The 111,681-nt window shown below is 59.3% G+C and carries 107 protein-coding genes, 1 tRNA gene and 1 pseudogene (1 of these 109 only partly in view); 63 read left to right on the top strand and 46 right to left on the bottom strand.

Features of this window, described 5'->3' with window-relative positions; translation table 11 throughout:
- From ACM6I0_RS06125 to ACM6I0_RS06100, 6 genes are all read left to right on the top strand, one after another.
- A protein-coding gene (locus ACM6I0_RS06125) for an FUSC family protein (RefSeq protein WP_414921722.1) crosses the window boundary here: on the top strand, positions 1-519 show its final stretch. The gene continues 1,554 nt to the left of window position 1, outside the view; only the last 519 of its 2,073 coding nucleotides appear in the window; its start codon lies off the left edge, out of view; its stop codon occupies positions 517-519.
- Positions 516-725 (top strand): DUF1656 domain-containing protein, encoded by a 210-nt coding sequence (locus ACM6I0_RS06120; protein ID WP_008148151.1) that lies wholly within the window; start codon positions 516-518, stop codon positions 723-725. Before ACM6I0_RS06125 ends, ACM6I0_RS06120 begins: the two co-directional genes overlap by 4 nt.
- Positions 722-1,609 carry an efflux RND transporter periplasmic adaptor subunit gene (locus ACM6I0_RS06115; protein WP_414921721.1) on the top strand — a complete coding sequence of 296 codons (888 nt, stop codon included), beginning with the start codon at positions 722-724 and terminating at the stop codon, positions 1,607-1,609. The genes ACM6I0_RS06120 and ACM6I0_RS06115 overlap by 4 nt, the downstream gene beginning before the upstream one ends.
- Entirely contained in the window at positions 1,606-3,054 is a 1,449-nt protein-coding gene (locus tag ACM6I0_RS06110; protein ID WP_414921720.1) for an efflux transporter outer membrane subunit, read from the top strand. Before ACM6I0_RS06115 ends, ACM6I0_RS06110 begins: the two co-directional genes overlap by 4 nt.
- Positions 3,055-3,135: 81 nt before the next feature.
- The gene (locus ACM6I0_RS06105) at positions 3,136-3,771 is read left to right on the top strand and encodes an NADH:ubiquinone oxidoreductase subunit N (protein ID WP_414921719.1); all 636 of its coding nucleotides are present in this window, start codon (positions 3,136-3,138) and stop codon (positions 3,769-3,771) included.
- Between the two features lie 281 nt (positions 3,772-4,052).
- Positions 4,053-5,558 (top strand): YdgA family protein, encoded by a 1,506-nt coding sequence (locus ACM6I0_RS06100; protein WP_285433326.1) that lies wholly within the window; start codon positions 4,053-4,055, stop codon positions 5,556-5,558.
- A gap of 75 nt (positions 5,559-5,633) precedes the next feature.
- Here the strand turns inward: ACM6I0_RS06100 and ACM6I0_RS06095 are convergent, their stop codons facing one another.
- Entirely contained in the window at positions 5,634-7,163 is a 1,530-nt protein-coding gene (locus ACM6I0_RS06095; protein ID WP_414921718.1) for an FAD-dependent oxidoreductase, read from the bottom strand.
- Between the two features lie 140 nt (positions 7,164-7,303).
- Here ACM6I0_RS06095 and ACM6I0_RS06090 point away from each other — a divergent pair, with 140 nt between their 5' ends.
- From ACM6I0_RS06090 to ACM6I0_RS06070, 5 genes are all read left to right on the top strand, one after another.
- On the top strand, positions 7,304-7,864 hold the full coding sequence (locus ACM6I0_RS06090; protein ID WP_414921717.1) for a YbhB/YbcL family Raf kinase inhibitor-like protein: 561 nt from the start codon (positions 7,304-7,306) through the stop codon (positions 7,862-7,864).
- A gap of 89 nt (positions 7,865-7,953) precedes the next feature.
- A complete protein-coding gene (locus ACM6I0_RS06085) occupies positions 7,954-9,654 on the top strand; it encodes a vWA domain-containing protein (RefSeq protein WP_414921716.1) in 1,701 nt (566 codons plus the stop codon).
- A gap of 1 nt (position 9,655) precedes the next feature.
- Positions 9,656-10,222, top strand: coding sequence for an RNA polymerase sigma factor (locus ACM6I0_RS06080; protein WP_414921715.1), 567 nt, complete (start codon positions 9,656-9,658; stop codon positions 10,220-10,222).
- Positions 10,219-10,839 carry a hypothetical protein gene (locus tag ACM6I0_RS06075; protein ID WP_414921714.1) on the top strand — a complete coding sequence of 207 codons (621 nt, stop codon included), beginning with the start codon at positions 10,219-10,221 and terminating at the stop codon, positions 10,837-10,839. The genes ACM6I0_RS06080 and ACM6I0_RS06075 overlap by 4 nt, the downstream gene beginning before the upstream one ends.
- 20 nt (positions 10,840-10,859) lie before the next feature.
- Positions 10,860-11,126: a hypothetical protein gene (locus tag ACM6I0_RS06070; protein WP_285433332.1), complete on the top strand. Its 267-nt coding sequence runs from the start codon at positions 10,860-10,862 to the stop codon at positions 11,124-11,126.
- Between the two features lie 97 nt (positions 11,127-11,223).
- On the opposite strand, the gene ACM6I0_RS06065 is transcribed toward ACM6I0_RS06070, so the two are convergent.
- Positions 11,224-11,300: transfer RNA gene (locus ACM6I0_RS06065), tRNA-Arg, on the bottom strand.
- Between the two features lie 350 nt (positions 11,301-11,650).
- Here ACM6I0_RS06065 and gabD point away from each other — a divergent pair.
- The 3 genes from gabD to ACM6I0_RS06050 all read left to right on the top strand — a co-directional run bounded on the left by gabD (position 11,651) and on the right by ACM6I0_RS06050 (position 15,909).
- Positions 11,651-13,093, top strand: coding sequence for an NADP-dependent succinate-semialdehyde dehydrogenase (gabD, locus tag ACM6I0_RS06060; RefSeq protein ID WP_285433333.1), 1,443 nt, complete (start codon positions 11,651-11,653; stop codon positions 13,091-13,093).
- Positions 13,094-13,279: 186 nt separating this feature from the next.
- Positions 13,280-14,557: a 4-aminobutyrate--2-oxoglutarate transaminase gene (gene gabT / locus ACM6I0_RS06055; protein ID WP_090177104.1), complete on the top strand. Its 1,278-nt coding sequence runs from the start codon at positions 13,280-13,282 to the stop codon at positions 14,555-14,557.
- A gap of 137 nt (positions 14,558-14,694) precedes the next feature.
- A complete protein-coding gene (locus ACM6I0_RS06050) occupies positions 14,695-15,909 on the top strand; it encodes an HDOD domain-containing protein (RefSeq protein ID WP_414921713.1) in 1,215 nt (404 codons plus the stop codon).
- 135 nt (positions 15,910-16,044) lie between these two features.
- Here ACM6I0_RS06050 and ACM6I0_RS06045 read toward each other — a convergent pair whose 3' ends face one another.
- Positions 16,045-17,034, bottom strand: coding sequence for a GGDEF domain-containing protein (locus ACM6I0_RS06045; protein ID WP_285433335.1), 990 nt, complete (start codon positions 17,032-17,034; stop codon positions 16,045-16,047).
- 150 nt (positions 17,035-17,184) lie between these two features.
- Positions 17,185-18,369, bottom strand: coding sequence for a delta-9 fatty acid desaturase DesA (gene desA, locus ACM6I0_RS06040; RefSeq protein ID WP_285433336.1), 1,185 nt, complete (start codon positions 18,367-18,369; stop codon positions 17,185-17,187).
- Between the two features lie 147 nt (positions 18,370-18,516).
- On the opposite strand from desA, the gene dibA reads away from it, so the two are divergent.
- The 6 genes from dibA (at position 18,517) to ACM6I0_RS06010 (ending at position 24,652) form a co-directional block, all read left to right on the top strand.
- A complete protein-coding gene (gene dibA, locus ACM6I0_RS06035) occupies positions 18,517-20,436 on the top strand; it encodes a phosphodiesterase DibA (RefSeq protein WP_285433337.1) in 1,920 nt (639 codons plus the stop codon).
- Between the two features lie 181 nt (positions 20,437-20,617).
- Complete coding sequence (oscA, locus tag ACM6I0_RS06030; RefSeq protein ID WP_007945260.1) at positions 20,618-20,800, top strand: sulfur starvation response protein OscA; 183 nt, start codon at positions 20,618-20,620, stop codon at positions 20,798-20,800.
- A 70-nt stretch (positions 20,801-20,870) separates the two neighbouring features.
- Positions 20,871-21,884, top strand: coding sequence for a sulfate ABC transporter substrate-binding protein (locus tag ACM6I0_RS06025; RefSeq protein WP_285433338.1), 1,014 nt, complete (start codon positions 20,871-20,873; stop codon positions 21,882-21,884).
- Between the two features lie 70 nt (positions 21,885-21,954).
- Entirely contained in the window at positions 21,955-22,773 is an 819-nt protein-coding gene (gene cysT, locus ACM6I0_RS06020; RefSeq protein WP_208670587.1) for a sulfate ABC transporter permease subunit CysT, read from the top strand.
- 13 nt (positions 22,774-22,786) lie between these two features.
- Positions 22,787-23,659: a sulfate ABC transporter permease subunit CysW gene (gene cysW, locus ACM6I0_RS06015; protein ID WP_046031356.1), complete on the top strand. Its 873-nt coding sequence runs from the start codon at positions 22,787-22,789 to the stop codon at positions 23,657-23,659.
- 3 nt (positions 23,660-23,662) lie between these two features.
- Complete coding sequence (locus ACM6I0_RS06010; protein WP_285433339.1) at positions 23,663-24,652, top strand: sulfate/molybdate ABC transporter ATP-binding protein; 990 nt, start codon at positions 23,663-23,665, stop codon at positions 24,650-24,652.
- A 54-nt stretch (positions 24,653-24,706) separates the two neighbouring features.
- Here the strand turns inward: ACM6I0_RS06010 and ACM6I0_RS06005 are convergent, their stop codons facing one another.
- Positions 24,707-25,225, bottom strand: a complete 519-nt coding sequence (locus tag ACM6I0_RS06005; protein WP_285433340.1) for a DUF962 domain-containing protein — start codon at positions 25,223-25,225, stop codon at positions 24,707-24,709.
- A gap of 84 nt (positions 25,226-25,309) precedes the next feature.
- Here ACM6I0_RS06005 and ACM6I0_RS06000 point away from each other — a divergent pair, with 84 nt between their 5' ends.
- The 4 genes from ACM6I0_RS06000 to ACM6I0_RS05985 all read left to right on the top strand — a co-directional run bounded on the left by ACM6I0_RS06000 (position 25,310) and on the right by ACM6I0_RS05985 (position 28,021).
- A complete protein-coding gene (locus ACM6I0_RS06000; RefSeq protein ID WP_414921712.1) occupies positions 25,310-25,996 on the top strand; it encodes a Crp/Fnr family transcriptional regulator in 687 nt (228 codons plus the stop codon).
- 77 nt (positions 25,997-26,073) lie between these two features.
- Complete coding sequence (locus tag ACM6I0_RS05995; protein ID WP_414921711.1) at positions 26,074-26,439, top strand: response regulator; 366 nt, start codon at positions 26,074-26,076, stop codon at positions 26,437-26,439.
- 111 nt (positions 26,440-26,550) lie between these two features.
- Positions 26,551-26,799: a helix-turn-helix domain-containing protein gene (locus ACM6I0_RS05990; protein WP_285433345.1), complete on the top strand. Its 249-nt coding sequence runs from the start codon at positions 26,551-26,553 to the stop codon at positions 26,797-26,799.
- Positions 26,792-28,021, top strand: coding sequence for a type II toxin-antitoxin system HipA family toxin (locus ACM6I0_RS05985; protein WP_414921710.1), 1,230 nt, complete (start codon positions 26,792-26,794; stop codon positions 28,019-28,021). The genes ACM6I0_RS05990 and ACM6I0_RS05985 overlap by 8 nt, the downstream gene beginning before the upstream one ends.
- Here ACM6I0_RS05985 and ACM6I0_RS05980 read toward each other — a convergent pair whose 3' ends face one another.
- Positions 28,022-29,026, bottom strand: coding sequence for an AraC family transcriptional regulator (locus ACM6I0_RS05980; RefSeq protein WP_414921709.1), 1,005 nt, complete (start codon positions 29,024-29,026; stop codon positions 28,022-28,024). It lies immediately after the preceding gene.
- A gap of 100 nt (positions 29,027-29,126) precedes the next feature.
- On the opposite strand from ACM6I0_RS05980, the gene ACM6I0_RS05975 reads away from it, so the two are divergent.
- From ACM6I0_RS05975 to ACM6I0_RS05940, 8 genes are all read left to right on the top strand, one after another.
- The gene (locus tag ACM6I0_RS05975; RefSeq protein ID WP_414921708.1) at positions 29,127-30,200 is read left to right on the top strand and encodes a fatty acid desaturase; all 1,074 of its coding nucleotides are present in this window, start codon (positions 29,127-29,129) and stop codon (positions 30,198-30,200) included.
- A gap of 402 nt (positions 30,201-30,602) precedes the next feature.
- Entirely contained in the window at positions 30,603-31,184 is a 582-nt protein-coding gene (locus ACM6I0_RS05970; protein WP_285433350.1) for an alpha/beta hydrolase, read from the top strand.
- A gap of 56 nt (positions 31,185-31,240) precedes the next feature.
- A complete protein-coding gene (locus ACM6I0_RS05965; protein WP_285433352.1) occupies positions 31,241-32,173 on the top strand; it encodes a sigma 54-interacting transcriptional regulator in 933 nt (310 codons plus the stop codon).
- Positions 32,174-32,336: 163 nt separating this feature from the next.
- Positions 32,337-33,119 carry a MetQ/NlpA family ABC transporter substrate-binding protein gene (locus ACM6I0_RS05960; protein WP_027922262.1) on the top strand — a complete coding sequence of 261 codons (783 nt, stop codon included), beginning with the start codon at positions 32,337-32,339 and terminating at the stop codon, positions 33,117-33,119.
- A 544-nt stretch (positions 33,120-33,663) separates the two neighbouring features.
- On the top strand, positions 33,664-34,329 hold the full coding sequence (locus tag ACM6I0_RS05955; protein WP_259157409.1) for an amino acid ABC transporter permease: 666 nt from the start codon (positions 33,664-33,666) through the stop codon (positions 34,327-34,329).
- Positions 34,310-34,969 carry an amino acid ABC transporter permease gene (locus ACM6I0_RS05950; RefSeq protein ID WP_008040219.1) on the top strand — a complete coding sequence of 220 codons (660 nt, stop codon included), beginning with the start codon at positions 34,310-34,312 and terminating at the stop codon, positions 34,967-34,969. Before ACM6I0_RS05955 ends, ACM6I0_RS05950 begins: the two co-directional genes overlap by 20 nt.
- Positions 34,966-35,748, top strand: coding sequence for an amino acid ABC transporter ATP-binding protein (locus ACM6I0_RS05945; protein ID WP_414921707.1), 783 nt, complete (start codon positions 34,966-34,968; stop codon positions 35,746-35,748). Before ACM6I0_RS05950 ends, ACM6I0_RS05945 begins: the two co-directional genes overlap by 4 nt.
- Complete coding sequence (locus ACM6I0_RS05940) at positions 35,745-36,611, top strand: transporter substrate-binding domain-containing protein (protein WP_414921706.1); 867 nt, start codon at positions 35,745-35,747, stop codon at positions 36,609-36,611. Before ACM6I0_RS05945 ends, ACM6I0_RS05940 begins: the two co-directional genes overlap by 4 nt.
- A 135-nt stretch (positions 36,612-36,746) precedes the next feature.
- On the opposite strand, the gene ACM6I0_RS05935 is transcribed toward ACM6I0_RS05940, so the two are convergent.
- The gene (locus tag ACM6I0_RS05935) at positions 36,747-37,943 is read right to left on the bottom strand and encodes an AAA family ATPase (RefSeq protein WP_414921705.1); all 1,197 of its coding nucleotides are present in this window, start codon (positions 37,941-37,943) and stop codon (positions 36,747-36,749) included.
- Positions 37,944-38,089: 146 nt separating this feature from the next.
- Here ACM6I0_RS05935 and ACM6I0_RS05930 point away from each other — a divergent pair, with 146 nt between their 5' ends.
- Genes ACM6I0_RS05930 through ACM6I0_RS05920 form a run of 3 tightly spaced genes read left to right on the top strand, consistent with a single transcriptional unit; the run spans position 38,090 to position 43,307 of the window.
- Entirely contained in the window at positions 38,090-39,193 is a 1,104-nt protein-coding gene (locus ACM6I0_RS05930) for an efflux RND transporter periplasmic adaptor subunit (RefSeq protein WP_414921704.1), read from the top strand.
- Entirely contained in the window at positions 39,190-40,257 is a 1,068-nt protein-coding gene (locus ACM6I0_RS05925) for an efflux RND transporter periplasmic adaptor subunit (protein ID WP_414921703.1), read from the top strand. Before ACM6I0_RS05930 ends, ACM6I0_RS05925 begins: the two co-directional genes overlap by 4 nt.
- Positions 40,254-43,307 carry an efflux RND transporter permease subunit gene (locus ACM6I0_RS05920; RefSeq protein ID WP_414921702.1) on the top strand — a complete coding sequence of 1,018 codons (3,054 nt, stop codon included), beginning with the start codon at positions 40,254-40,256 and terminating at the stop codon, positions 43,305-43,307. Before ACM6I0_RS05925 ends, ACM6I0_RS05920 begins: the two co-directional genes overlap by 4 nt.
- Positions 43,308-43,426: 119 nt before the next feature.
- Here the strand turns inward: ACM6I0_RS05920 and ACM6I0_RS05915 are convergent, their stop codons facing one another.
- The 13 genes from ACM6I0_RS05915 to ACM6I0_RS05855 all read right to left on the bottom strand — a co-directional run bounded on the left by ACM6I0_RS05915 (position 43,427) and on the right by ACM6I0_RS05855 (position 56,629).
- The gene (locus ACM6I0_RS05915; protein WP_414921701.1) at positions 43,427-44,053 is read right to left on the bottom strand and encodes a class I SAM-dependent methyltransferase; all 627 of its coding nucleotides are present in this window, start codon (positions 44,051-44,053) and stop codon (positions 43,427-43,429) included.
- A 197-nt stretch (positions 44,054-44,250) separates the two neighbouring features.
- Positions 44,251-44,607, bottom strand: coding sequence for a DUF6124 family protein (locus ACM6I0_RS05910; protein WP_285433366.1), 357 nt, complete (start codon positions 44,605-44,607; stop codon positions 44,251-44,253).
- 372 nt (positions 44,608-44,979) lie between these two features.
- The gene (locus ACM6I0_RS05905) at positions 44,980-45,624 is read right to left on the bottom strand and encodes a methionine ABC transporter permease (protein WP_414921700.1); all 645 of its coding nucleotides are present in this window, start codon (positions 45,622-45,624) and stop codon (positions 44,980-44,982) included.
- Positions 45,614-46,735, bottom strand: coding sequence for a methionine ABC transporter ATP-binding protein (locus ACM6I0_RS05900; RefSeq protein ID WP_414921699.1), 1,122 nt, complete (start codon positions 46,733-46,735; stop codon positions 45,614-45,616). The genes ACM6I0_RS05905 and ACM6I0_RS05900 overlap by 11 nt, the downstream gene beginning before the upstream one ends.
- A gap of 2 nt (positions 46,736-46,737) precedes the next feature.
- On the bottom strand, positions 46,738-47,547 hold the full coding sequence (locus tag ACM6I0_RS05895) for a MetQ/NlpA family ABC transporter substrate-binding protein (RefSeq protein WP_414921698.1): 810 nt from the start codon (positions 47,545-47,547) through the stop codon (positions 46,738-46,740).
- Positions 47,548-47,699: 152 nt separating this feature from the next.
- Positions 47,700-49,058, bottom strand: coding sequence for an LLM class flavin-dependent oxidoreductase (locus ACM6I0_RS05890; protein ID WP_414921730.1), 1,359 nt, complete (start codon positions 49,056-49,058; stop codon positions 47,700-47,702).
- Positions 49,055-50,260 carry an SfnB family sulfur acquisition oxidoreductase gene (locus ACM6I0_RS05885; protein WP_414921697.1) on the bottom strand — a complete coding sequence of 402 codons (1,206 nt, stop codon included), beginning with the start codon at positions 50,258-50,260 and terminating at the stop codon, positions 49,055-49,057. The genes ACM6I0_RS05890 and ACM6I0_RS05885 overlap by 4 nt, the downstream gene beginning before the upstream one ends.
- A gap of 23 nt (positions 50,261-50,283) precedes the next feature.
- Positions 50,284-51,525, bottom strand: coding sequence for an SfnB family sulfur acquisition oxidoreductase (locus ACM6I0_RS05880; RefSeq protein WP_285433373.1), 1,242 nt, complete (start codon positions 51,523-51,525; stop codon positions 50,284-50,286).
- Between the two features lie 334 nt (positions 51,526-51,859).
- Complete coding sequence (locus ACM6I0_RS05875; RefSeq protein ID WP_285433375.1) at positions 51,860-52,624, bottom strand: hypothetical protein; 765 nt, start codon at positions 52,622-52,624, stop codon at positions 51,860-51,862.
- Positions 52,625-53,112: 488 nt separating this feature from the next.
- Complete coding sequence (gene tcyN, locus ACM6I0_RS05870; RefSeq protein ID WP_285433377.1) at positions 53,113-53,868, bottom strand: L-cystine ABC transporter ATP-binding protein TcyN; 756 nt, start codon at positions 53,866-53,868, stop codon at positions 53,113-53,115.
- A 4-nt stretch (positions 53,869-53,872) separates the two neighbouring features.
- Positions 53,873-54,538: a cystine ABC transporter permease gene (gene tcyL / locus ACM6I0_RS05865; protein ID WP_414921696.1), complete on the bottom strand. Its 666-nt coding sequence runs from the start codon at positions 54,536-54,538 to the stop codon at positions 53,873-53,875.
- A complete protein-coding gene (gene tcyJ / locus ACM6I0_RS05860) occupies positions 54,538-55,338 on the bottom strand; it encodes a cystine ABC transporter substrate-binding protein (RefSeq protein ID WP_222589314.1) in 801 nt (266 codons plus the stop codon). Before tcyJ ends, tcyL begins: the two co-directional genes overlap by 1 nt.
- Positions 55,339-55,636: 298 nt before the next feature.
- Entirely contained in the window at positions 55,637-56,629 is a 993-nt protein-coding gene (locus tag ACM6I0_RS05855; protein ID WP_414921695.1) for a D-cysteine desulfhydrase, read from the bottom strand.
- Between the two features lie 190 nt (positions 56,630-56,819).
- Between ACM6I0_RS05855 and epsC the strand changes: the two genes are divergently transcribed.
- Positions 56,820-57,746: a serine O-acetyltransferase EpsC gene (gene epsC / locus ACM6I0_RS05850; RefSeq protein ID WP_222589316.1), complete on the top strand. Its 927-nt coding sequence runs from the start codon at positions 56,820-56,822 to the stop codon at positions 57,744-57,746.
- Positions 57,747-58,149: 403 nt separating this feature from the next.
- Positions 58,150-60,105, top strand: a complete 1,956-nt coding sequence (betT, locus tag ACM6I0_RS05845) for a choline transporter BetT (protein WP_259157499.1) — start codon at positions 58,150-58,152, stop codon at positions 60,103-60,105.
- Positions 60,106-60,122: 17 nt separating this feature from the next.
- Here the strand turns inward: betT and ACM6I0_RS05840 are convergent, their stop codons facing one another.
- Both ACM6I0_RS05840 and ACM6I0_RS05835 read right to left on the bottom strand, forming a co-directional pair.
- Positions 60,123-60,383 (bottom strand): hypothetical protein, encoded by a 261-nt coding sequence (locus ACM6I0_RS05840; RefSeq protein ID WP_222589317.1) that lies wholly within the window; start codon positions 60,381-60,383, stop codon positions 60,123-60,125.
- A gap of 151 nt (positions 60,384-60,534) precedes the next feature.
- The gene (locus ACM6I0_RS05835) at positions 60,535-61,269 is read right to left on the bottom strand and encodes an SDR family oxidoreductase (protein WP_414921694.1); all 735 of its coding nucleotides are present in this window, start codon (positions 61,267-61,269) and stop codon (positions 60,535-60,537) included.
- Between the two features lie 127 nt (positions 61,270-61,396).
- Between ACM6I0_RS05835 and ACM6I0_RS05830 the strand changes: the two genes are divergently transcribed.
- The 4 genes from ACM6I0_RS05830 to mgrA all read left to right on the top strand — a co-directional run bounded on the left by ACM6I0_RS05830 (position 61,397) and on the right by mgrA (position 64,233).
- Positions 61,397-62,287, top strand: coding sequence for a LysR family transcriptional regulator (locus ACM6I0_RS05830; RefSeq protein WP_414921693.1), 891 nt, complete (start codon positions 61,397-61,399; stop codon positions 62,285-62,287).
- Between the two features lie 128 nt (positions 62,288-62,415).
- On the top strand, positions 62,416-62,598 hold the full coding sequence (locus ACM6I0_RS05825; RefSeq protein WP_046045491.1) for a type II toxin-antitoxin system HicA family toxin: 183 nt from the start codon (positions 62,416-62,418) through the stop codon (positions 62,596-62,598).
- The gene (locus ACM6I0_RS05820; RefSeq protein WP_414921692.1) at positions 62,595-63,059 is read left to right on the top strand and encodes a type II toxin-antitoxin system HicB family antitoxin; all 465 of its coding nucleotides are present in this window, start codon (positions 62,595-62,597) and stop codon (positions 63,057-63,059) included. Before ACM6I0_RS05825 ends, ACM6I0_RS05820 begins: the two co-directional genes overlap by 4 nt.
- 136 nt (positions 63,060-63,195) lie before the next feature.
- Complete coding sequence (gene mgrA / locus ACM6I0_RS05815) at positions 63,196-64,233, top strand: L-glyceraldehyde 3-phosphate reductase (RefSeq protein WP_285433388.1); 1,038 nt, start codon at positions 63,196-63,198, stop codon at positions 64,231-64,233.
- 133 nt (positions 64,234-64,366) lie between these two features.
- Here the strand turns inward: mgrA and tauD are convergent, their stop codons facing one another.
- From tauD to ACM6I0_RS05780, 7 genes are all read right to left on the bottom strand, one after another.
- Entirely contained in the window at positions 64,367-65,209 is an 843-nt protein-coding gene (gene tauD / locus ACM6I0_RS05810) for a taurine dioxygenase (RefSeq protein ID WP_414921691.1), read from the bottom strand.
- A 133-nt stretch (positions 65,210-65,342) separates the two neighbouring features.
- On the bottom strand, positions 65,343-66,176 hold the full coding sequence (gene tauC / locus ACM6I0_RS05805; RefSeq protein ID WP_259157370.1) for a taurine ABC transporter permease TauC: 834 nt from the start codon (positions 66,174-66,176) through the stop codon (positions 65,343-65,345).
- Entirely contained in the window at positions 66,173-66,967 is a 795-nt protein-coding gene (tauB, locus tag ACM6I0_RS05800; RefSeq protein WP_414921690.1) for a taurine ABC transporter ATP-binding subunit, read from the bottom strand. The genes tauC and tauB overlap by 4 nt, the downstream gene beginning before the upstream one ends.
- A 16-nt stretch (positions 66,968-66,983) precedes the next feature.
- A complete protein-coding gene (gene tauA, locus ACM6I0_RS05795) occupies positions 66,984-67,961 on the bottom strand; it encodes a taurine ABC transporter substrate-binding protein (RefSeq protein ID WP_208670555.1) in 978 nt (325 codons plus the stop codon).
- Between the two features lie 182 nt (positions 67,962-68,143).
- A complete protein-coding gene (gene gshA, locus ACM6I0_RS05790) occupies positions 68,144-69,727 on the bottom strand; it encodes a glutamate--cysteine ligase (RefSeq protein WP_414921689.1) in 1,584 nt (527 codons plus the stop codon).
- Positions 69,728-70,005: 278 nt separating this feature from the next.
- The gene (locus ACM6I0_RS05785; RefSeq protein WP_090176969.1) at positions 70,006-70,389 is read right to left on the bottom strand and encodes a PaaI family thioesterase; all 384 of its coding nucleotides are present in this window, start codon (positions 70,387-70,389) and stop codon (positions 70,006-70,008) included.
- Positions 70,389-72,713, bottom strand: a complete 2,325-nt coding sequence (locus ACM6I0_RS05780) for a Tex family protein (RefSeq protein ID WP_414921688.1) — start codon at positions 72,711-72,713, stop codon at positions 70,389-70,391. Before ACM6I0_RS05780 ends, ACM6I0_RS05785 begins: the two co-directional genes overlap by 1 nt.
- 360 nt (positions 72,714-73,073) lie before the next feature.
- Between ACM6I0_RS05780 and ompR the strand changes: the two genes are divergently transcribed.
- Positions 73,074-73,814 carry a two-component system response regulator OmpR gene (ompR, locus tag ACM6I0_RS05775; RefSeq protein WP_027922237.1) on the top strand — a complete coding sequence of 247 codons (741 nt, stop codon included), beginning with the start codon at positions 73,074-73,076 and terminating at the stop codon, positions 73,812-73,814.
- Between the two features lie 115 nt (positions 73,815-73,929).
- Positions 73,930-75,243, top strand: coding sequence for an ATP-binding protein (locus tag ACM6I0_RS05770; RefSeq protein WP_090176964.1), 1,314 nt, complete (start codon positions 73,930-73,932; stop codon positions 75,241-75,243).
- Positions 75,244-75,363: 120 nt separating this feature from the next.
- Here the strand turns inward: ACM6I0_RS05770 and rimK are convergent, their stop codons facing one another.
- From rimK to ACM6I0_RS05755, 3 genes are all read right to left on the bottom strand, one after another.
- Positions 75,364-76,269: a 30S ribosomal protein S6--L-glutamate ligase gene (rimK, locus tag ACM6I0_RS05765; protein WP_007949201.1), complete on the bottom strand. Its 906-nt coding sequence runs from the start codon at positions 76,267-76,269 to the stop codon at positions 75,364-75,366.
- Entirely contained in the window at positions 76,266-76,679 is a 414-nt protein-coding gene (locus ACM6I0_RS05760; RefSeq protein ID WP_231997108.1) for an ATP-dependent zinc protease, read from the bottom strand. Before ACM6I0_RS05760 ends, rimK begins: the two co-directional genes overlap by 4 nt.
- An 83-nt stretch (positions 76,680-76,762) precedes the next feature.
- Positions 76,763-77,542, bottom strand: coding sequence for an EAL domain-containing protein (locus ACM6I0_RS05755; RefSeq protein ID WP_414921687.1), 780 nt, complete (start codon positions 77,540-77,542; stop codon positions 76,763-76,765).
- A gap of 114 nt (positions 77,543-77,656) precedes the next feature.
- On the opposite strand from ACM6I0_RS05755, the gene ACM6I0_RS05750 reads away from it, so the two are divergent.
- Positions 77,657-78,064: an RNA-binding S4 domain-containing protein gene (locus ACM6I0_RS05750; protein ID WP_090176956.1), complete on the top strand. Its 408-nt coding sequence runs from the start codon at positions 77,657-77,659 to the stop codon at positions 78,062-78,064.
- A 50-nt stretch (positions 78,065-78,114) separates the two neighbouring features.
- On the opposite strand, the gene ACM6I0_RS05745 is transcribed toward ACM6I0_RS05750, so the two are convergent.
- Positions 78,115-78,915, bottom strand: a complete 801-nt coding sequence (locus tag ACM6I0_RS05745) for a phosphatase PAP2 family protein (RefSeq protein WP_414921686.1) — start codon at positions 78,913-78,915, stop codon at positions 78,115-78,117.
- Positions 78,916-79,017: 102 nt separating this feature from the next.
- Between ACM6I0_RS05745 and hslO the strand changes: the two genes are divergently transcribed.
- Both hslO and ACM6I0_RS05735 read left to right on the top strand, forming a co-directional pair.
- The gene (gene hslO, locus ACM6I0_RS05740) at positions 79,018-79,920 is read left to right on the top strand and encodes an Hsp33 family molecular chaperone HslO (RefSeq protein ID WP_285433403.1); all 903 of its coding nucleotides are present in this window, start codon (positions 79,018-79,020) and stop codon (positions 79,918-79,920) included.
- Positions 79,921-80,102: 182 nt separating this feature from the next.
- Entirely contained in the window at positions 80,103-81,644 is a 1,542-nt protein-coding gene (locus tag ACM6I0_RS05735) for a phosphoenolpyruvate carboxykinase (protein ID WP_208670548.1), read from the top strand.
- Between the two features lie 130 nt (positions 81,645-81,774).
- On the opposite strand, the gene ACM6I0_RS05730 is transcribed toward ACM6I0_RS05735, so the two are convergent.
- From ACM6I0_RS05730 to ACM6I0_RS05720, 3 genes are all read right to left on the bottom strand, one after another.
- A complete protein-coding gene (locus tag ACM6I0_RS05730) occupies positions 81,775-82,140 on the bottom strand; it encodes a DUF1493 family protein (RefSeq protein WP_414921685.1) in 366 nt (121 codons plus the stop codon).
- Positions 82,141-82,347: 207 nt separating this feature from the next.
- Positions 82,348-82,647 carry a hypothetical protein gene (locus ACM6I0_RS05725; protein WP_414921684.1) on the bottom strand — a complete coding sequence of 100 codons (300 nt, stop codon included), beginning with the start codon at positions 82,645-82,647 and terminating at the stop codon, positions 82,348-82,350.
- Between the two features lie 597 nt (positions 82,648-83,244).
- A complete protein-coding gene (locus ACM6I0_RS05720) occupies positions 83,245-83,391 on the bottom strand; it encodes a hypothetical protein (RefSeq protein ID WP_414921683.1) in 147 nt (48 codons plus the stop codon).
- 263 nt (positions 83,392-83,654) lie between these two features.
- Between ACM6I0_RS05720 and ACM6I0_RS05715 the strand changes: the two genes are divergently transcribed.
- The 3 genes from ACM6I0_RS05715 to ACM6I0_RS05705 all read left to right on the top strand — a co-directional run bounded on the left by ACM6I0_RS05715 (position 83,655) and on the right by ACM6I0_RS05705 (position 87,475).
- Positions 83,655-85,589 (top strand): ATP-dependent DNA helicase RecQ, encoded by a 1,935-nt coding sequence (locus ACM6I0_RS05715; RefSeq protein WP_414921682.1) that lies wholly within the window; start codon positions 83,655-83,657, stop codon positions 85,587-85,589.
- Positions 85,590-85,691: 102 nt separating this feature from the next.
- Positions 85,692-86,918 (top strand): 3-hydroxyacyl-CoA dehydrogenase NAD-binding domain-containing protein, encoded by a 1,227-nt coding sequence (locus tag ACM6I0_RS05710; protein ID WP_414921681.1) that lies wholly within the window; start codon positions 85,692-85,694, stop codon positions 86,916-86,918.
- A 137-nt stretch (positions 86,919-87,055) separates the two neighbouring features.
- Complete coding sequence (locus tag ACM6I0_RS05705; protein WP_414921680.1) at positions 87,056-87,475, top strand: acyl-CoA thioesterase; 420 nt, start codon at positions 87,056-87,058, stop codon at positions 87,473-87,475.
- Between the two features lie 67 nt (positions 87,476-87,542).
- On the opposite strand, the gene ACM6I0_RS05700 is transcribed toward ACM6I0_RS05705, so the two are convergent.
- From ACM6I0_RS05700 to ACM6I0_RS05685, 4 genes are all read right to left on the bottom strand, one after another.
- The gene (locus tag ACM6I0_RS05700) at positions 87,543-88,022 is read right to left on the bottom strand and encodes a glycine zipper domain-containing protein (protein ID WP_414921679.1); all 480 of its coding nucleotides are present in this window, start codon (positions 88,020-88,022) and stop codon (positions 87,543-87,545) included.
- Positions 88,023-88,365: 343 nt separating this feature from the next.
- Positions 88,366-90,714: an FdhF/YdeP family oxidoreductase gene (locus ACM6I0_RS05695; protein ID WP_414921678.1), complete on the bottom strand. Its 2,349-nt coding sequence runs from the start codon at positions 90,712-90,714 to the stop codon at positions 88,366-88,368.
- A complete protein-coding gene (gene fdhD / locus ACM6I0_RS05690; protein ID WP_259157311.1) occupies positions 90,711-91,550 on the bottom strand; it encodes a formate dehydrogenase accessory sulfurtransferase FdhD in 840 nt (279 codons plus the stop codon). Before fdhD ends, ACM6I0_RS05695 begins: the two co-directional genes overlap by 4 nt.
- A 94-nt stretch (positions 91,551-91,644) precedes the next feature.
- Positions 91,645-92,532, bottom strand: a complete 888-nt coding sequence (locus tag ACM6I0_RS05685) for a LysR family transcriptional regulator (protein WP_414921677.1) — start codon at positions 92,530-92,532, stop codon at positions 91,645-91,647.
- 136 nt (positions 92,533-92,668) lie between these two features.
- On the opposite strand from ACM6I0_RS05685, the gene lysM reads away from it, so the two are divergent.
- On the top strand, positions 92,669-93,109 hold the full coding sequence (gene lysM / locus ACM6I0_RS05680) for a peptidoglycan-binding protein LysM (RefSeq protein ID WP_090176912.1): 441 nt from the start codon (positions 92,669-92,671) through the stop codon (positions 93,107-93,109).
- Between the two features lie 119 nt (positions 93,110-93,228).
- On the opposite strand, the gene yrfG is transcribed toward lysM, so the two are convergent.
- A complete protein-coding gene (gene yrfG, locus ACM6I0_RS05675) occupies positions 93,229-93,891 on the bottom strand; it encodes a GMP/IMP nucleotidase (protein WP_414921676.1) in 663 nt (220 codons plus the stop codon).
- Between the two features lie 91 nt (positions 93,892-93,982).
- On the opposite strand from yrfG, the gene nudE reads away from it, so the two are divergent.
- Both nudE and cysQ read left to right on the top strand, forming a co-directional pair.
- Positions 93,983-94,549, top strand: a complete 567-nt coding sequence (gene nudE, locus ACM6I0_RS05670) for an ADP compounds hydrolase NudE (RefSeq protein ID WP_208670534.1) — start codon at positions 93,983-93,985, stop codon at positions 94,547-94,549.
- The gene (gene cysQ, locus ACM6I0_RS05665) at positions 94,546-95,373 is read left to right on the top strand and encodes a 3'(2'),5'-bisphosphate nucleotidase CysQ (RefSeq protein WP_285433424.1); all 828 of its coding nucleotides are present in this window, start codon (positions 94,546-94,548) and stop codon (positions 95,371-95,373) included. Before nudE ends, cysQ begins: the two co-directional genes overlap by 4 nt.
- Before the next feature lie 100 nt (positions 95,374-95,473).
- Here the strand turns inward: cysQ and ACM6I0_RS05660 are convergent, their stop codons facing one another.
- From ACM6I0_RS05660 to rfbC, 4 genes are all read right to left on the bottom strand, one after another.
- The gene (locus tag ACM6I0_RS05660; RefSeq protein ID WP_285433426.1) at positions 95,474-95,929 is read right to left on the bottom strand and encodes a thioesterase domain-containing protein; all 456 of its coding nucleotides are present in this window, start codon (positions 95,927-95,929) and stop codon (positions 95,474-95,476) included.
- A 40-nt stretch (positions 95,930-95,969) separates the two neighbouring features.
- Positions 95,970-97,364: a sigma-54-dependent transcriptional regulator gene (locus tag ACM6I0_RS05655; protein ID WP_285433427.1), complete on the bottom strand. Its 1,395-nt coding sequence runs from the start codon at positions 97,362-97,364 to the stop codon at positions 95,970-95,972.
- The gene (locus ACM6I0_RS05650; RefSeq protein WP_285433429.1) at positions 97,361-99,169 is read right to left on the bottom strand and encodes a sensor histidine kinase; all 1,809 of its coding nucleotides are present in this window, start codon (positions 99,167-99,169) and stop codon (positions 97,361-97,363) included. The genes ACM6I0_RS05655 and ACM6I0_RS05650 overlap by 4 nt, the downstream gene beginning before the upstream one ends.
- A 105-nt stretch (positions 99,170-99,274) precedes the next feature.
- Positions 99,275-99,820 carry a dTDP-4-dehydrorhamnose 3,5-epimerase gene (gene rfbC / locus ACM6I0_RS05645; protein WP_285433431.1) on the bottom strand — a complete coding sequence of 182 codons (546 nt, stop codon included), beginning with the start codon at positions 99,818-99,820 and terminating at the stop codon, positions 99,275-99,277.
- 144 nt (positions 99,821-99,964) lie between these two features.
- Here rfbC and ACM6I0_RS05640 point away from each other — a divergent pair, with 144 nt between their 5' ends.
- The 9 genes from ACM6I0_RS05640 to ACM6I0_RS05600 all read left to right on the top strand — a co-directional run bounded on the left by ACM6I0_RS05640 (position 99,965) and on the right by ACM6I0_RS05600 (position 109,768).
- Positions 99,965-102,877 (top strand): aminotransferase, encoded by a 2,913-nt coding sequence (locus tag ACM6I0_RS05640; protein WP_414921675.1) that lies wholly within the window; start codon positions 99,965-99,967, stop codon positions 102,875-102,877.
- Between the two features lie 240 nt (positions 102,878-103,117).
- Positions 103,118-103,996 (top strand): N-carbamoylputrescine amidase, encoded by an 879-nt coding sequence (gene aguB / locus ACM6I0_RS05635; RefSeq protein WP_414921674.1) that lies wholly within the window; start codon positions 103,118-103,120, stop codon positions 103,994-103,996.
- A 4-nt stretch (positions 103,997-104,000) separates the two neighbouring features.
- A complete protein-coding gene (aguA, locus tag ACM6I0_RS05630) occupies positions 104,001-105,107 on the top strand; it encodes an agmatine deiminase (RefSeq protein WP_414921673.1) in 1,107 nt (368 codons plus the stop codon).
- A gap of 246 nt (positions 105,108-105,353) precedes the next feature.
- Positions 105,354-105,566 (top strand): hypothetical protein, encoded by a 213-nt coding sequence (locus tag ACM6I0_RS05625; protein WP_222589352.1) that lies wholly within the window; start codon positions 105,354-105,356, stop codon positions 105,564-105,566.
- A gap of 468 nt (positions 105,567-106,034) precedes the next feature.
- Positions 106,035-107,321 carry an OprD family porin gene (locus ACM6I0_RS05620; RefSeq protein ID WP_414921672.1) on the top strand — a complete coding sequence of 429 codons (1,287 nt, stop codon included), beginning with the start codon at positions 106,035-106,037 and terminating at the stop codon, positions 107,319-107,321.
- A 228-nt stretch (positions 107,322-107,549) separates the two neighbouring features.
- Entirely contained in the window at positions 107,550-108,299 is a 750-nt protein-coding gene (locus ACM6I0_RS05615) for a 2OG-Fe dioxygenase family protein (RefSeq protein ID WP_285433440.1), read from the top strand.
- A 46-nt stretch (positions 108,300-108,345) separates the two neighbouring features.
- Positions 108,346-108,759, top strand: coding sequence for a GNAT family N-acetyltransferase (locus ACM6I0_RS05610; protein WP_259157498.1), 414 nt, complete (start codon positions 108,346-108,348; stop codon positions 108,757-108,759).
- Positions 108,756-109,472, top strand: a complete 717-nt coding sequence (locus ACM6I0_RS05605; RefSeq protein WP_208670518.1) for an AzlC family ABC transporter permease — start codon at positions 108,756-108,758, stop codon at positions 109,470-109,472. The genes ACM6I0_RS05610 and ACM6I0_RS05605 overlap by 4 nt, the downstream gene beginning before the upstream one ends.
- Positions 109,451-109,768: an AzlD domain-containing protein gene (locus tag ACM6I0_RS05600; protein ID WP_222589356.1), complete on the top strand. Its 318-nt coding sequence runs from the start codon at positions 109,451-109,453 to the stop codon at positions 109,766-109,768. The genes ACM6I0_RS05605 and ACM6I0_RS05600 overlap by 22 nt, the downstream gene beginning before the upstream one ends.
- Here the strand turns inward: ACM6I0_RS05600 and ACM6I0_RS05595 are convergent.
- Complete coding sequence (locus tag ACM6I0_RS05595) at positions 109,685-110,611, bottom strand: LysR family transcriptional regulator (protein ID WP_090176870.1); 927 nt, start codon at positions 110,609-110,611, stop codon at positions 109,685-109,687. The two genes, ACM6I0_RS05600 and ACM6I0_RS05595, sit on opposite strands and share 84 nt — an antisense overlap.
- A 459-nt stretch (positions 110,612-111,070) precedes the next feature.
- Here ACM6I0_RS05595 and ACM6I0_RS05590 point away from each other — a divergent pair, with 459 nt between their 5' ends.
- Positions 111,071-111,361, top strand: coding sequence for a type II toxin-antitoxin system RelB/DinJ family antitoxin (locus ACM6I0_RS05590; RefSeq protein WP_090176867.1), 291 nt, complete (start codon positions 111,071-111,073; stop codon positions 111,359-111,361).
- Positions 111,321-111,636, top strand: a pseudogene (locus tag ACM6I0_RS05585) (type II toxin-antitoxin system YafQ family toxin). The gene ACM6I0_RS05590 and the pseudogene ACM6I0_RS05585 overlap by 41 nt, the downstream one beginning before the upstream one ends.
- Positions 111,637-111,681: the final 45 nt, after the last annotated feature.

The raw sequence follows: 111,681 nt of genomic DNA, 5'->3' as shown, positions 1-111,681 counted from the left end.
TTCGGGGCGGAACTGGCGGCCAAGCGCCTGACGCGTTTCAGCTGGCGCGACATCGTCAGCCTCAGCGAACCGGCGTCGCTAGCCGAACACCGGCACCTTGGCGTGCAGATGCTCGATCGACTGATGCAACATCTGCCGCGCCTGGCTATGACCGGGCAAGACACGGGTATTGCGCTGCGGGAAGTGCGTGTGGCCTTGAACGTGCTCGACTTGCTCGCTTACACGCCGCGCGTGGTCGGCGCGCCGCAAGCGTTGCTGCATCAAGTGGTGGCCGAGGTCGGCGAGTACTTCAAGGCGTGTTTGAAGGCTGGGGAGCGATTGCCGGCCCCGAGCCCGCTGCTGATGACCCTCGACCGCGCCCGCCGCGCGCTCAATACCGACTGCGATGACGGCGCGCGCCTGCACTTGCTGCACGCATTGAGCGGTTTGCGTCTGGCCTTGCTGCCCGGTGTTGAATTCGTCAGCGCCGGTGAACTCGAAGAACCGCTTCCCCATGGCATTGATGGAGCGCCTTTATGATCGGTGACCTGGATATCAGCGGGGTCTTCCTGCCCACGCTGCTGGTGCTGATGGGCATTACGTATGTGTTGTTCCTGTTGGTGCACGGGTTGCTGACGCGCCTGCACTTTTACCGTCTGGTCTGGCACCGGGCATTGTTCAACGTGGCTCTCTACGCCTTGCTGCTCGGCGCCGTGGACTCACTCAGTCGATACCTGATGACATGAAAAAACCTTTTTTGACCCTGGGTCGCGTAGTCCTGACCCTGCTGATCGTGAGCTTCGCCGTCGTCGTGGTCTGGCGCATGGTGATGTATTACATGTTCGCCCCGTGGACGCGGGACGGGCACATCCGTGCCGACATCGTGCAGATCGCCCCGGACGTATCCGGTCTGATCCAGCAAGTGGCGGTGCGCGACAACCAACTGGTGAAGCGCGGCCAGGTGCTGTTCAGCATCGATCAGGACCGTTTCAAGCTGGCCCTGCGCCAAGCCAAGGCGGCCGTGGCCGACCGTCAGGAAACCCTGGCCCAGGCGCAGCGCGAAGCCAAGCGTAACCGTGGCCTGGGCAATCTGGTGCCCGGCGAGCAACTGGAAGAGAGCCAGTCGCGGGTGGCCCGCGCCGAAGTGGCGTTGATGGAAGCCCAGGTGGCCGTGGACAGCGCCCAGCTCAACCTCGACCGCTCGACCATCCGCAGCCCGGTGGACGGTTACATCAACGACCGTGCGCCGCGGGCGCAGGAGTTCGTCACGGCCGGGCGCCCGGTGTTGTCGGTGGTGGACAGCAATTCGTTCCACATCGACGGCTATTTCGAAGAAACCAAACTGGACGGCATTCATGTTGGCCAGGGTGTCGACATTCGAGTGATCGGCGACCGCGCACGCCTGCGCGGCCATGTGGAAAGCATCGTCGCCGGCATCGAGGACCGTGACCGCAGCAGCGGCAGCAACCTGCTGCCCAACGTCAATCCGGCCTTCAGTTGGGTGCGACTGGCCCAGCGGATTCCGGTGCGGATTGCCTTCGACGACGTGCCGGCGGATTTCCGCATGATCGCTGGCCGGACCGCCACCGTATCGATCATCGATGACCAGTCGCAGGAGCCCGCGAAATGAGCAGGGCCTCGGGTTTGGCGGTCGCCGGATTAGGTTTGTTGCTGTCGGCCTGTCAGGTGGTCGGGCCGGATTATCATTTGCCGGACGAGGCGGCCATCCACCGTGAAGATCTGCAGGGTGACCTGGCGGTGGACGGCAAAAATGTCGTTTCCGCCCCGGTGCCCGCCGATTGGTGGCGCTTGTATCAGGATCCGCGCCTGGACCAATTGGTCCAGCAGGCGATGGCCACCAACACTGATCTACGCGTTGCGGCGGCGAGCCTTTCCCGAGCTCGCGCTCAAGTCGATGAGGCGCAAGCGGCCGGTGGCTGGAGTGGCGGTGTGAAGATGGGCGCCCAGCGTCTGCAGGAGTCTGGCGAAGCCTTTTTGATACCGGAGAAAGTGCCGGTGGCCAACGTCGGCGACATCGGCATTACCACCTCGTATCAATTCGACCTGTTCGGCACGCTGCAACGCGGTATCGAAGCCGCCAAGGCCAATGCCGATGCGACACAAGCGGCCGCCGATACGGCACGCATTACGTTGGTCGCCGATGTGGTCCGGGCCTACACCCAGGTGTGCGCGGCCAACGAAGAGCGGGAAATTGCCCAGCATTCCCTCGATCTGCAAGCCCAGGGCACGACGCTGATCCAGCGTCTGCGTGATGCCGGGCGCGGCGATGAAACCCAGGTCACTCGCTCGCAAACCCAATTCAAATCCTTGCGCGCCGACATGCCGCGTTATGAGGCCGCGCGGCAGGCCGGGTTGTTCCGCTTGTCGATGCTGTTGGCCAAACCGCTCGACCAATTGCCCGCCGGCACCGCCACCTGCGCCGAATTGCCGAAAATTACCCAATTGTTGCCGGTCGGTGACGGCGCCACTTTGCTCAAACGCCGCCCTGACGTGCGTCAGGCCGAACGTCGACTGGCCGCAGCGACCGCCGGCATTGGTATCGCCACGGGCGAGTTGTACCCCGACATCAGCATCGGTGCGACCGTCGGCACTGTCGGCATTCTGGAGAACCTCGGCAAACCGTCGACCAATCGCTGGGGCTTCGGGCCGTTGCTGAGTTGGACCGTGCCGTCCAACGGCTCCCGGGCGCGAATCCGCGAGGCGGAGGCGACGACCCAGGGCACGCTGGCGCATTTCGACGGCGTGGTGCTCAACGCCATCCGCGAGGCCCAGACCAGCCTGGCGCAGTATTCCGCGCTGTTGCAACGTCGCGATGCGTTGGCCGACGCCGAACAATCGGCGCAACTGGCCGCCGACCAGACCCACCGCTTCTTCCAGGCCGGCCGCGCGTCGTTTCTGGCTGACCTGCAAGCGACCCGCACCTACACCGATGTGCGGGCGCAACTGGCTTCCGCCAACACGCAAGTTGCGATGAGCCAGATCGATTTGTTCCTCGCCTTGGGCGGCGGTTGGGAAAGCGGACGAACGCAAGGCACGAACACCAGCAAACCCTGAGGCCGTTGCTATGCTTTGAAATGATGAAGTCGCGCGTCGACTTCATCGATCAAGGCTCGCGTTGGTCATGGGGATCTAATAATGAAAAACCCTTATGCTCCCGGCTTCTGGTGCGCTATCACGGCATTGGTTTTGCTGTCGGCCACCTATTTTTACGGCGTCATGCTGTCCCACCAGATCGACAAGGCTCTGGTGTTTCTCGACAGCGCATCCGCGCTGATTGCCGCGATGGCAATCGTCGTGGTGGCCTGGGCTTCTGTCCAGGGCCAGCGCATCAAAAAAAGACAACTCGAACAAGGCAAGACGCTGGTGCTGATCTGGGACACCAAGGTGGCTTTGCGTCGGGTCGAAACGGTGTTTGACCGGTATTTCTGGGGCAGCTACTGGCAACCGGGGCGCACGTTCCAGGAAGTCATGGGTGAACTCACCGGCACGCCGCTGGAAAAAAGCCTCGAGACCTTGAAAAAGCAATGCCTTGAACTGGACAAACAAGTTTCTGACGACGGCAGGCACTGGCTCAATAATGCCCGTGAACTCTCCGACGTGGCGGCTGCCATGGCCCGTGAACGCTATCAGCTGGACTTCTGCGATCCACGCGCGGAAGTCACGGGCGGGGCGGTGATCAATCGGGATTTTGAAGTGCTGGTGTATACGTGGACGGCGCGGCTGAAAAGTTTTGATCATCAGTTGGATGAGATTGAGGTCCAATATTCCTGAATTGATTTCGCCTGAACCGACGCTATCGCGGGCAAGCCCGCTCCCACAGGAATTGCACCGAACCTGTGGGCGCGGGCTTGCCCGCGATAGCGATTTCCTGTGCGCCGAAACTCTCAACCCCCGCATGCGGTCCATAGACACTCTTTAACCTTTAATCATTGGGTCGCCCAACGCGCCTGATGCTAATCTGCTTCGCACTTTTCACGCAGTCGTGACCGCAACCCGACATGGGTTCAGGGAAGACGACACACTTTCAACAACGGACATTGACTGGGTCATACATGAATAAATCAGCAGGCGTGCTTCTTGGAATCGTCGTTGCCATCGGTGCAATCAGCGCCGGTGGTGCCTGGTACACCGGCACCAAAATCGAAGGCGTGCTCAACACTTCGATCGCCGACGCCAACAAAGAGCTGAACGCTGCGCTGGTGGGGTCCAATGGCACGGCTTCGCTGGAGCTGGTTTCGCTGGAGCGTCATGTGTTCAGCAGCACCGCGCACTATCGCCTCAAAGGTGAGGGTGAAATGTTCGGTGAGACCCCGGTCGAATTGCTCTTCGTGGATCACATCGAACACGGCCCGCTGCCGTTTTCGCGCCTGGTGTCGCTGAAATGGCTGCCGGTCATGGCCACCAGTCACTACGAACTTGAAAGAACCGCTGCCACGGAGAAATGGTTTGCCGCGGCCAAGAACCAGTCGCCGCTCAAAGGCCTGGTCAATATCGGCTACGACAACTCCACCAATGGCACGCTTGAATTGCTGCCGCTGGACGTAGCGCTGGATGCCAAGTCCAACCTGAAGTTTTCCGGCCTGAACCTCGACGTCGCTGCCAGCGCCCAGGCCCAAAAGATCAAGGCCAACGGTTACATGGACAGCATGACGCTGACCACCGTGGCTGAAGACCAGACACCGGTGAAGGTTGAACTGAGCGGTCTGACCGTGGCCAGCAACCTGATAAAAAGCACCTACGGTTACTACACCGGCGAGAACACCCTGGAGCTGACCGACAGCAAAACCACCTTCGGCGCCAAGCAATCCGTACTGGGCTTGAAGAAATTCGAGATGAAAAACCAGACGGAAGAGTCGGGCACCAGCGCTTCGGGGCGTGCCGATTACAAGGTTGACGAGGTGTCCCTGAACGGCAAGGCGTTCGGTTCTGCACAGTTGGCCATGAGCCTGAAGAACCTCGACATTCCGGCGACCATGTCGCTGATGCAGATCTACCAGACCAAACTGCAACCGTACGAGAAAGCCGCCGCCGAAGCCGCTGCCGCTGGCGAGCCGGCTCCAGAGTTGGTTTTGACGCCGGAAGAAAACGCTCAGGTCAAAACAGGCCTGGAAAAACTGCTCGCCGCTGGCCCGCAGGTTGCTTTGGAGAATCTGTCGTTCAAATCCACCAATGGTGAAAGCCGCGCCAATCTGGTGCTCGACTTGACCAAGCCACAGTCCATGGACCTGCCGTCGGAGCAACTGATCCAACAGTTGATCGCGTTGCTGGATGTCAATGTGCAAGTGTCCAAGCCCATGCTCGTTGACCTGCTCACCGTGCAGTCGCAAATCGACGGCCAGACCGACGCCAAGCTGATTGCCGACCAGGCAGCAGCGACCTCGGACATGTTCAGCAGCATGGCGGTCGGCACGCAATTCGCCAAACTGGATGGCAACAATATCGTCAGCAAATTGCACTACGCCAACAGCAAGGTGGAATTCAATGGCCAGAAAATGACCTTTGAAGAGTTTGTCAGCTTCGTGATGAGCAAAATCGGCGGCGAGCCACAGGTTCAATAAACCGCGCGCTTCAACAAAACGCCCGGCCTCTGCGAAATGCAGACGCCGGGCGTTTTGCTGTCGGGTGTCTGAAGACTAATCCTCGTCCCGAATCAGCCGCCACGCCTCATCCACCGGCAACGGTTGTTTCATGCGTTCAGCCAGCATTGCCATCGCCCGCTCTCGATCGCAGGCCACCGCGGCAGCCACCACGCCGTTCTTGCTGAACAGGCCAATAAAGGGTGGATGGTTGGGATCGCCCTTGAACTCGACCTCGTCCCAGGATTCGGCGTGGCCGAGGTAGTCGTAGTTTTTCCCGAAGTGCCAGGTCCAGAAATACGGCACATCCAGATAATGCTCGTCGCCACCCAGCATGTTGGACGCGGCGATGCGGGCCTGTTGCTGGGCGAGGCGCCAGTGTTCGATCCGTTGCGGCTGACCATTGAGCGGGAAGGTCGCGATATCACCGACGGCCCAGAGCCCATCAGTCACGCGCATGCCGCCATCGACCTGCAGCGACTGATCCTTTGCCTTGGGCAGATCGGCAAACGCCTCGGTCGCGGGTGTCACGCCAATGCCGACCAGCACCAGGTCCGCGGGCAATCGTTGGCCGTTGTCCAGATGCACCGCTTCGACCTTGTCCGTTCCTTCGATGCGCACGACCTCGCCATCGGTGTGATACACCACGCCGTGAGCCTGATGCCGGGCGCGAATCGCCTTGCCCACTGATTCGCCGAACTGCTTGGCGAACGGCACCGCATGGCGAGCCAAAACCGTGACGTCCAGCCCGTATTCACGCAGGGCTGACGCGGATTCCATGGCAATAAAGCTGTCGCCGATGATGAGTGCTTTCTGACCGGGTTTTGCCGCGTCCAGAATTCGCTGAGCCTGATCCCTCGAACGCAGCAGGAAGACTTGCGGCAGATCGGCGCCCGGCACGGCCAGTGGTTTTGGCGTACCGCCGGTTGCCAGCAATGCCGCGTCGTAGCTCAGCGTTTGACCGTCAACAAGGTGCAAGGTCTTGTTGGCGCAATCCAGACGTGCCACTTCACCGTGCAGTTGTTCAATGCGCTGCGTTTGGTAAAAACTTGCATCACGTAGCGGCGGGACTTCTTGCGGCGGCATCTCACCGGCAATCACGAATTTGCTCAACACCGTGCGGTCGTACCCGGCGTCGGGTTCCCGGTCGATCAGGACGATGCGACCGCCGAAGCCCTTTTCACGCAAAGCCGCCGCACAGGCCGTACCTGCCGCGCCGGCACCGACGATGGCGAACGTCCGCTCATCGTCCGCGGGGGGCGTGTGAGCGTCGCTCATCGGCTGATCATCGACCCAGACCTCGCCTTCGCGCACTTCAAGCGGATAACGCTTGAGACTGTCCAGCGACGGCGGTTCACATAACGCGCCGTCTTCGATCCGATACGCTGCCTTGTGCCACGGACAGATCAGGCGCCCATGGCATAGCGCCCCATCGGCCAGCGGCGCCCCGGCGTGTGGGCATTCGCCCTGGAATGCGCGTAATTGATCGCCAACCCGCAGCAGTACAATTTTGGTTTGCCCGATCTGGACTTCAAGGCCACGATTTTCGGGCACATCGGCGAAACGGGCGACGCGTTGCAGTGCCATGATCGGTCTCCAGGCAGGCGTTTCACCTATTGAGTTTGGCGCTTGTTTAGAGGTTCAGCCAATTCCTGCTGCCACCGCACGAACGGTACAGCTATAGTTCGCAAGCCGACGACGGCCCCATCCGCACAAGGTGCTCCGGAATGACCCGATTGACCTCTTTGAACCCTTGGCTGGCGGCCGTTGCCGTCGCCCTATGCGTGCAACTGCCAGTGCAGGCCCAGGAACGTTTCACCCTGAACATCCCTGGCGTCACGGATGACCGCCTGTTTACCTCGGCCGCCGCCAGTGACGCGCCCAATTGTGGTGGGCACAACCAGTCACCGGCCTTGAACTGGAACGCGGGGCCGGCGGGCACCCTCAGTTACGCCATCGTCATGCATGACCCCGACGGTGCGAAAGGCCAAGGTGTCGATCACTGGGTGCTTTACGGCATCAAACCGACCACCCACCAGATCCCGGCCGGCGTCGGCGCCAAATCCACCCTGGAAGGCGTCGGCGGCATGAACGTCAAAGGCACCACGGGTTATATCGGTCCTTGTCCGCCGATCGGCGATAGCGCGCACCACTACGTCATCCAGATTTTTGCCCTGGACCTGGCACCGGACGCCTTGCCTGCTGGCCTTACCCGCGCACAGCTACTGGAAAAGATCAAAGACCACGTGCTGAGAAACAGCAGCGTAGTGCGGCGTTATCACCGCTGAAGATTCTTTTCACTGCGGTTTAACCCGAACCTGTCGGGCTGTCCGTCTCAGAGGATGAATGGATCAATTTCCTCCTGAGGTCAGCCCACATGTCCCTCCCTCTGCATTTCCTCCGCCCGGCCGCCCAGGGTTTCGCCATCGGGTTGTTGCTGTCCGTTGGCGGTTGCGGCGTTTCCTCCAAGCCTGAATCCGCTGAAGTGGCGCCGCCGGCTCAAGGTGCGATGACGACTGAAGCATTAGTGCGCAGCGAACCCATTGCTGCGGATGCGTCCATGGCTAAACGCAGCGTACGTCCGGCACCTATGGCAAGTTTTGCGCCAGAGGTGGCTGCGCTCGGATATCGCGATGAGCCGCGCGAGCAGTATCAAGCGCTGGCGGATAACCCGATTCACAGCGTGGCAGAAGCGCCAGTCTCGACCTTCAGCGCCGATGTCGATACCGGCGCTTATGCCAATGTCCGCCGCTTGCTGAATCAGGGTCGCCTGCCACCGGAAGGCGCGGTGCGACTTGAGGAAATGGTCAATTACTTTCCCTACGACTACGCGCTGCCCACTGATGGTTCGCCCTTCGGCGTGACCACTGAGCTGGCGCCGTCGCCGTGGAACCCGCATACGCGATTGTTGCGCATAGGCATCAAGGCGTCTGACCGCGCGGTAGCGGAACTGGCCCCGGCCAATCTGGTGTTTCTGGTGGACGTGTCCGGTTCGATGGACCGTCGCGAGGGTTTGCCGCTGGTCAAAAGCACGCTGAAGTTGCTGGTCGATCAACTGCGCGATCAGGACCGGGTTTCACTGGTGGTCTATGCAGGCGACTCGCGTGTGGTGCTGGAGCCCACGTCCGGCCGCGAGAAAGCGAAAATTCGTACCGCCATTGATCAATTGACCGCTGGCGGCTCCACCGCTGGCGCCTCGGGCATCGAGCTGGCGTATCAAATGGCGCAGCAGGCCTTCATTCCCAAGGGCATCAACCGCATCCTGCTGGCCACCGACGGTGACTTCAACGTCGGCGTCAGCGACTTCGACAGCCTCAAGCAAATGGCTGTGGATAAACGCAAGACTGGTGTTTCCCTGACCACGCTGGGTTTTGGTGTGGATAACTACAATGAACACCTGATGGAGCAACTGGCTGACGCCGGAGACGGTAATTACGCCTACATCGACAACCTGCGCGAGGCGCGCAAAGTGCTGGTGGATCAACTCGGATCAACCCTCGCAGTGGTGGCGAAAAACGTGAAGCTGCAAGTGGAATTCAACCCGGTTCAGGTCAGCGAGTATCGGCTGTTGGGGTATGAGAATAGGGCGCTCAAGCGTGAGGATTTCAGCAACGACAAGGTTGATGCTGGCGAAATCGGCGCAGGACACACGGTGACGGCGTTGTATGAAATCGTGCCCAAGGGCGAGAAAGGCTGGCTGGAGCCGTTGCGCTATGGTCAGTCGGAGTCGGTTGTTTCCGGGAATGCTGGAGAGTTGGCGATGTTGCGCGTGCGTTATCAGTTGCCGGAAGGTGGGAATAGTCGCTTGATCGAGCGGCCGATTTCGGGTGATTCGGTCGGAAAAGCCAGTGATGACCTGCGATTTGCGGCAGCCGTGGCGGCTTTTTCCCAGCAATTGAAGGATGGACGTTATACCGGTGATTTCAGTCTGAAGGACACCGAAGCCCTGGCGCGTGGTGCGCGGGGTGACGACCGATTCGGTCTGCGGGCGGAGTTCGTGCAACTGGTGGAGTTGGCGCAAAGCCTGCGCACCACAACGGCCTCCAACAGTGAGCCGCTGAAGGGAGGCTACAACTGACATGTCAGCGCTTGAACCGAGCGACGAATCACTGCTGGCCCGCTATCGTGCGGGCGACGGGCCGGCGTTCGAGATTTTGTACGCCCGTCACCGCCAGGGGCTTTATCGATTCCTTCTCGGCCTCAGCGGTAAACCCGAACTGGCCGAAGAGGTGTACCAGGACACCTGGTTGAGCCTGATCCGCAGCACCAGTCAGCCACAGGGCCGGGCGAATTTTCGTACGTGGCTCTACCAGATTGCCCGCAATCGGTTGATCGATCACTGGCGCAAACATGGCATTCACAACCCCTTGCACGACAGCTATGACGAACAGACCCACGCCGTGATTGATGAGGCGACCAATCCGGAGCAGCTGCTGAGCCTGAGCCGCGACAGTCAGCGCCTTGAAGCCGCCCTGCAAAACCTGCCCGCCGACCAGCGCGAAGTGTTCCTGCTTCGCGCTCACAGCGATCTCGATTTCCCCCAGATCGCCACCCTCACCGAAACACCGCTGGAAACGGTGAAAAGCCGCTTGCGCTATGCCCAGCAAAAACTGCGTCGGCTGCTGGCCGAGGAGGTACTGACATGACTGACGCTCGCAAAACACCGGAAGACCAAGTGCTGCAGCATTTTCGTGAACACAGTCGCGATGAGCCTCCGGCGCATCTTGATGCGTTCATTCTGGCCGCCGCACACCGAGAAACCCCTGCGCCGAAACCGAGCCTGTGGCAGCGCTGGGTCAAGGCTTGCCAGAAACCTCGTTGGCAAGTCGCGTTCGCCAGCCTCGTGGGTGTCGCGCTGATGCTAGCGCTGGTGCAACGTACGCCAGAGCAAGTGCCAAGCTATGACTTCGCACCCGCACCCAAAGCATCGGCCCCGGTTACCAAGAAGGAGTCTGCGCAGGTGGCGCGCTCGCTCGCGGCGCCCGCTGGCGCGATGTCTGCGCCAGCGCCTGCCGCGCCAATGGCTGATTTTGCCGCCCCCGCGCAGACCGAATCGATCAGCGCTGAAATGGCGGAAGAAGCGAAGGTCAGCAAGCCCCCGGTGATGGCGCCGGCAAAGTTTATCGACGATCAATTAAGGGAAGTGATCCGCCTGCAAAAAGCGGGTCAGACTCAAGCGGCCACTGACCTGATGGCGACATTGCACAAACGCTTTCCAAAGGAAAATCTCACGGCCAGACTCAAGGCATTGCAGAAAAACTGAGACGCAAAGCGGTCGTCCATTTGGCAACAAGGCCCGAAAGCGCGCACTATCGGGCCATAGCCGATGCGTTGGAGGAAGCCGTGGCGAAAAAAATCGATCGCATCGCCCAAATGCTCAACTGCCCTGTGAAAGGGGAGGATATGAGGCGGGCAATTACCGAGAGTCGTAAGGAGTTTCTTCTTGCTCAGCAGGAAAAGGAGGAGCTTGAGGAAGACGTCCTTGATGAGGAAGAGGTCGAGGACGAAGAGGATGATGAGTACGACGAGTTTGATTGGACGACGGAATAAACCAGAACTGGACCCAAATCCAGTTGCCCTGCTCAGAGACAACACCCATAAAAAAGCCCCAGACCCTAAGATCTGAGGCTTTTTCATTTACGACGTATGGTGCACCAGGCGGGATTCGAACCCACGACCCCTGCCTTCGGAGGGCAGTACTCTATCCAGCTGAGCTACTGGTGCAATGCGGGCGCCATGATACTCATATGCACTGCGGGCGTCCATGCTGCTGAATCGACTGTGGTTTTCGCAACCGTAACAACCGTTTGCTACGTTGATCAGAAAAATTGGGCAAATGCGGCGTTTTCGTTCTTTTTTTCGAACAGGCTATTGTCCTTTACCCCCTTTGATCCTAGGATTCGTTTGAGATTTCAAACGCTCTTGTCTGGGTGCTGAACCGCACGAGTTTCAATCAGTGCGCTATTTATGTGCTTCAGCCCGGTGAATGATTTCCCTGACGGCAGCCTTTGAGGCGCCTTTCTACAATCATAATTCGCTCCGCGCTGGTCGCGGTGCTGTTAAGGAAAGCCGACATGCAGCTTAAAGACACCCAGTTGTTCCGCCAGCAAGCCTTTATCGATGGCGCTTGGGTCGATGCGGACAATGGTCAGACGATCAAGGTCAACAACCCGGCAACGGGCGAAATTCTGGGCACTGTGCCGAAAATGGGCGCTGCCGAAACCCGCCGTGCAATCGAAGCCGCTGACAAAGCGCTGCCGGCCTGGCGTGCACTGACCGCCAAGGACCGTGCTAACAAGCTGCGTCGCTGGTTCGAACTGATCATCGAAAACCAGGACGACCTCGCTCGTCTGATGACCATGGAACAAGGCAAGCCATTGGCCGAAGCCAAGGGCGAGATCGTTTACGCCGCTTCCTTTATCGAGTGGTTCGCCGAAGAAGCCAAGCGCGTCTACGGTGATGTGATTCCGGGTCACCAGCCAGACAAGCGCTTGATCGTGATCAAGCAGCCAATCGGCGTGACCGCTGCAATCACCCCGTGGAACTTCCCGGCTGCAATGATCACCCGTAAAGCCGGCCCGGCTCTGGCCGCCGGTTGCACCATGGTGCTCAAGCCTGCTTCGCAAACCCCGTTCTCTGCGTTCGCCCTGGCTGAACTGGCCCAGCGTGCCGGTATCCCGAATGGTGTGTTCAGCGTAGTGTCCGGCAGCGCCGGCGACATCGGCAGCGAGCTGACCAGCAACCCGATCGTGCGTAAATTGTCCTTCACTGGCTCGACCGAAATCGGTCGTCAGCTGATGGCTGAATGCGCCAAGGACATCAAAAAGGTTTCCCTGGAACTGGGCGGCAACGCGCCGTTCATCGTGTTCGACGACGCGGACCTGGATAAGGCCGTCGAAGGCGCGATCATTTCCAAGTACCGCAACAACGGCCAGACCTGCGTCTGCGCCAACCGTCTGTACATTCAGGATTCGGTCTACGACGCGTTCGCCGAGAAGCTGAAAGTGGCCGTGGCCAAACTCAAGATCGGTAACGGTCTGGAAGAAGGCACCACCACTGGCCCGCTGATCGACGAAAAAGCCGTGGCCAAGGTTCAAGAGCACATTGCTGACGCGATCAGCAAAGGCGCAACCGTGCTGGCCGGTGGCAAGGTCATGGAAGGCAACTTCTTCGAACCGACCATCCTGACCAACGTGCCGAAGAACGCAGCCGTGGCCAAGGAAGAAACCTTCGGTCCATTGGCGCCGCTGTTCCGCTTCAAAGACGAAGCCGAAGTGATCGCGATGTCCAACGACACCGAGTTCGGTCTGGCGTCGTACTTCTATGCTCGCGACCTGGGCCGTGTGTTCCGTGTGGCTGAAGCCCTGGAATACGGCATGGTCGGCGTCAACACCGGGTTGATCTCCAACGAAGTCGCGCCGTTCGGCGGCATCAAGGCGTCGGGCCTGGGCCGTGAAGGCTCCAAGTACGGCATCGAAGATTACCTGGAAATCAAATACCTCTGCCTGGGCATCTGATAAGCCCGGCAAGGCATTGCTTTAAACGCAAAGGGCACGAGAGCGCTGTCCCTTTGCGTGCTTCAAATGGAATTTTCTCTGTGGCCGGGAACGCTATGGCAGTCGATCATCGCATGCTGCCGTAGTTGCCTCCCCGCCGCATTTTCCTTGAACCACGCCGCCCGATGAGCGGTGAATGAGGACTTTATGAGCAAGACTAACGCATCCCTGATGAAACGCCGCGAAGCCGCTGTACCACGCGGTGTTGGCCAGATTCACCCGATCTTCGCCGAGTCCGCGAAGAACGCCACCGTGACCGACGTTGAAGGTCGCGAGTTCATCGACTTCGCCGGCGGTATCGCTGTGCTGAACACCGGCCACGTGCACCCGAAAATCATCGCCGCCGTGACCGAGCAGCTGAACAAGCTGACCCACACTTGCTTCCAGGTACTGGCTTACGAACCGTACGTAGAAGTGTGCGAAAAAATCAACGCCAAGGTGCCAGGTGATTTCGCCAAGAAAACCCTGCTGGTGACCACCGGTTCCGAAGCCGTTGAAAACGCCGTGAAAATCGCTCGTGCCGCCACTGGCCGTGCCGGCGTGATCGCGTTCACCGGCGCTTACCACGGTCGCACCATGATGACTCTGGGCCTGACCGGTAAAGTCGTGCCTTACTCGGCCGGCATGGGCCTGATGCCAGGCGGCATCTTCCGCGCGCTGTACCCGAACGAGCTGCACGGTGTGAGCATCGACGATTCGATCGCCAGCATCGAACGCATCTTCAAGAACGACGCCGAGCCGCGTGACATCGCTGCCATCATCATCGAGCCAGTTCAGGGCGAAGGTGGTTTCTACGTCGCTCCTAAAGAGTTCATGAAGCGTCTGCGCGCCCTGTGCGACCAGCACGGCATCCTGTTGATCGCTGACGAAGTGCAGACTGGCGCTGGCCGTACCGGCACTTTCTTCGCCATGGAACAGATGGGCGTTGCTGCCGACCTGACCACCTTCGCCAAATCCATCGCTGGCGGCTTCCCGTTGGCCGGTGTGTGCGGTAAAGCCGAATACATGGACGCCATTGCTCCAGGCGGCCTGGGCGGGACTTACGCTGGTAGCCCGATTGCTTGCGCCGCGGCCCTGGCCGTGATGGAAGTGTTCGAAGAAGAGCACCTGCTGGACCGTTGCAAGGCTGTTGGCGAGCGTCTGGTGACTGGCCTCAAAGCCATTCAGGCCAAGTACCCGGTGATCGGTGAAGTCCGTGCCCTGGGCGCGATGATTGCGGTCGAGCTGTTCGTTGACGGCGACAGCCACAAGCCGAACGCTCCAGCGGTAGCCGCTGTTGTCGCCAAGGCGCGTGACAAGGGTCTGATCCTGCTGTCCTGCGGCACTTACGGCAACGTTCTGCGCGTCCTGGTACCGCTGACTTCGCCGGACGAGCAATTGGACAAAGGTCTGGCCATCATTGAAGAGTGCTTCTCGGAGCTTTGATCTAAAGTGCTTGCATGAAAATGTGAGCTGATCGACAAAAAACCCGCTTCGGCGGGTTTTTTTGTCCTTCAAAATAGATGCCTCGTTTCAATGACCCGCTTCGACTAAGGTACAAGCATCGCAAAGGGAGCGTGCAGATGACCGCTGTGGTTTTACCGGCTGTACCGCGTGTGCTGATTGCCGAGGCCGATCCCTGGTCTCGCGACCTGCTCAAGCACGTGTTGTTGAATGTGCGCTGCGACGCACGGTTGGACCTGTGCGCCGATGGCCAGGAAGCGTTGCGCCTCCTGGCGGACAATCCCTACGACCTGGTGATCGTCGATTGGGAGCTGCCTGGCATCGATGGCCTGAATGTCTTGCGCAGCGTGCGCCAACGCAAGCGCAATCCGCCGCTGCCATTCATTCTGATGAGCAGTCGCAACGACAGCGCCAGCGTGCGTGAAGCACTGCCCCTGGCGCCCGCGGCGTACCTGACCAAACCCCTGAACATGGAAAGCCTCACCCATCGCCTGCAGGATTTGCTGGTGAATGCTGGAGAGCAGGTGGCCTGTGAGGTGCAAACGCTGGCGCCAGGCATGACCTTGTCGGTGTACCTGGAGCGTCGTCGAGAACTGGCCGAGGGTGCGCCGCTGATGACCGACGTGCAGGTGGCGGTCGATCGCAGCCTCAATCCCGGCGGCCTGGACCTCAACCGCCTGGAAGGCGAAATCCGTACTGACCCGCAGATCACTGCTGTGCTGATCGCGGCAGCCAACAGCGCGGCGCAGCACCTTGGCGATCCGGTCCAGACCTTGGGCCAGGCGTTGCACCGGTTGGGCACCGCGCAAAGCATGAACCTGATACTGGGGCTGACGCTCAAACGCAGCGCCCGGCTCAGCGATCCGTTGCTGGCCGACTACGCCGAGCGTTATTGGGACCTGTCGCTGCACACCGCTGAGTACGCCCGGACGCTGGCGCGCTTGCTGGATCTGGATCAGGAGCGCTGTTACTGCGCGGGCGTATTGCACTGCCTCGGCGATCTCGCGCTGTTGAGGTGTTTGCAGGAATGGAAGCAGGCCGGCGGTGAGCTGGATGAGTGGGAGGAGGTTGGAGACGCCCTGGCCGAGTTCGGCGCAGCGTACGGTTCGGCCTTGCGCACGCGCTGGCGTCTACCGCTGGAGTTGCGAGAGCTGATTGCAGCGGTCTACCAGCTCGGTGGCGGGGTTTACTCCCGCGAAGCCTTGGTGATGAACATGGCGGCGCAATTGGCGCGTCTGACTGAGCATGAGGGCATCGAGGCCTTGGCCAAGAGCCGAACGGCGCGGCTGCTCAAGATCGGGCTGCCGGAGCTGATGCGCTTGCGCAAAAAATAAGCACTACACAAAACCCTGTGGGAGCGAGCTTGCTCGCGATAGCGGACTATCAGCCAACATCAATGTTGGATATGACTCCCTCATCGCGAGCAAGCTCGCTCCCACATTGGTTTTGTGTTTCGCCTGAGGTTGGAATCAGCCTGAGATGATGCGGTTCTTGCCCTGGCGCTTGGCTTCATACATCGCGGCATCCGCACGGGCGTAAAGGCCGTCCAGGCTTTGGTCTTCCGCGGTCAGGCTGGTCAAGCCCTGGCTGACGGTGATACCGAACGTCTTGTCGTCATGACTGAAGCTCAACTGTTGAATCATCCGCTGCAGGCGTTCGGCCACTTGCATGGCCATGTCGGGGGCGCAGCCCGGGAAGACAGCGGCGAACTCCTCCCCACCGATTCGCCCGAACAGATCACCCCGGCGTAATGCGGCGCGACCACTCTCGGCGATTCGTTGCAGCACGATGTCGCCAGTTTGATGGCCGTAGGTGTCGTTCACTGCTTTGAAATCATCGATGTCGAGCAGCAGGAACGCCATCGGCGCGCCTTGCTTGCACGCTTGCGCAAACTCGCGCTGAGCGCATTCGAAGAAGTGGCGTCGGTTGCTGCTTTCAGTCAGCGCATCGGTGGTGGCCAGTCGCTGTAATTCCGCCTCCATTCGTTTCTTTTCGGTGATGTCCTCGGCGATGCCGACGATGATCACCGGTTGGCCCGGTTCGGCCTGGCGATTGATGAAGCACTTGTCGCTGATCCAGCGCACCTGGCCGTCGGCGGCAATGATGCGGTACTCGCGGTCTTCAACAGCCCCTTTCTCCAGCACTTCGGCCAGGCTGCGCTCGGCGTACTCAAGATCATCGGGGTAAATACTGTCTCGCCATTGGTTGTAATCGGACAGCAACAGGCCAGCGGAACGGCCGAAAAGGCGTTCATAGGCCGGGCTGACATAGAGCACCTGGCGAGTTTCCCAATTGAAGGCCCAAAGCACCGCGTTGACGCTCACCAGCAGTGAGCTGAACAGCTGTTCGCGCTCGCTCAGTCGGGCGACTTCGCCCTGGGCATGCATCAGCGCCATCAGGGTTTGCGCGGTGTCGGGTGATTGTGTGAGCGATGAGTCGTGCAGGTTTTTAGGGACCATTGGGACAAATCTCAAAGGGCATGGGCCGCTCGAGGTTCGAACGCGGCTACAACGAAGCCCGCCGGGGGTGGCGAAGTGTCCTTGAGATAGGGGATTTGGAACGAAGTTCCTGAGGGTGCGCCCGCGAACGGGGCGCACCGATCAACGGCGTCAGACAGCGGCGGGGCGCAGGGAGTAGGTCTTCAACTGGTCGGCGAAGTCGCGCAGGGACTGAATCCCGCTGGCTTCAGCTTCGTGAACCCAGTCCTTGATGGCCGCCAGCATGTCGTGACCATTTGAGCTGGTCTTGACCCAGATCTGCTGCAAGGCCAGGCGTTTCTCGTAAATTACCTTCAGCGCCTGACTGTGCTCGAGCATGGTCTGGATGCGCAGGTGGTGTTTTTCATCCAGCAGGCTGGTTTCCCGCGAAAGCAGGCGCTTGGCGCGGTGGAACTGGTGGCGGACCGAATGATCGACCTTTTCCAGTTCTTGCTTGACCAGCGGCGCGATGACCAGCTTGCGGTACTGGGCCATGATCTGGAAACGGTTGTTGAGGATAGCCATGGCAGTGTCCATGTCCAGGTTGCCTTTACCCTCCACACGGTGGGCAATCGGCGCAACCCGCTGGACCTTGGCCAGACGGAAGAAACTGAATACCTGGATCCAGGCCCAGCCGAGGTCGAATTCCCACTTCTTCACCGACAATTTTGCCGAATTAGGATAGGTGTGATGATTGTTATGCAGTTCTTCGCCGCCGATCAGGATGCCCCATGGCACCAGATTGGTCGCCGCGTCGCGGCATTCGAAGTTGCGGTAGCCGATGGCATGACCCAGACCGTTGACCACACCGGCGGCCCACACCGGGATCCACATCATCTGGATCGCCCAGATGGTGATGCCGATGGTGCCGAACAGCATGAGGTCGATGAGCGCCATGATCCCCACGCCCAGCAGCGGGAAGCGGCTGTAAAGCTTGCGTTCGATCCAGTCTTCGGGACAGTTCTTGCCGTAGATGCGCAGGGTCTCCGGGTTTTCCGCTTCGGCGCGGTACAGTTCGGCACCTTTGCGCAGAACCGTGGACAGGCCCTTGATGACCGGACTGTGCGGGTCATCGACGGTTTCGCATTTGGCGTGATGCTTGCGGTGGATAGCCGTCCACTCGCGGGTGTTCTGCGCCGTGGTCAGCCACAGCCAGAAGCGGAAGAAATGTTTCAGGCCAGCATTGAGCTCAAGCGAGCGATGGGCTGAATAACGATGCAGATAGACCGTGACGCCGACAATCGTGACATGGGTCATCAGCAGGGTGACTGCCACCAGTGACCAGGGCGACAAGCCAAGAAAACCTTCGTACCACATAGGCTGTAGGGCCCTCGATAAAGAAAAAAACAGCCGTTGCATTATCACTAAGCCCACAGATAAAACCAGTCGCCCTTTCAGATAAGAGTGGCTGGATGTTTCTTTGACCTATAATTCCAACCATTTTGTAGGGACATGGACAGTCGAATGTCTGCCACATATCGCGATGCCTTGCGTGCAGCGCTGCTTTACCTGGTGCTTTCCATCATCTGGCTCCAGTTTAGCGGCCATCTATTGAACAGTTTCTTCGATAACTCCACTGAGTTACTGCGATGGCAACTGATCAACGGTTACCTCTGGGTGGCGTTCAGTGCCGGCCTGATCTTCATCGCCCGAGCGCGTTTGTTCCGGTGCCTGGGGATCGGCGCCAAATTGCGCGAGCGCAGTGAAGACCGAGAACGTTTGCGTCAGGCCGCCGCGGTGTTTGATTGCACCCGTGAAGGCGTGCTCGTCACTGACAGCAAAGGCCTGATCGTCCACGTGAACCGGGCGTTCATGGAAATTACCGGTTATCAGCGCGAAGAAGTGCTGGGCCAGCGCCCGAACATGTTCAAGTCCGGTCATCATCCGCCAGCGTTCTACCAGGAGATGTTTACCACCCTGGACGGTACCGGTGAGTGGAGCGGGGAAATCTGGAACCGTCGCAAAAGCGGCGAGATCTACCCGCAATGGCAGACTATCCGCGTCATTCGCGACGAGCAGCGCCAGCTCAGCCAATACGTTGCGGTGTTTTCGGACATCAGTGCGATCAAGAATTCCGAACATGAACTCAAGCACCTGGCCAACCACGATCCGCTGACCGCGCTGCCGAACCGTTTGCTTTTCACCGACCGCGCCGAGCAGGCGCTGGCGTCAGCGCAACTGCACAAACGCGGTTGTGCGTTGCTACTGATCGATCTGGATCACTTCAAGATGATCAACGACGGCCTCGGGCACACGATCGGTGACCAATTACTCAAGGCTGTGGCCGAACGCTTGAAAGCCCTGCTCGACCCGGGCATTACCCTGGCGCGCCTGGGCGGGGACGAGTTCGCCGTGCTCGCCGAGAGTTGTCCGCAGCTGGTGCACGCCGGGTCGCTGGCCCAACGAATCATTGATGACCTGCGTGAGCCGCTTCATATCGAGGGTCATCGGCTCTTTATCAACGCCAGCATTGGCATCAGTCTGTTTCCCAGTGACGCCTTGAGCGCCGAACAGCTACTGCGCAACGCCGATTCGGCGCTGTTCAAGGCCAAGAGCGCGGGCCGCGATGGTTACGCCTTGTACACCGAAGAGTTGACCGCGCATGCCCAGCAGCGAGTGGAAATCGGTTTCGAGCTGCGCCGCGCCCTTGAGCAGCAAGAGCTGCGCGTCTACTACCAGCCCGTGCATGACCTCAAATCCAGTCGCCTGATCGGCGTCGAGGCGCTGGTTCGCTGGCAACATCCGCAGCGCGGGCTGGTGTCGCCGGCAGAGTTCATTCCCATTGCCGAGCGCACCGGACTGATTGCCGCGATCGATGCCTGGGTCATGCGCCAGGCTTGTGAGCAGATGTGCCGCTGGCAAGCCGAGGGTGTGGCTTTGTCATTTGTCGCGGTGAATGTTTCATCCCGTTTATTTGCCCGTCGTGAGTTGTATCAACAGGTGGCCCAGGTGCTGCGCGAGACCGGGCTGGATCCGGCGTATCTGGAGTTGGAAGTCACCGAAAGCGCAGTGATGGACGATCCTGAAGTGGCCCTGGAGCAGATGCATCGCTTGCGCGAGCTCGGTGTGCGGTTGGCCATCGATGATTTCGGCACGGGCTATTCGTCGTTGCTGCGACTCAAGCGTTTACCGGTGCAGAAGCTCAAGATCGATCAGGGCTTCGTAGCCGGTTTGCCGTGGGATGAGGATGATGTGGCTATCGTGCGAGTGATTATCGCGCTGGCGCGAAGCATGGGGATGCAGGTGCATGCCGAGGGGATCGAGCAGATCGAGCAAGCGCGCTTCCTGCTCGAACAGGACTGCAATCTGGGGCAGGGCTACTGGTTCGGGCGTCCGGTGCCGGACCAACAACTGGATTGGGCTCACGCGCCGCAAATTCGCTAAGCCGTTTGATTTTCAAGAAGCTAATCGCTCGCAAGCCCTTGCTCGGCCAGAAAATCGTTTTTGGTTATATAAACATTCTTAAATAGTCTTTTTAAGAATATCTGTGCGTCTCTACTATTGCTCCTACGCCGCAAGCAGTGGCCTCACTGCCAGGCAATCTCTCAGTTGAAGGAGCAGCACTATGAGCGCATCCCTACGTAGCGTTGACGGTCAAGACGAAGCCACCATCTTGCGTGAGATCCAGAGCGCACTGCGCGATCTGCGCTTTGGCGCCGTGGAAATTACCGTGCACAACGCACAGGTAGTCCAGATCGAACGCAAAGAGAAATTCCGCTTGCAGAATCCGAGCAACAAACCGAGCTAAACCACCGGCAGCCCGATTCCAGCACACCATAAAAAAAGCCAACACAATCAGAACTCCAGGAGCTTTCACCATGTCGTCGATTCGTCAATTCGCTTTGGCCGCCTTGGCCAGTGCCCTTTTTGCTGGTTCCGCGGTTGCCAAGGATTACGAATTGCTCAACGTGTCGTATGACCCGACCCGTGAGCTGTACCAGGATTACAACGCCGAATTCGCCAAGTTCTGGCAGAAAGATCACGCCGGCGACACGGTGAAAGTCCAGCAATCCCACGGTGGCTCGGGCAAGCAAGGCCGGGCGGTGATCGACGGCCTGCGCGCCGACGTAGTGACGCTGGCCCTGGCAGGTGACATCGACGAAATCGCCAAACTCGGCAAAACCCTGCCGGTCGACTGGCAGAAGCGTCTTCCCGAGGCGAGCACACCTTATACCTCGACCATCGTGTTCCTGGTGCGCAAGGGCAACCCTAAAGGCATCAAGGACTGGGGCGACCTGGTCAAGAACGACGTGTCGGTCATCACCCCAAATCCGAAAACCTCGGGCGGTGCGCGCTGGAACTTCCTCGCGGCCTGGGCTTATGGCCTGAAAGCCAACGGCGGTAACGAAGCCAAAGCCAAGGAATACGTGCAAACCCTGTTCAAGCACGTGCCTGTGCTGGACACCGGCGCTCGCGGCTCGACCATCACCTTCGTCAACAACGGTCAGGGCGACGTGTTGCTGGCCTGGGAAAACGAAGCGTTCCTGGCGTTGAAAGAAGACGGCGGCGCCGACAAGTTCGAAATCGTCGTGCCTTCGCTGTCGATCCTGGCCGAACCTCCGGTCGCCTTGGTCGATAAAAACGCCGAGAAAAAAGGCAACACCGAGATCGCTGACGCGTACCTCAAGCACCTCTACAGCCCGGCAGGCCAGGAAATTGCGGCGAAAAACTTCTATCGTCCACGTGACAAGGACGTGGCCGCCAAGTACAGCAAGCAGTTCCCGACACTGGACCTGGTGACCATCGACAAGGACTTTGGCGGGTGGAAAACCGCGCAGCCGAAATTCTTCAACGACGGTGGTGTGTTCGATCAGATTTATCAGGCTCAGTAACCTGAAATAAGCCATCAACGAGCCCCGATTCAACCGTCGGGGCTTTGCGCGTTCTCAACCAAGGACTTTTATGTCGCGTCGTATCTCCCCCGTCATACCCGGCTTCGGGCTGACGCTGGGCTACACCTTGGTGTACCTCAGCCTGATTGTGCTCATTCCACTGGCGGCGATGTTCGTGCATGCCGCTCAACTCACCTGGGAACAGTTCTGGGCGATTATCTCGGCACCACGGGTGCTGGCGGCGTTGAAGCTGAGCTTCGGCACCGCGCTCTATGCCGCGATCATCAACGGCATCATCGGCACGCTGCTGGCGTGGGTGCTGGTGCGTTACACATTCCCCGGTCGCAAGATCATCGACGCGATGATCGACTTGCCCTTCGCATTGCCCACTGCCGTGGCGGGTATCGCGCTGACCGCGCTGTACACCCCCACCGGTTTGGTCGGTCAGTTCGCAGCGGACCTGGGTTTCAAGATTGCGTATACCCCCCTCGGCATCACCCTTGCCCTCACTTTTGTGACGCTTCCATTCGTAGTACGTACCGTACAGCCAGTATTGGCCGATATCCCCCGAGAAGTGGAAGAAGCGGCAGCGTGCCTGGGTGCAAAACCGTTGCAGGTCTTCCGCCATATCCTGGTGCCGGCACTGCTTCCGGCCTGGCTCACCGGGTTCGCGTTGGCCTTTGCCCGTGGGGTCGGCGAGTACGGTTCGGTGATTTTCATCGCCGGCAACATGCCGATGAAAACCGAGATCCTGCCGCTGCTGATCATGGTCAAGCTCGACCAGTACGATTACACCGGCGCCACCTCCATTGGTGTACTGATGCTGGTGGTTTCCTTCGTCCTGTTGCTGCTGATCAACTTGCTGCAACGCCGCATCGAAACCCCATAAGGAGGCGCGAACAATGTCCCAATCGTCTATTGCGGCCGCTTCCTCGGCCAACGCCGCCCGCCGTGGCAGTGCCACTTCGCGGCGAATCCTGATCGGCCTCGGCTGGCTGATTTTTGCGCTGTTTTTGTTATTGCCGCTGTTCATCGTGGTGTCCCAGGGCCTGAAGCTTGGCTTGGGCGCGTTTTTCACCGCGATCTTTGAGCCAGACGCTTTGTCGGCCCTGAAACTCACGGTGATCGCCGTGCTGATTTCGGTGCCGCTCAACCTGGTGTTTGGCGTCAGCGCGGCGTGGTGCGTGAGCAAGTACTCGTTCCGTGGCAAAAGCATGCTGGTGACGCTGATCGACCTGCCGTTCTCGGTCTCGCCGGTTATTGCCGGTCTGGTCTACGTGCTGATGTTCGGCGCCCAGGGCTTGTTCGGCCCGTGGTTGCAGGATCACGACATCCAGATTGTCTTCGCGTTGCCGGGCATCGTGCTGGCGACGATTTTTGTCACCGTGCCATTCGTGGCCCGCGAGCTGATCCCGTTGATGCAGGAACAAGGCACGCAGGAAGAAGAGGCCGCGCGCCTGCTGGGTGCCAATGGTTGGCAGATGTTCTGGCACGTCACCGTGCCCAATATCAAATGGGGCCTGATCTATGGCGTGGTGCTGTGTACTGCACGGGCGATGGGTGAGTTCGGTGCGGTGTCGGTGGTTTCCGGGCACATTCGCGGGGTGACCAACACTTTGCCGCTGCACGTCGAGATCCTCTACAACGAATACAACCACGTGGCCGCGTTCGCTGTGGCGAGCCTGTTGCTGATCCTGGCGCTCTTCATCCTGCTGCTCAAGCAGTGGAGCGAAAACCGTATTAACCGCCTGCGCGCCAGCGCCGCGGAGGAATAATTCATGTCGATCGAAGTGCGTAACGTCAGCAAGAATTTCAACGCGTTCAAGGCGCTAAACAACATCAGCCTGGACATTCAAAGCGGCGAACTCGTGGCGCTGCTCGGCCCGTCCGGTTGCGGCAAGACCACGCTGCTGCGGATCATCGCCGGCCTGGAAACGCCGGATCAGGGCAGCATCGTTTTCCACGGTGAAGACGTTTCTGGTCACGACGTGCGTGATCGCAACGTCGGCTTCGTGTTCCAGCACTATGCGTTGTTCCGCCATATGACGGTGTTCGACAACGTCGCATTCGGCCTGCGCATGAAGCCGAAAAACCAGCGGCCTAGCGAAAGCCAGATCGCGGTGAAAGTTCATGAACTGCTCAACATGGTGCAGCTCGATTGGCTGTCGGATCGCTACCCGGAACAACTCTCCGGCGGTCAGCGCCAGCGTATTGCCTTGGCGCGTGCCTTGGCGGTTGAACCGAAAGTCCTGCTGCTCGACGAACCCTTCGGCGCCCTCGATGCCAAGGTGCGCAAGGAACTGCGTCGCTGGCTGGCGCGGTTGCACGAAGACATCAACCTGACCTCTGTATTCGTGACCCACGACCAGGAAGAAGCCATGGAAGTGGCCGACCGGATTGTGGTGATGAACAAAGGTGTGATCGAACAGATCGGCTCACCGGGCGATGTCTACGAAAACCCGGCCAGCGATTTCGTTTATCACTTCCTGGGTGACTCGAACCGGCTGCATCTGGGTGAAGACAACCACGTGCTGTTCCGCCCGCACGAAGTGTCGCTGTCGCGCCATGAGCTGGAGGATCACCATGCGGCCGAAGTGCGTGATATCCGTCCGCTGGGCGCGACGACGCGGGTGACATTGAAGGTTGAAGGCCAGAGCGAACTGATCGAAGCTGAAGTGGTGAAGGACCACGACAGCCTGATCGGTCTGGCGAAAGGCGAGACGCTGTTCTTCAAGCCCAAGGTCTGGCAAAAACTCGCCAATATCTGACCCTTCCGGCTGATCGTTCCCACGCAGAGCGTGGGAACGATCAAGCATCGCGATCTACGCTGCAGCGCGATTCGGATTGACCCGCACCCCACCCACTCGCGCCTCGATCTGCTCTTTCAGATCCCTGCGCAATCCCAGCAAAAACGCCAGCTCGACCGCCACGAACAACGGCCCGACAATCAACCCTGTCACGTCATCGACGAACGCCGGTTTGCGCCCTTCATAGTGGTGACCGACAAACTGGATTGCCCAGCCCACCACAAACATCCCGATGCCGCTCGCCAGCCACACCAGCGTGCTTTGCTGCGCGAGAACCTGTCCCGCCCAAACGCACAGGCCGAGCAAAACGGTCATCAATATCCCGAGGCGCAGTTCCAGGCGCAGGTAAAACCAGGCTGACGCCAATGCCGTCAGCGCCGCCGGCGAAAGCCAGCCCCCGGCCCATTGTGGACGGGACAGCAACACCGCCACCGCCACCACGATCAGCGGAATGCCGATAAAGTGGCTGGCAATGTTGCGTGGGTCGCGATGGTACGCGGCGTATTGACTGAGATGGTCAACGAGGCTTTTCATTGTTATTCCTCCTGTAGGGTGATTGATCATGCCCCGTGTTCCGTTTTCGCTCTGTCAGGCAGGCGACAATCTTTAGGAGATTCCATGGATATGCAGGCCTGGCGTTCGCGCCTGATGACGGGGCATTGGTTCAGTCATCTCCCTGTTTCCTTACAGGATAGTTTGCTGGCGGCGGCCAGGGTTCGGCGCCTGTCGACGGGGCAACTGTTGTTCAAGCGCGGCGATCCGCCGTGCGGGTTGTATGCGGTGCTCGAAGGATGCATACGCATCGGTGCCGTCAGCGAGCAGGGCAAGGAAGCGCTGCTGAGCCTGGTGGAACCGCCGCACTGGTTTGGCGAAATCTGTCTGTTCGACAACCAGCCACGCACCCACGATGCCTTCGCCGTTGGGCAATGCACCCTGCTGCACATCCCGCAGGCGGCCTTGCTCAAGCTGCTCGACGAACAACCGGTGTACTGGCGGCAATTGGCATTGCTGATGAGCCACAAACTGCGCCTGACCTTCATCAACCTCGAACAACTGAGCCTGATGCCCGCCCCGACCCGGCTGGCGCATCGCTTGCTGATGATCGCCGGAGGATACGGCGAAATCGATCCGCCACGCCGTGTGCTGCAACTGCCCCAGGAGCAGTTGGCGTCGATGCTCTCGCTGTCGCGCCAGACCACCAACCAGATCCTCAAGGACTTGCAGGGGCAGGGGATTATCGGTTTGGGCTATGGCGAGATCGAGATTCTGGACGCTGAGCGTTTGCGGGCCCTGGTCACCATCTAGCGGCATGTATTGAAGTTTGTGATGGGCAATCGGCCCGAACGCGCCTAGCCTGTACTCCTGAATAATCGAGGTGTGCCATGCGTGTCCTGTTAGTGGAAGACGAACCCGAAATGGCCAAACTCCTGGCCAACGGCCTGAACGAAGCGAGTTATGCGGTAGACGTGGCGCTCAACGGCATGGACGGCCGCCGCTACATTGAGTCCGGCGAATACGCACTGATCATCCTCGACGTGATGCTGCCGGGGCTTAACGGCTGGCAGCTGCAGCAACAGATCCGCAAGCTCGGTGACACGCCGGTGCTATTCCTGACCACCAAGGACGGCATCGAAGATCGCCTGCGCGGGTTGGAATTACATGAGGATGATTACCTGCTCAAGCCGTTTGCCGTGAGCGAGTTGGTGGCACGGGTGCGCAAGTTGTTGCGGCGAGATCGGGGACGGTAGTTTCTTAAGTCTGGTTAAAAAATGAGCTGGACATACTCATTGATCTGCACTAAATACAATGCATATCCACAATTTGTGGAAAATTGCACGGTATACAATGCAGGTTGGGCGATGGAAAACCTTGGCAGACTCATCCGGTCCTTACGTAAAGAGCGAAAGCTTTCTCAACAGGAATTGGCAAAACAGTACGGTATGAGCCGTTCGACGATTTCAGGCATCGAGAACAACACCATCTCCGAAATCGGTTTGCGCAAGATTGAGGCGATCCTCAATGGTTTCGGGTATGAGCTCACTGCCGTGCCCCGTCAGTCGAAGCGTCCAACGCTGGACTCTCTGAAGCAGGTCAACTTCCATGGCTGATCCAGAGAGAGAAAGGCTGCACATCAGTGTTTCCGGAATCGCAGTCGGCGCCCTCGGTCGGGGTCAGCCTCGCGGCGATTCGGTCTTTACCTACGCCGAAAATGCGCAGGAGCAAAACGCGGTCTCGTTGACCATGCCGGTGCGACTTGAGAGTTATACGTGGGACCACGGCATACACCCGATTTTTGAAATGAACCTGCCGGAAGGCGCTCTGCGCGATGAGTTGGTTCGTCGTTTCAGTAAAGCAGTCAGGGGCTTCGATGATTTCGCGATGCTGGCGATTGTCGGCCCATATCAGCTTGGACGAGTAGGCATTGCGAACGCGGAAGATTCGAATGACCGGCCCCCGGAAACCAGCCTCGCGGATCTTCTGGTGCATGACGGTGCACAGGGTTTGTTCGATGATCTGCTGCACACCTATGGCCAGTATTCGGGTGTTTCAGGCGTACAGCCGAAAGTGCTTGTCCGGGACAATGCGACAACTGTCGACCGGTTGACCCATCGAGGCGCGACACACCTGGTCAAATCGTTTCGTCCGGAGGAATACCCCGAACTCGCGGCCAACGAATATTTCTGCATGCGAGCCGCGTTGCATTGCGGACTTGAAGTGCCGAAATTTGAACTCAGCGAGCACGGCAAATTTCTGGTCGTCGAGCGTTTCGATCTGTACGACAAAGGTTATCTGGGGTTCGAGGATTTTTGTGTACTCAATGCCTGGCCATCGAAGGCCAAATACGATGGCTCGTACGAAGGTGCAGCGAAGCAAATCAAGGAATTCGTTTCCCCGCCGTTGCTCAACCAGGCGCTTGAGTCTTTTTTCAAGATCGTCGCACTTTCATCCGGTTTGAAGAATGGCGACGCACACCTCAAGAACTTCGGCGTGCTGTACGAGCATTGCGCTCTTGATGCGCAGATCCGCCTCGCTCCGGCCTACGACATCGTCACGACATCGGTTTACATCAAGTCCGACAGCATGGCATTGCTGTTAGGTGGGTCGAAGGCATGGCCCAAGTACAAAATGCTGATGCGATTTGGTCGTTCGGCCTGCAACCTGACGGAAGGGCGCTGCAATGAACTGCTGCAACAGGTCGCTCATGGGATGGATGTGGCGATGGGTGAAATGACTGATTACATCAAGGTACATCGTGCCTTTGCCGAGGTCGGTGAAGCGATGCTGGAACAGTGGACATCAGGTATTGAGCGCAGCCTCATCAAAACCTGATCACCGCAACCCATCCCGAAACTGCCCCGGCGTCATCCCGGTCCAGCGCTTGAAGGCGCGATTGAAGCTGCTGGTATCGGCAAATCCCAGTAAATAACTGATCTCACTCAACGAGCATTGCGGATCGCGCAGGTGCAGCAGCGCCAGGTTTTCGCGACTCTCATTGAGCAGCGTGTCGAAGCGACAACCTTCGTCGGCCAGGTGCCGTTGCAGGCTGCGCAAACTCAGGTGCAGGGCCTGGGCGATGCGTTCCGCCGAGGGTTCGCCTTCGGGCAATTGCTCTTCTATGGCGTCGCGGACTTTACGTTCCCAGGTCAGTGGTTTGAGTTGCGCCAGGGTGCGCTTGAGCACCGCTTCATTGTGTTCGGCCAGTTCCGGGTTGGCATCGTCCAGGTGGCTCTCGAAGTCCACAAGTGAGAACTCCAGTCGGTCCTCGTCTGCGGCGAAATACACCGGGGAGCGGAACACTTTGTGCCACTGATGCGGATCGGCAGGTTCGGGACGGCGCAGGTAAACCGCCAGTGGTGCGTAATCGCGCCCCAAGCGATTGCGGCAGGTGCGCACATAGATGGCCGTGAAGGCGTCGATGGCTTCGAACGCCGGGGCCGGGTTGCCGGCCGGGATTTTCAGGCGGAAGCGGTAGCGATCTTCGGCGCGGGTCAGTTCCAGCTCCAATGCATCGCTGACCACCTGGTGATAACGCACGATGCGCTCGAACACTTCCCGCAGACTGCCGCTGGCCACCAGCGCATAGCCGAGTGCGTGAAACGTCGTCGGACTGACAAAGCGAGATACCCGCAGGCCGATCGCCGGGTCGCCGCTGACCTGCACGGCGATTTCCCACAGGCGCGTGGTGCCGGACAACGGGTAACGGGCGTTCGGGTCGTCCATCAATTGCGGGTCGAGCCCCGCCTGGTGGCACAGGGCGGTGCTGTCGAGGCCCAGCGCATCGAGTTGCTTGCGCAAGGCGCGGGTCCAGCTGGCGAGGGAGGTCGGTTCAGTCATGCTGATTGGCGCTTCCGGTCAACAGGTTGGCGTTCACGGCTACCGCCTTGCGAGGGTTCACAAGGCAGGATGCGAACATCAATAACCAGAGGATGGAAGCATGGACCGTACTTCTGCAAGTCCCCAGCGACTGAATGCAGCTCAACGATCAGCACATATTCGCGAAGTGGTGCTGGCCAGAGGGGTCGAGCTGCGCAAGCGTTACCCGATTCTCAACCATCAGGACGCCTTGGGCGCCGGCATTCTGGCCTTCGCGCTGATCGCAATGATTGGCTCGGCGGCGCTCTACATCACCGGGCACATGGCTTGGTGGGCGTGCCTGTTGCTCAACGCGTTTTTCGCCTCGCTGACCCACGAGCTGGAACACGACCTGATTCACAGCATGTACTTTCGCAAGCAACGCGTGCCGCACAACCTGATGATGGGCCTGGTATGGCTGGCGCGGCCGAGCACGATCAATCCGTGGATTCGCCGCCACCTGCACCTTAATCATCACAAGGTTTCCGGCACCGAAACCGACATGGAAGAACGCGCGATCACCAATGGCGAGCCTTGGGGTTTTGCGCGGTTGCTGATGGTGGGCGACAACGTGATGTCGGCGTTTATCCGCATGCTGCGGGCCAAAACCTGGACGCATAAATTCAGCATCATCAAGCGCACGTTGAAGGTCTACGCGCCGCTGGCGCTGGTGCATTGGGGCGCGTGGTACGCGTTTCTCGGTTTCCATGCGGCCAATGGCATCGCCCATTTGTTGGGGGCACCAATTGAATGGTCGGCGACCACGCTGTCGGTGATGCAGGTGATCGATATCGCGGCGGTGGTGATCATCGGACCGAACGTATTGCGCACGTTCTGCCTGCACTTTGTCAGCTCGAACATGCATTACTACGGTGATGTGGAGCCGGGCAATGTGATCCAGCAAACCCAAGTGCTAAACCCCTGGTGGATGTGGCCGATGCAGGCGTTCTGCTTCAACTTCGGCAGCAGCCACGGGATTCACCATTTTGTGGTGAAGGAGCCGTTTTACATCCGCCAGATGACCGTGCCGGTGGCCCACAAAGTGATGCGCGAGATGGGGGTTCGGTTTAATGATTTCGGGACGTTTACACGGGCGAACCGATTTGTGCGTAAGGATGCAACAGAATCCAGGCAGGTTCGTGCTGCTCAGGTCTGAGCAAGAACTGCGGAAACTCAAAGGCGAAAACGTCGGTCATCAAATTGACCCAAAACGACGCTACGTTGTGACGCAAGCAGCGAGGGTTCGGCGTCTGTTGAGGATGATTGGTATATGCAATTAAGGTCTAATAAAGTAATTAAATATTCCTTTGTTAGATAACTGGTTTCGCCAATCATGGGCCTCAGGGCTGTTGAACAGCGCTCACACATTTTGAGTTTCCGGGGCCGTCTCCTTGGCAGGGTGCGGCCCCTTTTTTTATTCCATACAAACACAAACCGTCGTGGCCAGTGATTTTGTTATTCGATGCGGGTCTTAATAAATAGCTTCTTATTCCTTAACGAATATAACTCTCCTCCCTATACTCGACCAGGAACAGACACGCAGCAGGAGAGTTCCCCCATGCGCAACGAATCAATTCGCTACCTGATTGTGCCGGGCTGGCAAGGATCGCCAGAAGATCATTGGCAAAGCCATTGGCAGAACAGCCTGCCGAACAGCGCGCGGGTGGAGCAAGCCGATTGGCTGACGCCGCGTCGTGAAGACTGGGTCGCCGCGCTGGCCGAGGCGATTGCCGCCGACAGCACACCCGTGATCTTGATCGCCCATAGCCTGGGCTGCATTACCGTCGCCCATTGGGCTGCCACTGCGCCGCTGCACTTTTTGCGTCAGGTGCGCGGTGCCTTGCTGGTCGCGCCGGCGGATGTCGAGCGCCCGGCCTGCTCGCCGGCGCTGCGTAACTTCGCACCGATTCCGAACCACTTGCTGCCTTTCCCGAGTCAGGTCGTCAGCTCCGACAACGACAGCGCCGTGAGTGCCGCCCGAGCCCTTGAGCTTGCCCGCAACTGGGGCGCCGAGGCGGGAATTTTGTCCGGTGCTGGTCACATCAATGTGAAGTCCGGCCATCAGCGCTGGGAGCAGGGATTTGCCTATCTCTATCGCCTGCAAAACCGAATGGAACACCACGCCCTGCGACGTGCTTAAACTTTTTTATTGTTAAACGCCCCCCGTCTCCTGGCGGTGTTGGGCGGGAGTCTGCCATGAGTTTTGAAACCTTCGGCCAGCCATTGCTGACCTTTCCCGACGCCGAAAAAAGCCCGCTGAGCATCCGCGCCAAGGCCCTGGTGTTTGTCGATCCACGTTCTCGCCAGTTGCGCCAGGAACTGGAACAACTGGCACCGCGCTCGATCTCGGTATTGATCCGTGGCGAAACCGGCAGCGGTAAAGAATTACTCGCGCGGCACATCCATCGCGCCAGTGATCGAGGCGGGCTATTTGTCTCGGTGAATTGCGGCGCGATCAGCCCGACCTACGCCGACGCTGAACTGTTCGGTTACGCCGCCGGCAGTTACACCGGTTCGGCCAGTAGCCGCGCAGGCTGGTTCGGCTCGGCCAACGGTGGAACCCTGTACCTGGATGAAATCGGCGACCTGCCGTTGCCGATCCAGATCAAGTTGCTGGCTGCGCTGGAAAACCACGAGGTGACCCGCGTTGGCGCTCATCAACCGAGCCCGGTCGACGTGCGCTTGGTGGCCGCCACCAGCATCGACCTGGCGCAAGCAGTGGCCGCCGGAAAATTTCATGAGCGGCTTTATCACTACCTCAGCGAAGGACAACTCGAACTGCCGGCGCTGCGTGATCGGGTCGGCGATATTCTTTCGTTGTCCGAATATTTCCTCGGCATCTACAGCCAGCGCCTTGATCTGCCGGTGCCGCTGATCAGCGAAGCGGCGCAGCTTGTGCTGGAGCGACACAGTTGGCCGGGCAACACCCGGGAGCTGGAAAACGTCATTCACTTTGCGCTGCTGGTCAGCACCGGCGATGAGATTTTGCCTGAGCATTTGAATCTGCCAGAGGCGCCTGTGTCGTTGCTGCAGATCGAGCAGCAAGTGGCCCATGCGATCAAAAACGGCACGGCTGCCGAGCGTTCCGAACTCAAGCGTTTGCTGGAAAGCCTGACGCAGACGCTATAGCGGTCTGTATGAACAAAATGGAATATGAAGGTGAATAAAAGATATTGTTCGGGAATAAAAAATCCCGGTATTGTCCGCTTCACGCCAGCGATAGCACTTCACTGGCACTCGTACTAAACAAGCCGTCGTCGATGACGACCGTGATTTTCGATAAGGACACTGCATGAAAAAGGTTCTGTTGTTCACCGCACTGGCGGCTGCCCTGACCGCGGGCCTGGCCCAGGCTGGCGAGAAACTGGTGGTTGCGGCGACCCCGATTCCACACGCCGAGATTCTGGAACTGATCAAGCCAACCCTCGCCAAAGAAGGCGTGGACCTGGAAATCAAAGTGTTCACCGACTACGTTCAGCCGAACGTACAGGTCGACCAGAAGCGTCTGGACGCCAACTACTTCCAGACCCTGCCGTACCTGAAAAGCTTCAACGAAGGCAAAGGCACTAATCTGGTGACCGTGATCGGCGTCCACGTCGAACCGTTCGGTGGCTACTCCAAGAAAGTCAAAACCCTGGCTGAGCTGAAGGACGGCGCGACCATTGCCATCCCGAACGAAGGCAGCAACAGCGGCCGTGCCCTGATTCTGCTGCAGAAGGCTGGCCTGATCGAGTTGAAAGACCCGAAAAACGCCCTGGCTACCCCGAAAGACATCGCCAAGAACCCGCACAACTTCAAGTTCAAGGAACTCGAATCGGCCATGCTGCCGCGCGTGCTGGACCAGGTTGACCTGGACATGATCAACACCAACTACGCGCTGGAAGCCGGTCTGAACCCGGCTAAAGATGCGCTGGTGATCGAAGGTGCCGATTCGCCTTACGTGAACTTCCTGGTGGCTCGTCCAGACAACAAGGACAGCGTTGCCATCCAGAAACTGGCCAAAGCCTTGACCAGCCCGGAAGTGAAAGCCTTCATCGAGAAGAAATACAGCGGCGCGGTACTGCCAGCGTTCTGATTCACGAGGTAAACCCCTTCAAGGTTTCGAACGCCGATGGCTGGTATAGCGTCGGCGTGATCGTTCCCACGCTCTGCGTGGGAATGCCTCAAGGGACGCTCCGCGTCCAGTGACGCGGAGCGTCACGGGCTGCATTCCCACGCAGAGCGTGGGAACGATCCACATCTCCTAGGCCGCCCTGGCCTTCAACGCCCGGCGTAACGCCACCAACAACTTCACGATTTCCTGCGGATCCAGCCGCTGCGGCACTTTTACGTCTGCCATGTTCTCTTCCTTGTGATAGTTCGGCCGGGGGAGTCTGGCCAAAAGCTGTGCGTCCTTGGAGGGGCTTTTTGAAAAAAAGATCCCTCCTACAGCGCAAAGGAAAATAGTCGTCTTCCCCAACCTCGGCAAATCCGCAGGTAGTTTTTTGCGTGATATCAATATGCTTTAACGGTATTTAAATTCTTCTTTTTATACCTTTAAAGTCGGTGTCTGCCGGGTCGTTATCCACCGCCCATGGACTGCACCACCGTCGCTTACCCTGCGACGTCCAGGATGTTCAATGAACTTCGATTACGCTTTTATCCTCAGCACCCTGCCGGCGTTTCTCAGCGCCGTGGGCGTGACGCTCCAGGTCGGCTTTATCGCCATCGGCACTTCGCTGCTGGTGGCTCTGATCAATGCAACGATCCTGGTGTTTCGCACGCCCTACTTGCAACGGCTGGTCGGGCTCTATGTAGAGCTGGCGCGCAACACACCGCTGCTCATTCAACTGTTCTTCGTCTACTTCGCTTTGCCAGCGCTGGGTATCAAGGTTTCGGGCTTTGCGGCGGCGATCATCACCATGACCTTCCTCGGTGGGGCTTACCTCACTGAGGTGCTGCGTGCCGGCGTGGACGCCGTGCCCCAGGCACAACTCGAATCCGGTCGCTCCATCGGCCTCTCGCACGGACAATTGCTGCGCTACGTGATCCTGCCGCAAGCCGGGATACTCAGCTTGCCGTCGCTGTTCGCCAATTTCATTTTCCTGCTCAAGGAAACCACGGTGGTCTCCGCCGTGGCGGTGCCAGAGATTCTCTACACCACCAAAAGCTACATCGCGCTCTATTACAAAACCTACGAAATGCTCGCCGTGCTGACGCTGATTTGCGTGCTGCTGTTTTTGCCGCTGTCGCTGCTGCTCAGCCGCCTGGAAAGGAGGCTCCAGCATGGCCAGTTCGGGTCTTGAGTTGCTGTGGGTGTCGTTGCCGCAACTGGGCAAGGGCGCGGCGCAAACCCTGTCGATTTCTTTCCTGAGCATCGTCATCAGTACCGTCGGCGGTGTGCTCTACGGCGTGTTGCGCACGCTGAATTCGAAATGGCTGAACGCGATCCTGCGGGTCTACCTGGAGTTGTTCCGGGCGATCCCGGTACTGGTGTGGTTGTACCTGCTGTTTTTTGGCCTGCCGATTTTTTTCGGCCTGAGCATTCCGAGTTTCTGGTGCGCGGTGCTGGTGCTGTCGTTGTGGGGCGCCAGCGAGGTGGGCGAAGTGGTGCGCGGCGCGTTGCATTCGTTGCCACGCGGGCAGCGTGAGGCCGGGTTGTCGATTGGCCTGAACGGTCCGCAACTCTACGGCTACGTGCTGCTGCCTCAGGCGCTGAAGCGCATGACGCCGCCGACCATCAACGTCTACACGCGGATCATCAAGACCAGCTCCCTGGCCGTGCTGATCGGTGTAGTGGACGTGATCAAGGTCGGCCAGCAAATCATCGAACGCACCTACGAATCAGTGCTGATCTACGGCGCACTGTTCCTGTTTTTCTTTTTCATCTGCTACCCGCTGTCAGCCGCCTCGCGCGTGCTGGAGCGGCGCTGGACGCAAGCATGAGCGCATTGATCGAGTTCAAGGGTTTCAACAAGTTTTTCGGCGAGCAGCAGGTGCTCGATGGCATCGACCTTAAGGTGAATTCGGGTGAAGTCATCGTTATTCTCGGGCCCAGCGGCTGCGGTAAAAGCACCTTGTTGCGTTGCCTTAACGGTCTTGAAGTCGCCCACAGCGGCAGCTTGAATTTTGCCGGCCGCGAGTTGCTGGACAAGGGCACTGACTGGCGCGAAGTGAGACAACAGATCGGCATGGTGTTCCAGAGTTATCACCTGTTCCCGCACATGAGCGTGCTCGACAACCTGTTGCTCGGCCCGGTCAAAGTGCAAAAGCGCGACCGCCGTGAAGCCCGGGATCAGGCTGAAGCCTTGCTGGCGCGCGTGGGTCTTCTGGATAAGCGCGACGCCTTCCCGCGTCAGCTCTCCGGTGGCCAGCAGCAACGCATCGCCATCGTCCGTTCGCTGTGCATGAACCCCAAGGTCATGCTCTTCGATGAAGTCACCGCCGCCCTCGACCCGGAAATGGTCAAGGAAGTGCTGGAAGTCATTCAAGGTCTGGCCCGCGAGGGCATGACCCTGCTGATCGTCACCCACGAAATGGCGTTTGCCCGCGCCGTGGCTGACCGGATTGTGTTCATGGATGCCGGGCGAATCCTCGAACAAAACCCTCCCGAGATTTTCTTTACGAACCCGCAAACCGCACGAGCGCAGCAGTTCCTGGAGAAGTTCTCCTACGTCGCCGCACTACCCAAAACGACTCATACAAAGGAACTGGAACTGCTATGAAAACTGCCAAGGCTTCACTGCTGCTACTCCCACTGCTCGGCCTCGCGTTGCTGGCCGGTTGCAACAAAACCGAAGCGCCTGCCAAACCTGCGACCACCAGCGCCAGCTATCTGGAAAAAATCAAGGCGCGGGACAAGCTGATCGTCGGCGTCTTCACCGACAAGCCGCCGTTCGGGTTCGTCAATGAGGCCGGGCGTTATGTGGGGTTCGATACCGACATTGGCCGTCAATTCGCCAAGGACCTGCTGGGCGACGAGAACAAAGTCGAATTCGTCGCGGTGGAACCTGCCAGCCGGATTCCATTCCTGCAAAGCGACAAGGTCGATCTGATCCTGGCCAACATGACGGTCACCCCGGAGCGCAAGGAAGCCGTGGAGTTCACCAACCCGAACCTCAAGGTGGCGGTGCAGGCGTTGGTGCCTCAATCGAGTTCGGTGAAAAACCTCGACGACCTGGCGACTCGCACCACCATCGTGACCACAGGCACCACGGCGGATATCTGGCTGACCAAGAACCACCCGGACTGGACGCTGCTGAAGTTCGAAAAAAACTCAGAGTCGCTGCAAGCCTTGGCCAATGGTCGAGGTGATGCCTATGCGCAGGACAATCTGGTGCTGTTCAGCTGGGCCAAGCAGAACCCGGGCTACCGCGTTCTGACCCAGACGCTGGGTGCTGAAGCACCGATTGCGCCGGCGGTGAAGAAGGGCAATATCGAATTGCGTGACTGGGTGAATACCGAGTTGGCGAAGCTGGGCGAAGAGAAGTATTTGCTCAAGCTGTATGACCAATACGTGCGCAAAGAGCTGAGCGATGACACCAAGCCTGAAAGCGTGATTGTCGAGGGTGGGAAGTGGCAGGGTTGATGCACTGACCTTTGCGGTGCTCTCTCGGCCGTCATCGCGAGCAAGCTCGCTCCCACAGTAGACCGAGTTGTCTCGGCGGACGCGGTCTGAATGTGGGAGCGGGCTTGCCCGCGAAGGCGGTATTTCAGGCGATGATCAATCCGGCCAATACCAGGCGGGTTCATCCAGCATCCGCTGCCCGACAATCCCGGTCTGGCCCAATGTTTTCTCCAGCACAATGCAATTGCATTCGGGATCTTCCTGCAACGCTGAAATCAGCCGCCGCGCATGCGACACGACCCACACCTGGCATTGCTCAGAGACGCGGATAATCAATCGCGCCAACGCGGGCAGCAGGTCCGGGTGCAAACTGGTTTCCGGCTCGTTCAGCACCATCAGCGTCGGTGGCCGAGGCGTCAGCAGTGCCGCCACCAGCAACAAATATCGCAGTGTTCCGTCTGACAACTCGGCCGCGGACAATGGCCGCAATAATCCTTCCTGAAAAAACTCAATCGCAAATCGCCCGCCCGGCAATGGCGCGATGTTCAATCGCGCACCGGGAAAGGCGTCGCTGATGGCGGCCCACAGTGCTTCGGGGTCGCCAATTTCGATAATGGTCTGTAATGCCGCCGCCAGATCCCTGCCGTCGTGATGCAAAACCGGCGTGCGGGTGCCCAGTTGTGGTTGACGCACCGGTGCGTCGGCGTCGCTGCGAAAGTGATCGTAGAAGCGCCAGCGGCGGATGAACTCGCGCATCTCCAGAACCTCCGGCGAGGTCCGCAGGCTGCCGACCTGATCGAACAGGCTGTCGAAATTCGGCGTGTGTTGCGCCTGCACTTCCCAGTTGCGGCTGGCTCGGGTGCGAATCATCGGGCCGTCGCGATCCACCAGCAGGCTCGCTGGACGATAGAATGCTCCGGCCCAAAGGCATTCACGCTTGATTTGCGGGTCGAGGCTGAAACGCGACGCAATGGGCGAACTGTGTCCGGGTAACATGAAATGGCCATTGGATTCGGGTAACCCGAGGCTGATCGAGTAACCGAAGTCTTCACCGGCAAAGCCCAGGCGCAGGCGTTTGGCACCGTGGCGCACGGTCGCTTCGATCGGCACCTCGCCGTTTCGCATGCGCCGGGTGATGTTTTCCGGCCCGGCCCAGAACGTCGAGTCCAGCCCACCCTCGCGGGCCAAGGCATTGACCACCCCACCCTGGGCGGTTTCCGCCAGCAGGCGCAACGCGCGGTAGAGGTTGGATTTGCCGCTGCCGTTGGGGCCGGTGATCAGGTTCAACCGGCCCAGCGGAATCACCAATTTGTTGATCGAGCGGTAATTGGCCACCGCGAGGGTTTTGAGCATAAGAGCTTCCTGTCTCTGATCGTTACCACGAGAGCATGGGAACGATCGAGAGGGAGTATAAAGATCGCAAGTGCGCCCGTGGAACCCTGTTCTAAGCTCACAGTCGTATCGCCATTGGCACGTCCGTACAACGCAAAGGAGTTTGCATGGCTGGTCCCGGATTGAAAACAGTGGTTGGCCTGAGCCTTCTGGTCTTGCTGACTGCGTGCGGCGATAAAAAGCCCGTTGAGAAGGAGCGCCCACGGGTCTTCGTCCAAGAGGTTAAAGCAGCGGATTACGCCGCCTCGGTGACACTCACCGGTGATGTTCAAGCCCGCGTCCAGACCGAACTGTCGTTCCGCGTGGGCGGCAAGATCGTGCAGCGCATGGTCGATGTCGGTGACCGGGTTTCGGCCAGACAAGTGCTGGCCAAACTCGATCCCAAAGACCTGCAGACCAACGTCAACTCAGCCCAGGCTCAGGTGGTCGCCGAGCAAGCGCGGGTCACACAGACCTCCGCCGCCTTCGTTCGCCAGCAAAAGCTCCTGCCCAAGGGCTACACCAGCCAAAGCGAATACGACTCCGCGCAAGCCGCATTGCGCAGCAGTCAGAGCGCGCTCACGGCCGCGCAGGCGCAACTGGCCAACGCGCGCGAACAACTCAGCTACACCGCGCTGATTGCCGACGCGCCGGGCGTGATTACAGCGCGTCAGGCCGAGGTCGGTCAGGTGGTGCAGGCGACGGTGCCGATTTTCAGCCTGGCCCGCGATGGCGAGCGCGACGCGGTGTTCAACGTCTACGAATCACTGCTGACGGAACGGCCTGAAGGCAAAACCCTGGCGGTCAGCCTGCTCGACAACCCGGCGATCCAAACCACCGGCACCGTGCGCGAAGTGACTCCGGCCGTCTCGGCCCAGACCGGCACGGTGCAGGTCAAAGTCAGCCTGAGCAGCCTGCCCGAAGGCATGCAACTGGGCTCGGTGGTCAGCGCCACGGCCAAGTTGCCGGGCAAGGCGGCGGTTGAACTGCCCTGGTCGGCGCTGACCAAAAATATCAGCGAACCGGCTGTCTGGCTGGTCGACGGTGAGGGCAAGGCGCAATTGCACACCGTCACGGTCGGACGCTACCTGACCGGCAAAGTGATCATCAGCGCCGGCCTGGACGGCGGCGAGAAAGTCATTATCGCGGGCGGCCAGTTGCTGCACCCCGGCGTGAAAGTTGAGATCGCCGAAAATACTTATAAGGATTTAGCCGTGGAAGCCCAGCCATGAAGCGCCTGTTATTGGTCTGCACCGCGGTGATGCTGGTCGCCTGCTCGAAAAAAGAACCTCCGCCGGAACCTGTGCGCCCGGTGCTGTCGATCAAGGTCGAGGCGCTGGACGAAGAAAATCTCGGCCGCTTCGCCGGCAGCATCCAGGCTCGTTATGAAAGCAACGTTGGTTTCCGCGTGCCGGGACGCATTGCCAGCCGTCAGGTCGATGTCGGTGCCGAAGTCGACAAGGGAGCATTGCTCGCCACCCTCGACCCCACCGATCAGCAGAACCAGCTGCGTTCCGCGCAAGGTAATCTGGCCAGTGTCCAGGCCCAATTCATCAACGCCCAGGCCAATGCCCGTCGGCAGCAGGAGTTGTTCGATCGCGGCGTGGGCGCCCAGGCGCAACTCGACATCGCACAGACTGACCTGAAGACCACCCAGGCTTCTCTCGATCAGGCAAAGGCTGCGGTCGACCAGGCCAAGGATCAACTCAACTACGTCGAACTGCACGCCGACCACAAAGCCATCGTCACCGCCTGGAATGCCGAAGCCGGGCAAGTTGTCAGCGCAGGCCAGCAAGTGGTGACCCTGGCACAACCGGACATCAAGGAAGCCGTGATCGACCTGCCCGATACCTTGGTCGATCAATTGCCTGCGGACGTGGTTTTCCAGGTCGCGGCGCAACTGGACCCGAGCATCACCACGACGGCGACCATTCGCGAAATCGAACCACAGGCCCAAAGCGCGACCCGTACCCGTCGCGCCCGCCTGACCCTGACTGAAACACCCCCCGGTTTTCGCCTGGGCACCGCGATCAGCGTGACCCTAAGCTCGGCGATCAAACCGCGGATCGAGCTGCCCTTGAGCGCGCTGCAGGAGGTGGATGGCAAAACCCGCATCTGGGTCATCGATGCGCAGGCCCAGACCGTGGCCCCACGTGACGTCAGCCTGATCAGCCGAACCGATTCGACGATGATCCTGGCCGATGGTGTGAAGTCCGGCGAGCGGGTAGTCAGTGCCGGTGTGAACAGCCTGAAACCTGGGCAAAAAGTCAAAATCGATGAGGACAGCCCGCAATGAAAGGGAGTTTCAACTTATCCGAATGGGCCCTCAAGCATCAGTCGTTTGTCTGGTATTTGATGTTCGTCGCGCTGTTGATGGGCGTGTTCTCGTACATGAACCTCGGCCGCGAGGAAGACCCGTCCTTCACCATCAAAACCATGGTGATCCAGACCCGCTGGCCTGGCGCGACCCAGGAAGAAACCCTCAAGCAGGTCACTGACCGCATCGAGAAAAAACTCGAAGAGCTCGACTCCCTCGACTACGTGAAAAGCTACACCCGTCCCGGCGAATCCACAGTGTTCGTCAACCTGCGCGACACCACCAGTGCCAAGGACATCCCGGAAATCTGGTATCAGGTGCGCAAGAAGATCAACGACATTCGCGGCGATTTCCCTCAGGGCCTGCAAGGGCCGGGGTTCAACGACGAATTCGGTGACGTGTTTGGTTCGGTGTACGCTTTTACCGCTGACGGCTTGTCGATGCGCCAGTTGCGCGATTACGTCGAGCAAGTGCGCGCTGAAATTCGTGAAGTGCCGGGGTTGGGCAAGGTCGAGATGATCGGTGAGCAGGACGAAGTCCTCTACCTGAATTTCTCCACCCGCAAGCTGGCAGCGCTGGGCATTGATCAGCGCCAGGTGGTGCAGAGCCTGCAAGGCCAGAACGCGGTGACGCCGGCCGGGGTGATCGAAGCGGGACCGGAGCGCATTTCGGTGCGCACCTCGGGGCAGTTCGAATCCGAAAAGGACCTGGCCAACGTCAACTTGCGACTCAATGATCGCTTCTACCGTTTGGCCGACATCGCTGACATCAGCCGTGGTTACGTCGACCCGGCGACACCGGAGTTTCGCTTCAACGGCCACCCGGCCATCGGCCTCGCCATTGCGATGAAGAAGGGCGGCAACATCCAGGTGTTCGGCAAGGCACTGCACCAGCGCATGACCGACCTGACCGCGGACTTGCCGGTGGGCGTCGGAGTTCACACCGTGTCCGACCAGGCCGAAGTGGTGGAAAAAGCCGTCGGCGGTTTCACCAGTGCATTGTTCGAAGCGGTAGTGATCGTGCTGATCGTCAGTTTCGTCAGCCTTGGCGTACGTGCCGGGCTGGTGGTGGCGTGCTCGATCCCGCTGGTGCTGGCGATGGTCTTTGTCTTCATGGAATACAGCGGCATCACCATGCAGCGGATTTCCCTCGGTGCGCTGATCATCGCCCTCGGCTTGCTGGTGGACGATGCGATGATCACGGTGGAGATGATGGTCACGCGCCTGGAAATGGGCGAGACCAAGGAGCAGGCGGCGACGTTCGCCTACACCTCGACCGCGTTCCCGATGCTCACCGGCACGCTGGTGACCGTCGCCGGTTTCGTGCCGATTGGCCTCAACGCCAGTTCGGCCGGCGAGTACACCTTCACCCTGTTCGCGGTAATCGCCGTGGCGATGCTGGTGTCGTGGATCGTCGCGGTGCTGTTCGCCCCGGTGATCGGCGTGCACATCCTCAGCGCCAATGTGAAACCCCATGACGCCGAGCCCGGGCGCATCGGTCGTGCGTTCAATTACGGCATGCTGTGGTCGATGCGCAATCGCTGGTGGGCCATCGGCATCACAATTGCGCTGTTCGTGGCGTCGGTATTTTGCATGCAGTTCGTGCAAAACCAGTTCTTCCCGTCCTCGGACCGCCCGGAAATCCTCGTCGACTTGAACCTGCCGCAAAACGCCTCCATCGGTGAAACCCGCAAGGCTGTGGACAAACTTGAAGCAACGCTCAAGGACGATCCGGACATCGTGCGCTGGAGCACGTACATCGGCGAGGGGGCGATTCGTTTCTACCTGCCGCTCGACCAGCAACTGCAGAACCCGTACTACGCGCAACTGGTCATCGTCAGCAAAGACCTGGAGTCGCGCATTGCCCTCAGCCAGCGCTTGCGTGAACGGTTGCGCAAAGATTTCGTCGGCATCGGCAGCTACGTCCAGGCGCTGGAAATGGGCCCGCCGGTCGGCCGTCCGATTCAATACCGGGTCAGCGGCAAGGACATCGATCAGGTGCGCAAGCAGGCGATCGCCCTGGCCACCGTACTGGACAAAAACCCGCACATTGGCGAGATCATTTACGACTGGAACGAGCCGGGCAAAGTCCTGCGTATCGACATCGCCCAAGACAAGGCGCGGCAGTTGGGGCTGTCGTCGGAAGACGTGGCCAACCTGATGAACAGCATCGTTGTCGGGGCGCCGATCACCCAGGTTGATGATGATATCTACCTGATCAACGTCGTGGGCCGTGCTGAAGACGCGGAACGCGGCACACCCGAAACCCTGCAGAACTTACAGATCGTGACACCGGGCGGCACCTCCATACCGCTGCTGGCGTTTGCCACCGTGCGCTATGACCTGGAGCAGCCGCTGGTCTGGCGCCGCGACCGCAAGCCGACCATTACGGTCAAGGCCGCGATGCGCGACGAGATACAGCCGACCGACCTGGTGAAACAGCTCAAGCCGGACATCGACAAATTCGCCGCCGGTTTGCCGGTGGGTTACTCGGTTGCCACCGGCGGTACGGTAGAGGAAAGCGGCAAGGCCCAAGGGCCGATTGCCAAGGTGGTGCCGTTGATGTTGTTCCTGATGGCGACCTTCCTGATGATCCAGTTGCACAGCGTGCAGAAGCTGTTCCTGGTGGCGAGTGTCGCGCCCCTCGGGTTGATCGGCGTGGTGCTGGCGTTGGTTCCGACGGGAACGCCGATGGGCTTCGTGGCGATCCTGGGGATTCTGGCGCTGATCGGCATCATCATCCGCAACTCGGTGATTCTGGTGACTCAGATCGATGCGTTGGAGAAGGAAGGCTATTTACCGTGGGATGCCGTGGCGAAGGCCACGGAACATCGTCGTCGACCGATCCTGTTGACCGCTGCGGCGGCGAGCCTGGGGATGATCCCGATTGCCCGGGAAGTGTTCTGGGGGCCGATGGCGTACGCGATGATCGGCGGGATCATCATCGCCACCTTGCTGACGTTGCTGTTTTTGCCGGCGCTTTATGTGGCTTGGTACAAAATCCGCGAACCGAAGAAAGAGCTGCGGTAAAGCGAGCGCTAATGATCGTTCCCACGCTCTGCGTGGGAATGTAGCCCGTGACGCACCGCGTCACTGGACGCGGAGCGTCCCTTGAGGCATTCCCACGCAGAGCGTGGGAACGATCATGTCTAGGGCTTACGCCAGACGCTAGCCAGCCAAGGCTGCTGCTCTCGCGGCAGCCCCGCCGGTCGGTAGTAATGTTCCAGCTCGACAAACCCGGCTTCGGTCAGCAATTGCTGCCATGCCGCCAAGTCGTGATACGCCCCATACCGCGGCCCGTTCCAGCCTTCCTGATTCTCGCCACGCGGATTGGAACTGAACAACACGCCACCGGGTTTCAACGCCCCTCGCAACTCCTTCAACACCCGAGGCAATTCCTGGCGCGGGATGTGAAACAGCACCGCATTGGCAAATATCCCGTCGAAGCGCTCAGCCGGTAGATCCAGTTTCAGAAAGTCCTGCTGCCACACCTCGCAACCGCTGTCTTCACGCGCCATTTGCGCAAACTTCTCTGAACCATCCAGCCCGACGGCGGTGTGGCCCATGCGTATGAAGGTTTTCAAATCTCGCCCCGGGCCACAGCCAAAATCGAGAATGTCGAATGGCGGCTCGCCCTGAATATGCCGCAGCAGGGCATCGATGTTCTGGCTGACATCATGATCGCGAGTCCCTTCGCGAAAACCTTCGGCCACCGAGTTGTAATGGCCCAGGGTGGTGGAGGTGATCTGCTCGAGGTCGGCGGGGGTCTGTTTCATGGTCGGCTGCGCAGGCAATGGGGATTTGCCGAATATACGCCATCACACATGGGTCTGCTTCGCAGCCATTCGCGAGCAAGCTCGCTCCCACAGTTGATCTCCAGCGAACACAAATCTTGTGTACGGTACAGATCCAATGTGGGAGCGAGCTTGCTCGCGAAAGCGGTAACACTGGCGACTGAAGACTCAGGCCAGACTCAGGCCCGCTTCATCCCCAAACAATCAATGGATCGATCAACCATGGCCTTGGCGATCTCCAGCAAATGCCAAACCGAGAACACCATGGCCCGATCCGCCCCTTTGAGGTGATCGCCACACTGATACGCGGTGACCGAGGCACAACGCAGTAGATCCGCAACATAGAGTTGGGTGTCTTCAAAACTCACGTCTTCACTGACGTTGTAGAACCGCAGCTCGTCGGGCGCTGATGGCTGTTCTCCGGTGAGGTAGAAATCGATTGCACGATAAAGGGCAGAACGGTCTCTTGGCGGATCGTCGGTGGGATTGCCTTGGGTGGATGTTTCGGGAGGCGGATCGGGGACGGATCTTTTCATTGGTAAAACTCCTGGTATTAGTTGGAGCCAACCGATATCGCGACTAAACGAACAGGGGTGGCGGCTGCACGCAGGTTAGTCGACCGGTCACCAGGAAATACCGGCGCACCCGAGGGTGCCCTGCGCACAGCCACCATAAATTTCAGGTGATAAAACACCTGACAAGAGGTGGCGCTGTGCGCCTGGTGTGTTCCGAGCGACTAAACCCGATCACTGATGAGCAGTGACGGACCGAGACTAGCCACCGAAATTGGCAGGCGCAAGCGAGCGGAATGATCTAGGAAATGTCCTGCAAGTGGAAGGGATCAAGCCTGTAGGCGCGCTGATTTTCCTGTGGGAAATGTTCCCCGCTCCTGAAGGCAGACACCCCACTTAGCGCTTGTTCAACCCCCGCGCCAAGCGGTCCCCACCCAACTGAATCACCGCCACCAACACCACCAGCAGCACAATCACCGTCAGCATGATATGGCTATCAAATCGCTGATAACCATACCGGTACGCGATGTCCCCAAGCCCACCGGCCCCAATCGCCCCAGCCATGGCCGACGAGTTGATCATCGTCACCAACGTGATAGTGAAGCCGCCGACAATCCCCGGCAGCGCCTCTGGCAACAACACATGCCAGACAATGTGCCAGCGCCGGCAACCCATCGCCTGCGCCGCTTCGATCAAACCGTGATCGACCTCGCGCAAACTGACTTCGGCAATGCGCGCAAAGAATGGCGTCGCCGCGATCGTCAGTGGCACCACGGCGGCCCAGACGCCATACGTGGTGCCGACGATCAGTCGGGTGAACGGAATCAGCGCCACCATCAGGATCAAAAACGGAATCGAGCGAAACAGGTTCACGAACGCGCCCAATGCACGGTTCAGCCCCGGTGCTTCATAGATCCCGCCCTTGGAGCTGGTGACCAGGATCACCGCCAACGGTATGCCCGCCAGCAGCGCAATCAGCGACGACACACCGACCATCAAAAACGTGTCGATGAAACCTTGCAGCAAGCGATCAAACCACATAACCGAGCACCTCCACCTGTTGCGCCCAATCGCCGGCGCGCTGGCGCAATTGCTCTGCGCCGTGGGACGAGCCGGTCACTGCCAGCAGCAGTTGCCCGAGCGCATGACCCTGAATCCGCTCCACGCCACCTTGCAGCAAGCGCACACGACCGCCGAGCGCGGCGAACAGCGCGGCCAGATCCGGTTCATCGCTCGCGCTGCCGGTGAACTGCAAGCGCAGCACCACGGCGGCGTCCGAGGACTGTGGCTGAGGGCGCAAGCGGCTTTGCAGTTCTTCCGGCAAGCCATGTTGCAACGGTGCGAGTAGAGTCTTGCTGACCTCATGTTGCGGGTTGCCGAAGACTTCCCAGACCGGCCCTTGCTCGACGATTCGACCATGTTCCAGCACCACGACGCGGTCGCAGATATCGCGAATCACGGCCATCTCGTGAGTGATCAATACGATGGTCAACCCCAGGCGCTGATTGATCTCACGCAGCAGGCCGAGGATCGATTGCGTGGTCTCCGGGTCCAGCGCGGAAGTGGCTTCGTCGCACAGCAGGATCGCCGGGTCGTGCACCAACGCGCGGGCGATGCCGACGCGTTGTTTCTGGCCGCCGGACAGCTGCGCCGGATAGGCCTTGTGCTTGCCTTGCAGCCCGACCAGTTCGAGCAATTCACGGACCTTTTGCTCGCGTTTTTCCTTGGGCACGCCAGCGACTTTCAGCGGCAACTCGACGTTCTGCCAAACCGTCTTGGCCGACATCAAATTGAAGTGCTGGAAGATCATGCCGATCCGTCGGCGCAGCGCCACCAGGCGATCCTCATCGAACTCGCCGATGTCCACTTGATCGATCAGCACCCGACCGGTGCTCGGCTGTTCGAGGCGGTTGATGGTGCGGATCAGCGACGACTTGCCGGCGCCGCTGCGGCCGATGATGCCGAACACTTCACCGCGCTGGATCGCCAGGTCGATGCCGTGCAGTGCCGCCACCGGACCTTGCTGGCCATTGTAGGTTTTACCCAGGCCGATAAAGCGCACGTGGGCGCGATTGAGGTCCGGGTGCAGTTCGGTCTGTGCAGCTTTATGAGGCTCTGGAATCTCCAGTCGCCGTTGGGTGGCTGCCGTCATCCTCAGCTTTCCCAACCGGCTTGGTAGAGCTTGCCGTGGGCCTTGTCCAGCGCTGCACGAACGGCAGGCGAGTGCTGGTAGATATCAACGAACTTGATCAGGCGCGGGTCGGTTTTGCTCTTCGGCTGGATCACGAACTGGATGACGTATTCCTTGTGATCGAGGCCGTCGAACAGCAGGGCAGAACCGGCATCGAAGGTCTTCGACAGACGAATGTAGGCCGGGTAACCCTGGACCAGGTCGGCGTCGTCGTAGGCGCGCACCAGTTGCACGGCTTCAACCTGAAGGATTTTGATTTTCTTCGGGTTGGCGATGATGTCTTCTTCGGTGGCTTTGTAGCCGACACCCGGTTTGAGGGTGATCAGGCCCGCCTTGGCCAACAGTTGAAGGCCGCGCCCGCTGTTGATCGGGTCGTTGGCGATGGCGACGCTGGCACCTTCTGGCAGTTCGTCGAAGCTTTTGTATTTCTTCGAGTAGAGGCCGACGTTGTTGATGATCCCGGGGGCGAACGGCACCAGGTCAAAACCGGCGGCGGCTTTGGCGTTTTCCAGGAACGGGACGTGTTGGAAGTAATTCACGTCGATGTCGCCGGCCGCAAGGCTGACGTTGGGGGCGATCCAGTCGCTGAATTCCACCAGGTCAACTTGCAGGCCTTGTTTCTTGGCTTCTTCGACGGCGGCTTCCAGCGGGATGGCGAAAGCGGCGGTGGTGCCCACTTTCAGCGGCGCGTCGGCGGCGAAGGTGACGGAGCTGAAGAGGCCGAGGGCCAGGGCCAGTGCTTTGACTGGGTAGGAGAGGCGGGTCTTTTTCATGATTGATTTTCCAGTCAGTGCATAAATTTTCGATCGTTCCCACGCTCCGCGTGGGAATGCCTCCCGGGACGCTCCGCGTCCCTGCGGTGGTGACGCGGAGCGTCACTGGCTGCATTCCCACGCAGAGCGTGGGAACGATCGGTATCAGGGAATTAGTGTCGGTAGTGGGAGCCGGTGTGTTGCTCAGGCAAATGCGCCTCGGCATGAAACAGTTTTTCCCGCAGGCTGCCCGTGTCATAAGCCGTCTTGTACGACCCTCGGCGCTGCAGCTCCGGAATCACCAGCTCAATGAAATCCACATAGCTTTCCGGCGTGACAATCCGAGTCAGGTTGAAGCCATCGAGCCCGGTTTCAGCGATCCACGATTCCAGTTCGTCAGCCACTTGCTCAGGCGAACCGACGACGGTGATGTAGCGGCCACCGAGGGCGTGTTGCTCGAGCAATTTGCGCCGGGTCCAGTCGTTGTTTTGCAGGTTCTTGGTGGCTGACTGGATCGCGTTGCTCTTCACGTACTGGATCGGTTCGTCGATCTCGTATTCGGAAAAATCGATACCGGTCGACGCCGAAAAATGCGCGACGCCGGCCTCGGCGCTGGCATAGCTCAGGTACTCGGCATGCTTGGCCCAGGCCAGCTCTTCAGTGGCGCCGACAATCACGTTCAGCCCCATGAAGACCTTGATGTCCTCGGGATTGCGCCCAGCCTCGACGGCGCTGGCGCGAACCTTGTCCACCTGAACCTTGGTCGATGGTTTGTTCTGGCCACTGATGAACACGCATTCGGCATGACGCCCGGCGAACAGCAAACCGCGATCCGAACTGCCGGCCTGGAACAGCACCGGCGTGCGTTGCGGCGACGGTTCGCAGAGGTGATAACCCTCGACCTGATAGAACTCGCCCTTGTGTTCGACCTTGTGCACTTTCTCGGGTTGGGCGTAGATCCGTTGCTGTGGGTCATTGAGTACCGCGCCGTTTTCCCAGCTGCCTTCCCAGAGTTTGTAGAGCACCTCCAGGTATTCATCGGCCTGGTCGTAACGCCGGTCGTGCTCGACTTGTTCACTCAGGCCCATGGCCTTGGCGGCGCTGTCGAGGTAACCGGTGACGATGTTCCAACCGACTCGGCCACGGCTCAAATGATCGAGCGTCGACATGCGCCGGGCGAACAGATACGGCGGTTCGTAGGTCAGGTTGGCGGTCAGGCCGAAACCAAGGTTTTTGGTGACCGCGGCCATCGCGGAAACCAGCAGCAGTGGATCGTTGACCGGCAGCTGGATCGATTCTTTGAGCGGCACATCCACAGAGTTCTGGTAGACGTCGTACACGCCGACGATGTCGGCGATAAACAAACCGTCGAACAGCCCGCGCTCCAGCAACTGCGCCAGTTCGGTCCAGTATTCAATTGTCTTGTATTGAGTGGAGGTGTCCCTTGGATGCGTCCACAGGCCATGGTTGATGTGCCCGATGCAGTTCATGTTGAACGCGTTGAGCAGGATCTTCTTTTTCGCGGCCATCAGATGGTCCCTCGCAACGGAGGGTTTTCATCGTTGAGGTAGTAATTGCCGACGGCGTGATACTTCCAGCGCACCGGGTCGTGCAGCGTGTGCACCCGTGCGTTGCGCCAGTGGCGATCCAGGCCGTGTTCGATCAACGTCGCCTGGCTGCCGGCCAGTTCAAACAGCGTGCTGCCGGCGGCGAGGGAGATTTCGGTGCTCAGGGCACGGGCTTCGGCGACGGCAATCGAGGCCGCGGCGACCGTCTCGGCGTTGGTCTCGGCCTGCGCCTTGTCGAGGAATTCGCCGGAGCGTTCCAGCAAGGCTTCAGCGGCGTGCAGGCGAATGCTCAAGTGGCCGAAGCTCTTGAGGGTCAGCGGGTCGTCGGTGGCTTTTTCGTGCGTGGCGTCGATCCAGGGCCGGGTTTTGGTGCGCACGAAATGCAGTGCATCTTCATACGCGGCGCGGGCGATGCCGGTGTCGATGGCGGCATGAAGAATTTGCGCCAACGGGCCGACCGGGGTCGGACGCTCGAAGGCGGTTTGAAACGCGATCACGTCTTCGGCGGCGACGTAAACGTCTTCGAACACCACCGAACCGCTGCCGGTGGTGCGCTGGCCAAAACCGCTCCAGTCGTCGATGACCGTCAGGCCTTTGCTGTCGCGAGGCACGAACGCCAGTTGCTGCACGCCGTTTTCATCCACCACCGAAGTCGGGATGCGTTGCGCGTAAATCGCGCCGGTGGCGTAGAACTTGCGGCCGTTGATGCGGTAGCCAGCACTCTCTCCATGCAAATCAGGGGTCAGGCGGGTGATCCGGTCGTGGGCGGTTTTGGTGCCCAGTTCAGCCAAGGCATTGCCGAAGCGCTGACCGGCCAAGACTTCGGCGTAGAGCCGTTTTTTCTGCTCTTCGCTGCCGTTCACACGCAGCACTTCGAGGGCGTAGAAATGGTTCTGCGGGATTTGCCCAAGCGAGCCGTCAGCCTGGGCGATCAGGGCGATCACTTTGGCCAGCGTGACGTTGGATACTCCGGCACCGCCGTACGCCTTGGGCACGCTGATGCCCCAAAGACCCGAACGGGAAAACACGTCGAGCTCCGGGTGCGGCAAACGGCGTTCGCGGTCACGCAGAGCGCTGTCACGCTTGAAGTCTTCGGCCAGGTCGCTGGCGACAATCAGGGCTTGCTCATCGCTGGTTATGACCGCGACGTGGTGAGAAAAAGTCATGTGTTTCTCCAGAGATCTGGTCGTTAAATCCAGGAATGACGAGCCGGGAGCGTGCCGTTCAAGCGGTAAGTGCCGACCGCGTGATATTTCCAGCGAACGGGGTCGTGCAGCGTGTGCACGCGGGCGTTGCGCCAGTGACGGTCGAGGTTGAATTCGGCGAGGGTGGCGCGGCTGCCGGCCAATTCGAAGAGTTTTTCACTGGCCAGCAGCGAGATCTCGGTGCTCAGCACTTTGGCCTCGGCCACGGCAATCGAGGCGCGAGCCGCGGACTCGGCGGTGAGAGGCACTGCGTTGATCTGATCGAGTACTTGCCCGGCCTTGCGCAACAGCGCTTCGGCGGCGTGCAGTTCGATTTTCAGTTTGCCGATATCAGCGATCACATACAGGTCATCGCTGGCCCGTTCGACATTGGCGTCGATCCACGGCCGGGCGCGGGTTTTCACGAATTCGATGGCGTCGTCGATGGCGCCGCGGGCGATGCCGGCGTCGATGGCCGCTTGGATCAGCTGTGACACGGCACCTTGAGTGTTTGGTTGATCGTTGATCTTCCAGTTATCCACCACCAACTCGGCATCGACGCGCACGTTGTTGAGTAGAATCGTGCCGCTGGCGGTGGTGCGCTGACCGAAGCCCGACCAGTCATCAACGATGCGCAGTCCCGGCGTGCCGCGACGGACAAAGGCTAGCACTTGCTTGCCGTCATCGTTCAGTGCCTTGACCGCCACCCAGTGGGCGAACAGGGCGCCAGTGGAGTAAAACTTCTGGCCGTTGATCACGAATCCATCACCGTCAGCGGTGATGCGTGCCTTGAGCTCCAGGGTGTTTTTGGTGCCCCGTTCCGGCCCGGCATTGCCAATGCGCCAGCCTTCGAGCACGCTTTTGAACAGCTGTTTTTTCTGCGCCTCGGTGGCACTGCCCAGCACCAGATTGAGAATGCCGAACTGGTTCTGCGGGATCTGTCCCAGCGCCGGGTCCGCCGCAGAAATGATCGCGAAGACTTCGGCCAGTGTGACGAATGAAACCTGCGGGCCACCGTACTCGCGCGGGATGGCGATGCTGCCTAATCCGCTGCGGGTGAATTGTTCGATTTCCGACCACGGCAACTTGCGCTGGCGGTCACGTTTGGCGGCTTGCAGGCGGGCGACTTGCGCCAGCTCATGGGCGGCCTTGATGGCTTGTGCGTCGTTGCGCAAAACCTGCGCTGGTAACAACAACGGGGCGATGTCCAGATCACTCTGAACGATTGCATCTGCCAGACTGGACATCAGTGCCGCTCCTTGGCTGCACGCAATGCCCTGGCGATCTGCACTGGGGTGATTGTGTTCCGGACCATACCTACCTCACATCTCATGGGGTCGCCGCTCTCTGTGCGGCGAACGAAAAACAAGAATGTCCGGTGGTCCGGTGTATATACCCTAGGCGTGTATAAAAATTAAATAAACTAACTTTTTGGAATATGTATAGAAGGGGCTTCAATAGGCTGAGCGCGAACACTGTGGGAGCGAGCTTGCTCGCGAAAGCGGTGTGTCAGGCAACATTGATGCTGACTGACACGGTCTCATCGCGAGCAAGCTCGCTCCCACAGGGTGGGCAGTGTTTTCACTTCTTGCGAGGTTCGGCGGCCATGAATATTTCCTTGGGCCGAACCTTCAAATAGGGATTGGCGCAGCCGATCCTCAGCCTGCGCGGCGGCGCCCAACCGGAGTTGTTGCCGACCCGATCGAGGATGCAATACGTCACTTCCAGCCGAAGGTCTTCGCCGGCTTCGAGAATGATCGCCGGCGGCACCCAGACCTGAATGGGCTGGCCCACATCGCCAGCCTTGATCCGTGGCAAATCCATGCGCGCATCGCCCCAGCGCAGGGTGATTTCGTCGTCGGTGGCCATGTTCAGGTAAGGCTCGATGGTCAGTGGAACGCCGCGCTTGATCTGGTTCGGGTTGACCCCCTGGCGGCGAATGGTTTCGGGAAGGCCCACAGGCGCCAAATGCTGGTTTTCGTGACCACACAGGGTGAGCGACTGACCGCCCGGGCAATCGAGCTTGATCTCTACCTGAGCGGCAAGCGACACCGCCGGCCCTTGGCCGACCTGCATGACGCGGTAGTGGATGCGTGAGACGCCATTGGCGATGAAGCTCTGCGGTACACGCAGACTGATGGCTTTGCCGACATCCTCGGCGGTGAGTACCCGGGAGGCCACGTAGCAGCGGTCCCAGAACAGTTCGATCAGGTCGCCGTCGTCCATGCCGGGGTAGGGCGCCACGTCGACCAGCAGATAGGCGGCCGAGGTGACATTGATGCCGGCCTTGTGTGATTGCGCCAGGGTAGGGGCCGCAAGTCCGGATGTATTCGAGGTGCTTGTCATGGGTTTCTCCTTGAAGCCTTGCAGCGAAGTTCCGTTTCTGAAAGATCAAAAGGCGAGCATTACCCAGCAACAAAACAGCTCATTATTTTCAAGTTAAATAATGATTGAGTGCAAAGGTTGGCGCCTGCTGGCAACTAGATAAGAGTGCGCTTGAAGAGGTGTCAATAGAACTTGCTAGTTAAGTTGTTGATTAACTGTTATTCAGAAGTTTCCTACGTGTTGAAGTTAATAAGCTGCACCGCCCTGTCGAACATGTCTCGTGTTTATTGAGTTTTTCGCGTATTTGTTCACCCGCGGTCTTTCGGTGAGAGGCTTGGATTTTGGCGGATTTTAGGCGAGCTGATTTTGTTGCAGGACATATATATGTACCGCACAAGGAGTTGAAGGATTATCTAAGGTGTCAGTGGGGGAGTGCGAAAGAGGGGCGTTGATGGTGGGGATAGTTGCCACTTCCATCCATGGAAGTTAACAAGTAGTGAGGCGGTGATTCAAGAGTGCGCGTTATTCAGAAACTTGCTGAGGAACTGCTTCGTGCGCTCTTCTTTCGGGTTGGCAAACAGCGCCTTGGCTTCGCCTTGCTCGACGATCACACCTTTGTCGAAAAACACCACACGGTTCGCCACGTCCCGGGCAAAGCCCATTTCGTGGGTGACAATGACCATGGTGCGTTTCTCTTCGGCCAGGCTGCGGATGGTCGACAGCACTTCCCCTACCAGCTCGGGATCGAGCGCAGAGGTGGGTTCGTCGAACAGAATCACTTCCGGTTCCATCGCCAGTGCACGGGCAATCGCCACACGCTGTTGCTGGCCACCGGAAAGGCGTCGCGGGTAAGCGTCTTCCTTGCCCGCCAGACCCACCCGGGCCAGGAGCTTTTTACCCAGGGCAACGGCTTCGGCGTGCGGGATCTTCTTCACGATGATCGGGCCTTCGATGACGTTTTCCAGGGCGGTGCGATGCGGGAACAGGTTGAAGTTCTGGAACACGAAGCCCACATGCTGACGCAAGCGTCGCACCAGGCCCTGCTGCTGGTTCAGTGGACGGCTGCCATCGATCTCGATGTCACCGACCTTGATCCGGCCGCTCGTGGGTTCTTCCAGAAAATTCAGGCAGCGCAGAAACGTGGTTTTGCCCGAGCCGCTAGGCCCGATGATCGCCACCACCTCGCCTTCCTTCACCTGCAAATCGATGCCGTTAAGCACGACTTGACCCTTGAACTGCTTTGTCAGTTTTTCCACGACAATCATGGGGTCAGGACTCCTGGTCGTGCCGATTGACCCGCTCTTCCAGCTTGTTCTGCAGGTGCGAGAGCACCGTGGCCAGAACCCAGTAGATCAGCGCGGCGGCAAGATACATGGTGAAAATTTCAAAGGTGCGCGCGGTAATCAGCTGCGCCTGACGGAACAGCTCCGGCACCTGGATGGTGGCGGCCAGCGCGGTGTCCTTGACCAGCGAAATGAAGCTGTTACCCAGCGGCGGCAGGGCCGTGCGCATCGCTTGCGGCAGGATGGCCCGACGCAGGGTCTGCGCACGGGTCATGCCGATACTCGCGGCAGCTTCCCACTGGCCGCGTTCGATGGAGCTGATCGCGGAACGCAGGATTTCACAGGCGTAGGCGGCCATGTTCAGCGAAAAGCCGATCAGGGCCGCTGGCAATGGATCGAGTTCGATGCCCAATTGCGGCAAGCCGTAATAGATCACGAACAGCTGCACCAGCAACGGCGTGCCGCGAAAGAACGACACGTAGATGCGGGCCAGCCAACTCACCAGTTTGAAGCGCGACAGGCGCATCAACGCCAGGCCAAACCCCATCAGCAGGCCGAAAAACATGCCCCCAAGGCTCAGGATGACTGTGTAGTACGCGCCCTTCAGCAAGAAGGGCGCGGAGTCCAGCGCAAGTTGGAAAGCTTCTTCCATTATTTGGTGACGTCAGCGCTGAAGTATTTTTCCGAAAGCTTTTTCAGCGTGCCATCGGCGCGCAGCTTGTCGATGGCTTTGTTCACCGCTGCCAGCAGCTCAGGCTCGCCTTTGCGCAGGGCAATGCCGGCTTCCTGACGGGAGAACGCTTCGCCTGCGGCGGTAGTGTCCTTGGCCTTCTTGGCGTATTCCAGCGCGGCGAGACGGTCGATCAGAATGGCGTCGGTGCGGCCGTTACGCAGGTCTGCGAACTTGCTTGGGTCATCTTCATAGGTGCGCACGTCAGCGGTCGGCACGTTGGCTTTCACCCACTGTTCGTAGTTGGTGCCCAGGCCCACGCCGACTTTCTTGCCAGCCAGATCGGCAGCAGTCTTGATGTTCAGCTCCGCAGCCTTCTTGGTCAGCACCAGCGCTTGAATACCGGAAACGGTGTAGGGCTCGGAGAAGTCATACTTCTTCTTGCGCTCTTCGGTGATGGTCACCTGGTTGACCACTGCGTCCAGACGCTTGGATTCCAGCGCCGCGAGGATGCCGTCCCATTTGGTCGGTTGCAGTTTGACCTTCACGCCCAGCTCTTTGGCCAGGGCTTCGGAGAACTCGACTTCGAAACCGGTCAGTTTGCCGTCGGCGTCAACGAAGCTGAAGGGTGGGTAAGTGCCTTCCAGACCGACGTTGATCACGCCTGCGTCCTTGATTTTTTGCAGCTGCTCACCGGCAACCGCTTGACCCAGCAGGCCAGCGCTCAGTGCCAGGCCCAGCGAACCGACCAGCAGATTTCGACGTAGTGCGGAAAAATTCATGACAAGCCCCTGTGTTTTCTTATGAAGACGCTTTTAGGAATGTTGGCAAAATCGGGATTTGGACGACTGCAATATCCTGCCCTAAAGCAGCGTATGCGTCTCGCTGCAAATTCGCCTGCGGCGTGACTATATGATGGCGCTTTTAGATAGGAAAATAATAAATATCATCTTTGTTATTCTTTTTAGAGCTAAGTGATCGTTCCCACGCTCCTGCGTGGGAATGCAGCCCGTGACGCTCCGCGTCACTGGACGCGGAGCGTCCCCAGAGGCATTCCCACGCAGAGCGTGGGAACGATCACTACAGAAAATCCTTATAGGCAAACAACGCCGGCGCCCCACCGGTGTGCAAGAAGATGATCGGGCCTTCGTTGAAGCGTTGACGACCGATACCGTCAAGCAACCCGGCCATGGCCTTGCCGGTATACACCGGGTCCAGCAACAGACCTTCCTGACTTGCCAACAGTTTCACCGCTGACAACGTCCCGGCATTCGGTTCACCGTAGCGCGGGCCGAAATACTCGTCCCACAATTCGATTTTGAAACTGGCCGGCAGGCTCACACCCAAAAGCTCAGCCGTGCGTTCGGCCAGTCCTTGTACTTTCGGCCGCTGATCCTCATCACTCCGGGAAACCGTGACACCAATCACTGGCAAATCCGGCAGTGCCTCACTCAACGCCAGCGCCAGGCCACTGTGTGTGCCGGCGCTGCCCGAAGCCAGCACCACGGCAGCGAATGACAGGCCGGTGTCCTTGATCTGTTCGGCCAGTTCCAGCCCGGCGCGCACATAACCCAAGGCGCCCAACGCATTGGAGCCACCAATCGGCACCAGGTATGGCTTCTTGCCGTTGTTGCGCAGACGGTCAGCCAGGGCCTGCAATTGCTCGTCGGCGTTGTCGAGGTTTTCCACCAGCTCGACCTTGGTATCGAACAGGTCCAGCAACAGCCGATTGCCGTTGCCGACATAGTTGGCGTCGTCGGTGCCCAACGGGTTTTCCAGCAGCGCTACACAACTCAGGCCGAGCTTGGCGGCAATGGCGGCGGTCTGGCGTACGTGGTTGGACTGCAGCGCGCCGGCGGTGATCAAGGTGTCGGCGCCCTGGGCCAAGGCATCGGCCGCCAGGTATTCGAGTTTGCGCAGCTTGTTGCCGCCCATTGCCAGCGGCGTCAGGTCGTCGCGTTTGACGTACACGTCGCGGCCCAGCCAGGTCGAGAGGCGTTCGAGTTTTTCCAGAGGGGTCGGGTGGCCGAGCAAATCGAGGCGGTCAAAACGGTCGAGCTGTTGTTTGATCATGGTTCCATACTGGCGGAGAAAGGTTTCAGGACTATAGGCACGCCCCCAAGCGTGGGCAACTGCCAATCACTTATATCCAAAAGTGCTGACCACAGCATAATCGGTTCTTAATTCGGCTTCCGGACCTTGCCGTAAAGTAATCGCCGTCAGCGCGGCCAGACAGTCCGGCCGCCCATGAGGAGTTTCAACCGTGAGCGAGCGTTCCAGCCATTGGCAATTGCAGACCATCGTCAGCCAACTGCGCACAGCGCGCGACCAGTGGCGCGCACAAAACGGCCGTGCCAGCGGCGAGCAGGGCGGTCGCGAATTGCCTTCCCGAGCGGCCATGGCGGAAATTCTCGAAGCATTGTGCGGCGCGCTATTCCCGATGCGTCTTGGCCCGGTGGATTTGCGTGAGGAAAGTGAAGATTTCTACGTCGGGCACACGCTGGACGTCGCATTGAATGCGTTGCTGGCCCAGGCCCGGCTCGAACTGCGTTACGCGGCGCGCCACAGTGCCCAGGCCGACACTGAGGTCGAGGCCAGGACCATTCAGATCATTCAGGACTTCGCACTCGCGCTTCCAGGCCTGCGCAGTCTGTTGGACACCGACGTGCTGGCGGCCTATCACGGCGACCCCGCGGCTCGCAGCGTCGATGAAGTGTTGCTGTGTTATCCCGGGATTCTGGCGGTGATTCACCATCGCCTGGCCCACCATTTGTACCGCGCGGGGTTGCCGTTGCTGGCGCGGATCAGTGCAGAAATCGCGCACTCGGCCACGGGCATCGACATTCACCCGGGCGCGCAGATCGGACGCAGCTTCTTCATCGATCACGGGACAGGCGTGGTGATCGGCGAGACCGCGATCATTGGTGAGCGGGTGCGGATTTATCAGGCCGTGACGTTGGGCGCCAAGCGTTTCCCGTCGGATGAAGACGGGCAGTTGCAGAAGGGCCACCCGCGGCATCCGATTGTCGAAGATGACGTGGTGATCTATGCCGGCGCGACGATTCTGGGGCGCATCACCATCGGCAAGGGCTCGACCATTGGCGGCAACGTCTGGCTGACCCGCAGCGTGCCACCGGGGTGCAACCTGACACAGGCGAATCTGCAGCATGATGATGGGACACAGAAGTAAGCCTTTCACCCGACTGTACTGATCGTTCCCACGCTCCCGCGTGGGAACGCCTCAAGGGACGCTCCGCGTTCCAGGGCCGCCGCCGATGCTGTGTCTGGCACCGATGTGACGCAGAGCGTCACGGGCTGCATTCCCACGCAGAGCGTGGGAACGATCGCGATAACCCTGCCTCAAACCCCTCCTTGAGCTAGCGTACAAAACGTACCGCCGAGCCTTGCGATTAGTCCTTAGCAGCCTATTCATGTTTAAATTGAACGCTCATTCAAGTTAAACCGCCGGTTTGCTGCCCGCTCACAACAGGAGGCTTGCTTTTGCCGAGTCCGTTATTGATTGCCCTGATTCACCCCCTTGAGGTGCGCCTTTCATGAGTGCATCGCCCACCCCCGCCAGCGGCCAGGTCCGCATGAATCCGCCGGTATTTTACTTCGCGGCAACGTTCATCCTGCTATTTGGCATCGTCGTTATCGCCATGCCTGAACAGGCCGGCGCCTGGCTTCTGCAAGCGCAAAACTGGGCGGCCAATACGGTCGGCTGGTATTACATGCTCGCGATGACGCTGTATCTGGTCTTCGTGGTGGTCACCGCCTTGTCCGGCTACGGCAAGATCAAGCTCGGTGCCGACCACGACGAGCCCGAGTTCAGCTACCTGTCCTGGGCCGGCATGCTGTTCGCCGCCGGGATCAGCATCACGCTGTTCTTCTTTTGTGTGTCCGAACCACTGACGCACCTGGCGCAACCGCCGCAAGGCGAGGCCGGTACGGCGGATGCGGCGCGTCAGGCGATGCAGATTCTGTTTCTGCACTGGGGCCTGCATGGCTGGGGCGTGTTCGCCTTCGTCGGCATGGCGCTGGCCTACTTCGCCTACCGTCACAACTTGCCGCTGGCCCTGCGTTCTGCGCTCTATCCCCTGATCGGCAAACGTATCAATGGCCCCATCGGTTATGCGGTGGACGGCTTCGGCATCATCGCCACTGTGTTCGGCCTCGGTGCCGACATGGGTTTTGGCGTGTTGCACCTCAACTCAGGGCTGGACTACCTGTTCGGCATTGCTCACACCCACTGGATTCAGGTTGGCTTGATCACGCTGATGATGGGCGCGGCGATCATCGTCGCGGTCTCCGGGGTCGACAAAGGCGTGCGGGTGATGTCCGACATCAACATGCTGCTGGCCTGCGCGCTGCTGCTGTTCGTGTTGTTTGCCGGCCCGACTCAGCACCTGCTCAACACCTTGATCCAGAACATCGGCGATTACCTCGGCGCGTTGCCGATGAAGAGTTTCGATCTTTACGCCTACGACAAACCGAGTGACTGGCTCGGCGGCTGGACGGTGTTTTATTGGGCTTGGTGGATTGCGTGGTCGCCTTTCGTGGGCCTGTTCATCGCACGGATTTCCCGTGGCCGAACCATCCGCGAATTCGTCTTTGGCGTGCTGTTGATTCCGCTCGGTTTCACCCTGGCGTGGATGTCGATCTTCGGCAACAGCGCTATCGACCAGGTGCTCAACCACGGCATGAGCGCGCTCGGCATGTCGGCCATCGACAACCCGTCGATGACGCTTTACCTGCTGCTGGAAACCTACCCGTGGAGCAAAACCGTGATCGCGGTCACGGTGTTCATCAGCTTCGTGTTCTTCGTCACCTCCGCCGACTCCGGCACCGTGGTGCTGTCGACGCTGTCCGCCAAAGGCGGAAATCCTGACGAAGACGGGCCGAAATGGTTGCGGGTGTTCTGGGGCGCGATGACCGCGCTGGTGACCAGTGCACTGCTGTTTTCCGGCAGCATCGATGCGCTGAAGTCAGCGGTGGTGCTGACGTCGTTGCCGTTCTCGTTGATTTTGCTGCTGATGATGTGGGGGCTGCACAAGGCGTTTTACCTGGAATCGCAGAAGCAGATCGCGCAACTGCATTCCCTGGCGCCGGTGTCCGGCTCGCGACGTGGCGGCTGGCGTCAGCGCTTGACTCAGGCGGTGCATTTCCCGTCTCGCGATGAGGTCTATCGCTTCCTCGATACGACGGTACGTCCGGCCATTGAAGAAGTCTCGGCGGTGTTCGTCGAGAAGGGTTTGAACGTGGTCACCCAACCGGATGCGGCCAACGACAACGTCAGCCTGGAAATCGGTCACGGCGAGGAACATCCGTTTATCTATCAGGCGCAGATGCGTGGTTACTTCACACCATCGTTTGCCCGTGCCGGCATGGGCTCCAAGGAGCTCAACAACCGTCGTTATTACCGGGCTGAAGTGCATTTGAGCGAAGGCAGTCAGGATTACGATCTGGTGGGCTACACCAAGGACCAGATCATCAACGACATCCTTGACCAGTACGAACGGCATTTGCAGTTCTTGCACTTGGTGCGTTGATCGAGTGCCGGTGGCACTCACGCTTCAGTGCTGAGCACCATGAACAGCACCAGCGCCGCCACCGGTACACCGAACACGGCGCTGCCGACCACCAGTTCCGTGCTCAACGGTTGGCCGGTATGGACCATGCCGACCGCGCCGTTGATCAGCGTCAGCGCCAGCCACAGCGCCACAAAGCTGTAGGCCAGGGTCTGGCGGCTGAAGCCGATTTTCTCGCCGATGAACAGCATCAGCGCCAGGAGAATCAGGCCGAAGGTGATGATGATCGTGGTGTGCATGGGTGTGTCCTCCTGAGTAAATGATCGTTCCCACGCTCCGCGTGGGAATGCAGCCCGTGACACTCCGCGTCACTGGACGCGGAGCGTTCCTTGAGGCATTCCCACGCAGAGCGTGGGAACGATCAAGACTGCGGTCTCAAGTTGAGCATAGTTAAACCAACCCGCCATTCACCCGCAGAATCTGTCCATTGACCCAAGCCGAATCCGGCCCGACCAGAAACGACACCACGCGAGCAATGTCTTCCGGCTGACCCAGACGCTCCAGCGGCGGCATCTTGGCGAAGGTCTGAATCTGTTCTTCACTCTTGCCGTGCAAAAACAACTCGGTAGCGACCGGACCCGGTGCCACGGCGTTAACCGTGATGTTGCGTCCGCGCATTTCCTTGGCGAACACCTGGGTCAGCGATTCCACCGCTGCTTTGCTGGCGATGTACACCGCGTAACCCGGCAGGTTCATGCCGACCGTGCTGCTGGAAAAATTGACGATCCGCCCTCCGCTGTTCAGCCGAGTTGCCGATTCACGCAGGGTATTGAAAGTGCCCCGAGCGTGGATGTTGAAAGTCTGGTCGAACAGTTCATCGGTGTGCTGCGCCAACGGCATCATTTTGAGAATGCCGGCGTTATTGATCAGCACGTCGACCTTGCCCAGTTGTGTTTCGGTCTCGTCGAACATCCGGCGCACGTCATCGGCATTGGCCACGTCAGCCTTGATCGCTATGGCTTGATGCCCGGCCTGACGCAACTCCACCACCAGCTTGGAGGCTTCTGTGGTGCTGCTTGCATAGTTGATGACGACGGCGAAGCCTTCGCTGGCCAGTTGTCTGGCGATCACAGCGCCGATGCCGCGGGAGGCGCCGGTCACGATGGCAACTTTCTGAGTAGTCATGGCGTTGATTCCTGATGGGGGAGAGTTGGTGTGAAGCCAGATTCACATGTTTACTCAGGCCGATAAATGCCCGAGAGTTGCCTTGACTGTTCAATAATTGCCAACAATCGCGCGCCAGGAGCCAAACGTGGATCAAGTCAAAGCGATGAAGGTTTTTGTGCGGATCTATGAGCGCAGCAGCTTCACCCTGGCGGCTGATGACCTGAACCTGCCACGGGCGACATTGACCCATACGTTGAATCAGTTCGAAGCCTGGCTCGGTACGCGACTACTGGAACGCAGCACGCGCAAGGTGCGCCCGACGCTGGACGGCGAGGCTTACTACCAGCGTTGTGTGCACTTGCTGGCAGAACTTGAGGAGGCCGAACTGGCCTTTCGTGGCTGCGCACCTAAGGGCCGTTTGCGCGTCGACCTGCACGGCACCCTGGCCAGGCATTTTGTGATTCCGGCATTGCCACAATTCATGGCGCTCTACCCAGACATCGAACTGTCCATCAGCGAGGCCGACCGTTTTGTCGACCTGATCGCGGAAGGCGTCGACTGCGTGCTGCGCGCCGGCAACTTGAGTGATTCGGCACTGATCGGAAAACGTATCGCCAACCTGCGCCAGATCACCTGCGCCAGCCCCGCGTACCTGCGCAAATACGGCGAACCGAAAAGCCTTGAAGACCTGAAACACCACCGGGCGGTGAACTACGTCTCGCGCACTACCGCCAAGTTATTCCCGTTCGAATTCATGGTCGATGGCGAGCTGAAAGAAGTCGCTATCGAGGGTGCGGTTTCAGTGTTCGGTGCGGAAATCTACGCGGCGTCGGCGATTGCCGGCCTCGGCCTGATCCAGTGTCCGCATTACCGAATGGAAGCGCAGATCTCCCAAGGCCTGGTGCAAGAAGTCCTCATCGACACGCCGCCCCCGCCAATGCCGGTTTCGGTGCTGTACCCCCACAACCGACACATGTCGCCACGTGTTCGGGTGTTTGTGGATTGGTTGGGGGAGGTGTTTGCGGAGGCGCGTTAGCCGCCCGTCTGGGGGCATATTAGCTTTGCGTTTGAACGGCTAATATTTATCAGAGTGTGTATGGTGTGTATTAAAAAACGTTCGTCGCGTAATGTGCGCAGCAGGAGCTGCCCACAAGGACGAAGGTGATGCGAAGTCGAGAAATGATCAGGATGATCGAGGAGGATGGTTGGTACCTGGTAGCCGTGAAAGGCAGCCACCATCAGTACAAACATCCGTGCAAACCTGGAAGGGTGACGATAAAACACCCTGACTCGGATCTTCCAAAAGGAACAATCAACAGCATATTGAAACAGGCGGGTCTGAAATGAGGCCCGAGATAGGAATCGAAAGCCTCGAAGGGGCCACATCACAGGAAGGACTCACCGAAATGAAATTCCCGGTCGTTCTGCACAAGGATGCCGACTCAGACTACGGAGTGATTATCCCGGACGTACCGGGCTGCTTCTCCGCAGGCGCTACTGTGGCGCAGGCATTTGAAAACGTAAAAGAGGCGTTGTCATTGCACTACGAAGGCCTGGTCGCTGATGGCGATCCGCTTCCGCAAATACGCGAGATCGATGCTCACCTTGATAACCCCGATTACGCTGGTGGCGTGTGGGGTGTGGTCGAGTTCGATATCACGCCGTACTTCGGCAAGTCAGTGCGTTTCAACGCCACATTGCCGGAGCAGTTGCTTGAGCGTATCGACCAAACTGTCCGGCGGGACCAGCGCTACAGTTCAAGGTCAGGCTTTTTAGCGGCTGCCGCGCTACGTGAGTTGTCGGCTTAAACGTTGAAGGATTAAAAATCTGTGAAACGTTTCAGCATTTTCTCGAGTCCGAGGTTTATCGGCGTTTGTCTGGGCGTATGCTGGGCAACTTGCGAAGCAGCCGATACCTATTTCAAGACAGACAAGAGAGGATTCGATGACTTACACCGCTGCCGAAAACCGCTATGACTCCATCCCATACCGCCGCGTAGGCCGCAGCGGTCTGGTGCTGCCGGCACTGTCGCTGGGTTTGTGGCACAACTTCGGCGACAGCACGCCGATCGATACTCAGCGCTCGCTGTTGCGCACGGCGTTCGATCTGGGCATCAACCATTTCGACCTGGCCAACAATTACGGTCCTCCGTACGGCAGCGCCGAGATCAATTTTGGTCGTTTGCTGCGTGAGGATTTCAAGCAGTACCGCGACGAGTTGATCATCTCCAGCAAGGCCGGTTGGGACATGTGGCCAGGTCCTTACGGGCAGGGCGGCGGCTCACGTAAATACGTGCTGGCCAGCCTGGATCAGAGCCTGCAGCGCCTGGGCCTGGACTACGTGGATATTTTCTATTCGCACCGTTTCGACCCGGACACTCCGCTGGAAGAAACCGCCAGCGCACTGGCGACTGCGGTGCAGCAGGGCAAGGCGCTGTACATCGGTATCTCGTCGTATTCCGGGGTGAAAACCCGTGAGATGGCGGCACTGTTGAAAGAGTGGAAAGTGCCGTTGCTGATTCACCAGCCGGCGTACAACTTGCTCAATCGCTGGATTGAGAAGGATCTGCTGGAAGTCACCGACGAAGTGGGCGCTGGCGTGATTGCTTTCACGCCATTGGCGCAGGGGCTGTTGACCGATAAATACCTCAACGGCATTCCTAAGGATGCGCGGGTCAATCGTCCGGGCGGTGGTTCGTTGCAGGAATCTCATCTGTCCGAAGCCAACATTGCCCATGTGCGTGGGCTCAATGAAATCGCCAAGCGTCGCGGTCAGAGCCTGGCGCAACTGGCGTTGGCGTGGACCCTGCGCGATCCGCGCGTGACCTCGGCGCTGATCGGGGCGAGCCGGCCGGAGCAGATTATCGAGAACGTCGGGGCGTTGAAGAATTTGAGCTTTAGCGCAGAGGAACTGGCGGAGATTGACCGGTTTGCCCAAGAAGGCGGGATCAATCTTTGGGAAAAGCCTTCGACGGCTGAATAACCCCCTACTTGATCGACTGATCGTTCCCACGCTCCGCGTGGGAATGCCTCCCGTGACGCTCCGCGTCACAGTGGACGCGGAGCGTTCATGGCCGCGTTCCCACGCGGAGCGTCGGAACGATCTGGTGATCGGCTTATCGGAAAAACGGTGCATCCCCCAGCACCGTCGCCCGCTGCATCACCCGCCGTGCCGGCCGGTAATCATCCACGGCGTAATGCTGTGTCACGCGGTTATCCCAGAACGCGATGTCGTCCTTCTGCCAGCGCCAGCGAACGGTGAATTCTGGACGTGTAGTGTGGGCAAACAAAAATTTCAGAACTGCCTCGCTTTCGGTCTCCGACAGCTCGTTGATCTTCGCTGTGAAACCTTCATTGACGAACAATGACCGACGTCCGCTCACCGGGTGCGTGCGAATCACCGGGTGCGACAGAGGCGGATTCTTGCGGCGTGCTTCTTCCCATTGGGCCAAGGCTTCAGGCGTATTGCCATAACGCTCCAGCGGGAATGAACGGGTGAAATCGTGTGTGGCGGTCAGGCCTTCGAGCAAGCGCTTCATCGGTGCCGACAGCGCTTCATACGCCGCAATCCCGCTGGCCCACAGTGTGTCGCCGCCGAACTCCGGCAGCAGCTTGGCGCTGAGCACTGCGCCCATGGCCGGGGTGGGCAGGAAGGTCACGTCGGTGTGCCAGATCGCGTTGTCGCGCACATCGGTGACGGCGGTGTCGAGGATCAGCACTTCGGGCTGTTCCGGCACGTTGGGGTAGATCGGGTGGATGTGCAGGTCGCCGAAATAGGCAGCGAATCGCGCCTGTTGCTGCGGCGTGATCGGCTGGTCACGGAAGAACAGCACTTGATGCTTGAGCAGGGCCTGCTCGATGGCGTCGCGCTGCTCCAGGTTCAGTGGCTGGCTGACGTCGACGCCACTGATTTGCGCACCGAGAGCCGTGCTTAGGGGGACGATGGTCAGGTTGCTCATGGTCTTTCTCTTCGAATTCGGGGGGCCGAGCGTTTATTGTGGGAGCGGGCTTGCTCGCGAAGGCGGTCAAGCATTCAACATCTAAGTCGACTGACACGACCTCTTCGCGAGCAAGCCCGCTCCCACAGGTTATTTAGTGAGCCTGGCCGTGCCACGGCACCAGTTTGCGTTGCAGCGCGCGCAGGCCCATTTCCATGGCGAAGGCGATCAGGGCGATGACCAGAATCCCCAGCACCACCACATCGGTGACCAGGAACTGCGCGGCCGACTGCACCATGAAGCCCAAACCGCTGGTGGCGGCGATCAGCTCGGCGGCGACCAAGGTCGACCAACCTACGCCCAGACCAATACGCACACCGGTCAAAATGTCCGGCAAGGCGCTCGGCAGAATCACATGACGAATCAGCTGCGCCCGAGTTGCGCCCAGCGACTGCGCTGCACGCAGTTTCGCCGGGTCGACGGTGCGTACGCCGGTCGCGGTCGCGATGGCAATCGGCGCAAAGATCGCCAGGTAGATCAGCAAGACCTTTGACAGCTCACCTATGCCGCACCAAATCACGATCAGCGGCAGATAAGCCAATGGCGGAATCGGTCGGTAGAACTCGATCAGCGGATCGAGAATGCCGCGAGCAATGCGGTTGTGGCCGATGGCGATGCCGACAGGCACGGCGGTCAGCACGGCAAAGCCCAGGCCCAGGCCGATGCGGCTGAGGCTCGCGCCCAAGTGCTGCCACAGGGTCGAATCCATGTAGCCGGTGGTCACCAGCAGCCAGCCTTTTTGCAGCACGGCGGACGGTGGCGGCAGGAACAGCGGTTCGATCATGCCGGTAGCGGTAACCGCCCACCACAGGGTCACGAGCGCGACCAGCGTCAATACGCTGATCCAGCGCGTGCTCAAGCTGCGACGAACCGGAATCACTGTCGAACCCGGTTTCACCGTCACGGCCGGAATTTCGTAGCTGCTCATGCGCGCTCCTGCCGCTGGGCGGCGCTGCGTTGGGAGAACACTTTGGCGAGTACGTGTTCGCGGGTTTCGATAAAGCGCGGGTCGGATTTGATTGCCCGTGCCGACTCGCCGGCTGCGTAACGCTGACCGAAATCCAGGCTCAGGCGTTCGACGATTTGCCCAGGATTCGGTGCCAGCAGAATCAGGTCCGTGGCGAGAAACACCGCTTCTTCAATGTCGTGAGTAATCAGGAACACCGGTTTGGCGGTGCGCTGCCAGACTTGCAGCAGCAGCTCCTGCATTTGTTCGCGGGTAAAGGCGTCGAGGGCGCCGAAGGGCTCGTCCATGAGCAAGACCCGAGGGTCGGCGGCGAGCGCGCGAGCGAGGCCGACACGTTGCTTCTGACCGCCCGAGAGCTGCCAGATGCGGCGATTTTCGAAACCGGAAAGGTCCACCAGCGCGAGCATTTCCCGAGCACGGATTTCGCGTTTGTCCCGGGACACGCCGGCCAGTTCCAGGCCGAAGCCGACATTGGCCAACACGTCCTGCCAAGGCAGCAGGGCATCGTCCTGAAACACCACGCCGCGCTCGGCGCTCGGGCCTTTGACCGACACGCCGTCAAGGGTGATGCGCCCGGCACTGGGCTCGACGAAACCGGCGATCAGGTTCAACAGCGAAGTCTTGCCACTGCCGGACGGGCCAAGGGCGACCAGCAATTGCTGGGGCCCAAGGCTCAGGGAAATATCCGCCAGTACCGGTTCCGGACTGCCGGGGTACTGTGCGCTGATGCGCTCCAGCTGTAGCAAAGCCATTGCGGTTAACTCCCGATCAGTTGGTGATGTACTTGGCGCTGACGTACGGGGCGTAGTCCGGCAGTACGGCCTCGACTTTGCCTTGTTCTTTCAGGAACGCGGCGGTGTCGGTGATGGCCTTGGTGGTCGGTGCGCCGAGGGTGATCACCTGGTCAGCCGCCAACGGGTAGACGTTGCCTTGCAGCAGCAGCGGAATGTCGCTGGCCTTGGCGCCGGAGAGTTTCACCAGTTTGTCGACGTTGGATTGATTGGCGAGCCAGGCTTTCGGGTCTTTGCGGTAATCGGCGTAGGCATCCAGGGTCACCTTGGCGAAAGCGGTGACGATTTCCGGGTGCTTCTCGGCGAAATCCTTACGCACAATCCAGGCATCGAAGGTCGGTGCGCCAAACTTGGCCAGTTCGCCGGAGGTGATCAGCACTTTGCCGTTTTCCTTGGCCACGCCGAGCGCCGGATCCCAGACGTAAGTGGCGTCGATGTCACCGCGTTTCCAGGCGGCAATGATGGCGGGCGGGGCAAGGTTGAGTACGGTGACTTTCGACGGGTCGATGTTCCAGTGCTTCAGCGCAGCCAGCAGGCTGTAGTGACCGGTGGACACGAATGGCACGGCGATTTTCTTGCCGATCAGGTCTTGAGGCGTTTTGATCCCTGATCCGTCGCGGGCGACCAGGGCTTCAGCAGCGCCGATCTGCGTGGCGATGAGGAATGTTTCTACCGGAACCTTGCGCGTGATCGCAGCCGTCAGCGGGCTGGAACCGAGGTAGCCGATCTGCACGTCACCGGAGGCAATGGCCGCGATGATGTCGGCACCGTTATCGAATTTGCGCCAGTCGATCTTGGCGTTGGTGGCCTTCTCGTACGCGCCGTCGGCCTGGGCAACTTTCGCCGGGTCAACGGTGGTCTGGTAGGCGACAGTGACGTCAGCCGCCTGGGCAAAGAAACTCGCCGCAGCCAGCGATGCGGCCGCCAGGAGGCGAAGAGGGAAAGTCAGTTTCATGGAAAAGCTCCTTGTCAGGCGACCGAGAGTCGGCGTGAAAGGAGACTAAATGATCTAAGAATCCGAAAATAAATAACTTTTTAGAATGAGCTTATGAGCGGAAAATTCTAAGGGGATCGCGTTGATCGTTCCCACGCAGACGGTTCGACGCCTCGACATGGGAACGATCATTGCCAGGGAGATTAGTTGCTGATCGACAGAATGCTCGCCTGATACGACCCGACAAACACATCGAAATCGCCGACTTCGTTCTGTTCCAGCTCAGCTTGCTCAGCCAGCGAGGAGCGCGCCCGCTCTTCAAATTTCGCCTGGTCTTCGCCAGAAAGCGGCTCACTGCGGAAGTACTCCGCATGCACCCGACTCTGACGCAGGGAGAACTGAGCAAAGCTTTCCTTATGCTCGGCCATCGCCGCCAGTACCTGGGCTGAAGGTGTGCGGGACGAATCCTTGACCTTCTCCATTTGCACGTCCAGCGCGTTGCTGTGCGCATCGCCGCCATGGCTCTGATCGAGCAGCGCGGCGAGCGGAGCAATCTTCTCCAGCAGCTCAGTGGCCCATTCCTTCATGTCCACCGGTTGACCGTCACGCTGCAGTTGCAGACCCGGACGACGACCTTCCTTGACCACGCTGAGGAAGTTGGAGGTAGCGTTGCTGCATGAGGTGTTGGTCAGCAGTGGGCTGTCGTTCAGCGCGCAATACAGAAGGAACGCGTCGAGGAAGCGCGACTCCGGCAGGTCGATGCCCATCGGCAGGAACGGGTTGATGTCCAGGCAGCGCACTTCAACGTACTGAATGCCACGGGCCACCAACGCCTGAATCGGCCGTTCGCCGGTGTAGGTCACGCGTTTTGGGCGGATGTTGGAGTAGTACTCGTTTTCGATCTGCAGGATGTTGGTGTTGAGCTGAACCCACTCACCGTCCTTGTGCGTGCCGACTTCTACGTACGGTGCATACGGCGTGGCCACCGCTTTGCGCAGGCTGTCGGTGTAGCTGGCCAGGTCGTTGTAGCACGGCGTCAGACCGGCCTGGGCGTTGCTCTGGTAACCCAGATCGCTCATGCGCAGGCTGGTGGCGTATGGCAGATACAACGTGTCCGGGTCCAGTTGTTCCAGCTGGTGCGAGCGACCGCGCAGGAAACCGGCGTCCAGGGCAGGAGAGGCACCGAACAGGTACATCAGCAGCCAGCTGTAGCGCCGGAAGTTGCGGATCAGCGCGATATAGGCCGATGACTGATAGTCGCGGTCGGTGCCGACAAAGCCTTCGGCTTCCTTGAGCAACGGCCAGAGCTTTTCCGGCAGGGAAAAGTTGTAGTGGATCCCGGCGATGCATTGCATGGTCTTGCCGTAGCGCAGGGCCAGGCCCTTGCGGTAGACGTACTTGAGCTGACCGATGTTGGACGTGCCGTAATAGGCGATCGGGATGTCTTCCTCGGCCGGCAGCGGGCACGGCATCGATGGACTCCACAGAAACTCGTTGCCGAGCTTGCTGTAGGCGAAGCGATGAATCTTGTCCAGGCTCGTCAGCGTATCCGCCGGGTCGGGCAGGGCGGGCGTGATGAACTCCAGCAGCGACTCGGAATAGTCGGTGGTGATTTGTTCGTTGGTCAGCGCGGAACCCAATTCTTCCGGGTGCGGCGTTTGCGCCAGGCGACCTTCGCCGGTCACGCGCAGGCATTCACGTTCGATGCCGTGAAGGCACTGTTCGAGCAGAGAGAGGTTAGCGCGCTCGCCGAGCAGAGCCAGGCGGCGGTTGAGAAGTTCGCTCAAGTTGGATTCCTTCACGCGTCAGTCGCCCCAATATGGGGGTGGGCAAGACGGTCTACAAGGGTGAAGTTGAAACTGGCGTTTTCGCCTGGTTTTTGAGCGGCACAGACCTCATGCCGGTCAGTTAAGAATCGATCACCGCAAATCCCTGTGGGAGCGAGCTTGCTCGCGATGAGGGTGTATCAGTCAACATTTACGTCATCTGACACACCGCCATCGCGAGCAAGCTCACTCCCACAGGTTGCATTGCGCCGAAATTAACTCAAATCGATGACATCTAGCTACAGGACAGCGAACGTGCCTTGTGCTTTTGCGACGAGTTTGTCGCCCTGCATCACGTCAGCTTCGACCACCAGCGTGCGCCGGCCCGGGTGAATCACCCGCGCCGTGCACATCACCTCACCGTCTGAAACGGCGCGAATGTAATTGATCTTGCACTCGATGGTCGCGCTCTGCTGGTCAAAGCCGTGGGTGCTGGAACAGGCCAGCCCCATGGCAATGTCCACCAGACTGAACAAGGCCCCGCCGTGCAGCTTGCCGCCTCGATTGCGCAGTTGCGGTTCCAGCCCCAGGGCGACTTGCGCCACCCCGGTTTCCAGGCTGTGCAAGCGACACCCCAGCAGCTTGAAAAACGCGCTTTCGGTCAGCCCGGCAGGAATGTCCATCAACGTTTCTTCAATTGCTTGGCATTGGCGAACAGCGAAGCCATGGCGTTGTTGGCCGGAGCCGCTGCCGTGGTTTCTTTACGTGGCGCATTGTTCTGGGATTGGCGTGGCGCCGAACCCGGACGTGCACCGCGAGCACCGTCGATTTTCTCGCCCGGCGTGTCGCTCATGCGCATCGACAGGCCCACACGTTTACGCGGGATGTCGACTTCCATGACCTTCACTTTCACCACATCACCGGCCTTCACCGCTTCGCGCGGATCTTTGATGAACTTCTCCGAAAGCGCGGAGATGTGCACCAAACCGTCCTGATGCACGCCGATATCGACGAATGCACCGAAGTTGGTCACGTTGGTCACGACGCCTTCGAGGATCATCCCCAGTTGCAGGTCCTTGAGGTCTTCGACGCCTTCCTGGAACTCGGCGGTCTTGAACTCGGGACGTGGGTCGCGGCCTGGTTTTTCCAGCTCTTGCAGAATGTCGGTGATCGTCGGCAGACCGAACGTCTCGTCGGTGTACTTCTTCGGATCGAGGCGCTTGAGGAACGCGGCGTCGCCGATCAGCGAACGAATGTCGCGGTCGGTTTCGGCGGCGATGCGTTGCACCAGCGGATAGGCTTCCGGGTGAACCGCGGACGAGTCGAGCGGGTTGTCGCCGTTCATCACGCGCAGGAAACCGGCAGCCTGTTCGAAGGTTTTCTCGCCCAGACGCGCGACTTTCTTCAGTGCAGCACGGGTTTTGAACGCGCCGTGCTCGTCGCGGTGGCTGACAATGTTCTGCGCCAGGGTCGCGTTGAGGCCGGAGATGCGGGCCAGCAGCGCCACCGAAGCGGTGTTCACGTCCACGCCCACGGCGTTTACGCAGTCCTCGACCACCGCGTCCAGGCCACGCGCCAGTTTCAGCTGCGATACGTCGTGTTGATACTGGCCAACGCCGATGGATTTCGGATCGATCTTCACCAGTTCTGCCAGTGGATCCTGCAGGCGACGGGCAATCGACACGGCGCCACGGATCGACACGTCGAGGTCCGGAAATTCCTTGGAAGCCAGTTCCGACGCCGAGTAAACCGATGCGCCGGCTTCGGAGACCATTACCTTGGTCATTTTCATCGCTGGGTATTTTTTGATCAGCTCTGCGGCCAGCTTGTCGGTTTCGCGGCTGGCGGTGCCGTTGCCGATGGCGATCAGGTCCACCGAGTGCTTGGCGCACAGGGCAGCCAGAATCGCGAGGGTCTGGTCCCACTTGTTATGCGGCACGTGCGGGTAAACCGTGGCGTGATCCAGCAGCTTGCCGGTGGCATCGACCACGGCGACCTTGCAACCGGTGCGCAGGCCCGGGTCGAGGCCCAGCGTGGCGCGCGGGCCGGCCGGAGCCGACAGCAGCAAGTCGTGCAGGTTGTGGGCGAACACGTTGATCGCTTCGGTTTCCGCGCCATCGCGCAGCTCGCCCAACAGGTCGGTTTCAAGGTGGGTATAGAGCTTGACCTTCCAGGTCCAGCGCACCACTTCGCCCAGCCATTTGTCGGCGGCACGGTTCTGGTTCTGGATGCCGAATTGCTGGCCGATCATGCCTTCGCACGGGTGCATGGTGCCCGGCAGCTCGTCGCCGACTTTCAGCGCGGAGCTGAGAATGCCTTCGTTACGGCCACGGAAAATCGCCAGGGCGCGGTGCGACGGCATGCTTTTGAGCGGTTCGTCATGTTCGAAGTAGTCGCGGAACTTGGCGCCTTCCTCTTCCTTGCCGGCGATCACGCGGGCACTGAGGGTGGCTTCCTGCTTGAGGTAGCTGCGCAACTTGTCCAGCAGGCCGGCGTCTTCGGCGAAGCGCTCCATGAGGATGTATTTGGCGCCTTCGAGGGCTGCCTTCACGTCGGCCACGCCTTTTTCGGCGTTGATGAAGCGTGCGGCTTCAACGTCTGGCGTCAGTGTCGGGTCGTTGAACAGGCCGTCGGCCAGCTCGCCGAGGCCGGCTTCCAGGGCAATCTGGCCCTTGGTGCGGCGCTTCTGCTTGTACGGCAGGTACAAGTCTTCGAGGCGGGTCTTGGTGTCGGCGAGTTTGATGTCGCGCTCGAGTGCAGGGGTCAGCTTGCCTTGCTCTTCGATGCTGGCGAGGATGCTGATGCGCCGTTCGTCGAGTTCTCGCAGGTAGCGCAGACGCTCTTCCAGATGACGCAACTGGATGTCATCGAGGCTGCCGGTCACTTCTTTCCGGTAACGGGCGATGAAGGGAACGGTAGAGCCTTCATCGAGTAGCGCGACGGCCGCTTCGACCTGTTGTGGGCGTACACCGAGTTCCTCGGCGATGCGGCTGTTGATGCTGTCCATAAAACCACCTGACAAATTGTGAAAGCAGGCTCGCAGGCGCAGAAATAAAGGCTCGGCGAGTCTGGTTGAGCGGCCTGGCGTGCGCCGCTACCTGGATCAACAGGTATCCCGTTGACCCGTGAAATCGAACAATTACTGCCGTCGGCATGAAAATAAAAAACGGCCATCTGCAGTAATGATCAGACGTTGCCTGACACAAAAGGCCGCGCATTATAACCAGCGTTCTATCATTCAGGGACATCGCAGGCTGTCGCGCCAAGGGCGGATTTCTAACGGTGAAGGAAAAATCTGCTAACAATGCACACGGTGCGTATAACGGCAGCTACGCCATAATGCGCGCCGAGCTAAAAGGAGCATCTAATGAGCAGCACTGCAAACATTGCTGAAGGCGAAAAAATTCTTATTGTTGACGACGATCCGGGGCTGAGCAGCCTGCTGGAACGTTTTTTCGTCAGCAAGGGCTACCGCGCACGTGCCGTACCGAACACCGAGCAAATGGATCGCCTGCTGGCGCGCGAAGTGTTCAACCTGGTCGTCCTCGACCTGATGCTGCCCGGCGAAGACGGCCTGACCGCCTGCCGCCGCCTGCGCACGGCGAACAATCAGATTCCGATCATCATGCTGACCGCCAAGGGCGATGAGCTGAGTCGTATCAAGGGCCTGGAGCTGGGTGCCGACGATTATCTGGCCAAGCCTTTCAACCCGGATGAGCTGATGGCCCGCGTCAAAGCGGTTCTGCGCCGTCAGTCGACGCCTGTGCCGGGCGCACCGGGCAGCGAAGACGAAAGCGTGACGTTTGGTGATTACGAGTTGTCCCTGGCCACCCGTGAATTGAAGCGCGGTGACGAAGTGCACATGCTCACCACCGGCGAGTTTGCGGTGCTCAAGGCCCTGGTCATGAACGCGCGTCAGCCACTGACCCGCGACAAACTGATGAACCTGGCCCGTGGTCGTGAATGGGATGCGCTGGAGCGTTCGATTGACGTGCAAATATCCCGACTGCGCCGCATGATCGAGCCCGATCCTTCCAAGCCGCGCTACATCCAGACGGTCTGGGGCGTGGGTTACGTGTTCGTTCCGGATGGCGCCGCCACCAAGTGATCGGCGATTTGTAGGAGCGGGTCTTGCGGGCAACGGGTCAGATGACTGTGTCCGCAGACTCGCGATCCGCAATATGCGAGCATCGCTCGCTCCTGCAAGTGTGTAGCGGTTATCCATGAAAACCCCCGTTTGGTTCCCCCAGAGCTTCTTCTCCCGCACCCTGTGGCTGGTGCTGATCGTCGTCCTGTTCTCCAAGGCACTGACCCTGGTTTATCTGTTGATGAACGAAGACGTGCTGGTGGACCGTCAATACAGCCACGGCGTCGCCCTGACACTGCGCGCCTATTGGGCCGCCGATGAAGAAAACCGCGCAAAGATTGCCGATGCCGCGACCCTGATCCGGGTGGTGGGCGCCGGCGTGCCGGAAGGTGAGCAGCATTGGCCTTACAGCGAGATTTATCAGCGGCAGATGCAAGCAGAGCTGGGGGCCGACACAGAAGTGCGCTTACGCATGCACTCGCCACCGGCCTTGTGGGTTCGGGCGCCTAGCCTGGGCGATGGCTGGCTGAAAGTGCCGCTCTATCCTCACCCGCTGCGCGGCCAGAAAATCTGGAACGTGCTTGGCTGGTTCCTCGCGATCGGTCTGCTCTCCACTGCCTCGGCGTGGATCTTCGTCAGCCAGCTCAACCAGCCGCTCAAACGTCTGGTCTACGCCGCGAGGCAGCTTGGCCAGGGGCGCAGCGTGCGCCTGCCGATCAGCGACACGCCGAGTGAGATGACCGAGGTTTACCGCGCCTTCAACCAGATGGCCGAGGACGTCGAACAGGCCGGACGCGAGCGGGAGCTGATGCTGGCGGGGGTGTCGCACGACTTGCGTACGCCGTTGACCCGTTTGCGGCTGTCCCTGGAGTTGATGGGTGACCACAACGACCTGACCGACGCGATGGTGCGCGACATCGAAGACATGGACGCGATTCTCGATCAGTTCCTGGCGTTTATCCGCGATGGTCGCGACGAGTCGGTTGAGGAAGTGGATCTGAGTGATCTGGTTCGCGAAGTCGCTGCGCCGTATAACCAGAACGAAGAGAAGGTGCGTCTGCGCCTGGAACCGATCCAGCCGTTCCCATTGCGTCGGGTGTCAATGAAGCGGCTGCTGAACAACCTGATTGGCAACGCCCTTCACCACGCGGGCAGCGGGGTGGAGGTAGCGGCGTATGTTTCCGGGGATACCAGCGCGCCATACGTAGTGCTGAGTGTCATGGACCGTGGCGCGGGGATTGATCCGTCAGAGCTGGAGGCGATCTTTAACCCGTTCACTCGGGGCGATCGTGCCCGGGGTGGGAAGGGCACCGGGTTGGGCCTGGCGATCGTGAAGCGAATCGCTTCGATGCATGGCGGCAATGTCGAGTTGCGCAATCGCTCGGGAGGCGGGCTGGAAGCGCGGGTGCGGTTGCCGCTTGGGTTGATGCTGCCTAGAGACGCCGTCTGACCCGATCGTTCCCACGCTCTGCGTGGGAATGCAGCCCGGGACGCTCCGCGTCCCTTTCAGAGCAGAACTCGGAACGTCCGTTGAGGCATTCCCACACAAAGCGTGGGAACGATCACCAGGTTAACCCTTACCTTTTGTGCGAGTCATGTTCGGCCCGCCATTCTTCTCAAGATGCTCAATGATGATCCCCGCCACGTTCTTCCCGGTGGTGGTCTCAATCCCTTCCAGACCCGGCGAGGAGTTCACTTCCATCACCAGCGGTCCGTGATTGGAGCGCAGGATATCCACCCCCGCCACCGCCAACCCCATCACTTTCGCCGCGCGCAATGCCGTCATGCGTTCTTCCGGGGTGATCTTGATCAGGCTGGCGCTGCCGCCCCGATGCAGGTTGGAGCGAAACTCCCCAGGCTTGGCCTGGCGCTTCATTGCCGCAATCACCTTGTCGCCGACCACGAAGCAGCGAATGTCTGCGCCACCGGCTTCCTTGATGTATTCCTGAACCATGATGTTCTGCTTCAGGCCCATGAACGCTTCAATCACCGACTCTGCCGCCGTTGCCGTTTCACACAACACCACGCCAATGCCTTGGGTACCTTCCAGCACCTTGATCACCAGGGGTGCGCCGTTGACCATGTCGATCAAGTCGGGAATGTCATCCGGGGAGTGCGCAAAACCGGTGACCGGCAAACCGATACCGCGGCGCGAGAGCAATTGCAGCGAACGCAGTTTGTCGCGTGACCGGGCGATGGCCACCGATTCGTTAAGGGGAAAAACCCCCATCATTTCGAACTGACGCAACACCGCGCAGCCATAAAACGTCACCGACGCACCGATCCGCGGGATCACCGCATCGAAGCCTTCCAGCGGCTTTCCACGGTAGTGGATCTGCGGCTTGTGGCTGGCAATGTTCATATAGGCGCGCAGGGTGTCGATCACCACCATTTCATGGCCACGCTCGGTACCGGCTTCGACCAGACGACGAGTGGAATACAGACGCGGGTTCCGCGACAGCACAGCGATCTTCATGCAACACCTGTGGAGGAGGTAGATACCGGGAACACCGGCTTGTCTTGTACGTACTTGATACCCGGATTGACCACCAGTTGGCCGTCGATCAGGGCTTTGGAACCGAGTAGCAGGCGATAACGCATGGATTTGCGGCAGGCGAGGGTGAACTCGACCCGCCAGACCCGATCACCCAAGGCCAGCGTGGTGCTGACCACGTAGCGCATCTGCGCGTGACCGTTGGAGCTTTTGATGGTTTTCATCGTCACCAGTGGCGCTTCACAGCGCCGATGACGCAGTTGCACCACCGTCCCCAGGTGCGCGGTAAAACGCACCCAGCGTTCGCCATCGCGCTCGAACGGTTCAATGTCCGTGGCGTGCAGGCTGGAGGTGCTGGCACCGGTGTCGATTTTTGCCCGCAGGCCCGCCACTCCCAAATCCGGGAGCGCCACCCACTCGCGCAGACCGACAACGGTCAAATGGTCAAATGTCTTCAATAGGAAAAAACCGGCGATTAACGCGTCCAGGCCTCAGGTGTGACCTGGGCCAACGCTTTGAATGCAGGTTTGGCGAACCAATAACCCTGCATCAGAAATATTCCACAGTCCGCCAGGAAATCTCGTTCTCCGGCGCTTTCGATGCCTTCGGCAATGACTGTAACGTTCAACTCCGCACAGATTGTGACAATCCCTCGAACGATAGCCTGACGAACGCGATCGCGGTCGACATCGCGGATCAGCGCCATGTCGAGTTTGATCAGGTCCGGTTGGAAATCAGCCAGCAGATTGAGCCCCGAGTAGCCCGCGCCGAAATCGTCGATGGCGGTCTTGAAGCCGAATTCGCGGTATTCACGCAGAATATTGGTCAAATGGCGATAGTTATCTACAGGCTGACTTTCGAGTGTTTCGAAAATCAGACGATTGATCGGGAAGTTGTACTTTTTCGCCGCCTCCAGGGTGCTGCGAATACACAGCTCGGGACGGTACACAGCGTTGGGCATGAAGTTGATCGACAAGTGTGTCTGCATATTTAAATTTGCCGCGCCTTCAATGGCCCGCGTGCGGCATAGCTGGTCGAAACGATAGCGATTGTCGTCATTGACATGCGCCAGAATCGACAACGCTCCTTCACCGTTGACTCCGCGCACCAATGCTTCGTTAGCGAAAATCGATTGATCGCGCAGATCGACGATCGGTTGGTAGGCAAAGGCAAAATCAAAACCCAAAGGCTCGCTTTGCCGGCAGCCCTGGCAACCAGTCTGAGGCGAAGTCAACGAAGAAGGGAATATAGTCATTTGATCACTCCATGCCGGGGGCCGGCCAAGATCACATTCTATCTGGGGGCCGGGTTCTTGCGCCCGACAGAAACGGTAGTACAGTTCCGACTATTCACCGAGCGAGGAATTCAAGTGGGACAAAAACAGGAAGAGGACGACAAGGTCCGTCTCGATAAGTGGTTGTGGGCGGCACGTTTTTATAAAACACGTGCTTTGGCCAAGGCAGCGATTGAAAGCGGCAAGGTGCATTGCCGGGGCGAGCGCTGCAAACCGGGCAAGGAGCCGCGGATCGGCGACGAGTTTCAGATTCGTGCGGGGTTCGAGGAACGTACGGTGGTGGTTCAGGCACTGTCGATAGTGCGCCGTGGCGCCCCAGAGGCTCAGACCTTGTACGCGGAAACCGAAGCCAGTATCGCCAAGCGCGAAGCCGCCGCGGCCATGCGCAAGGCTGGCGCCCTGGGCGTGAGCACGGATGGCAAGCCAAGCAAGAAGCAGCGACGGGATTTGTTCAAGTTTCGTGGTAGCAGCAACGACGAGTGAATCAAGTGTTTTTGTGTCGTGCGGGCTGACGCTTTCGCGAGCGGGCTCGATCAGGCGCCACGCACCACACTCATCTGCGACACCACCGGCAACTTCTCCAACAACCTAAATACCGGCGCAGTCACCTTCAGGAAAAACGCCGAAGCGTGATACGCAAACGGCGTGTAGTAACCCCAGCCCAGCGCCCACACCGCCAGCAGCACGCCGCCGATGTAATCGTCCTGGCCCCAATTTGCGCCGGCGACCAGTCGCGGCATCATGAACAGCAGCGTCAAGGACCAGATCAGCAAGGTCTGCCATGAGTTTCGGCTGAACACGGTCATGAACAGCGCCCAGATCAACAGAACTGAAGCGTGATCGGCGGGAAAGCTTTGCGTCGACCGATCCTTCAATTCCCAGCGGTTCTCAAGGTCCGGGAAGTAGTCGCTCATGCGCACGGCTCCCTTGATCACCATCGATGGGCTGTTGTGCTGCCAGTCCATGTACCCGACAAGCTTTGAAAACAGCAGGCGGATAAACACCAGCACCAGCAGAGTCGAGAGAAAGCCAAAAAATGCCTGGCGCACCTCAACCCTTTCGAACACCCAGTCGCCTTTGATTGTTAGCGCCAGCAGAATCACGCCGACCAGCGTATCGAATGGGCGCAGACTTGTAATCGCCCAACTGTGTAGCCATATCGGGTGACTGGCCAGCGGTGCATTCAATCGATGAAAAAGCCACTCGTCGAAAATCACACACAGCATCCGGCCGGTAGGCCATAACCAGAAGGCCAGCAGCGCCAAGGGCAAAAAATTGCACAGAACCAGTCGGCGGAGGTTCCACCTTGCTTGGAACAAACCCTGATTGTTCATAAAATGCCTCCCATGGCTGAACATTGCGCACAAAACGGCGCCGCATAGGCGCGATTTTCATGTTTTGTAACCCTATTGTCATTACTTCAGATACCCAGACCTATGACCGATCTACCGGATACCGACTACACCCAACGCTTCATCTTCGATGACAGCGACACTCGCGGCGAACTGGTCGGGCTGGAGCGCAGCTATGCCGAAGTGCTCGCCAAACATGCCTATCCGGAACCGGTGGCACAACTGCTCGGCGAGTTGATGGCGGCCGCCTCATTGCTGGTCGGCACATTGAAGTTCGATGGCTTGCTGATTCTACAGGCCCGTTCCGATGGCCCCATTCCGCTGCTGATGATCGAGTGCTCCAGCGAGCGCGAAATCCGTGGCCTGGCCCGTTACGAGGCCGACCAGATTGCCCCCGGCGCGACCCTCGCCGACCTGATGCCCAATGGTGTCTTGGCGCTCACTGTTGATCCGACCCAGGGCCAGCGTTATCAAGGCATTGTTGATCTGGATGGCGAAACCCTGTCGGAGTGCTTCACTAATTACTTCGTGATGTCCCAGCAGGTCGGTACGCGTTTCTGGTTGTACGCCGATGGCCGTCGCGCCCGTGGTTTGCTGCTGCAGCAACTGCCCGCCGACCGCTTGAAAGACGAAGAAGAACGCGCCGCCAGTTGGCAGCACATCACCGCGCTGGCCAGCACCCTGACCGCCGATGAATTGCTGAGCCTGGACAACGAAACCGTGCTTCATCGCCTCTACCACGAAGAACAGGTGCGCCTGTTCGACGTGCAGAAACTGCGCTTTCATTGCAGTTGCTCACGCGAGCGCTCGGGCAATGCCCTGGTCAGCTTGGGTATGGAAGATGCCCAGGCGCTGGTCATCGAACATGGTGGGCACATCGAGATCGATTGCCAGTTCTGCAACCATCGCTACCTGTTTGATGCCGCGGATATCACCCAATTGTTCGCGGGAGCGGGGGTTGATACGCCGTCAGATACCCGTCACTAAAACGGTTCAGCGTAGGTAAATTCACTGGATAGCGCCGGAATAACGCCGTTCTGACCGGAGGGCTCTACTATTTTTGGGCTTTTCTGGCATAATCCGGCCCACTTTTTGTCGCGGTAGTAGTGCACGACTTTCTACTACAAAACGTTTGGAGCACACTCGGCCACTGGCCGACGGGGAATCTCATGACGCAAGCCAATAACGCCGTGTACACCGATCTGAGTGTTGATGATCTGGTAAAAGAAGCTCTGAGTCGCGGTGAGGGCGAGCTTGCCGATACCGGCGCGCTGGTTGTTCGTACCGGTCACCGTACCGGCCGCTCGCCAGTCGATCGTTTCATTGTTGACGAGCCATCCACTTCGGCTTCCATTGCTTGGGGCCCGATCAACCGCAAGTTCCCGGCCGACAAGTTCGATGCCCTGTGGGACCGCGTAGAAGCGTTCAACAACGCACAAGAGCATTTCGTTTCCCACGTTCATGTAGGTGCGTCTGCTGATCACTACCTGGCCGTGAAAATGACCACGCAGACTGCCTGGCAGAACCTGTTCGGTCGTTGCCTGTTCATCAACCCGGAAAAGTACAACCCGGCTGGCCGTGATGAGTGGCAAGTGCTGAACGTCGCCAATTTTGAATGCGTTCCTGAGCGTGACGGCACCAACTCCGATGGTTGCGTGATCCTCAACTTCGCACAGAAGAAAGTGCTGATCGCCGGCATGCGCTACGCCGGTGAAATGAAGAAAGCCATGTTCTCGGTACAGAACTTCCTGCTGCCAGCCGCCGACGTGCTGCCAATGCACTGCGCTGCCAACATCGGTGAAGCGGGCGACGTGACCCTGTTCTTCGGTCTGTCGGGCACCGGTAAAACCACCCTGTCCGCCGACGAAAGCCGTTACCTGATCGGTGACGACGAGCACGGTTGGGGCGAAGGCGTGGTGTTCAACATCGAAGGCGGTTGCTATGCCAAGTGCATCGACCTCTCCGAGAAGAACGAGCCGGTTATCTGGAAAGCCATCAAGCACGGCGCTGTCCTGGAAAACGTCGTTATCGATGACGCCAAGCACGCCGACTACGCCGATGTCAGCTTGACCCAGAACAGCCGTGCAGCCTACCCGCTGGAGCACGTTGCCAAGCGTTCCGAGAAAAACCTCGGTGGCGAGCCAAACGCTGTGATCTTCCTGACCTGCGACCTGACCGGCGTTCTGCCGCCAGTCTCGATCCTCAGCGAAGAACAAGCGGCCTACCACTTCCTTTCCGGCTACACCGCACTGGTGGGCTCGACCGAAATGGGTTCCGGCAGCGGCATCAAGTCGACTTTCTCCACCTGCTTCGGCGCACCGTTCTTCCCGCGTCCAGCTGGCGAATACGCAGAACTGCTGATCAAACGCATCCGCGGCTTCGGCTCCAAGGTCTACCTGGTCAACACCGGCTGGACCGGCGGCGGCTACGGCGTTGGCAAGCGCTTCAACATCCCGACCACTCGTGGCGTGATCGCAGCGATCCAGAGCGGCGCGTTGATCGGTGCTGAAACCGAACACCTCGACACCATCAACCTCGACGTGCCGTTGAGCGTGCCGGGCGTTGAGACTGGCCTGTTGAACCCACGTAATACCTGGGCTGACAAGGCTGCTTACGATGAAGCTGCTAAAGCATTGGCCGGGTTGTTTGTTGAGAACTTCAAGAAGTTCGAAGTGAGCGACGCGATCAAGGCTGCTGGGCCTAAGTTGTAAGGTTTGGTTTGATGTAATGAGAAAGCCGCCCTTTGGGGCGGCTTTTTTGTGGGTGTTCGCTTTAAACCATCGAGTGCGCAACTGCCAATATTCCAGCTCAATTGCCGCTAAACGACCAGAATAATGGCACTTATGCGTTGAGCTCCATGCCTTCCAAACGCTGTGTATCCCACCGTTGCACCTTGACCGCCTGGTAAAGCATGCCGATGGTCAGCGGGACTTTGTCGCCGCGACCCTTTGCCCGGCGCTTGAGATGCACATCAAATCCTTCCGGCTGAAAATAGCGATAGGCGTCGTAGTCCACGAAGTCGATCCCGAATTGCTCTTCCAGCGCTTCCATCAAATGCCGCGCATCAACGCCGTTGCAGCCCAGGTCGAAATTGATCGACGTGGTGAGGCTGATGGTTTTGCGTTCGGGCAGGCCCAGTTCTTCGTGCAGCAGCTGCATGAGCAGGTGCATGGTGTGGTCGTCGGGGAAATTGGGGGCGAGGTTCATGGTGCAGGTGTCCGGTCGGGTTTGCGCGGATCTTATTGGGCGTCAGGCTTGGGGGGAAGGGAGGATCTGTAGATCACTTTTCAGTAGCTCATCGAAAAATTTGCTCATGGTTATCTCCGGTGTTTGATGTTCGACGTTCCAGGAGCCGAACGCGGAGCGTCCGTAGAGGCATTCCCACGCAGAGCGTGGGAACGATCTTCATTGGGGTCAGGCGGGTGCTTTCCAGCCCATCATGCGTTGCTGTGCGACTTGCAGCAGGTCGCAACCGTCCTGAGCTAGGAGGAAGAGCGCGTGGGTGATGTGTGGGATGTCTTCGACGTCGCCGTGTTTGAAGCAAACGCAGTGCAGGGTTTTGAGGAGGTCACTGGAGGCTCGGATGCGCTGGAGGGCGGCTTCGAGGATGTCCTGAGGGTTGGCCTCTGTGTCGATGATTAGGGGCCGGGAATCGGTGAGGTTGGTTTGCAGGGGGAGGTAGCGATCGGTTGTGGACGGGTTCCATGTATTCATTTTATGTATTCTCAAATGCATTAGATGAAGTCAACGCCATCGTGACCAAGCGATGGAGGCGACCGTGTTCGGGTTGGTCAACCGGAGGAATACATAAGACCGGCACGCCTAAAGGCGTCCCAAACACAGCCACCATATAGCGTGCAGACACTTGAGTGCCGGCAGCATACAACGGACGCGTTTATGTATTCCATCGGGTGACCAAGCCCGAGTCGCTGAATGTATCAGCGACAGTCACGACTATAGGTGTGAGCCGCCACGTCGCGATAGGCGACAAAGCCCCGTCTCTTGTAGGACCGGGACGAAGCTTTGATAGGGCGTTGCCTACGGGCTTATCCCCAGCCGCAAATTCTCTCGTTTGTTGTCAGGTGCACCGCGTTATCGTTTATCGCGGGCAAGCCCGGCTCCCACAGGGATTTTTCCTTGGGGCATCAACCGGTGGTGGTTTTCGGCTGGCGTTGCCGGGCGATGTCGAGCAGTTCGTTGCCGTCCTAAAGGGGAGCCAGATTTGCAATGGCTACGAATGTCCTCGATTTTGTTGGTGTGGACGGGTGTGGACGGGTGTGTGCGAGGGTGCCGTAGCCACTTATCCCGTCGTCAGGATGTGCGCCAGGCCTGTTGCGCCGAACACTCCAGGGTGTCGCACGTCGCGAGCAACGGTGGCTCTTCGGGAATCCTGTTGCAGCCGCTCGACAGCAGGGTTGTCAGGATCAGGGCGAGGGCAAAAAATGTTTTTTGAGGCATGGTCGTTCCTTCTTCAAATGCCGCGCTCATCAGGCGTCCTGCCGTGATGTGAGGTGCGCGGACGGTGGTTGTGCGGGGAGACCTTAACGCCAGATCGAGCAATGTCGCGAGCTACAAAGTGTTTCGTTTGTTTCATCCTGTGGCGAAGGACATTGGGGCGAGGCTGTATCATCCCGTATCGTTTTGTTCCCCGACCTTTTCTCGACTCGCTGCGTCTGCCGGCTACGCTTTGGGCTTCGCAGCGGTCAACGGAGTGACAGCTTATGCACAACACCCTGGAACAGGTTTTCGGTTTTTCACAGTTTCGGCCCGGCCAGGAAGCGGCGGTCAGCGCGGTGTTGGCCGGGCGTTCGGCGGCGGCCATTTTCCCTACAGGCTCCGGCAAATCCCTTTGCTATCAACTGCCCGCCCTGTTGCTGCCGCACTTGACGCTGGTGGTGTCGCCGTTGCTGGCGTTGATGCAGGATCAACTGGCCTTCCTGAAGCGCCACGGCATTGCGGCCGGCAGTATCGATTCGGCCCAGAGTCGCGATGACGCCAGCGATGTGATGGCGCGGGCAAAGTCCGGCGAGCTGAAGATTCTGATGATTTCCGTGGAGCGCCTGAAGAACGAGCGCTTCCGCCATTTCTTGCAGCAGGTGCCGATCTCGTTGCTGGTCGTCGACGAGGCGCACTGCATCTCGGAGTGGGGCCACAACTTCCGCCCTGACTACCTGAAACTTCCGGACTATCAGCGCCAGTTCAATATTCCCCAGGCATTGCTGCTGACGGCTACCGCGACGCCCAAGGTGATCGCGGACATGGAGGCCAAGTTTTCCATCGCGCCGGAAGACGTGGTGACCACCGGTTTTTATCGGCCGAACCTCAACCTGTTGGTCGAGCCTGTCCGCGGACAGGACAAACGCCGACGTCTGGTCGAATGGATGGGCGAGCGCCCCGATCAGCCCAGCATCGTCTATGTCACCCTGCAGAAATCCGCTGAACACATTGCCGAACACCTGAACCGCAACGGCATACAGGCCGAGGCCTATCATGCCGGCTTGCCCCACGAGCAACGCGAAGCCATCCAGAAGCGCTTCATGGGCGGGCAGTCCAATTGCATCGTTGCCACCATTGCCTTTGGCATGGGCATCGACAAGAGCGACATCCGCAACGTGGTGCATTTCGATCTGCCCAAATCCATCGAAAACTACAGTCAGGAAATTGGTCGCGCCGGGCGTGATGGCCTGCCGTCCGACTGTCTGGTCTTGGCCAACCGCGACAGCCTCAACGTGCTGGAAAATTTCGTCTACGGCGATACGCCAGAGCTGGACGGTATCCGCTGCGTGCTGGATGAGTTGAAATCTGCAGAGCCCGAAGGGCAATGGGAGTTTCTGCTGGGGCCTCTGGGGGATCAGAGCAATATCCGGCAACTGCCGCTTAAAACCTTGCTGGTGCAGCTTGAACTGCGCCGGATCATTGCCCCGCGTTACGCCTATTACGCCGAATACCGTTTCAAGTACTTACAGGAGCCCGAGGATCTGCTGGCCCGTTTCGAGGGTGAGCGCAAAGACTTTGTCGCAGCGATCATCCAGACCTCCACTCGCGCACGGACCTGGGCCACGGTGAATTTCGATGCGCTGTATGAGCAGCATCAGGCCGAGCGAAGCCGGGTGGTCAAGGCACTGGATTATTTCCAGGAGAAAGGTTGGGTCGAGCTGGAAAGCAAGCAGATGACCGAGGTCTACAGCCTGCTTGATACACATGTCGACAGTCAGGCACTGAGCGCTGAACTGCATGCCTGTTTCACCCAGCACGAGCGCACAGAGATCGCGCGGATTCACGCCATGCTGGATTTGTTCGCCACCGATCATTGCCTGGGCTTTCGCTTGGCCGAGTATTTCGGTGACGACAACGCGCCCCGGCAGTGCGGGCACTGTTCGGTCTGTCATGGTCAGGTTGCGCGGCTGCCAGCACCACCTGAGCTGCCGGCGCTTGTGGATAAAAACTTCGAAGCGCTGTGCGCAGATTTTATCCACAGGCACGAACAGCACACCGGCAATGTGCCGTCGGCGGAGCGGGTAACGCGTTTCCTGTGCGGGATCAGCGTGCCGCTGTTTACCAAGCTCAAGGCGCGCTCGATTCCAGGTTTTGCGGCGTTGGAAAATTATCCATATGCCGAGGTGCGCGGGTGGGCCCAAGCGCATTTACCGGTGTAGATCCATCCGCTGAATGTCGCTCATCACAGGAATAAATTTCAAAAACTCGCGGTGGCTGACTATGGTGAGGGCTGTCTTCGGATCGCCAACAAGAGAACAACAATGAGCCAGACACCGTTCAATATTCAGCGCGCCGCCGTGATCGGCGCAGGCACCATGGGCCGTGGCATTGTGATGTGCCTGGCCAACGCCGGGGTGCCCGTACAGTGGGTCGATAACAATCCACAGATGCTGGAACAGGCGCTGTCCACCGTGGCCGATACCTACGCTCACAATGTGCGTCAGGGGCGGATCGATCAGGCCGAAGCCGACGCCCGCATTGCCCGGGTCACGGCGGCGGCTGATTATGCGGCGATCCGCGATGTCGACCTGGTTATTGAAGCGGTCTACGAAAATCTGGAGCTCAAGCAAAAGATTTTCCGTGAACTGGACGGCCTGCTCAAACCCGAAGCCATCCTGGCCAGCAACACGTCGGCGCTGGACATCGACGCCATCGCCGCCGCTACACGCCGTGCGCCCCAGGTCCTGGGCCTGCATTTCTTCAGCCCGGCGCACATCATGAAATTGCTGGAAATCGTCCGTGGTGCCCAGACTTCACCAGTGGTGCTGGAAGCTGCGCTGGAGCTGGGCAAGCGCATGGGCAAGGTCAGCGTCGTGGCAGGCAATTGCGAGGGCTTCATCGGTAATCGGATGCTCAATACCTACGTGCTTGAAGCGCGCAAGATGCTGCTTGAAGGCGCTTACCCCTATCAGGTGGATGCGGCGCTGCAAGGTTTCGGTTTTGCCATGGGGCCGTTTCGCATGTTCGACGTCGTCGGCATCGATCTGGGATGGCGTGCACGGGAACTGGCGGGTAAAGGGCAGGATTCACCGGAGGTTCAGGTGGATAACCGTCTTTGCGAACTGGGGCGTTTTGGGCAGAAGAGCGGCGACGGCTATTACCACTACGAACCGGGCAGTCGCCAGGCTGAGCACGATCCGCACGTCGATGCGCTGGTGCTTGAGGTCAGCGAAAGGCTCGGGTTTCAGCGTCGGGAAATAAGTCCTGAGGAGATTCTGGAGCGCTGTCTGCTGGCGCTGGTCAACGAAGGCGCCAAGATCCTTGAGGAAGGCATCGCCGGCTCGGCCCACGACATCGACCTGGTGTACCTCAACGGTTATGGTTTCCCGGCGGACAAAGGTGGGCCGATGGCTTGGGCGGACCAGCAAGGGCTGACGGATATTCATCAGCGATTGAGGGCGCTGGAGACCCGACAGGGCGATCACTGGAATCCTGCTCGCTTGATCGGCGAGTTGGAGTCGGTGGGTAAAGGGTTTGCTGATCGGTAGACTCCACGAATACTGATCGTCCCCACGCTCTGCGTGGGAACGCCTCCATGGACGCTTTGCGTCCGCTGTCGGGACGCGGAGCGTCCCAGGCTGCATTCCCACGCAGAGCGTGGGAATGATCCTTAAGGCGAGAACCCATGAATCAACGCACCGACTACCCGCACTTCCAGCCCATCACCACTCGCTGGCATGACAACGACGTCTACGGCCACATCAACAACGTCACTTACTACAGTTTTTTTGACACGGCGGTGAACACCTACCTGATCGAAGTCGGTGGCCTGGATATCCACGACGGCGCGGTGGTGGGTTTTGTGGTGAGTTCGTCTTGCGATTACTTTGCCTCCATCGCCTTTCCGGATCGCATCGAGATCGGCTTGCGGGTGGGCAAGCTGGGCAACAGCTCGGTGCAATACGAACTGGCGGTGTTCAAGTCGGGGGAAGATGAAGCCTGTGCGGTAGGGCGCTTCGTGCATGTGTTTGTTGATCGTGCATCGAATCAACCCTTGGCGATTCCTGCCGGGTTGCGCGATGCGCTGGAACGTTTGGTGGTTTGACCGGCAAAAAAAATCGCAGCCCTTGGGCTGCGATTTTTTCATCTACCGTAAGCGAGGCGATCAAGCCTCAGTCGTGATAGCGATGATGCTTGCGGTGGCCGTAAGCGTGGCCGCGACCTCGATGCTCATCGCGGTAATAGCGGCGATCATCATGGCCACGATAGGAGCGACGATCATCTTCGTCGTTGCTCTGGTTGCCCATGTAGTTACCCAGCGCGCCGCCGGCGCCGCCGCCCGCTGCGGAGCCGATCAGGCTGCCGGTGGTGCCGCCCATGCTGCGCCCGACCACGTTACCGCCTGCTGCGCCCAGCGCACCGCCAATGGCGGCTTGGCCACGGCTGCGTTTGTCGGCGCCGACGGCGCTACCACCCGCGCCGCCCAGGGCCGCGCCAATGGTTGAACCTGTGTTGCCGCCTAAGGACTGACCGACGACCGAGCCAAGAACCCCGCCCAATGCGCCGCCCACACCTGCTTCGGTGGTGCCTCCGGCAGAAGCGAAGCCACTGACCAGGCCAAGGGACAACAAGAGAATCGAGGAGAACTTCATAGAGGAACCTCAAGGGGATGACGGCGCGATCCTGAGGCTGTGTCATAGTTGTGACAATCGAATTCCGACGAGTAACACGACTTGAGCACATTTCTATAAGTTACTGTTTTTTGAGCGGAACTTAAGTGTTTTTCGCCGGTCTTTAGCTACTTCGGACAGGCCGTTTCTATGCAGAAACGGCCTTTTTTGTGGGCGATGGAAAAGTATTGGCTTCGAGAGATTCGTTTAATGATTCACCGCTTTCGCGAGCAAGCCCGCTCCCACAGCGACCGAGTTCTTCCAGAAGAAACTCGATCACTGTGGGAGCGGGCTTGCTCGCGAAGAGGCCATACCTGCTAGCGCGTCAGGCCGACTTGGCCATGATCAACCCGGTCTCACTCGCCGCCTCCAGCCTGATCGCGACAAACTTCGACGTCGGCGTATGGCTGCCATCACCGGTGCTTTCCAGCGGCACCAGCGGATTCACTTCTGGATAGTAAGCCGCTGCCTGCCCCGCAGGAATATCAAATGCCAGCAGCGTAAAGCCCTTTACGCGACGCTCACGTCCGTCGTCCCAGATCGAAACGATGTCCGCCTTCTGCCCCGGCTTGAAGCCCAGGCGAATGATGTCCGCTTCGTTCACAAACAACACATCACGCTGCCCCTTCACCCCGCGATAACGGTCATCAAGACCATAAATCGTGGTGTTGTACTGATCGTGGGAGCGCATCGATTGCATGATCAGATCCGGCAACACACCCGTGGCGCGCGTGCGTTCGTGAACCAGGTCCTTGGGCAGGGCGTTCGCACGGAAGTTGGCTCGCCCCGACGCGGTGGTCCACTTGCGTGCACCGGCACTGTTGCCAAGGTAGAACCCGCCCGGATTCTTGATCTTCTCGTTAAAGTCGCGAAAGCCCGGAATGGTGTCGGCGATCAAGTCGCGGATACGGTCGTAATCGGCCACCAGCCAGTTCCAGTCCACGGGTTGGCTGCCCAGTGTGGCGGCAGCGATGCCGGCGATGATCGCTGGCTCCGAGCGCATCTGGTTCGACAGTGCCTGCAACTGGCCGTTGGAGGCGTGGACCATGCTGAATGAGTCTTCAACGGTCACCGCTTGCGGGCCTTCGGTCTGGATGTCGATGTCGGTACGGCCCAGGCACGGCAGGATCAGCGCCTCTTTACCGTGGGTCAAATGACTGCGGTTGAGTTTGGTGCTGATCTGCACGGTCAGGTCGCAGTTGCTCAGGGCCTGGAAAGTCCGTGGGCTGTCCGGGGTGGCTTGGGCGAAATTGCCGCCCAGGCCGATGAAGACCTTGGCGCGGCCGTCGGCCATCGCGTGAATTGCCTCGACCACGTTGTGGCCACTTTCACGGGGCACTTTGAACTGGAAGCGTCGTTCCAGGGCATCGAGGAACGCCGCCGGGGGACGCTCGTTGATGCCCATGGTCCGGTCGCCCTGCACGTTACTGTGACCACGCACCGGGCACAGACCGGCACCCGGCCGGCCGATGTTGCCGCGCAGCATCATCAGGTTGGCGATTTCCTGGATGGTCGCCACCGAGTGGCGATGCTGGGTGATGCCCATCGCCCAGCACATGATGACGTTCTTGCTCTTGGCATACATGCGCGCCGCTTGCTCGATTTCCACCAGGGGCAGGCCGGATTGCTCGACGATTTGCTCCCAAGGGGTGTCGTCGATGGTGCCCAGGTATTCCAGCACGTTGACGCTGTGTTCATTGAGGAAGTCGTGGTCGAACACCGCAGGCTCACCGGCCTTCTGCGCGTCACGCTCCCATTGCAGCAGGAACTTGGCCATGCCGCGCATGATTGCCATGTCGCCGCCCAATGCGGGGCGGAAATAGGCAGTGTTGGTTGGCTTGTCGCCGTTGGTGAGCATTTCGATCGGGTGTTGCGGGTGCTGGAAACGTTCCAGGCCGCGCTCTTTCAGCGGATTGATGCACACCACCTGCGCACCGCGTTGCACTGCTTCGCGCAGCGGTTCGAGCATTCGCGGGTGGTTGGTGCCTGGGTTCTGGCCCCAGACAAAAATCGCATCCGCATGTTCGAAGTCTTCGAAGGTCACGGTGCCTTTGCCGACGCCAACGCTTTGCGCCAACGCCACACCACTGGCCTCGTGGCACATGTTCGAGCAGTCAGGGAAATTGTTGGTGCCGTAGGCACGCACGAACAATTGATAGAGGAACGCTGCTTCGTTGCTGGCACGGCCCGAGGTGTAGAACTCGGCCTGATGGGGGCTCGACAAACCCTGCAGATGTTTGGCGATCAAGGCGAACGCAGCATCCCAGCTGATTGGCTTGTAGCGATCGGTTTCAGCGTCGTAGCTCATCGGCTCGGTCAGACGGCCCTGATACTCCAGCCAATAGTCACTTTGCTCCAGCAACGAACTCACGCTGTGCCTGGCGAAAAACGCGCCATCGACACGCCGTTTGGTCGCCTCCCAGTTCACTGCTTTGGCGCCGTTCTCGCAGAACGCCACCATGCCGGCTTCCTTCGAATCGCCCCAGGCGCAACCGGGGCAGTCGAACCCGCCGTTCTTGTTGGTCTTGAGCATCATGCGCAGATTTTTCAACGCGTTGTCGCTGGTCAGCCAGGCCCGGGCAACGCTGGCCAGCGCGCCCCAGCCACCGGCCGCGCCTTTATAGGGCTTGTAACGTGGGACGGGTTTCTGGTCGGCTTGTTGGTGTTGACTCACGCTTGATTCTCCGAAGCCGGGCTGTAGACCCGTGGCGCATTCTTTTGTGGCAAATGGATGAGATTGAGGTTGTGGCGACGGGCCCATTGCACGGCAAGGCCCGTGGGTGACGACAGGCTGACCAAGGTCTGGATACCAGCGCGCAACACTTTCTGGATCAGTTCGAGGCTGCAACGGCTGGTGACAATCGCCAGGCCGCCCGTGGTCGGGATCTTTTGACGGATCAGCCCGCCAATCAGTTTGTCGAGGGCGTTGTGCCGGCCGATGTCTTCACGGCCCAGCAGCAATTCGCCCTGACCGTTCATGAACACCGCCGCATGCACCGCGCCGCAATGCTGGCCCAACGGCTGAAAGGCACCGATACGTTGGCGCAAGCCATCGAGCCATTCGGCGGGCGGCAACGGCGCCCCAGGCAACACTTTGAGGTCCGGCAATGCCTGCTCGACCGCTTCCACTCCGCAGAGCCCGCAGCCGCTGGTGCCGGCCAGTTGCCGACGCTGTTGCTTGAGGTTCCAGAACGCACGATTGGCGATGGTCACTTGCGCGTATTGCGCCGAGCCCGAGCCGCTGAGCTGCAAGTCGTAGATGTCGGTGGCGTCTTCGATGATGCCGCTACCGAGGCTGAAGCCGACGATAAAGTCTTCAAGGTCGGTCGGCGTCACCAGCATCACAGCCTGGCTGATGCCGTTATAGGCGATCGCCAACGCCACTTCCTCGGCCAGCGCGGTGCTGGCGGATTCGGTGTATTGAAGGTCGCTGTAGGTGTATGTCTGGCTAGCGGCGGGCGCGGGCGTTTCAAGGGCGGGCGCCGCGCAGACAGGGCGCTTGGCGTTCATGGGGCATCACCGACGGTTTGGTCAGCTTTAAGCCTAGGCGCGTCAATAGGTCGCGTCTAATCGCTATTACTGATGTACCGATAGATGGCGTCGATCAAGAGCTCTTCGGCGATTTCTGATACAGCGCAAAACAGGCCTCTGCCAACGCCGAGCGCGGGGCACTGCGGCGCATGATCAGCCCAAGCCGGGCAAGGGTTTGCGCATTTTCGATGGGTTGCAGACGCAAATGATCGGTGAGGTTTTCGAGGCCGGCGTCCAACGGCATCACCGCGCAACAGAAGCCGCCGTGCACCGCTTGTAACAATTGGTGGACAGCATCGGTTTGCAATAAAGGTTGCGGCATCAGGCCACGGCTGTGGAAGTTATGGTCGATGGACTGGCGAAAATGCATGCCGCTGGTAAGCATGCCCAAGGGCAGCTCAATCAACGACTCCCAACTCAGCGGTGCCTCGCCGAAGCTGAAGAAGCGCTGATCGTAGAGCAGGCCCATGTGGGTTTCGCTGAAGGCCACTGAGTCGAAACGCTCGCCGTCCAGGCGTTCCAGGTACGAGACGGCAAGGTCGATGCGGTTGTTCGACAGTTGTTCGAGGATCTGTTCGGAACTCAGGGACGAGAGTTCAAAGCGCAGGTTCGGGTGTTGGGTGTGTAGCCGTTGCATTAACGCCAGCGGATCGAAACTCGACAGCGGCACCACGCCCAGCCGCAACGTACCCACCAGATTGCCGCGACACGCAGCGGCCTCGGCCTGCAAACCGTCGTAAGCCGCCAGCACGGTGCGGGCCCACGCCAGCACTCGCTCGCCCGGCGCAGTGAAACCTTCGAAGCGCTGGCCGCGATTGACCAACGGCAAGTCGAGCTCTTCTTCGAGGCTGCGCAGGCGCATGGACAGGGTCGGCTGAGTGATGTGGCAGCGCGCGGCGGCCTGGCCGAAGTGGCGGGTTTCGTCGAGGGCGATGAGGAATTTCAGCTGCTTGATGTCCATCTTCGCTCCAGGGCACGGGAAGGTCCGGATTCTAGCGCCTGGGTGCAACCGGCGTCATTGGTCGGGTGGGAACCGTGTGTTGAAACCTTGGTCTAGGCTTTTGCGTCTGGAACTTAAAACCCAAGGAGAGTGCACCATGAGTATTTTTAGCTTTGTGAAAGAAGCAGGCGAAAAACTTATCGATCTACTGACACCGGGCAACGCCAATGCCAGTGAGCAGTTGAAGGAACACATCAGCAAGGTCGGCCTGGGTAACCCGAATGTGCAGGCTACGGTGGACGGCGACAAAGTCACTGTCACCGGTGAAGTTGGCAGTCAGGAAGAGAAGGAAAAAATTCTGCTGGCGGTGGGTAATATCGCCGGTGTTGGCAGCGTGGACGATCAGATTACCGTGACCGGGCCGGTGGTCGTGGCCGCAAAATTTGTCACCGTCGTGAAGGGCGACACCCTCAGCGCTATTTCCTTGCGCGTGTATGGCGATGCCAACAAGTATCAAAAAATCTTCGAGGCCAACAAGCCGATGCTCAAGGACGTGAACAAGATCTATCCGGGGCAGTCGTTGCGGATTCCTGAGTAGTCCACAACTGCTATCGCGAGCAAGCTCGCTCCCACATTTGATCTTCAGTGAACACAAAATATGTGTACGACGAAAATCCCTTGTGGGAGCGAGCTCGCTCGCGATGCAGGCGACTCGGTCTAGAGCCCCGCAATCAGCTCACGATAATCCCCGACCGCCGCAAACTCAGCCGTGTCCTTCGGCCCTTTGCGGCTGTCCGGCTGGCTCACCGCCAACAGATGCGCCACGCCAAAACCGCGTGCACTGCGCAGGATCGGCAACGTATCGTCGATAAACAGACTGCGCGACGGATCGAAGTCGATATCGGCCTGCAACGCTTCCCAGAACTGCGGATGTTCCTTGGGAAAACCGTAGTCATGCGAGCTGATCAACCGCTCGAAGTACGGCGCCAGTTCAATCCGTTCCAGCTTCAATGACAGCGAGTCCCGGTGCGCATTGGTGATCATCACCACACGCTTGCCGGCCTTTTTGATTGCCGCCAGAAACGTATCCGCATCCGGGCGCAAGGCAATGAGATGCGCGGTCTCCAGTTTCAATTCACGCACCGGCAACTTCAGTTCCGCGCTCCAGAAATCCAGGCAGTACCACTGCAACTGGCCAGCATTGCGTTCGAACAGTGGCTGTAATTCCATCTCGGCCATGGCCCGGCTCACCCCGTGCAACTCGGCGTAGCGCTGTGGCAGGTGTTCCATCCAGAAATGGTTGTCGTAGTGCAGGTCCAGCAGCGTGCCGTCCATATCCAGCAGAACGGTGTCGATGTCGCGCCAGGGCAGCAGGGACATAAAAAACTTCTCCAGACGGTAAAAAAGATATCCGAGGTCAACAATCAGGATAGGCCGGGTATAGTAACCCGCTTACGCCAAGGAGCCTTTCATGCGCCAGAAACCCACCGTACTCGCTCGCGAGATCGTCGCCACCAGCCGTTTATTCTGCGTCGAGGAGCTCAAGCTGCGCTTTTCCAATGGCGTGGAGCGCACCTACGAGCGTTTGGTCGGCAAGGGCGCGGGCTATGGCGCGGTGATGATCGTGGCAATGCTCGACGCCGATCACGCGGTATTGGTTGAAGAGTATTGCGGTGGCACCGATGAATACGAGCTGTCCTTGCCTAAAGGCTTGATCGAGCCGGGCGAAGACGTGCTGGCGGCGGCCGAGCGCGAGCTCAAGGAAGAGGCCGGGTATGGCGCGCGGCAGCTGGAGCATCTGACCGAGCTTTCACTGTCGCCCGGTTACATGAGCCAGAAAATCCAGGTGGTGCTCGCCACCGATCTGTACGAAGAGCGCCTTGAGGGCGACGAGCCCGAGCCGATGGGTGTGGACAAGATCAACCTGCGTGAATTGTCATCCCTGGCGCAGAACCCGCGATTCACCGAGGGCCGTGCCTTGGCGGCGCTGTACCTGACCCGTGATCTTTTGACCCAGCGCGGGGTGTTCCTGCCATGAATTTTCCGCATCCATTGATGGCGCCGGTCGTTGAACTGGCATTGAAGGCTGGCGAAGCGATCCTGCCGTTCTGGCGCACGGGGACTGCTGTGACGGCCAAGTCCGACGATTCGCCGGTGACTGCCGCGGACCTGGCGGCTCATCATTTGATCCTCGCCGGGCTGACTGCGCTGGACCCAAGCATTCCGGTGCTGTCCGAAGAAGACGCCAACATTCCCCAGAGCGTGCGTGCCGGATGGCAGCGCTGGTGGCTGGTCGATCCGCTGGACGGCACCAAGGAGTTCATTTCCGGCAGTGAAGAGTTCACCGTCAACATTGCCCTGATCGAACAAGGTCGGGTGGTGTTCGGCGTGGTGTCGATGCCGACCAACGGGCGCTTTTACGTCGGTGGCGCCGGTTTGGGCGCCTGGCGTGGAGATAGAAATGCTGAGCCGCTGCCGATTCAGGTTCGCGAAGTGCTGGCGGCGGGTGAAGCCTTTACCGTGGTCGCCAGCCGCCGTCATTCAAGTCCGGAGCAAGAGCGCTTGCTGGCCGGGTTGAGCGACAGTCTGGGTGAGTTGCAACTGGCCAATATCGGCAGTTCGCTGAAGTTTTGCCTGTTGGCGGAAGGGGCGGCGGATTGTTATCCGCGACTGGCGCCGACTTCGCAGTGGGACACGGCTGCCGCTCAAGGGGTATTGGAAGGGGCGGGCGGTGAGGTGCTGGATTTAAGCGGCGCGCCGTTCTGTTACCCGGCGCGGGAATCGTTGCTGAATGAGTTCTTTTTGGCACTGCCGGCCAAGGCTGCCTGGCGCGAAAAGCTGCTGGAGCTCGCCCGTACCTGAGATCATTCCCACGCTCTGCGTGGGAATGCAGCCCGTGACGCTCCGCGTCACTGGACGCGGAGCGTCCCTAGAGGCGTTACCACGCAGAGCGTGGGAACGATCATTTGTGGAGGACGTACTGCCCGGTAAATGTCACGGCATCGTCATCACTGTCCGCATTGACGATCCGCGAATGCAGCGTCAATCGCGCCCGCCCATAGCGCTGATACATCGCCAGAAACTTCTTCCACACCGCCGCGCTTGGTGCCTGGCAAATCGCCGTTGCGTCCATGGTCACCGGCAAGGGATAGCTGATCTGCCCTTCCTGAATCACGATATGCCCGCCTTCAACCCCTTCCTCACGCAAGCGTAAGTGCAGCCAGCCCCAACCCGCCAACACCGCGCCGCAATACAGGCTGCCGCCAAACATGGTGCTCTTGTGATTGACGTTGGCGTCCAGCGGCATGTACAGGCGCAATTGCTGATCGTGCCAGTCGAGCACTTTAATGCCCATGGCCCGCGTCAGGGGAATGTCGTGATGGAGAACTGATTCCAGGTGACGACTGTCGCGGCTCATGCATTGATCTCTTGTTTGAAAATGATGATTGGACGGTAGCTCAATCAAGGTCGTCGGTGTGGCTGCTGGCGCCGCCGTCGGCGAAATTCAGGCCATGCTTGCGCAGTTTGTCGTGCAAGGTTTTGCGCGGAATGCCGAGTGCTTCGGCAAGGCTGCGCACTGAACTGTGAGAGCGCGCCAGTTCGGCGGCGATCAGGCTCTTCTCGAAGTTTTCCACTTGCTCGCTCAGACCGCCACTGACCACGTCGACCGTCATGCCGGCTGCACCCTGCGGTGCGTTGTTGTCCAGCGCCAGCTCCAGGCCCAGGGCAAAGCGTTCGGCGGCGTTTTGCAGTTCGCGTACGTTACCTGGCCAGCTATGGCGCAGCAGCAGGGCGCGTTGCCCCGGTTGCAGTTCGTGGGGTGGCAAACCGTGGCGGGCGCTGGCTTCGTCGGCAAAGTGCTGGAATAGCATCAGCGCATCTTCACCGCGCTCGCGTAGCGGCGGAATACGCAGCGGCGCGACGTTCAGGCGGTAATACAAGTCGGCCCGGAAGCGTCCCTGATCGGCAGACTGACGCAGGTCTTCCTTGGTCGCGGCGATGATGCGGATGTCCAGCGGGATCAACTGATTGCCGCCCAGACGTTCGACCACCCGCTCTTGCAGCAAGCGCAGCAACTTCACCTGCACGTCCAGGCTCATGCTTTCGATTTCATCGAGAAACAGCGTGCCGCCATTGGCGAATTCGAACTTTCCGATGCGGCGTTTCTGCGCACCGGTGAAGGCACCAGGCTCATGCCCGAACAGTTCGCTTTCCACCACCGATTCGGCCAGTGCCCCGGCATTGATCGCCACAAACGGACCGCTACGGCGGCTCGACAAATCGTGCAGCGCCCGGGCGACGACTTCTTTACCGGCACCGGTTTCACCGAGGATCAGTACGTCAGCCTTGGTTGCCGCGAGCGCCCCGATCTGTTCGCGAAGACGCAGCATCGGCGCCGATTGCCCGACCAGTCGGGTGCTCAGTTCATTGCGGTCGCTGAGGGCCAGACGCAGGCTGCGGTTATCCAGCACCAGTCGGCGCAGGGCCAATGCGCGGCGCACGCTGTCGAGCAGGGCATCGCTGGCGAAGGGTTTTTCGAGGAAGTCATAAGCCCCGGCGCGCATCGCTTGCACCGCCAGCGGCACATCGCCGTGGCCGGTGATCAGCAGCACCGGCAGCTCCGGGTCCTGGGCATGCAGTTCGCTCAGCAATTCGAGACCGTCCATGCCGGGCATGCGGATGTCACTGACCACTACGCCCGGCCAGTCGCGCTCCAGTTGTGCGGCCAGGCCTTTGGCTTCGGCGAGCGGGAGGATTTTCAAGCCCGCCAGATCCAGCGTCTGGCTCAAGGCCTGACGCAGATGGGGATCGTCGTCGATCAACACGACCTGGACGCGGTTATCGATGGTCATGCACTTCGGTCCTCGGACGGTTGCAGGCTCACGCCCGGTGCGCCGGCGCGCAGCTTCAGGGTAATCAGGGCGCCACCTTCCTTGTGATTGGCGAACGACAGTTCACCACCGAAGGCGCGCATCAGGGTTTCGCAAATCGCCAGCCCCAGGCCGAGGCCCTGCGTGCGGGTCTTGGTGGTGTAAAACGGCTCGCTGGCGCGGCCAAGGGCTTCCATGCAAAAGCCGGGGCCGTTGTCGCGAATGTACAGAGTGACGCCGTCCGCGGTGGATTGGGCACTCAACCAGAGTTTACGCGGCGGGCCTTTTTCGGTCAGCGCGTCCAGTGCGTTGGCCAGCAAGTTGCCGAGCACCTGACGCAGACGGGTTTCCCCGGCCTCGACCCACAACGTGGCGGCCGGCAAATCGCGGATCAGCTCGACTTCCATGCTGCGCCGGCGCTTGGCCAGTAACGCCAGGGCATCGTCCAGCGCCGGCTGCAGCGCCACGCTTTCCGGCGCATGACGATCGCGCCGGGCGAAGGCGCGCAGATGAGCAATGATCGAGGCCATGCGACCGGTCAGTTCACTGATCAACTTGAGGTTGCCGCGCGCGTCGTCGGTGCGTTGATGGTCGAGCAGCACTTCGGCGTTTTCCGCGTAGCTGCGGATGGCTGCCAGCGGCTGGTTCAATTCGTGGCTGATGCTCGCCGACATCGTCCCCAGCGCCGACAGCTTGCCGGCCTGGACCAGATCATCCTGAGCACGCACCAGTTCTTGCTGGGCGTGCTCGCGTTCCAGCACTTCCTGTTTCAGGCGACGGTTGAGGCCTTCCAGGTCGCTGGTCCGTTCGGCGACCCGGCCTTCGAGCTCCCGCCGGGCCTTGGCTTCGAAAGCGATGCGGTCAAGGTAGTGACGGCGCCGTTGCATCATCAGGCCGAGCAGCAACATCAACACCAACAGCGTCGCACCGCCAATGGCGACAACCGTTCGAACCGGGCGGTCGATCAGGGTGCGCGGGGCGAGGATGCTGACGTTCCAGCCGGTTTCGGCGATCTGTTGCGTCTGTGTCAGCCAGGCGTTGGGGTTGAGCGTCAAGGGTTTCGGGTCGCGGGTGGGATACGGTTGAATCGCGGTGATCGCTTTGCTTTCTGTTTCGTTCAAGGGGCGGGTCGAGCGGAACCGCCATTCAGGCCGCGACGTGAGAATGACCACGCCATTTTGGTCGGTCAGCAGCAGTTGTTCCGGGGTTTTGCCCCACAGGCTTTCGGTGTGGTCCAGGTCGACCTTGACCACTAGAACGCCGACGATTTTTTCACCGTTACGCACGGCGGCGGCGAAAAAATAGCCGCGTTTGGCCGATGTTGTGCCCAAGCCGAAAAAGCGTCCTAGCCGCCCGGCCATGGCCTCGCTGAAATACGGTCGAAAGGCAAAATTACGCCCGACGAAGCTGTCGTGCTTGTCCCAGTTGGACGCTGCGAGGGTCTTGCCGGTGGTGTCCATCAGGTACATGACTTCAGCGCCGGTCTGGGCGCTGATATTTTTCAGCAGGCGATTGGCATTGCCTTGGGTGACGCTGTCGTCCGGCGCCCCGAGCACCGCGCGCAGGGCCGGCAGATCACCGAGAATCTGTGGCAACACTTCATAACGGTGCAGCGTGCCCAACAGGTTGGCGACGTACAGGTCGAGGGTCTGACGGTTCTGTCCGGCCAGTTCGCTGCGGTAATAACGCTCGGCCAGATGTTCCAGCGGCCACAGCAACGGCGCCAGGCACAGCGCAAGCAGTGCGAGGCTACGCCAGCGGGGTCTGCGGGGGAGGGTCGGAGTCATGAGCATCGGGCGCCTGTGGTTACAGGCGCATTATGCCTAGGCTTGACGGCGCAGTCTGCGCACCTTGGGTCAAGTCGCTCTTGTGGCGAACGTTCAGACCGGATTTCAGGAAAAGACGTCGGCGTCCTTGAAGAAAGCGGCGTTCTGATCCTTGCCGGACAACTGCGGGGCTTCGTCCAGTTGCCAATCAATGGCCAGGTCCGGGTCGTCCCAACGGATGCTGCGCTCGGCCGATGGGGTGTAGTAGTCGGTGGTTTTGTAGAGGAATTCGGCAAAATCGCTCAGCACCACAAAGCCGTGGGCGAAACCTTCCGGGATCCAAAGTTGGCGATGGTTGTCAGCGGACAATCGCACGGCAACCCATTTGCCAAAATGCGGCGAGCTGCGACGAATATCCACCGCCACATCCAGCACTTCACCGGCCGTAACGCGGACCAGTTTGCCCTGGGTGTTTTCCAGTTGGTAATGCAGACCGCGAAGTACGCCTTTCTGCGAACGGGAGTGGTTGTCCTGAACGAAGGTGGGGTTCAGGCCAGTGGCGTCTTCGAACGCTTTGGCGTTGAAGCTTTCATAGAAGAAGCCGCGATCGTCACCAAATACCTTGGGTTCGATGATCAGAACACCGGGGAGGTCGGTGGTGACTACATTCATGGTGTCTCTCCAGCAATGGCGTTGATGGCGGCATTCTCCCGCAAAGTGTAAACCAGCGCGAGAGGGCACTGCATTTAAAGGGGGTTGCGTAACGCCTCAAGCAGTGGCGATATAAGCGCCTAATAAAATTTAAGGGGTCGTTGTATGCCGCTCGCCACGTTGATTCACCGCGCCAGTTTGCCCAGCCCGCAAGTGACTGCGGAGCAAGCGCTAGAGCTGCTGGAGGGGCATTACGGGTTGAGCGGCAGGTTGCAGGCCCTGGGCAGTCAGCAGGACCTCAACTTTCGTATTGACAGCGATCAGGGGCGTTTTGTTCTGAAGATCTGCCGTGGCGACTACTCGGCGCTGGAGCTGCAAGCCCAGCATGCCGGGCTCAAGCACTTGGCTGAAACATCCAGTGTGCACGTACCGCGAGTGATCCCCGCGAAAAATGGCGCTGACCTGCTTACGCTTGATGTCGGTGGTCAAGCGGTGCACATGCGCCTGCTCGATTACATCGAAGGCCAGTCGCTCACACACCTCGATCACCTGCCCGGTGCGGTGGTGGCCGGTTTTGGTCGACTCTGCGGCGAAATGGACCTGGCGCTGGCGGCGTTCGAGCATCCGGGCCTTGAGCGCACCCTTCAATGGGATGCCCGCCACGCCAATGCGTTAATCGGTCATTTGTTACCGGTGATCAAGGATGACGCGCAACGCCGGTTGATTGCCGATGCGGCCGAGTTGGCCGAGCGCCATTTGCAGCCGCTGGTGAACACGCTGCCAGTGCAGGCCATTCACATGGACATCACCGATGACAACGTGGTCTGGCAGCGGGACGCACAACGCCAGTGGCAATTGCAGGGCGTAATCGATTTCGGCGACTTGATCCGCACCTGGCGCATTACCGATTTGTCGGTGACGTGCGCGGCGTTGCTGCACCACGCCGATGGCGACCCGTTTTATATCTTGCCAGCGGTTCAGGCTTATCACGTGGTCAATCCGCTCACTCGTGGAGAATTGCAGGCGCTCTGGCCGCTGATCGTTGCGCGTGCAGCGGTGCTGGTGCTCAGCGGCGAGCAGCAGGTCAGCATTGATCCGGGCAATGATTACAGCCGCGACAACCTGACCCACGAGTGGGAGATCTTCCGCGTGGCCACATCGGTGCCGCTGGAATTGATGGAAGCGGCGATTCTGACGTGCGTTGGCCAGACACTGCCGGGAATCGGCAGCGAAGGTTTTGCGCCGTTGCTGCCAAGCCTGGTAGGGCGCGAGTTTGCCTTGATCGATCTCGGTGTCCTCAGCCCGCACTTCGAGGCCGGTAACTGGGAGCAGGAAGGGATTGATCAGCGTCTGTTGACCGAGGCAGCGGTGGCTCACGGCCTGGCGGCCAGTCGTTATGGTCAGTATCGACTGTCCCGTACACGGCCCGATAGCTCGACCGAGCCCGACACTTGTCCGCTGCACGTGGAGTTGCGAGTGCCGCATGGTACGGCTGTCGAATCGCCGTTTGCCGGCGTGGTCCATCAGTCGGCGGCAGGTGTGCTGCAACTCGACGGTCCGCAATTGAGCGTGCGCTTGTGGGGTGTGACCCCTTCGCTGCACACCGGTGCGGCGCTGGTCAAAGGCCAGGTGCTGGGTTCGGTCAGCGGACCGTTGATCGTGCAATTGAGTCGAGGCGCGTCGTTGAATGCGCCGCTGTTTTGCACGCCATCTCGCGCCTTGGCCTGGCAAGCGTTGTGCCCATCACCGGCGGCGCTGCTTGGGTTGGCTTGTGACGCCGAAGAGGAACTTGATTCGCAAACGTTGCTGGCCCGCCGCGATGCCAGTTTCGCCCGCACCCAGAAGCACTATTACGTCGACCCGCCACGCATCGAGCGCGGCTGGCGCAATCACCTGATCGATATGCAGGGGCGCTCCTACCTCGACATGCTCAACAACGTCGCGGTGCTGGGTCACGGTCATCCGCGCATGGCCGCGGTGGCCAGTCGTCAGTGGTCGCTGCTCAACACCAACTCGCGCTTTAATTACGCCGCAGTGGCCGAGTTTTCCGAGCGCCTGCTGAAATTGTCGCCGGACGGCATGGACCGGGTGTTCCTGGTCAACAGCGGCAGCGAGGCCAATGACCTGGCGATCCGCCTGGCGTGGGCCTACAGCGGCGGTCGCGACATGCTCAGCGTGCTGGAGGCCTATCACGGCTGGACCGTGGGCGCGGACGCCGTCTCGACCTCGATTGCCGATAACCCCAAAGCCTTGAGCAGCCGTCCCGATTGGGTGCATCCGGTGACCGCACCGAACACCTATCGCGGTGAATTCCGTGGGCCGGACAGCGCCCCGGACTACGTGCGCAGCGTCGAACACAACCTGGCGAAAATCGCCGAGCAGAAACGCCAGTTGGCCGGTTTCATCTGCGAACCGGTGTACGGCAATGCCGGCGGGATCTCGCTGCCGCCGGGTTATCTGAAACAGGTCTATGCAATGGTGCGTGCCCAGGGCGGCGTGTGTATTGCGGACGAAGTGCAGGTCGGTTACGGCCGCATGGGCCATTTCTTCTGGGGCTTCGAAGAACAAGGCGTGGTGCCGGACATCATCACCATGGCCAAAGGCATGGGCAACGGCCAGCCATTGGGCGCGGTGATCACCCGCCGGGAAATCGCCGAGGCGCTGGAGGCCGAGGGCTACTTCTTCTCGTCGGCCGGCGGCAGTCCGGTCAGTTGCCAGATCGGTATGGCAGTGCTGGACGTGATGGAAGAAGAAAAGCTCTGGGAAAACGCCCAGGCGGTGGGCGGGTATTTCAAGGAGCGGCTTGAGGCGTTAATCGATATTCATCCGCTGGTGGGTACGGTGCATGGTTCTGGTTTTTATCTGGGCGTGGAGCTGATCCGCAATCGCGAAACCCTGGAGCCGGCGACCGAAGAAACCACCGCGCTGTGTGATCGCCTGCGCGAGTTGGGGATTTTCATGCAGCCGACGGGGGATTACCTGAACGTGCTGAAGATCAAGCCACCGATGGTGACCTCTCGCCAGAGCGTGGATTTCTTTGTCGACACCCTGTCGAAGGTGCTCGCCGAAGGCCTGTAAACACTATCCCTGTGGGAGCGAGCCTGCTCGCGATGGCGGTTGTACATTCAACATGTGTATCGACTGACCCACCGCTATCGCGAGCAGGCTCACTCCCACAAGGGTCCTGTGTTAATTCGATTGTTATCGGGTTTAAGTGCTTAAAAATAGACAGATGGAAGATTGATCGCTTTTAAAGTCGATATTTATCGGCTATAAAGTCGTCACTGCCAACGTTAAGCACTTGCCCGGAGATGATTCATGAGTCGTATCGTTACCGTTGCCGCCACCCAGATGGCCTGTTCCTGGGACCTTGAAGCCAACATCGAGACCGCTGAAAGACTGGTCCGTGAGGCTGCAGCCAAAGGCGCGCAGATCATCCTGATCCAGGAGCTGTTCGAGGCCCCGTACTTCTGCCAGAAGCCGAACCCGGATTATCTGCAGTTGGCCACCACGGTTGCAGACAACGTCGCCATCAAGCATTTCCAGAAAGTCGCCAAAGAATTGCAAGTCGTGCTGCCGATCAGCTTTTACGAACTGGCCGGTCGTGCCCGTTTCAACAGCATCGCGATCATCGATGCCGATGGCAGCAACCTCGGGATTTATCGTAAAAGCCACATCCCTGACGGCCCTGGCTATCACGAGAAGTATTATTTCAACCCAGGCGATACCGGCTTCAAAGTCTGGAACACCCGTTACGCGAAAATCGGCGTGGGCATCTGCTGGGACCAGTGGTTCCCTGAGTGCGCCCGCAGCATGGCGTTGCTCGGCGCGGAAATCCTGTTCTACCCGACCGCCATCGGCAGCGAGCCGCACGACAAGACCATTTCGTCCCGTGACCACTGGCAGCGCGTACAACAAGGCCATGCTGGCGCCAACCTGATGCCGCTGATCGCCAGCAATCGCATCGGCAACGAAGAGCAGGACGGCTACGACATCACGTTCTACGGCTCGTCGTTCATCGCCAACCAGTTCGGCGAGAAGGTCCAGGAGCTCGACAAGACCGAAGAGGGCGTGCTGGTTCATAGCTTCGACCTCGACGAACTGGAGCACATTCGCAGCGCGTGGGGTTCGTTCCGCGATCGTCGCCCGAACCTGTATGGCACACTAAAGACCCTCGACGGTTCCCTGGAGTCCTGACCGCATGACCACTTTAAACAGCACCCCTCGCGCCGACGGCTTCTACATGCCCGCCGAGTGGGCAGCGCAAACACAGACCTGGATGATCTGGCCCGAGCGCCCGGACAACTGGCGCCTGGGTGGCAAACCCGCGCAAGCTGCCCACGTGGCGGTGTCCAAGGCCATCGCGCGTTTCGAGCCGGTGACCGTGGCGGTTTCCGCCGGTCAGTACGAAAACGCTCGCGCCCGTCTCGACGTGCCGAATATTCGCGTGGTCGAAATGTCCAGCGACGATGCCTGGGTTCGTGACACCGGCCCGACCTTCGTCATCAATAACAGTGGCGAAGTCCGTGGCGTGAACTGGGACTTCAATTCGTGGGGCGGTTTTGACGGCGGCTTGTATTCGCCTTGGAATCGCGATTCGCAAGTCGGCGGCAAGATCCTTGAGATCGAACGCAGCCCGCGCTACCGCACCGAGGGTTTCGTGCTCGAAGGCGGTTCGATTCACGTCGACGGTGAAGGCACCCTGATCACCACCGAAGAATGCCTGCTCAACCGCAATCGCAACCCGCACATGAACCGTGCAGAAATCGAAGCGGTGCTCAGCGCGAATCTGGCTGTGGATAAAATCATCTGGCTACCGGACGGCTTGTTCAACGACGAAACCGACGGTCATGTGGATAACTTCTGCTGCTACGTGCGTCCAGGCGAAGTATTGCTGGCCTGGACTGATGATCCGCAAGACCCGAATTACCCGCGCTGTCAGGCCGCGATGAAGGTGCTGGAAAGCAGCACCGACGCCAAGGGGCGCCCATTTACGGTGCATAAGATGCCAATTCCGGGGCCGCTGTATGCGACCGAGGAAGAGTGCGCCGGCGTCGATCCGGTGGACGGCACTCAGGAACGCAATCCGACCGTTCGTCTGGCCGGTTCCTACGTGAACTTTCTGATCGTCAACGGCGGCATCATCGCGCCAAGCTTTGACGATCCGCTGGACGGTCCGGCCAAGGAGATTTTGCAGTCGCTGTTCCCACAGCACGAAGTAGTGATGGTGCCGGGCCGCGAACTGTTACTGGGGGGCGGTAACATCCACTGCCTTACCCAACAACAGCCGGCACCGCACAAGGAGTGAGTGGGGTTGTAACAGCTTGAGTCGATTGAAAAGCCGCTCACGCTCAGCTTAAGCAACGGCGTTCATCAGCAAGCCCGCAGCCCGACAGGACTGCGGGCTTCTTTGTATCCACTTGTCGACACCTCAGAAACATTGGCACAGCTCTTGTATCCCCCAAGAGGTGAAACAGGGAGGGGGGCGAACTTCGATGTTCTGTCATAAACCTTGGATAAGTTAGCCGCTCACGAACCAGGAGAGAGCGCTGAAATGAACGCCGAAATGAACGTAGTGAGCGAGCGGGCGTTGCATCCCCTGGCAATTAATAGCGAATCGCTCCAGGTTCTGGCGCACTGGTTGAAGTCCAATGGAACGCGTCAGATCAGAAAACCTGATCCGCGCCGGATGATGATCGAGCGCTACCCTGCTGGTTTATTCAGCGAGGCAGAACTGGACGCGTTGTGGGATGTGATGGAAGGATAAGAAGAATAAACAAAGGATTGCTAAAAGCGCTGCCGGGAAGGCGGCGCTTTTTTTATGGGCGAAGGTTTTTAGTGACCACCGCCGATTGCTTTGTGGGAGTGAGCCTGCTCGCGATAGCGGCGGATCAGTTCACATTAAAGTTGGCTGTCCGGCCGCCATCGCGAGCAGGCTCGCTCCCACAGGGGATTGGTGTGAAATAGTATTTCTGGCCGCGCCGGATTAGCGATGTTCAGAGTCTGCAGGTTGCCGTCTATAGGCCATTCATCAAATTGACACAGTGTTCGGGGCGCGGCTACGATCGCGCCCAACGCCTGTGGCTAACCGCCATGACTGACAAAACAATAAAAAGGCCCGCCCCGACTCGCTCGTGGGCGGGCCTTTTGTTTTAGGGGTGAAAAAAGAGTGCGATAGCGCCGTTTCAGCCGTTCGACACAGTGCGTTTCAACCGGTCTTAAGGAAAAAAACAAAATGTTGAACAAGCGAATCAGCCTGATCGCTCTGGGGATGTTGAGCGCTACACAGGCCTTGGCGGACGATCAGTCCCAATCCAAGGGCTTCGTTGAAGACAGCAGCCTCAACGTGCTGCTGCGCAATGCCTACATCAATCGTGACTACAAAGACGGTCGGGCCGACAAAGCCGAGTGGGGCCAAGCGGCCATCGGCACGTTCTCGTCCGGCTTCACCCAAGGCACCGTCGGTGTGGGTGTGGACGCCTTCGGTCTGTACGCGCTGCGCCTGGATGGCGGCAAAGGTCGCACCGGCGCTCAAGGTATCGATTTCTTTAAAAAGGGCGACAGCGGTAACGCGGCTGACGACCTGTCCAAGGGCGGCGCAGCGGTCAAATTCCGTCTCTCCAGCACCACGCTGACCTACGGCGATCAGATGCCGGTCCTGCCGGTTCTGAACTACGACAACTCGCGCCTGCTGCCGGAAAGCTACACCGGCACCTTGATCACCTCCCGGGAGATCAAAGGCCTGGAACTGAACGCCGGTCGCTTCACCGCCGAATCGCGTAAAAGCGCTGAAGGCCGTGACAGCGGTGGCTTGAAGTCGATCAATGTATTGGGCGGCAGCTACCAGTTCACTGAACAATTCAAGGCTGCGCTGTACGCCTCCGATGTCGAAGACGTGCTGAACAAGCAGTACGTGAACGCCAACTACGTGTTCCCGATCGACAAGGATCAATCACTGACCCTGGACTTCAACGGCTACCGCACCAAGCTGGATGATTCCTACGTCCGCGAGAGCGGCGCGACCGGTGACGACAACAAGATCTGGAGCCTGGCAGCGACCTTCGTCACCGGCCCGCACTCGTTCACGCTCGCTCACCAGCGCAGCACCGGCGACAGCAACCTGGGCTACCCGTATGGCGGTTACCAGAAAGATCAAGGCCGCGTCGGCGACGGTGGCAATACGATCTTGCTGGCTAACTCCTACTGGTCCGACTTCAACGCCGAAGACGAACGCAGCTGGCAACTGGGCTATGGTCTGGACTTCGGCACCTTCGGTGTTCCAGGCCTGAGCTATAACGTCGCGTACGTGCGCGGTGACAACATCACCACCTCCACCAGCGACGGCGGCACCGAGCGCGAAATTTTCAACCAGTTCAAGTACGTCGTACAGAGCGGTCCGGCCAAAGACCTGAGCGTGAAACTGCGCAGCTCGATCCTGCGCGTGTCGCAGAAATCCAGCGAGTACAACGTCAGCGGTAACGAAGTGCGTGTGTTCGTGGATTACCCGATCAACATCTTCTGATGATCGATTGAGTTTTTTACTCAAAAAAAACCCCGACTGGTTCGGGGTTTTTTTTGACTGAGAACCGTCGAAAAACGCATAAAACGGTCATTTTCGATCATGAAAAGTCGAATTTGAGCAACGTCATGCTCCGTTTCAAGCAGCGCTTGATATGCCTCAAATTCTTTCTCATGGACGTAAATCCTGTGCTCTCTAGATTAGGCTGCTAAATGCACGGAGATTTTGAAAATGATCGTATTGAACAAAGAAGTGGGCGAATTTCTACGGCGTGACAAATATGCCAATGTCCGGGGTGCTGACTTCAATCTCTACGGTCATTTCAATGATTTCGTCAGACTGACCAGAAGTTGGGAAAACATGGAGCCGGACAGCTACTACGGTCAGGCCGAGGCGGGCATGCGCTATCGTCGCTACAGCGATTTTGAATACAACCCGGTCACCCGCGACCTGAAGCAGCTTGAGCACCGCGCCTATATCCAGTCCAAAGCCAACAACAGTTATGTTGGCGGAATGGTTCGGCACTTCCAGGACTTCTCCGAAGAAATTATCAATTCGCCGGTGATGCGCAGCCTGATCGATACGGATTTCGAGGTGTACAAGAACGTCTTGCCGCCGGAGTTGCACGACGAAATCTGGCAATGCCAGATTCATCAGATCCGCATCGAGATCAAGCCAGGCAAACAAGTGGAAATCACCCCGGAAGGGATTCACTGCGACGGTTATCCGTTCAGCGGCGTGCACTTCTGGGGACGCAATAATGTAGACGGCGCAGAGAGCCGTTTGTACGACACCGATAATCAAGAGCACCTGGCCTCGACGACTTATCAGGAAATCCTCGACACCACCTACTTTCTCGATCGCGATATGCGTCACTACGTGACCCCTGCCCGCAATACCCATTCTCACGACTTGGCGTACCGGCAGATTCTGGCGATCTCTTTCTCGCGGCCCGGGACCGCTTTCGACATTGTTCGCTGAACAGTACAACACCGTGACCAGCCTCGCCGAGTGCCCTGCACCGGTGATGCTGCGGCGCACCACGGCAAAGGATGCACAGCGCCTGGAACGCTTCTTTCGGCAATTCGAAGAAGTCTCTTTCTGTGAATGGCAGGACGCCAAATGCCTGCGCGGTGTGCTGGTGCAGAAGACCACCACCGCGTTTATCGCATTGGATGTCAGTGGCGAAATCGTCGGCGCGGTGCTGGGCGGAATGCTCGGCAGTCGGGGCACGATCAACCACTTGGCAGTGAGCCCGGAGTATCGCAGCCAGGGCGTCGGCCAGCGACTGGTCGAAGCCGCTTCGGCCGACATGAAACGCGTGGGCGTGCTGCGCATGTTCCTGTTTGTCGACGATGCTAACCTTGCCGGCCAACGCTTTTGGAGTGCCCAGGGTTTTTGCGAACCGCGCGGCGAAAGAACATTTGAGAGGGACCTATGAATGAGACGTCCAGCAGCCCGCCGCTGATGGTCGAGCCGCACGCTTCGCGCACCTTCGCCGAAGCAAGCCCTGTGGTTGCGGGTTACTTCACGGTGTCGTTTGTCTTCGGGTTGATGGCGGTGAATGCCGGGTTGCCCGTATGGCTGCCCGTTGCCATGTGCCTGTTTGTCTATGCCGGCGCTTCGCAGTTTGCCGCCCTGGCGTTGATTTCCAGCGGCGCTTCGCTGACCACCATCATCCTCACCACGTTTCTGATCAACGCGCGGCACATGCTGATGTCGGTCTACATGGCCAAGGCGTTACAGGCGATGGGGCTCAGCCGGCTTGAGCGCTGGTGTTACGCGGGCGGGCTGACCGATGAATCGTTCGCTTTCCACAGCGTCAAACTGGGCAAGGGCTCGCCGGTCAACGTGCGTTACCTGATCGGTTTCAATCTGTATTGCCACACCTCGTGGGTGCTCGGCGGTTTGCTGGGGGCGATTTGCGCACAGTACGCGGCGCACTTGATCAAATATCAGCTCGACTACGCGCTGACCGCGATGATGCTCTACGTGCTGGTGTCGCTGTGCAACACGCGCAACAAACTCATCGCCGCACTGGCCGCTGTCGCCTGCATGGGCGCGCTGAGCCTGGTCGGCAGTTCGCCGTTTAACGTGTTTACCGCCACTTTCGTCGGCTGTGGAGTGGGCGTATGCCTGACCAAACGTTCCTGATCCTGGTCGTCGCGCTGATGATGGCGGTGACCTTCTTGCCACGCGCATTGCCGCTGCAAGTGAACACCGATCATTGGCCGCCCTTCGTCGCCCGGGCACTGGAATACCTGCCGGTGGCGATCGTCGCTGCAATCAGCGTTACGCCGTTGTTGATCAAGGATCAGCACGTGCAGCTCGATCGCCCGGAATTTTATGCCGCGATTCCGACGTTGTTATGTGCGTATTTCAGCAAAAACCTCTTTCTCTCCGTTGCGCTGGGAACGGCTGCGTACATTGCGCTCGGCTCGTTCATGTAGCGGCAGGTCGACCACATCGTGCAAGGCCTGGCCCGACAACTCAGGGTTATTGATCGCCAGCCGCACTTCGAGGGCATCCTCGAAACCGGGGAAAATGGTCAAGCCGTTACGTTGGGCCGCATCACGCGAGACCATGCCGAGGCCATCCATTTGCGTAATCAACGACAGTGTCAGGGTTTCGCTGCAGGAATAGACCATCCGCTTGCCCGACTCGTAATTGCCAAGACCGGCGTCGAGAAAGCGCAAGAAGCTGTGGGAATACGGACAATCATCCGCCGGACGCACCTGAAACTTGTTGCCAAGCAACACCAGCGGGTCATTTTCCTGACCGCAATGAGCACCGACCACCTGCACCTGGACCTCGGGCAGGATAATGCTCGGCAACCCCGGCTGCTGCGGGCCGATCAACACGGCCAGGTCGAAGTCTTCGTTCTTCAGCTTGCTGAGGTTTTCCATCGACTCGGCGTAGCTGAATTCCAGCTGATAGTCGGGGAACACCTCAATCAGGCGCCCGATCATGCGTCGATTGAAGTCTCCCGACAGCGTGGTGTTCAGCGCGACCTTGAGCGTGCGCTGCCCAGGCACCTTCAGTGCCGCCACTTTTTCCTCAAGTTGCCGCGTGGCAACCAACACCTTGTCCATATAAGGCGTGAGTTCCGTGCCTTGCGTGGTCAAGGTCAATCCCTTGTTGGAGCGACGAAATAACCTGAAACCAAACTGTTCTTCGACCTTGTTCAACTGCGCAGCCAATGCCTGCACGGTTAAACACGAATGCTCTGCTGCCGCCGACAAGGAGCCGGTTTGAACAATGCGCATAAGGTTGCGTAGGGTTCTGCTATCCATTGGGTAATGCCCTCTAATGTGGGCTGGCTATTGTTGAGTACCTGGCCGCCGGTTGGGCGATACGTGCTGGCTATAATCCTGCACATGAACACGCTTGTCCCGAGTTTAGTAGCGAAATGATGCTGCGTCCGATGGCTGGAGGCTTACATAGAGTCGAGGTTTTTCGGGAAGGGTGGGTGATCAGGGTCAAAAAAATGCTCGGACCGAGAGGTTTGGGCATTTTTTTTGGGGTTCGAAACTCACAGCGCTGGGGATTATTTCCTGCGTTGTCTTCGGACGGCTCTCTAAAAAAATGGGGATCGGGCTGATAGTTAGCGTCTGCAGAAACAGCTGAAATGGCACATCACAATCCAGTCTATGACTCCGCTTATCAACTCGACATTGATCGAAAACGGTACGCTCGACCACAATGCAGAGGTAGCGCCAATGTAGCTACAAAATCACGGTGAGGGCGTTTTTATGGGTGTATTGCTGAAAACCACTGATGTGCGTTGCCGCATTGATGAGGATTTGAAGATGCGTGCAACTGAAGTCTTGAGCGCGTGCGGCCTGAGCATCAGTGATGCCATGCGTCTCTTTCTCCGTCAGGTTGTTGCGACTCAGGGGCTCCCTTTTGAGGTACGCGTCCCGTCGGAGAAGACAGCCCGCGCCATGATGGAAGCACGAAATATTCGCCAGCAGTTCGATTCGATAGACGAAATGCTGAGGGATGCTGATGGCGAAACCGGCGAACAAGCAAAAGCGCGCTGAACTACCTAAACAATGTGCACAAACATCGGTATTTAAGAAGTCGTGGGAACGTTACAAGCGGGCCGGACGTCGTGATATGAATGAGGTCCGGCAAGTGATGATCATGCTGTTTCTGGAGGAGGCTTTACCTCCCGAGTACCTTGACCATGCTTTGACGGGTGATTGGATCGGTTTCCGAGAATGTTGGCGGTGATTTCTTGATGATCTATGAGCACACACGTTCCGATCTGATCACATTTGTTGATCTAGGAATTCATTCAGAACTATTCAAGTAGAGCGCTCTAGGCGTTTGCAGCGTCCTTGTAGATGACGCTGGCAAC

Source organism: Pseudomonas sp. IT-P294, assembly GCF_949767865.1.
Lineage (GTDB): Bacteria > Pseudomonadota > Gammaproteobacteria > Pseudomonadales > Pseudomonadaceae > Aquipseudomonas.
This window is presented reverse-complemented; position numbering and strand designations above follow the sequence as displayed.

Excerpts from the sequence above, each read along its gene's own strand:
- ACM6I0_RS05605 (WP_208670518.1), top strand. The coding sequence starts at position 108,756 with ATGAATGAGACGTCCAGCAGCCCGCCGCTGATGGTCGAGCCGCACGCT.
- ACM6I0_RS06075 (WP_414921714.1), top strand. The coding sequence starts at position 10,219 with ATGACTGACGCTCGCAAAACACCGGAAGACCAAGTGCTGCAGCATTTT.
- cysW (WP_046031356.1), top strand. The coding sequence starts at position 22,787 with ATGTCCCAATCGTCTATTGCGGCCGCTTCCTCGGCCAACGCCGCCCGC.
- yrfG (WP_414921676.1), bottom strand. The coding sequence starts at position 93,891 with ATGTCCCTGCTGCCCTGGCGCGACATCGACACCGTTCTGCTGGATATG.
- cysQ (WP_285433424.1), top strand. The coding sequence starts at position 94,546 with ATGAATTTTCCGCATCCATTGATGGCGCCGGTCGTTGAACTGGCATTG.
- ACM6I0_RS05640 (WP_414921675.1), top strand. The coding sequence starts at position 99,965 with ATGCCGCTCGCCACGTTGATTCACCGCGCCAGTTTGCCCAGCCCGCAA.
- ACM6I0_RS05700 (WP_414921679.1), bottom strand. The coding sequence starts at position 88,022 with ATGAAGTTCTCCTCGATTCTCTTGTTGTCCCTTGGCCTGGTCAGTGGC.
- lysM (WP_090176912.1), top strand. The coding sequence starts at position 92,669 with ATGAGTATTTTTAGCTTTGTGAAAGAAGCAGGCGAAAAACTTATCGAT.
- ACM6I0_RS05980 (WP_414921709.1), bottom strand. The coding sequence starts at position 29,026 with ATGACTGAACCGACCTCCCTCGCCAGCTGGACCCGCGCCTTGCGCAAG.
- ompR (WP_027922237.1), top strand. The coding sequence starts at position 73,074 with ATGAGCAGCACTGCAAACATTGCTGAAGGCGAAAAAATTCTTATTGTT.
- ACM6I0_RS05950 (WP_008040219.1), top strand. The coding sequence starts at position 34,310 with ATGGCCAGTTCGGGTCTTGAGTTGCTGTGGGTGTCGTTGCCGCAACTG.
- ACM6I0_RS05785 (WP_090176969.1), bottom strand. The coding sequence starts at position 70,389 with ATGGACATTCCTGCCGGGCTGACCGAAAGCGCGTTTTTCAAGCTGCTG.
- aguA (WP_414921673.1), top strand. The coding sequence starts at position 104,001 with ATGACCACTTTAAACAGCACCCCTCGCGCCGACGGCTTCTACATGCCC.
- cysT (WP_208670587.1), top strand. The coding sequence starts at position 21,955 with ATGTCGCGTCGTATCTCCCCCGTCATACCCGGCTTCGGGCTGACGCTG.
- gabD (WP_285433333.1), top strand. The coding sequence starts at position 11,651 with ATGCAGCTTAAAGACACCCAGTTGTTCCGCCAGCAAGCCTTTATCGAT.
- tcyL (WP_414921696.1), bottom strand. The coding sequence starts at position 54,538 with ATGGAAGAAGCTTTCCAACTTGCGCTGGACTCCGCGCCCTTCTTGCTG.
- ACM6I0_RS05920 (WP_414921702.1), top strand. The coding sequence starts at position 40,254 with ATGAAAGGGAGTTTCAACTTATCCGAATGGGCCCTCAAGCATCAGTCG.
- ACM6I0_RS05840 (WP_222589317.1), bottom strand. The coding sequence starts at position 60,383 with ATGCACACCACGATCATCATCACCTTCGGCCTGATTCTCCTGGCGCTG.
- ACM6I0_RS05905 (WP_414921700.1), bottom strand. The coding sequence starts at position 45,624 with ATGTGGTTTGATCGCTTGCTGCAAGGTTTCATCGACACGTTTTTGATG.
- ACM6I0_RS06085 (WP_414921716.1), top strand. The coding sequence starts at position 7,954 with ATGTCCCTCCCTCTGCATTTCCTCCGCCCGGCCGCCCAGGGTTTCGCC.
- ACM6I0_RS05930 (WP_414921704.1), top strand. The coding sequence starts at position 38,090 with ATGGCTGGTCCCGGATTGAAAACAGTGGTTGGCCTGAGCCTTCTGGTC.
- ACM6I0_RS05995 (WP_414921711.1), top strand. The coding sequence starts at position 26,074 with ATGCGTGTCCTGTTAGTGGAAGACGAACCCGAAATGGCCAAACTCCTG.
- rfbC (WP_285433431.1), bottom strand. The coding sequence starts at position 99,820 with ATGAATGTAGTCACCACCGACCTCCCCGGTGTTCTGATCATCGAACCC.
- ACM6I0_RS05935 (WP_414921705.1), bottom strand. The coding sequence starts at position 37,943 with ATGCTCAAAACCCTCGCGGTGGCCAATTACCGCTCGATCAACAAATTG.
- tauC (WP_259157370.1), bottom strand. The coding sequence starts at position 66,176 with ATGAGCAGCTACGAAATTCCGGCCGTGACGGTGAAACCGGGTTCGACA.
- rimK (WP_007949201.1), bottom strand. The coding sequence starts at position 76,269 with ATGAAGATCGCTGTGCTGTCGCGGAACCCGCGTCTGTATTCCACTCGT.
- ACM6I0_RS05970 (WP_285433350.1), top strand. The coding sequence starts at position 30,603 with ATGCGCAACGAATCAATTCGCTACCTGATTGTGCCGGGCTGGCAAGGA.
- ACM6I0_RS05600 (WP_222589356.1), top strand. The coding sequence starts at position 109,451 with ATGCCTGACCAAACGTTCCTGATCCTGGTCGTCGCGCTGATGATGGCG.
- ACM6I0_RS06050 (WP_414921713.1), top strand. The coding sequence starts at position 14,695 with ATGACCGCTGTGGTTTTACCGGCTGTACCGCGTGTGCTGATTGCCGAG.
- ACM6I0_RS05990 (WP_285433345.1), top strand. The coding sequence starts at position 26,551 with ATGGAAAACCTTGGCAGACTCATCCGGTCCTTACGTAAAGAGCGAAAG.
- ACM6I0_RS05855 (WP_414921695.1), bottom strand. The coding sequence starts at position 56,629 with ATGATCAAACAACAGCTCGACCGTTTTGACCGCCTCGATTTGCTCGGC.
- ACM6I0_RS05985 (WP_414921710.1), top strand. The coding sequence starts at position 26,792 with ATGGCTGATCCAGAGAGAGAAAGGCTGCACATCAGTGTTTCCGGAATC.
- tauD (WP_414921691.1), bottom strand. The coding sequence starts at position 65,209 with ATGAGCAACCTGACCATCGTCCCCCTAAGCACGGCTCTCGGTGCGCAA.
- ACM6I0_RS05960 (WP_027922262.1), top strand. The coding sequence starts at position 32,337 with ATGAAAAAGGTTCTGTTGTTCACCGCACTGGCGGCTGCCCTGACCGCG.
- ACM6I0_RS06105 (WP_414921719.1), top strand. The coding sequence starts at position 3,136 with ATGAAAAACCCTTATGCTCCCGGCTTCTGGTGCGCTATCACGGCATTG.
- ACM6I0_RS05880 (WP_285433373.1), bottom strand. The coding sequence starts at position 51,525 with ATGTCCAGTCTGGCAGATGCAATCGTTCAGAGTGATCTGGACATCGCC.
- ACM6I0_RS05650 (WP_285433429.1), bottom strand. The coding sequence starts at position 99,169 with ATGACTCCGACCCTCCCCCGCAGACCCCGCTGGCGTAGCCTCGCACTG.
- ACM6I0_RS05780 (WP_414921688.1), bottom strand. The coding sequence starts at position 72,713 with ATGGACAGCATCAACAGCCGCATCGCCGAGGAACTCGGTGTACGCCCA.
- ACM6I0_RS05660 (WP_285433426.1), bottom strand. The coding sequence starts at position 95,929 with ATGAGCCGCGACAGTCGTCACCTGGAATCAGTTCTCCATCACGACATT.
- ACM6I0_RS05620 (WP_414921672.1), top strand. The coding sequence starts at position 106,035 with ATGTTGAACAAGCGAATCAGCCTGATCGCTCTGGGGATGTTGAGCGCT.
- nudE (WP_208670534.1), top strand. The coding sequence starts at position 93,983 with ATGCGCCAGAAACCCACCGTACTCGCTCGCGAGATCGTCGCCACCAGC.
- fdhD (WP_259157311.1), bottom strand. The coding sequence starts at position 91,550 with ATGAACGCCAAGCGCCCTGTCTGCGCGGCGCCCGCCCTTGAAACGCCC.
- ACM6I0_RS06090 (WP_414921717.1), top strand. The coding sequence starts at position 7,304 with ATGACCCGATTGACCTCTTTGAACCCTTGGCTGGCGGCCGTTGCCGTC.
- ACM6I0_RS05820 (WP_414921692.1), top strand. The coding sequence starts at position 62,595 with ATGAGGCCCGAGATAGGAATCGAAAGCCTCGAAGGGGCCACATCACAG.
- ACM6I0_RS05885 (WP_414921697.1), bottom strand. The coding sequence starts at position 50,260 with ATGACTTTTTCTCACCACGTCGCGGTCATAACCAGCGATGAGCAAGCC.
- ACM6I0_RS05895 (WP_414921698.1), bottom strand. The coding sequence starts at position 47,547 with ATGAAAAAGACCCGCCTCTCCTACCCAGTCAAAGCACTGGCCCTGGCC.
- ACM6I0_RS05615 (WP_285433440.1), top strand. The coding sequence starts at position 107,550 with ATGATCGTATTGAACAAAGAAGTGGGCGAATTTCTACGGCGTGACAAA.
- ACM6I0_RS05720 (WP_414921683.1), bottom strand. The coding sequence starts at position 83,391 with ATGCCTCAAAAAACATTTTTTGCCCTCGCCCTGATCCTGACAACCCTG.
- oscA (WP_007945260.1), top strand. The coding sequence starts at position 20,618 with ATGAGCGCATCCCTACGTAGCGTTGACGGTCAAGACGAAGCCACCATC.
- ACM6I0_RS06080 (WP_414921715.1), top strand. The coding sequence starts at position 9,656 with ATGTCAGCGCTTGAACCGAGCGACGAATCACTGCTGGCCCGCTATCGT.
- ACM6I0_RS06115 (WP_414921721.1), top strand. The coding sequence starts at position 722 with ATGAAAAAACCTTTTTTGACCCTGGGTCGCGTAGTCCTGACCCTGCTG.
- ACM6I0_RS05900 (WP_414921699.1), bottom strand. The coding sequence starts at position 46,735 with ATGACGGCAGCCACCCAACGGCGACTGGAGATTCCAGAGCCTCATAAA.
- ACM6I0_RS05875 (WP_285433375.1), bottom strand. The coding sequence starts at position 52,624 with ATGACAAGCACCTCGAATACATCCGGACTTGCGGCCCCTACCCTGGCG.
- ACM6I0_RS05590 (WP_090176867.1), top strand. The coding sequence starts at position 111,071 with ATGGGTGTATTGCTGAAAACCACTGATGTGCGTTGCCGCATTGATGAG.
- ACM6I0_RS05745 (WP_414921686.1), bottom strand. The coding sequence starts at position 78,915 with ATGAACAATCAGGGTTTGTTCCAAGCAAGGTGGAACCTCCGCCGACTG.
- ACM6I0_RS06005 (WP_285433340.1), bottom strand. The coding sequence starts at position 25,225 with ATGAAAAGCCTCGTTGACCATCTCAGTCAATACGCCGCGTACCATCGC.
- ACM6I0_RS05910 (WP_285433366.1), bottom strand. The coding sequence starts at position 44,607 with ATGAAAAGATCCGTCCCCGATCCGCCTCCCGAAACATCCACCCAAGGC.
- ACM6I0_RS06120 (WP_008148151.1), top strand. The coding sequence starts at position 516 with ATGATCGGTGACCTGGATATCAGCGGGGTCTTCCTGCCCACGCTGCTG.
- tauA (WP_208670555.1), bottom strand. The coding sequence starts at position 67,961 with ATGAAACTGACTTTCCCTCTTCGCCTCCTGGCGGCCGCATCGCTGGCT.
- ACM6I0_RS05610 (WP_259157498.1), top strand. The coding sequence starts at position 108,346 with ATGCTGCGGCGCACCACGGCAAAGGATGCACAGCGCCTGGAACGCTTC.
- desA (WP_285433336.1), bottom strand. The coding sequence starts at position 18,369 with ATGTGGTACGAAGGTTTTCTTGGCTTGTCGCCCTGGTCACTGGTGGCA.
- ACM6I0_RS06000 (WP_414921712.1), top strand. The coding sequence starts at position 25,310 with ATGGATATGCAGGCCTGGCGTTCGCGCCTGATGACGGGGCATTGGTTC.
- tauB (WP_414921690.1), bottom strand. The coding sequence starts at position 66,967 with ATGGCTTTGCTACAGCTGGAGCGCATCAGCGCACAGTACCCCGGCAGT.
- ACM6I0_RS05735 (WP_208670548.1), top strand. The coding sequence starts at position 80,103 with ATGACGCAAGCCAATAACGCCGTGTACACCGATCTGAGTGTTGATGAT.
- ACM6I0_RS06010 (WP_285433339.1), top strand. The coding sequence starts at position 23,663 with ATGTCGATCGAAGTGCGTAACGTCAGCAAGAATTTCAACGCGTTCAAG.
- ACM6I0_RS05730 (WP_414921685.1), bottom strand. The coding sequence starts at position 82,140 with ATGAACCTCGCCCCCAATTTCCCCGACGACCACACCATGCACCTGCTC.
- hslO (WP_285433403.1), top strand. The coding sequence starts at position 79,018 with ATGACCGATCTACCGGATACCGACTACACCCAACGCTTCATCTTCGAT.
- ACM6I0_RS05955 (WP_259157409.1), top strand. The coding sequence starts at position 33,664 with ATGAACTTCGATTACGCTTTTATCCTCAGCACCCTGCCGGCGTTTCTC.
- ACM6I0_RS05595 (WP_090176870.1), bottom strand. The coding sequence starts at position 110,611 with ATGGATAGCAGAACCCTACGCAACCTTATGCGCATTGTTCAAACCGGC.
- aguB (WP_414921674.1), top strand. The coding sequence starts at position 103,118 with ATGAGTCGTATCGTTACCGTTGCCGCCACCCAGATGGCCTGTTCCTGG.
- ACM6I0_RS05770 (WP_090176964.1), top strand. The coding sequence starts at position 73,930 with ATGAAAACCCCCGTTTGGTTCCCCCAGAGCTTCTTCTCCCGCACCCTG.
- ACM6I0_RS05725 (WP_414921684.1), bottom strand. The coding sequence starts at position 82,647 with ATGAATACATGGAACCCGTCCACAACCGATCGCTACCTCCCCCTGCAA.
- ACM6I0_RS05685 (WP_414921677.1), bottom strand. The coding sequence starts at position 92,532 with ATGGACATCAAGCAGCTGAAATTCCTCATCGCCCTCGACGAAACCCGC.
- gabT (WP_090177104.1), top strand. The coding sequence starts at position 13,280 with ATGAGCAAGACTAACGCATCCCTGATGAAACGCCGCGAAGCCGCTGTA.
- ACM6I0_RS06095 (WP_414921718.1), bottom strand. The coding sequence starts at position 7,163 with ATGGCACTGCAACGCGTCGCCCGTTTCGCCGATGTGCCCGAAAATCGT.
- tcyJ (WP_222589314.1), bottom strand. The coding sequence starts at position 55,338 with ATGAATTTTTCCGCACTACGTCGAAATCTGCTGGTCGGTTCGCTGGGC.
- ACM6I0_RS05655 (WP_285433427.1), bottom strand. The coding sequence starts at position 97,364 with ATGACCATCGATAACCGCGTCCAGGTCGTGTTGATCGACGACGATCCC.
- ACM6I0_RS05945 (WP_414921707.1), top strand. The coding sequence starts at position 34,966 with ATGAGCGCATTGATCGAGTTCAAGGGTTTCAACAAGTTTTTCGGCGAG.
- ACM6I0_RS06110 (WP_414921720.1), top strand. The coding sequence starts at position 1,606 with ATGAGCAGGGCCTCGGGTTTGGCGGTCGCCGGATTAGGTTTGTTGCTG.
- mgrA (WP_285433388.1), top strand. The coding sequence starts at position 63,196 with ATGACTTACACCGCTGCCGAAAACCGCTATGACTCCATCCCATACCGC.
- ACM6I0_RS05975 (WP_414921708.1), top strand. The coding sequence starts at position 29,127 with ATGGACCGTACTTCTGCAAGTCCCCAGCGACTGAATGCAGCTCAACGA.
- ACM6I0_RS05705 (WP_414921680.1), top strand. The coding sequence starts at position 87,056 with ATGAATCAACGCACCGACTACCCGCACTTCCAGCCCATCACCACTCGC.
- ACM6I0_RS05940 (WP_414921706.1), top strand. The coding sequence starts at position 35,745 with ATGAAAACTGCCAAGGCTTCACTGCTGCTACTCCCACTGCTCGGCCTC.
- ACM6I0_RS05825 (WP_046045491.1), top strand. The coding sequence starts at position 62,416 with ATGCGAAGTCGAGAAATGATCAGGATGATCGAGGAGGATGGTTGGTAC.
- ACM6I0_RS05965 (WP_285433352.1), top strand. The coding sequence starts at position 31,241 with ATGAGTTTTGAAACCTTCGGCCAGCCATTGCTGACCTTTCCCGACGCC.
- ACM6I0_RS05915 (WP_414921701.1), bottom strand. The coding sequence starts at position 44,053 with ATGAAACAGACCCCCGCCGACCTCGAGCAGATCACCTCCACCACCCTG.
- tcyN (WP_285433377.1), bottom strand. The coding sequence starts at position 53,868 with ATGATTGTCGTGGAAAAACTGACAAAGCAGTTCAAGGGTCAAGTCGTG.
- ACM6I0_RS05835 (WP_414921694.1), bottom strand. The coding sequence starts at position 61,269 with ATGACTACTCAGAAAGTTGCCATCGTGACCGGCGCCTCCCGCGGCATC.
- ACM6I0_RS05755 (WP_414921687.1), bottom strand. The coding sequence starts at position 77,542 with ATGACTATATTCCCTTCTTCGTTGACTTCGCCTCAGACTGGTTGCCAG.
- ACM6I0_RS06100 (WP_285433326.1), top strand. The coding sequence starts at position 4,053 with ATGAATAAATCAGCAGGCGTGCTTCTTGGAATCGTCGTTGCCATCGGT.
- dibA (WP_285433337.1), top strand. The coding sequence starts at position 18,517 with ATGTCTGCCACATATCGCGATGCCTTGCGTGCAGCGCTGCTTTACCTG.
- ACM6I0_RS05715 (WP_414921682.1), top strand. The coding sequence starts at position 83,655 with ATGCACAACACCCTGGAACAGGTTTTCGGTTTTTCACAGTTTCGGCCC.
- ACM6I0_RS06045 (WP_285433335.1), bottom strand. The coding sequence starts at position 17,034 with ATGGTCCCTAAAAACCTGCACGACTCATCGCTCACACAATCACCCGAC.
- betT (WP_259157499.1), top strand. The coding sequence starts at position 58,150 with ATGAATCCGCCGGTATTTTACTTCGCGGCAACGTTCATCCTGCTATTT.
- ACM6I0_RS05625 (WP_222589352.1), top strand. The coding sequence starts at position 105,354 with ATGAACGCCGAAATGAACGTAGTGAGCGAGCGGGCGTTGCATCCCCTG.
- ACM6I0_RS06025 (WP_285433338.1), top strand. The coding sequence starts at position 20,871 with ATGTCGTCGATTCGTCAATTCGCTTTGGCCGCCTTGGCCAGTGCCCTT.
- ACM6I0_RS05710 (WP_414921681.1), top strand. The coding sequence starts at position 85,692 with ATGAGCCAGACACCGTTCAATATTCAGCGCGCCGCCGTGATCGGCGCA.
- ACM6I0_RS05925 (WP_414921703.1), top strand. The coding sequence starts at position 39,190 with ATGAAGCGCCTGTTATTGGTCTGCACCGCGGTGATGCTGGTCGCCTGC.